The 112612-nt window shown below is 69.4% G+C and carries 104 protein-coding genes, 2 tRNA genes and 1 riboswitch (2 of these 107 only partly in view); of the genes, 75 read left to right on the top strand and 31 right to left on the bottom strand.

What is annotated here, in order from left to right; translation table 11 throughout:
- Positions 1–581, bottom strand: the 5' portion of a protein-coding gene (locus tag KTN05_RS05120; protein WP_217328299.1) for a PAS-domain containing protein. It extends 1291 nt beyond the left edge of the window; 581 of the gene's 1872 nt are visible here — the first part of the coding sequence; the start codon lies at positions 579–581; the stop codon falls past the left edge of the window.
- A 154-nt stretch (positions 582–735) separates the two neighbouring features.
- Here KTN05_RS05120 and KTN05_RS05115 point away from each other — a divergent pair, with 154 nt between their 5' ends.
- The 8 genes from KTN05_RS05115 (at position 736) to KTN05_RS05080 (ending at position 10669) form a co-directional block, all read left to right on the top strand.
- On the top strand, positions 736–2733 hold the full coding sequence (locus tag KTN05_RS05115; RefSeq protein ID WP_217328298.1) for an AMP-binding protein: 1998 nt from the start codon (positions 736–738) through the stop codon (positions 2731–2733).
- Positions 2734–2738: 5 nt separating this feature from the next.
- Entirely contained in the window at positions 2739–3554 is an 816-nt protein-coding gene (locus KTN05_RS05110) for an ABC transporter ATP-binding protein (protein WP_217328337.1), read from the top strand.
- A 33-nt stretch (positions 3555–3587) separates the two neighbouring features.
- The gene (locus KTN05_RS05105) at positions 3588–4571 is read left to right on the top strand and encodes a branched-chain amino acid ABC transporter permease (RefSeq protein WP_371823278.1); all 984 of its coding nucleotides are present in this window, start codon (positions 3588–3590) and stop codon (positions 4569–4571) included.
- A gap of 93 nt (positions 4572–4664) precedes the next feature.
- Positions 4665–5741: a branched-chain amino acid ABC transporter permease gene (locus tag KTN05_RS05100; RefSeq protein ID WP_217328297.1), complete on the top strand. Its 1077-nt coding sequence runs from the start codon at positions 4665–4667 to the stop codon at positions 5739–5741.
- A gap of 60 nt (positions 5742–5801) precedes the next feature.
- Positions 5802–7085: an ABC transporter substrate-binding protein gene (locus tag KTN05_RS05095; RefSeq protein WP_217328296.1), complete on the top strand. Its 1284-nt coding sequence runs from the start codon at positions 5802–5804 to the stop codon at positions 7083–7085.
- A gap of 55 nt (positions 7086–7140) precedes the next feature.
- A complete protein-coding gene (locus tag KTN05_RS05090; RefSeq protein WP_254367992.1) occupies positions 7141–7986 on the top strand; it encodes an ABC transporter ATP-binding protein in 846 nt (281 codons plus the stop codon).
- Between the two features lie 10 nt (positions 7987–7996).
- Complete coding sequence (locus KTN05_RS05085; protein ID WP_217328295.1) at positions 7997–9214, top strand: phenylacetate--CoA ligase family protein; 1218 nt, start codon at positions 7997–7999, stop codon at positions 9212–9214.
- A gap of 30 nt (positions 9215–9244) precedes the next feature.
- A complete protein-coding gene (locus tag KTN05_RS05080; RefSeq protein WP_217328294.1) occupies positions 9245–10669 on the top strand; it encodes a peptidoglycan-binding domain-containing protein in 1425 nt (474 codons plus the stop codon).
- Between the two features lie 96 nt (positions 10670–10765).
- On the opposite strand, the gene ykgO is transcribed toward KTN05_RS05080, so the two are convergent.
- Together ykgO and KTN05_RS05070 are read right to left on the bottom strand one after the other, a co-directional pair.
- Complete coding sequence (gene ykgO, locus KTN05_RS05075) at positions 10766–10891, bottom strand: type B 50S ribosomal protein L36 (protein WP_217328293.1); 126 nt, start codon at positions 10889–10891, stop codon at positions 10766–10768.
- Positions 10892–10974: 83 nt separating this feature from the next.
- Positions 10975–11049 (bottom strand) — tRNA-Val (locus KTN05_RS05070).
- A gap of 152 nt (positions 11050–11201) precedes the next feature.
- On the opposite strand from KTN05_RS05070, the gene KTN05_RS05065 reads away from it, so the two are divergent.
- Positions 11202–12068 (top strand): N-formylglutamate amidohydrolase, encoded by an 867-nt coding sequence (locus KTN05_RS05065; RefSeq protein WP_217328292.1) that lies wholly within the window; start codon positions 11202–11204, stop codon positions 12066–12068.
- Complete coding sequence (nagA, locus tag KTN05_RS05060; RefSeq protein ID WP_217328291.1) at positions 12065–13201, top strand: N-acetylglucosamine-6-phosphate deacetylase; 1137 nt, start codon at positions 12065–12067, stop codon at positions 13199–13201. Before KTN05_RS05065 ends, nagA begins: the two co-directional genes overlap by 4 nt.
- Here nagA and KTN05_RS05055 read toward each other — a convergent pair.
- Complete coding sequence (locus KTN05_RS05055) at positions 13186–13845, bottom strand: YggS family pyridoxal phosphate-dependent enzyme (RefSeq protein ID WP_217328290.1); 660 nt, start codon at positions 13843–13845, stop codon at positions 13186–13188. The genes nagA and KTN05_RS05055 overlap by 16 nt on opposite strands.
- 68 nt (positions 13846–13913) lie before the next feature.
- Positions 13914–14903 carry a porin gene (locus KTN05_RS05050; RefSeq protein ID WP_217328289.1) on the bottom strand — a complete coding sequence of 330 codons (990 nt, stop codon included), beginning with the start codon at positions 14901–14903 and terminating at the stop codon, positions 13914–13916.
- Between the two features lie 283 nt (positions 14904–15186).
- On the opposite strand from KTN05_RS05050, the gene KTN05_RS05045 reads away from it, so the two are divergent.
- The 6 genes from KTN05_RS05045 (at position 15187) to KTN05_RS05020 (ending at position 22356) form a co-directional block, all read left to right on the top strand.
- On the top strand, positions 15187–15672 hold the full coding sequence (locus tag KTN05_RS05045) for a DUF3576 domain-containing protein (RefSeq protein ID WP_217328288.1): 486 nt from the start codon (positions 15187–15189) through the stop codon (positions 15670–15672).
- Between the two features lie 65 nt (positions 15673–15737).
- On the top strand, positions 15738–18278 hold the full coding sequence (gene leuS / locus KTN05_RS05040; RefSeq protein WP_217328287.1) for a leucine--tRNA ligase: 2541 nt from the start codon (positions 15738–15740) through the stop codon (positions 18276–18278).
- The gene (gene lptE / locus KTN05_RS05035) at positions 18265–18756 is read left to right on the top strand and encodes an LPS assembly lipoprotein LptE (protein WP_217328286.1); all 492 of its coding nucleotides are present in this window, start codon (positions 18265–18267) and stop codon (positions 18754–18756) included. Before leuS ends, lptE begins: the two co-directional genes overlap by 14 nt.
- A 10-nt stretch (positions 18757–18766) precedes the next feature.
- Positions 18767–19795, top strand: coding sequence for a DNA polymerase III subunit delta (gene holA, locus KTN05_RS05030; RefSeq protein ID WP_217328285.1), 1029 nt, complete (start codon positions 18767–18769; stop codon positions 19793–19795).
- An 11-nt stretch (positions 19796–19806) separates the two neighbouring features.
- On the top strand, positions 19807–21036 hold the full coding sequence (locus KTN05_RS05025; protein WP_217328334.1) for a TIGR03862 family flavoprotein: 1230 nt from the start codon (positions 19807–19809) through the stop codon (positions 21034–21036).
- Positions 21037–21087: 51 nt separating this feature from the next.
- Entirely contained in the window at positions 21088–22356 is a 1269-nt protein-coding gene (locus KTN05_RS05020; protein ID WP_254367991.1) for an MFS transporter, read from the top strand.
- 5 nt (positions 22357–22361) lie between these two features.
- Here KTN05_RS05020 and KTN05_RS05015 read toward each other — a convergent pair whose 3' ends face one another.
- The gene (locus KTN05_RS05015; protein WP_217328284.1) at positions 22362–23267 is read right to left on the bottom strand and encodes an ornithine cyclodeaminase family protein; all 906 of its coding nucleotides are present in this window, start codon (positions 23265–23267) and stop codon (positions 22362–22364) included.
- Here KTN05_RS05015 and KTN05_RS05010 point away from each other — a divergent pair.
- The 4 genes from KTN05_RS05010 to KTN05_RS04995 all read left to right on the top strand — a co-directional run bounded on the left by KTN05_RS05010 (position 23266) and on the right by KTN05_RS04995 (position 27194).
- Positions 23266–24258, top strand: coding sequence for a glycosyltransferase (locus tag KTN05_RS05010; protein ID WP_217328283.1), 993 nt, complete (start codon positions 23266–23268; stop codon positions 24256–24258). The two genes, KTN05_RS05015 and KTN05_RS05010, sit on opposite strands and share 2 nt — an antisense overlap.
- 86 nt (positions 24259–24344) lie before the next feature.
- The gene (locus KTN05_RS05005; protein ID WP_217328282.1) at positions 24345–25535 is read left to right on the top strand and encodes an MFS transporter; all 1191 of its coding nucleotides are present in this window, start codon (positions 24345–24347) and stop codon (positions 25533–25535) included.
- Positions 25528–26583: a glycosyltransferase family 4 protein gene (locus tag KTN05_RS05000; protein ID WP_217328281.1), complete on the top strand. Its 1056-nt coding sequence runs from the start codon at positions 25528–25530 to the stop codon at positions 26581–26583. The genes KTN05_RS05005 and KTN05_RS05000 overlap by 8 nt, the downstream gene beginning before the upstream one ends.
- A complete protein-coding gene (locus KTN05_RS04995) occupies positions 26580–27194 on the top strand; it encodes a glycosyltransferase family 29 protein (protein ID WP_217328280.1) in 615 nt (204 codons plus the stop codon). The genes KTN05_RS05000 and KTN05_RS04995 overlap by 4 nt, the downstream gene beginning before the upstream one ends.
- On the opposite strand, the gene KTN05_RS04990 is transcribed toward KTN05_RS04995, so the two are convergent.
- Positions 27191–27571, bottom strand: coding sequence for a hypothetical protein (locus tag KTN05_RS04990; RefSeq protein ID WP_217328279.1), 381 nt, complete (start codon positions 27569–27571; stop codon positions 27191–27193). The genes KTN05_RS04995 and KTN05_RS04990 overlap by 4 nt on opposite strands.
- 146 nt (positions 27572–27717) lie before the next feature.
- Between KTN05_RS04990 and KTN05_RS04985 the strand changes: the two genes are divergently transcribed.
- Entirely contained in the window at positions 27718–28359 is a 642-nt protein-coding gene (locus tag KTN05_RS04985; RefSeq protein ID WP_217328278.1) for a carbonic anhydrase, read from the top strand.
- A gap of 204 nt (positions 28360–28563) precedes the next feature.
- Here KTN05_RS04985 and KTN05_RS04980 read toward each other — a convergent pair whose 3' ends face one another.
- Positions 28564–29586 (bottom strand): aspartate-semialdehyde dehydrogenase, encoded by a 1023-nt coding sequence (locus KTN05_RS04980; protein WP_217328277.1) that lies wholly within the window; start codon positions 29584–29586, stop codon positions 28564–28566.
- A 163-nt stretch (positions 29587–29749) separates the two neighbouring features.
- On the opposite strand from KTN05_RS04980, the gene KTN05_RS04975 reads away from it, so the two are divergent.
- From KTN05_RS04975 to KTN05_RS04955, 5 genes are all read left to right on the top strand, one after another.
- Positions 29750–31135 carry a M17 family metallopeptidase gene (locus KTN05_RS04975; protein ID WP_217328276.1) on the top strand — a complete coding sequence of 462 codons (1386 nt, stop codon included), beginning with the start codon at positions 29750–29752 and terminating at the stop codon, positions 31133–31135.
- Positions 31135–31965 (top strand): C40 family peptidase, encoded by an 831-nt coding sequence (locus KTN05_RS04970; protein ID WP_217328275.1) that lies wholly within the window; start codon positions 31135–31137, stop codon positions 31963–31965. Before KTN05_RS04975 ends, KTN05_RS04970 begins: the two co-directional genes overlap by 1 nt.
- Before the next feature lie 50 nt (positions 31966–32015).
- A complete protein-coding gene (locus KTN05_RS04965; protein ID WP_217328274.1) occupies positions 32016–33077 on the top strand; it encodes a saccharopine dehydrogenase in 1062 nt (353 codons plus the stop codon).
- Entirely contained in the window at positions 33074–34231 is a 1158-nt protein-coding gene (locus KTN05_RS04960; RefSeq protein ID WP_217328273.1) for a saccharopine dehydrogenase family protein, read from the top strand. Before KTN05_RS04965 ends, KTN05_RS04960 begins: the two co-directional genes overlap by 4 nt.
- 81 nt (positions 34232–34312) lie before the next feature.
- A complete protein-coding gene (locus tag KTN05_RS04955; RefSeq protein WP_217328272.1) occupies positions 34313–35500 on the top strand; it encodes a PQQ-dependent sugar dehydrogenase in 1188 nt (395 codons plus the stop codon).
- A gap of 287 nt (positions 35501–35787) precedes the next feature.
- On the opposite strand, the gene mutL is transcribed toward KTN05_RS04955, so the two are convergent.
- Positions 35788–37587 (bottom strand): DNA mismatch repair endonuclease MutL, encoded by a 1800-nt coding sequence (gene mutL, locus KTN05_RS04950; protein WP_217328271.1) that lies wholly within the window; start codon positions 37585–37587, stop codon positions 35788–35790.
- A 178-nt stretch (positions 37588–37765) separates the two neighbouring features.
- Between mutL and KTN05_RS04945 the strand changes: the two genes are divergently transcribed.
- The gene (locus KTN05_RS04945; RefSeq protein ID WP_254367990.1) at positions 37766–37945 is read left to right on the top strand and encodes a hypothetical protein; all 180 of its coding nucleotides are present in this window, start codon (positions 37766–37768) and stop codon (positions 37943–37945) included.
- Between the two features lie 57 nt (positions 37946–38002).
- Here the strand turns inward: KTN05_RS04945 and KTN05_RS04940 are convergent, their stop codons facing one another.
- Both KTN05_RS04940 and KTN05_RS04935 read right to left on the bottom strand, forming a co-directional pair.
- Positions 38003–39337 (bottom strand): pitrilysin family protein, encoded by a 1335-nt coding sequence (locus KTN05_RS04940; protein WP_217328269.1) that lies wholly within the window; start codon positions 39335–39337, stop codon positions 38003–38005.
- On the bottom strand, positions 39334–41121 hold the full coding sequence (locus KTN05_RS04935; protein WP_217328268.1) for a pitrilysin family protein: 1788 nt from the start codon (positions 41119–41121) through the stop codon (positions 39334–39336). Before KTN05_RS04935 ends, KTN05_RS04940 begins: the two co-directional genes overlap by 4 nt.
- A 196-nt stretch (positions 41122–41317) precedes the next feature.
- Between KTN05_RS04935 and KTN05_RS04930 the strand changes: the two genes are divergently transcribed.
- From KTN05_RS04930 to KTN05_RS04920, 3 genes are read left to right on the top strand one after another with little or no spacing between them, the layout of a single operon-like run.
- Complete coding sequence (locus KTN05_RS04930) at positions 41318–42079, top strand: SDR family oxidoreductase (protein ID WP_217328267.1); 762 nt, start codon at positions 41318–41320, stop codon at positions 42077–42079.
- 2 nt (positions 42080–42081) lie between these two features.
- Complete coding sequence (locus KTN05_RS04925) at positions 42082–43143, top strand: aldo/keto reductase (protein WP_371823277.1); 1062 nt, start codon at positions 42082–42084, stop codon at positions 43141–43143.
- Between the two features lie 13 nt (positions 43144–43156).
- Positions 43157–44128 carry a nitronate monooxygenase family protein gene (locus tag KTN05_RS04920; RefSeq protein ID WP_217328266.1) on the top strand — a complete coding sequence of 324 codons (972 nt, stop codon included), beginning with the start codon at positions 43157–43159 and terminating at the stop codon, positions 44126–44128.
- Between the two features lie 126 nt (positions 44129–44254).
- Here KTN05_RS04920 and KTN05_RS04915 read toward each other — a convergent pair whose 3' ends face one another.
- Complete coding sequence (locus KTN05_RS04915) at positions 44255–45751, bottom strand: RsmB/NOP family class I SAM-dependent RNA methyltransferase (protein ID WP_217328265.1); 1497 nt, start codon at positions 45749–45751, stop codon at positions 44255–44257.
- A gap of 56 nt (positions 45752–45807) precedes the next feature.
- On the opposite strand from KTN05_RS04915, the gene KTN05_RS04910 reads away from it, so the two are divergent.
- The gene (locus tag KTN05_RS04910; RefSeq protein WP_217328264.1) at positions 45808–46023 is read left to right on the top strand and encodes a DUF1674 domain-containing protein; all 216 of its coding nucleotides are present in this window, start codon (positions 45808–45810) and stop codon (positions 46021–46023) included.
- Between the two features lie 31 nt (positions 46024–46054).
- On the opposite strand, the gene KTN05_RS04905 is transcribed toward KTN05_RS04910, so the two are convergent.
- Together KTN05_RS04905 and dapB are read right to left on the bottom strand one after the other, a co-directional pair.
- The gene (locus KTN05_RS04905; protein WP_217328263.1) at positions 46055–47353 is read right to left on the bottom strand and encodes a D-amino acid dehydrogenase; all 1299 of its coding nucleotides are present in this window, start codon (positions 47351–47353) and stop codon (positions 46055–46057) included.
- A gap of 168 nt (positions 47354–47521) precedes the next feature.
- On the bottom strand, positions 47522–48334 hold the full coding sequence (gene dapB / locus KTN05_RS04900) for a 4-hydroxy-tetrahydrodipicolinate reductase (protein WP_217328262.1): 813 nt from the start codon (positions 48332–48334) through the stop codon (positions 47522–47524).
- Between the two features lie 77 nt (positions 48335–48411).
- Here dapB and rbfA point away from each other — a divergent pair, with 77 nt between their 5' ends.
- The 13 genes from rbfA (at position 48412) to acnA (ending at position 62103) form a co-directional block, all read left to right on the top strand.
- Positions 48412–48858 carry a 30S ribosome-binding factor RbfA gene (rbfA, locus tag KTN05_RS04895; RefSeq protein ID WP_217328261.1) on the top strand — a complete coding sequence of 149 codons (447 nt, stop codon included), beginning with the start codon at positions 48412–48414 and terminating at the stop codon, positions 48856–48858.
- Positions 48848–49612 (top strand): phosphodiester glycosidase family protein, encoded by a 765-nt coding sequence (locus tag KTN05_RS04890; protein ID WP_217328331.1) that lies wholly within the window; start codon positions 48848–48850, stop codon positions 49610–49612. Before rbfA ends, KTN05_RS04890 begins: the two co-directional genes overlap by 11 nt.
- Positions 49612–50505, top strand: coding sequence for a tRNA pseudouridine(55) synthase TruB (truB, locus tag KTN05_RS04885; RefSeq protein ID WP_217328260.1), 894 nt, complete (start codon positions 49612–49614; stop codon positions 50503–50505). The genes KTN05_RS04890 and truB overlap by 1 nt, the downstream gene beginning before the upstream one ends.
- 443 nt (positions 50506–50948) lie before the next feature.
- Entirely contained in the window at positions 50949–52148 is a 1200-nt protein-coding gene (locus KTN05_RS04880) for an ABC transporter substrate-binding protein (protein ID WP_217328259.1), read from the top strand.
- An 8-nt stretch (positions 52149–52156) separates the two neighbouring features.
- On the top strand, positions 52157–52930 hold the full coding sequence (locus KTN05_RS04875) for an ABC transporter ATP-binding protein (RefSeq protein WP_217328258.1): 774 nt from the start codon (positions 52157–52159) through the stop codon (positions 52928–52930).
- Positions 52927–53628: an ABC transporter ATP-binding protein gene (locus tag KTN05_RS04870; protein ID WP_217328257.1), complete on the top strand. Its 702-nt coding sequence runs from the start codon at positions 52927–52929 to the stop codon at positions 53626–53628. The genes KTN05_RS04875 and KTN05_RS04870 overlap by 4 nt, the downstream gene beginning before the upstream one ends.
- A 1-nt stretch (position 53629) precedes the next feature.
- Entirely contained in the window at positions 53630–54517 is an 888-nt protein-coding gene (locus KTN05_RS04865; protein WP_217328256.1) for a branched-chain amino acid ABC transporter permease, read from the top strand.
- Position 54518: 1 nt separating this feature from the next.
- Positions 54519–55502, top strand: a complete 984-nt coding sequence (locus tag KTN05_RS04860) for a branched-chain amino acid ABC transporter permease (protein ID WP_217328255.1) — start codon at positions 54519–54521, stop codon at positions 55500–55502.
- A 57-nt stretch (positions 55503–55559) separates the two neighbouring features.
- Complete coding sequence (locus KTN05_RS04855) at positions 55560–56606, top strand: Bug family tripartite tricarboxylate transporter substrate binding protein (RefSeq protein ID WP_371823276.1); 1047 nt, start codon at positions 55560–55562, stop codon at positions 56604–56606.
- A 52-nt stretch (positions 56607–56658) separates the two neighbouring features.
- A complete protein-coding gene (locus KTN05_RS04850) occupies positions 56659–57129 on the top strand; it encodes a tripartite tricarboxylate transporter TctB family protein (protein ID WP_217328253.1) in 471 nt (156 codons plus the stop codon).
- A 7-nt stretch (positions 57130–57136) separates the two neighbouring features.
- Positions 57137–58636, top strand: coding sequence for a tripartite tricarboxylate transporter permease (locus tag KTN05_RS04845; RefSeq protein WP_217328252.1), 1500 nt, complete (start codon positions 57137–57139; stop codon positions 58634–58636).
- Between the two features lie 41 nt (positions 58637–58677).
- On the top strand, positions 58678–59526 hold the full coding sequence (locus KTN05_RS04840; RefSeq protein WP_254367989.1) for a GntR family transcriptional regulator: 849 nt from the start codon (positions 58678–58680) through the stop codon (positions 59524–59526).
- Between the two features lie 3 nt (positions 59527–59529).
- The gene (gene acnA, locus KTN05_RS04835) at positions 59530–62103 is read left to right on the top strand and encodes an aconitate hydratase AcnA (RefSeq protein WP_217328250.1); all 2574 of its coding nucleotides are present in this window, start codon (positions 59530–59532) and stop codon (positions 62101–62103) included.
- Positions 62104–62470: 367 nt separating this feature from the next.
- Here the strand turns inward: acnA and KTN05_RS04830 are convergent, their stop codons facing one another.
- Positions 62471–63295, bottom strand: coding sequence for a universal stress protein (locus KTN05_RS04830; protein ID WP_217328249.1), 825 nt, complete (start codon positions 63293–63295; stop codon positions 62471–62473).
- Between the two features lie 115 nt (positions 63296–63410).
- Positions 63411–63515, top strand: a riboswitch (TPP riboswitch).
- 51 nt (positions 63516–63566) lie between these two features.
- Between KTN05_RS04830 and thiD the strand changes: the two genes are divergently transcribed.
- From thiD to KTN05_RS04800, 6 genes are all read left to right on the top strand, one after another.
- Entirely contained in the window at positions 63567–64361 is a 795-nt protein-coding gene (gene thiD / locus KTN05_RS04825) for a bifunctional hydroxymethylpyrimidine kinase/phosphomethylpyrimidine kinase (protein ID WP_217328248.1), read from the top strand.
- Complete coding sequence (gene thiO, locus KTN05_RS04820; RefSeq protein WP_217328247.1) at positions 64358–65344, top strand: glycine oxidase ThiO; 987 nt, start codon at positions 64358–64360, stop codon at positions 65342–65344. The genes thiD and thiO overlap by 4 nt, the downstream gene beginning before the upstream one ends.
- On the top strand, positions 65322–65519 hold the full coding sequence (gene thiS, locus KTN05_RS04815; RefSeq protein ID WP_217328246.1) for a sulfur carrier protein ThiS: 198 nt from the start codon (positions 65322–65324) through the stop codon (positions 65517–65519). The genes thiO and thiS overlap by 23 nt, the downstream gene beginning before the upstream one ends.
- Position 65520: 1 nt before the next feature.
- On the top strand, positions 65521–66285 hold the full coding sequence (locus KTN05_RS04810; protein WP_217328245.1) for a thiazole synthase: 765 nt from the start codon (positions 65521–65523) through the stop codon (positions 66283–66285).
- A gap of 83 nt (positions 66286–66368) precedes the next feature.
- A complete protein-coding gene (locus KTN05_RS04805; RefSeq protein ID WP_217328244.1) occupies positions 66369–66965 on the top strand; it encodes a thiamine phosphate synthase in 597 nt (198 codons plus the stop codon).
- An 89-nt stretch (positions 66966–67054) separates the two neighbouring features.
- The gene (locus tag KTN05_RS04800) at positions 67055–67975 is read left to right on the top strand and encodes a ThiF family adenylyltransferase (protein WP_371823275.1); all 921 of its coding nucleotides are present in this window, start codon (positions 67055–67057) and stop codon (positions 67973–67975) included.
- 3 nt (positions 67976–67978) lie between these two features.
- Here KTN05_RS04800 and KTN05_RS04795 read toward each other — a convergent pair whose 3' ends face one another.
- Genes KTN05_RS04795 through KTN05_RS04785 form a run of 3 tightly spaced genes read right to left on the bottom strand, consistent with a single transcriptional unit; the run spans position 67979 to position 71669 of the window.
- Positions 67979–70198, bottom strand: coding sequence for a xanthine dehydrogenase family protein molybdopterin-binding subunit (locus KTN05_RS04795; RefSeq protein WP_254367988.1), 2220 nt, complete (start codon positions 70196–70198; stop codon positions 67979–67981).
- On the bottom strand, positions 70198–71166 hold the full coding sequence (locus tag KTN05_RS04790; protein WP_217328242.1) for a xanthine dehydrogenase family protein subunit M: 969 nt from the start codon (positions 71164–71166) through the stop codon (positions 70198–70200). Before KTN05_RS04790 ends, KTN05_RS04795 begins: the two co-directional genes overlap by 1 nt.
- Positions 71163–71669: a 2Fe-2S iron-sulfur cluster-binding protein gene (locus KTN05_RS04785; RefSeq protein WP_217328241.1), complete on the bottom strand. Its 507-nt coding sequence runs from the start codon at positions 71667–71669 to the stop codon at positions 71163–71165. The genes KTN05_RS04790 and KTN05_RS04785 overlap by 4 nt, the downstream gene beginning before the upstream one ends.
- A 69-nt stretch (positions 71670–71738) precedes the next feature.
- Here KTN05_RS04785 and KTN05_RS04780 point away from each other — a divergent pair, with 69 nt between their 5' ends.
- Positions 71739–72653 carry an XdhC family protein gene (locus tag KTN05_RS04780; RefSeq protein ID WP_217328240.1) on the top strand — a complete coding sequence of 305 codons (915 nt, stop codon included), beginning with the start codon at positions 71739–71741 and terminating at the stop codon, positions 72651–72653.
- On the top strand, positions 72650–73192 hold the full coding sequence (locus KTN05_RS04775; protein ID WP_217328239.1) for an NTP transferase domain-containing protein: 543 nt from the start codon (positions 72650–72652) through the stop codon (positions 73190–73192). Before KTN05_RS04780 ends, KTN05_RS04775 begins: the two co-directional genes overlap by 4 nt.
- Before the next feature lie 110 nt (positions 73193–73302).
- Here the strand turns inward: KTN05_RS04775 and pbpC are convergent, their stop codons facing one another.
- The 3 genes from pbpC to KTN05_RS04760 form a co-directional block, all read right to left on the bottom strand.
- Positions 73303–75348: a penicillin-binding protein 1C gene (gene pbpC / locus KTN05_RS04770; RefSeq protein ID WP_371823279.1), complete on the bottom strand. Its 2046-nt coding sequence runs from the start codon at positions 75346–75348 to the stop codon at positions 73303–73305.
- Positions 75349–75385: 37 nt separating this feature from the next.
- Positions 75386–80956, bottom strand: coding sequence for an alpha-2-macroglobulin family protein (locus KTN05_RS04765; protein ID WP_217328238.1), 5571 nt, complete (start codon positions 80954–80956; stop codon positions 75386–75388).
- Between the two features lie 203 nt (positions 80957–81159).
- Positions 81160–81235: transfer RNA gene (locus tag KTN05_RS04760), tRNA-Lys, on the bottom strand.
- Positions 81236–81376: 141 nt separating this feature from the next.
- Here KTN05_RS04760 and dapF point away from each other — a divergent pair.
- The 7 genes from dapF (at position 81377) to KTN05_RS04725 (ending at position 88275) form a co-directional block, all read left to right on the top strand.
- Positions 81377–82192, top strand: coding sequence for a diaminopimelate epimerase (gene dapF / locus KTN05_RS04755; protein WP_217328237.1), 816 nt, complete (start codon positions 81377–81379; stop codon positions 82190–82192).
- A complete protein-coding gene (gene mtaB, locus KTN05_RS04750; protein WP_217328236.1) occupies positions 82189–83448 on the top strand; it encodes a tRNA (N(6)-L-threonylcarbamoyladenosine(37)-C(2))-methylthiotransferase MtaB in 1260 nt (419 codons plus the stop codon). The genes dapF and mtaB overlap by 4 nt, the downstream gene beginning before the upstream one ends.
- 75 nt (positions 83449–83523) lie before the next feature.
- Positions 83524–83784: an exodeoxyribonuclease VII small subunit gene (locus KTN05_RS04745; protein ID WP_217328235.1), complete on the top strand. Its 261-nt coding sequence runs from the start codon at positions 83524–83526 to the stop codon at positions 83782–83784.
- Positions 83784–84686, top strand: a complete 903-nt coding sequence (locus KTN05_RS04740) for a polyprenyl synthetase family protein (protein ID WP_217328234.1) — start codon at positions 83784–83786, stop codon at positions 84684–84686. The genes KTN05_RS04745 and KTN05_RS04740 overlap by 1 nt, the downstream gene beginning before the upstream one ends.
- Before the next feature lie 44 nt (positions 84687–84730).
- Positions 84731–86677 carry a 1-deoxy-D-xylulose-5-phosphate synthase gene (gene dxs / locus KTN05_RS04735; protein ID WP_217328233.1) on the top strand — a complete coding sequence of 649 codons (1947 nt, stop codon included), beginning with the start codon at positions 84731–84733 and terminating at the stop codon, positions 86675–86677.
- 248 nt (positions 86678–86925) lie between these two features.
- The gene (locus KTN05_RS04730) at positions 86926–87639 is read left to right on the top strand and encodes a VIT family protein (RefSeq protein WP_217328232.1); all 714 of its coding nucleotides are present in this window, start codon (positions 86926–86928) and stop codon (positions 87637–87639) included.
- A gap of 15 nt (positions 87640–87654) precedes the next feature.
- Positions 87655–88275 carry a COG3650 family protein gene (locus KTN05_RS04725; RefSeq protein ID WP_217328231.1) on the top strand — a complete coding sequence of 207 codons (621 nt, stop codon included), beginning with the start codon at positions 87655–87657 and terminating at the stop codon, positions 88273–88275.
- Here KTN05_RS04725 and KTN05_RS04720 read toward each other — a convergent pair.
- Positions 88272–89126, bottom strand: a complete 855-nt coding sequence (locus KTN05_RS04720) for an SDR family oxidoreductase (protein WP_217328230.1) — start codon at positions 89124–89126, stop codon at positions 88272–88274. The genes KTN05_RS04725 and KTN05_RS04720 overlap by 4 nt on opposite strands.
- Positions 89123–90100, bottom strand: coding sequence for an LLM class flavin-dependent oxidoreductase (locus tag KTN05_RS04715; RefSeq protein WP_217328229.1), 978 nt, complete (start codon positions 90098–90100; stop codon positions 89123–89125). Before KTN05_RS04715 ends, KTN05_RS04720 begins: the two co-directional genes overlap by 4 nt.
- Positions 90101–90221: 121 nt before the next feature.
- Between KTN05_RS04715 and KTN05_RS04710 the strand changes: the two genes are divergently transcribed.
- From KTN05_RS04710 to KTN05_RS04700, 3 genes are all read left to right on the top strand, one after another.
- Positions 90222–91700 carry an AMP nucleosidase gene (locus KTN05_RS04710; protein WP_217328228.1) on the top strand — a complete coding sequence of 493 codons (1479 nt, stop codon included), beginning with the start codon at positions 90222–90224 and terminating at the stop codon, positions 91698–91700.
- A 151-nt stretch (positions 91701–91851) separates the two neighbouring features.
- Positions 91852–92157, top strand: a complete 306-nt coding sequence (locus KTN05_RS04705; protein WP_217328227.1) for an HU family DNA-binding protein — start codon at positions 91852–91854, stop codon at positions 92155–92157.
- Positions 92158–92249: 92 nt separating this feature from the next.
- The gene (locus KTN05_RS04700) at positions 92250–93563 is read left to right on the top strand and encodes an MFS transporter (protein ID WP_217328226.1); all 1314 of its coding nucleotides are present in this window, start codon (positions 92250–92252) and stop codon (positions 93561–93563) included.
- 67 nt (positions 93564–93630) lie between these two features.
- Here the strand turns inward: KTN05_RS04700 and KTN05_RS04695 are convergent, their stop codons facing one another.
- Positions 93631–94434 carry a response regulator gene (locus KTN05_RS04695; protein WP_217328225.1) on the bottom strand — a complete coding sequence of 268 codons (804 nt, stop codon included), beginning with the start codon at positions 94432–94434 and terminating at the stop codon, positions 93631–93633.
- 94 nt (positions 94435–94528) lie between these two features.
- Here KTN05_RS04695 and KTN05_RS04690 point away from each other — a divergent pair, with 94 nt between their 5' ends.
- From KTN05_RS04690 to KTN05_RS04680, 3 genes are read left to right on the top strand one after another with little or no spacing between them, the layout of a single operon-like run.
- Positions 94529–94675, top strand: a complete 147-nt coding sequence (locus KTN05_RS04690; protein WP_217328224.1) for a NepR family anti-sigma factor — start codon at positions 94529–94531, stop codon at positions 94673–94675.
- The gene (locus tag KTN05_RS04685; RefSeq protein ID WP_217328223.1) at positions 94672–95265 is read left to right on the top strand and encodes an RNA polymerase sigma factor; all 594 of its coding nucleotides are present in this window, start codon (positions 94672–94674) and stop codon (positions 95263–95265) included. Before KTN05_RS04690 ends, KTN05_RS04685 begins: the two co-directional genes overlap by 4 nt.
- Positions 95266–95273: 8 nt before the next feature.
- Complete coding sequence (locus KTN05_RS04680) at positions 95274–97058, top strand: histidine kinase dimerization/phosphoacceptor domain -containing protein (RefSeq protein ID WP_217328222.1); 1785 nt, start codon at positions 95274–95276, stop codon at positions 97056–97058.
- Positions 97059–97063: 5 nt separating this feature from the next.
- On the opposite strand, the gene KTN05_RS04675 is transcribed toward KTN05_RS04680, so the two are convergent.
- From KTN05_RS04675 to KTN05_RS04660, 4 genes are all read right to left on the bottom strand, one after another.
- The gene (locus tag KTN05_RS04675; RefSeq protein WP_217328221.1) at positions 97064–97954 is read right to left on the bottom strand and encodes a YihY/virulence factor BrkB family protein; all 891 of its coding nucleotides are present in this window, start codon (positions 97952–97954) and stop codon (positions 97064–97066) included.
- Positions 97955–98027: 73 nt separating this feature from the next.
- The gene (gene dnaQ / locus KTN05_RS04670; RefSeq protein ID WP_217328328.1) at positions 98028–98726 is read right to left on the bottom strand and encodes a DNA polymerase III subunit epsilon; all 699 of its coding nucleotides are present in this window, start codon (positions 98724–98726) and stop codon (positions 98028–98030) included.
- A complete protein-coding gene (gene coaE, locus KTN05_RS04665) occupies positions 98726–99325 on the bottom strand; it encodes a dephospho-CoA kinase (RefSeq protein ID WP_217328220.1) in 600 nt (199 codons plus the stop codon). Before coaE ends, dnaQ begins: the two co-directional genes overlap by 1 nt.
- Entirely contained in the window at positions 99322–100176 is an 855-nt protein-coding gene (locus KTN05_RS04660) for a shikimate dehydrogenase (RefSeq protein ID WP_217328219.1), read from the bottom strand. The genes coaE and KTN05_RS04660 overlap by 4 nt, the downstream gene beginning before the upstream one ends.
- A 430-nt stretch (positions 100177–100606) precedes the next feature.
- Here KTN05_RS04660 and KTN05_RS04655 point away from each other — a divergent pair, with 430 nt between their 5' ends.
- The 7 genes from KTN05_RS04655 to KTN05_RS04625 all read left to right on the top strand — a co-directional run bounded on the left by KTN05_RS04655 (position 100607) and on the right by KTN05_RS04625 (position 107825).
- Positions 100607–101056, top strand: a complete 450-nt coding sequence (locus KTN05_RS04655) for a CopD family protein (RefSeq protein ID WP_217328218.1) — start codon at positions 100607–100609, stop codon at positions 101054–101056.
- Positions 101057–101193: 137 nt separating this feature from the next.
- Positions 101194–102465, top strand: coding sequence for a transcription termination factor Rho (gene rho, locus KTN05_RS04650; RefSeq protein WP_217328217.1), 1272 nt, complete (start codon positions 101194–101196; stop codon positions 102463–102465).
- A 7-nt stretch (positions 102466–102472) separates the two neighbouring features.
- The gene (gene mnmE / locus KTN05_RS04645) at positions 102473–103726 is read left to right on the top strand and encodes a tRNA uridine-5-carboxymethylaminomethyl(34) synthesis GTPase MnmE (protein WP_217328216.1); all 1254 of its coding nucleotides are present in this window, start codon (positions 102473–102475) and stop codon (positions 103724–103726) included.
- A gap of 6 nt (positions 103727–103732) precedes the next feature.
- Positions 103733–105598, top strand: coding sequence for a tRNA uridine-5-carboxymethylaminomethyl(34) synthesis enzyme MnmG (mnmG, locus tag KTN05_RS04640; RefSeq protein WP_217328215.1), 1866 nt, complete (start codon positions 103733–103735; stop codon positions 105596–105598).
- On the top strand, positions 105595–106170 hold the full coding sequence (rsmG, locus tag KTN05_RS04635) for a 16S rRNA (guanine(527)-N(7))-methyltransferase RsmG (protein ID WP_217328214.1): 576 nt from the start codon (positions 105595–105597) through the stop codon (positions 106168–106170). The genes mnmG and rsmG overlap by 4 nt, the downstream gene beginning before the upstream one ends.
- The gene (locus tag KTN05_RS04630) at positions 106163–106954 is read left to right on the top strand and encodes a ParA family protein (protein ID WP_217328213.1); all 792 of its coding nucleotides are present in this window, start codon (positions 106163–106165) and stop codon (positions 106952–106954) included. The genes rsmG and KTN05_RS04630 overlap by 8 nt, the downstream gene beginning before the upstream one ends.
- A complete protein-coding gene (locus tag KTN05_RS04625; RefSeq protein ID WP_217328212.1) occupies positions 106947–107825 on the top strand; it encodes a ParB/RepB/Spo0J family partition protein in 879 nt (292 codons plus the stop codon). Before KTN05_RS04630 ends, KTN05_RS04625 begins: the two co-directional genes overlap by 8 nt.
- Positions 107826–107828: 3 nt before the next feature.
- Here the strand turns inward: KTN05_RS04625 and hemW are convergent, their stop codons facing one another.
- Genes hemW through rph form a run of 3 tightly spaced genes read right to left on the bottom strand, consistent with a single transcriptional unit; the run spans position 107829 to position 110312 of the window.
- Positions 107829–109031, bottom strand: a complete 1203-nt coding sequence (gene hemW, locus KTN05_RS04620; RefSeq protein ID WP_217328211.1) for a radical SAM family heme chaperone HemW — start codon at positions 109029–109031, stop codon at positions 107829–107831.
- Positions 108997–109602 (bottom strand): RdgB/HAM1 family non-canonical purine NTP pyrophosphatase, encoded by a 606-nt coding sequence (rdgB, locus tag KTN05_RS04615; protein WP_217328210.1) that lies wholly within the window; start codon positions 109600–109602, stop codon positions 108997–108999. Before rdgB ends, hemW begins: the two co-directional genes overlap by 35 nt.
- Complete coding sequence (gene rph / locus KTN05_RS04610) at positions 109599–110312, bottom strand: ribonuclease PH (protein WP_217328209.1); 714 nt, start codon at positions 110310–110312, stop codon at positions 109599–109601. Before rph ends, rdgB begins: the two co-directional genes overlap by 4 nt.
- A 75-nt stretch (positions 110313–110387) precedes the next feature.
- Here rph and hrcA point away from each other — a divergent pair, with 75 nt between their 5' ends.
- From hrcA to KTN05_RS04595, 3 genes are all read left to right on the top strand, one after another.
- Complete coding sequence (gene hrcA / locus KTN05_RS04605; RefSeq protein ID WP_217328208.1) at positions 110388–111437, top strand: heat-inducible transcriptional repressor HrcA; 1050 nt, start codon at positions 110388–110390, stop codon at positions 111435–111437.
- Entirely contained in the window at positions 111438–112025 is a 588-nt protein-coding gene (locus KTN05_RS04600) for a nucleotide exchange factor GrpE (RefSeq protein ID WP_371823274.1), read from the top strand.
- Positions 112026–112150: 125 nt separating this feature from the next.
- A protein-coding gene (locus tag KTN05_RS04595) for an ATP-dependent Clp protease proteolytic subunit (protein WP_217328207.1) crosses the window boundary here: on the top strand, positions 112151–112612 show its 5' portion. The gene runs 168 nt beyond the window's last position; the window shows 462 of its 630 coding nt (coding positions 1–462); the start codon lies at positions 112151–112153; its stop codon lies beyond the right edge, outside the window.

The raw sequence follows: 112612 nt of genomic DNA, 5'->3' as shown, positions 1-112612 counted from the left end.
TAATCCCGGTCCACATGGGCGATATGGGCGGGCACCATCTCCGTCACCTGCCGGGTCCGCGCCTCGGATTCGGTGACGATCCGCTTGGCCTCCCGCAGGGCCGCGTTCGAGGCGGCGAGCGCCCGGTTCGCCGCCGACAGCCGCTCGGCATGGGCCAGCAACTGCTCGGACAGCTCCTCCGACCGGGCGCGCAGCAGCGTTTCCTGCCGCCGGATTCCGGTGATGTCGGTATAGACCGCGACCCAGCCGCCCTGACTCAGCGGCGCCCCCTCGACCGAGACGACCATGCCGTTCGGCCGCGTCCGCTCGATGTAATGCGGCTGGAAGGTCCGCGCCTGATCCACCCGGACCCGCACCGCCTCTTCGATGCTGGCGACCTCGCCATATTCGCCGCGGCGCACCAGATAGTCGATCGTATCCTCGAACCGGGTGCCGAATCGGGTCAGCCGGTCGGGCAGATCGAACATCTGCTGATAGGGCCGGTTGCACACCGCCAGCCGCAGATCGGCATCGAAGATCGAGATCGCCTGCGCGATCAGGTTGAGCCCCGACTGCGTCAGTTCGCTGTGATCCTGCGTCATCTCCAACCTGCCGCCCCCTCGCGCTGCAACAATTTGTAGGATTCGGGCAAAACTCACGCAAGGATCACGCATGATGGTGCAGGCAGGAACCGGAAGGGAAGAGGAGCCCGGATGGTTCGTGACGTCGCCCCGTGGCACGTCTGAGGGAGGACAGATGCAGATCAACGCGCAGCCCGAGGCGGGCCTGCGGTCCATTCCCGCGCTCATCGCGCGGAATGCCGCGACCTACGCAGGCCGCCCCGCTTACCGCGAAAAGGAGTTCGGGATCTGGCAAAGCTGGACCTGGGCCGAGGCGCAGCGAGAAATCCGCGACCTCGCGCTGGGATTCCTCGCGCTCGGACTGAAACGCGGCGATCATGTCGCAGTCGTCGGCCGCAACCGGCCAGCGCATTACTGGTCGATCATCGCCGCGCAGATGTGCGGCGCGATTCCCGTGCCGCTCTATCAGGACGCCGTCGCGGTCGAGATGGCCTATGTGCTCGGCCATTCCGGCGCCCGCTTCGTCGTCTGCGGCGATCAGGAGCAGGTGGACAAGATCATCGAGGCCGAGGAAGCGGACACCTCGGTCGAGCAGATCATCTACACCGACAGGCGCGGGATGCGGAAATACGACCATACCCGCATGAACTGGCTCAGCGACGTGCAGGCCGAAGGCCGCGCCGCCCATCAGCGGCTGGACGCGGAACTGGACGCCCGGATCGCCGAACTGGATTACGACAGCACCTGCGTGATGCTGTATACCTCGGGCACCACCGGCAAGCCCAAGGGCGTGGTGCTGTCCAACCGCAACATCATCGAGACGGCGCGCAACTCCTCGGCCTTCGACGGGCTGAAGCCGAACGAGGACGTGCTCGCCTATCTGCCGATGGCCTGGGTCGGGGACTTCATCTTCTCGATCGGGCAGGCCTGCTGGACCGGGTTCTGCGTGAACTGCCCGGAAAGCCCCGACACGATGATGACCGACCTGCGCGAGATCGGGCCGACCTATTTCTTCGCCCCGCCGCGCGTATTCGAGGGCCAGCTGACCAGCGTGATGATCCGCATGGAGGATGCCGGCCGGTTCAAGAAATGGCTGTTCGACCACTACATGGCGCTTGCCCGCCGCATCGGCCCGGCCCTGCTGGACGGCCAGCCCGTGGGGGCGCTGGACCGGCTGCGCTATAAGCTCGGCAAGCTGTTCGTCTATGGCCCGCTCAAGAACACGCTGGGCTTTTCCCGCATCCGCGTCGGCTACACCGCAGGTGAGGCGATCGGGCCCGAGATCTTCGATTTCTACCGCAGTCTCGGGATCAACCTGAAGCAGCTCTACGGCCAGACCGAGGCGTCGGTCTTCATCACCCAGCAGCCGGACGGGCAGGTGCAGTCCGATACCGTCGGCGTGCCCACGCCGGGGGTCGAGGTCCGCATCGCCGACAATGGCGAGGTATTCTACCGCAGCCCCGGCACCTTCGTCGAATACTACAAGAACGCCGAAAGCACGGCCTCGACCAAAGACCCGCAAGGCTGGGTCGCCACCGGGGACGCCGGCTTCTTCGAGGAAAGCACCGGGCATCTGCGGATCATCGATCGCGTCAAGGACGTGGGCCGGATGGCCGACGGGACGATGTTCGCGCCGAAGTATGTCGAGAACAAGCTGAAGTTCTATCCCAACATCCTCGAGGCGGTGGTGATCGGCAACGACCGCGATTACTGCACCGCGCTGATCAACATCGACCTGACGGCGGTGGGCAACTGGGCCGAGCGCAACAACATCGCCTATGCGTCCTATCAGGAACTCGCCGGCCACCCGCAGGTCTATGAAACCATCAGGGCCCATGTGGAGGAGGTGAACGCCTCGGTCGCGCGCGACCCGCTGCTGTCCGGCTGCCAGGTGCGCCGCTTCCTCGTGCTGCACAAGGAACTCGACGCCGACGATGGCGAGATGACGCGCACCCGCAAGATCAAGCGCGGGGTGATCGGCGAGAAATACGCCGACCTGATCGCCGCGCTCTATGACGGGAAGGACAGCATCTACACCGAAACCGAGGTCACCTATGAGGACGGCCGCAAGGGCAGGCTGAAGGCCACCGTGCGGATCGAGGATGCGCGAGTCTTCACCCCGGCCGGTTCCGCGAAGGACCCGACCCCGCTGCACAAGGTGGCCGCCGAATGACGATCATGGAAAACCCGGCCGGTTACATCACCGCCGATGGCCGCAAGATCGGCGGCACGCTGATGGACCTGCGCAACATCACCCTGCGCTTCGGCGGCGTGACTGCGATCAAGGACATCAGCTTCGACATCCGCGAGGGCGAGATCCGCGCCATCATCGGCCCGAACGGCGCCGGCAAGTCGTCGATGCTGAACGTCATTTCGGGCTTCTACGTCCCGCAGGAAGGCGAGGTCTGGTTCCGGGGCCAGCGGCGCGGGCAGATGCGCCCCTATCAGGTCGCCCGGCTGGGCATCGCCCGGACGTTCCAGAACATCGCCCTGTTCGACGGCATGTCGGTGCTGGACAACATCATGACCGGCCGGCTGACGATGATGAAATCGAACCTGCTGCAACAGGCGGTCTGGCGGGGCGCGGCCGAACGCGAGGAGACCGCGCACCGCGAGAAGGTCGAGAAGATCATCGACTTCCTGGAGATCCAGAACATCCGCAAGACTCCGGTCGGCCGCCTGCCCTACGGGCTCAAGAAGCGCGTCGAACTCGCCCGCGCCCTGGCGGCCGAGCCGAACCTGCTGCTGCTGGACGAGCCGATGGCCGGCATGAACGTCGAGGAGAAGGAAGACATGTCCCGCTTCATCCTCGACGTGAACGACGAGTTCGGAACCACCATCGCCCTGATCGAGCATGACATGGGCGTGGTGATGGACCTCAGCGACCGGGTGGTCGTGATGGATTACGGCCGCAAGATCGGCGACGGCACCCCGGACGAGGTGCGCAACAATCAGGCGGTGATCGACGCCTATCTGGGGGTCGCCCATGACTGACGCCAACCAACTCATTGCAAGGGGCGCCCGCTGATGGAGCAGCTTCTCTACGTCGCCGAACTGGTGATGAACGGGCTGATGACCGGGGTGATGTATGCCCTCGTCGCGCTCGGCTTCGTGCTGATCTTCAAGGCGTCGGGCGTCTTCAACTACTCGCAGGGCGTGCTGGCGCTGTTCGCCGCCCTGACGCTGGTGGGCATCCAGAACGGCCAGATCCCCTTCGCCCATCTCATCAACGCCATGTTCGGCACCAACCTGCACAGCTTCGGCTGGACGGTGCCATCGGTGCTGGCGATCCTGCTGACCGCGGGGGTGATGGTGCTCCTGGCGCTCGCCATCGAAAAGCTGGTGCTGCGCCATCTGGTCGGGCAGGAGCCGATCATCCTCTTCATGGCGACGATCGGGCTTGCCTATTTCCTCGAAGGCTTCGGGGACGTGATGTGGGGCGCCGACGTCAAGACGCTGGACGTGGGACTGCCGCAGGGCATCTCGGATACCGCCGAGGCCTGGACGGCGCAGCTCACCGGCTACGGCTTCTTCATCGACCGGCTGGATATCTGGGCCGCGATCGTCGCCACGGCGCTGGTGGCCGCGCTGGTCGCCTTCAGCCAGTTCACCAAGCAGGGCCGCGCCATGCGGGCCGTCGCCGACGACCATCAGGCGGCGCTGTCGGTGGGCATCTCGCTGCAGTTCATCTGGATCATGGTCTGGTCGATCGCCGGCTTCGTGGCGCTGGTCGCGGGCATCATGTGGGGCACCAAGTCGGGGGTGCAGTTCTCGCTGTCGCTCATCGCGCTCAAGGCGCTGCCGGTGCTGATGCTGGGCGGCTTCACCTCGATCCCCGGCGCAATCGTCGGCGGGCTCATCATCGGCGTGGGCGAGAAGCTGTTCGAGTTCTTCGTCGGCCCGATGATCGGCGGCGCGACGGAGACCTGGTTCGCCTATGTCCTCGCGCTGATCTTCCTCGTCTTCCGGCCGCAGGGCCTCTTCGGCGAAAGGATCATCGAACGTGTGTGACCCGGCGTCCGGCCCCGATCTTCTGTCCGGAAATATCCTCGGGGGTCCGGGGGTGGAAAACCCCCGGTGCGACCGTCACGAAAGGACCGCACAATGATCTATCGTGAAGCCGGCGACTTCAAGGCCAGCTACCGGGCGGACGGCCAGACCTTTCCGCTGCGCCTCGACCGGACGGCCTACTGGGCGCTGCTGGCGGTCGCCTTTCTGGTGGTGCCGTTCGTCATCACCGACTACTGGGCGACCTCGGTGCTGGTGCCGTTTCTGATCTACGCGATCGCGGCGCTGGGGCTGAACATTCTCGTCGGCTATACCGGGCAGGTCTCGCTGGGGACCGGCGGGTTCATGGCGGTGGGGGCATACGCCACCTACAAGCTTACGACCATGTTCCCGGACGTGTCGATCCTGATCCATGTCGTTCTGGCAGGCGGGGTCACGGCGCTGGTCGGGATGCTGTTCGGCCTGCCGAGCCTCAGGATCAAGGGCTTCTACCTCGCCGTCTCGACGCTCGCGGCGCAGTTCTTCCTGATCTGGCTCTTCAACAAGGTGCCGTGGTTCTACAACTACTCGGCCTCGGGCCAGATCACGATGCCCGAGCGGACGGTGTTCGGCGTCCTCGTGACCGGCCCCTCGACCTCGGCACCGGCCAAGTATCTCGTCTGCCTCGGCTTCGCGGTGATCCTCGCCTGGCTCGCGCGCAACCTGACGCGCGGCACGTCGGGCCGCAAATGGATGGCGATCCGCGACATGGACATCGCCGCCGAGATCATCGGGGTGAACCCGCTGACGGCCAAGCTGACCTCGTTCGCGGTATCGTCCTTCATGATCGGCATCGCCGGGGCGCTGTTCTTCGCCGTCTATCTGGGCGCGGCCGAGGCGTCCGAGTCCTTCGGGATCAACAAGTCCTTCCTGATCCTGTTCATGGTGATCATCGGCGGCTTGGGCTCGGTCTTCGGCAGCTTCGCGGGCGCGGCCTTCATGGTGCTGCTGCCGGTTCTGCTGAAAAACGTGCTGGTCGGCGGCATGGGCTGGCCGACCGACCTCGCCGCCCATATCGAGCTGATGATCGTCGGCGCGCTGATCGTCTTCTTCCTGATCGTCGAGCCACATGGCCTCGCGCAGCTCTGGCGGCTGACCAAGGAAAAACTGCGGCTGTGGCCGTTCCCGCACTGAACATCAACACCAAGACCGGGGTCCGCCCGGCGCCAACAAACACCCCTTGGGAGGAAACTGATGAAACTTCGCTTCGCCGCCGCAGTCGCCGCCGCCATGATGGCCGCGGGCCCTGCAATGGCCGATCTTCTGGTGCCGCATCTGAGCTATCGCACCGGCCCCTATGCCGGGAACGGCAACCAGTATGCCGACGGCTTCAACGACTACTTCACCCTCATCAACGAACGCGACGGCGGCATCGGCGGCGAGAAGATCCTGACCCCGGAATGCGAGACGGCCTACAACACCGAGAAGGGCGTCGAGTGCTACGAGGCAAACAAGAGCGAGGCGGCCCTGCTCTACAACCCGATGTCCACCGGGATCACCTATCAGCTGATCCCGAAGGTCGCGGCGGATGAGAAGGTGCTCTACACCCCCGGTTATGGCCGCACCTCGGCCAAGAACGGCGACGTCTTCAAGTGGGTGTTCAACGCCCCCGCGAACTACTGGGACGGCGCTTCGGTCGCGATCAAGTATCTGCTGGACGAGAACGGCGGCAGCCTTGAAGGCAAGAAGATCGCGCTGATCTATCACAACTCGGCCTATGGGAAGGAGCCGATCCGCACCCTTCAGGACCTGTCGGAAAAGCACGGCTTCACCCTGACCGAGCTGCCCGTCGATCCACCCGGCCAGGAACAGAAATCGCAGTGGCTGCAGATCCGCCGCGAAAAGCCCGACTACGTCATCATGTGGGGCTGGGGCGTGATGAACCAGGCCGCCATCCAGGAGGCCGCCAACATCCGCTTTCCGATGGAAAACTTCATCGGCATCTGGTGGTCGGGCGGCGAGGTGGACGTGCAGCCCGCAGGCGCAGCCGCGGATGGCTACAAGTCGCTGACCTTCAACGGCGTGGGCACCGACTACCCGTTCTATGACGACCTGAAGACCCATGTCATCGACCCCGGCAAGGCGTCGGGTGGCGGGCAGTTCGTCGGCTCGGCCGTCTATTCGCGCGGCGTCTATGCGGCCCTCATCATCGGCGAGGCGATCAGCAAGGCGCAGGAACTGGCGGGGACCCCGCAGATCAACGCGGCGCAACTGCGCGACGGGTTCGAGGCGCTGGACATCTCCGAGGAACGGATGGCCGAGCTTGGCTTGCCGGGCTTCGGCCAGCCGATCCAGCTTTCCTGCGAAAACCACGGCGGTGCCGGGATGGCCCGGCTGCAGCAGTGGGATGCCGACACCGGCACGTGGTCGCTCATCACCGACTTCATCCAGCCGGATGCCGAGGTGCTGGACCCGCTGATCGCCGAGGATTCGGCGGCCTACGCCGCGGAAGCCGGCATCACGCCGCGCTGCGGCTGACCAGACCCCTGCTCCGGCGGATCGCCGCCGGGGCAACCTTATCCGCGAGGACGCCATGCTCGACACCGCAACCGCCCCGATGACGACCGCAAGCACGGCCGAGACCCTGCTCGAGGTCAACAACATCGAGGTGATCTACAACCACGTCATCCTGGTGCTGAAAGGCGTCAGCCTGCACGTGCCCAAGGGCGGGATCACCGCGCTGCTGGGCGGCAACGGCGCGGGCAAGACGACGACTCTCAAGGCGATCTCGAACCTGCTGGCGTCCGAGCGGGGCGAGGTCACGAAGGGCGCGATCACCTATCGCGGGCAGAACGTGACGACGCTGAACCCGGCCGAGCTGGTCAAGAAGGGCGTCATTCAGGTGATGGAAGGCCGCCACTGCTTCGAGCATCTGACGGTCGAGGAGAACCTGCTGACCGGCGCCTATACCCGCACGGACGGCGGCGGCGCGATCAAGCGCGACCTCGAGATGGTCTATACCTACTTTCCGCGCCTCAAGGAGCGGCGCAAGTCGCAGGCCGGCTACACCTCCGGCGGCGAGCAGCAGATGGTCGCCATGGGCCGCGCGCTGATGAGCCGCCCGGAAACGATCCTGCTGGACGAGCCGTCCATGGGCCTCGCCCCGCAACTGGTCGAGCAGATCTTCCAGATCGTGAAGGCCGTGAACGAAGGCGAGGGCGTGACCTTCCTGCTGGCCGAGCAGAACACCAACGTGGCGCTGCGCTACGCCCATTACGGCTATATCCTGGAAAACGGCCGGGTGGTGATGGACGGCGACGCCGCCTCGCTGCGCGAGAACCCGGACGTGAAGGAATTCTACCTGGGCATGTCGGACGAGGGCCGCAAATCCTTCCGCGACGTGCGCAGCTATCGCCGCCGCAAGCGCTGGCTGGCCTGAGGACATCGCCATGACCCATTACGACGATCTGGAAACCCGCAGCGCGGACGAGCGGGAAGGCGCGCTCGCGTCCGTGCTGGCCCGCGCGATCGCGACCGCCAAGCTGACCCCCGGCCTCGCCCGTCCGCTCCGCGACGTGGAGCCGGGCGACGTGCGCAGCCGCGCCGATCTCGCCCGCCTGCCGGTCATCCGCAAGTCCGAGCTTGTGGAGGCGCAGAAGAAGAAGCCCCCCTTCGGCGGCTACACCACCCGCCGCGCGACCGAGTTCGACCACATCTTCCAGTCCCCCGGCCCGATCTACGAGCCCGGTCGGCTGGAGGGCGACTGGTGGCGGCTGGGCCGCTTTCTGCACGCGGCGGGCGTGGGGCATGGCGACATCGTGCAGAACTGCTTCGGCTATCACCTGACGCCGGCGGGGATGATGTTCGACAGCGGCGCCCGCGCCGTGGGCGCGGCGGTGCTGCCAGCGGGCACGGGGCAGACCGAGTTGCAGGTGCAGGCGGCGGTGGATGTGGGCAGCACGGTCTATGCCGGCACCCCCGACTATCTGAAGGTGATCCTCGACAAGGCCGACGAACTGGGCGCGACCCTCTCCATCACCCGCGCGACGGTGGGCGGCGGGGCGCTGTTCCCCTCGCTCCGCCAGCTTTACGCCGACCGTGGCATCACCACGCTGCAATGCTACGCGACCGCCGATCTCGGCAACATCGCCTATGAATCCGAAGCGATGGAGGGGATGATCGTGGACGAGGGCGTGGTCGTCGAAATCGTCCGCCCCGGCACCGGCGATCCGGTCCCCGAGGGCGAAGTGGGCGAGGTCGTCGTCACCACGCTCAACCCCGATTATCCGCTGATCCGCTTCGCCACCGGCGATCTGTCAGCGGTGCTGCCCGGCGTCAGCCGCTGCGGGCGCACCAACATGCGCATCAGGGGCTGGATGGGCCGCGCCGACCAGACCGCCAAGATCAAGGGCATGTTCGTCCGCCCCGAGCAGGTCGCGGTAATCGTCGCCCGCCACCCCGAGATTTCACGCGCCCGTGTCATCGCCGACCGTTCCGGTGAAATGGACGTGATGACCGTGCAACTGGAAACCACAAGCCAAAACACCGCATTATACGAAAGTTCGGTGCTAGAGGCACTCAAGCTCAGGGGTCGGGTCGAAATCGTGGCGCCCGGTTCCTTGCCCAACGACGGCAAGGTGATCGAGGATCGGCGCAGCTACGGATAGGTCCGACCTCGTCACATACGAGGTTTCCGAATGGTCGGACATAGACTTGGACTTTCCGCGGCGCTGGCGTCGGCGGTTCTTCTTTCGGCACCGGCCGCTCAGGCGCAGGATCTGGGGGACATCCTCGGCACCATCGTCGAGGGGATGGTGTCCCAGCAACTGCCGCAGGGCCAGCAGGCGGATGCGCAGGAACGCGCGCTGTGGGATGCGGCGCAGCGGCGCAACACCGTGGCCGCCTATCGTTCGTATCTCGACGATTATCCCAACGGCGCCTTTGCCGCCACGGCCCGCGCCCGCGTCGCCGCCGCCACGGGTTCGGGCGGCGGCCAGTCCCAGCCCGGCACGACCACCGCGCAGCAGGTGGAGGCCAATCTGCGCCTGACCTCGACCGAGCGGCGGCAGGTCCAGCGCGACCTGAACCTCTTCGGCTACGACACCAACGGCACCGATGGCGTGTTCGGCCAGGGCACCCGCCGGGCGATCCGCAACTACCAGAGCAACAACAACTTCGCGGCGACGGGCTACATCACCGGCGAGCAGATCAACACCCTGCGCCGTCAGGCCGACGAGGAGCGCGCCCGCCGCGGCAACGGCGGCACGACCGCCACGCCCGACAACACGAGCAGTTCCGCGCGGACAGAACTGGCGCTGAACCTTTCGCGCAACGACCGGACGCGGATCCAACAGCAGCTGACCAATCTCGGCTACGACACGAACGGCGTCGATGGCCTGTTCGGGTCAGGCACGCGGAGCGCGATCGGCCGCTGGCAGCAGGCGAACAACCTCTCTCGCACCGGCTATCTGAACGCCAGCCAGCTTGCCAGCTTGCGCAATCAGGCGGGCACCCCCGCCACCCCCCGTCCCGGCAACGATGATGTCGAAGAGCAGCTTCTCTCCCTCACCCGCGCCGAACGGATCGAGGCGCAGCGCCTGCTGACCTCGCTCGGCTACGACACGCGCGGGGTGGATGGCGTGTTCGGCTCGGGCACCCGCAACGCCATCGGGCGCTGGCAGGGGGCGAATGGCTGGCCGGCGACCGGCTATCTGAACGCCGATCAGTTCCGGGCGCTCCGCCAGCAGGGCAGCACCCGCACCGAAACCAGCCGAGCGGACGAACAGGCCTGGCAGCGGGCGACGACCGCGAAGACCCTGGCCGGCTATCAGGATTATCTGGACGCCCATCCGAACGGCGCCCATGCCGCCGAGGCCCGGCGGATCGTGGACCGCACCTCCGCCGAACTGGCGCAAGCCGAATCGGCGCTGCTGCCGGAGGCGAGCGTCCGGCGGCTGGTGGAGCAGCGGCTGAGCGAACTCGGCTTCAATCCGGGCGCGGTGGACGGCACCTTCACCTCGACCACGCGGGGGGCGATTCGCGACTATCAGCGGCGCAACGGGCTGACCGTCACCGGCTATGCCGGGCAGCAGACGCTGATGCGGATGCTGGGCGACATCTGAACGCGCGGGCCTGCCTGCCGGCAGGCCCAAAGCAAACCGCCCGCAGCGTGGGCTGCGGGCGGTTCGTGGTTTCCAGACCTGCAAAGGCGCGGGCGATCAGCCCTGACGCGCCTTGAAGCGGCGGTTGGTCTTGTTGATGATGTAGATGCGGCCCTTGCGACGGACCACCTGACAATCGCGGTGACGCCCTTTCAGCGAACGCAGCGAGTTGCGAACCTTCATCGGTCTCTCTCCTCTTCGCGGCGCTCGCGAGTGCGCCTTGAAACTGAAATGCCCCCGGTGACTTGCCGGGGGCGGCGAAACTATGGTGGGCGGTACTGGGATCGAACCAGTGGCCACTACGATGTCAACGTAGTGCTCTACCGCTGAGCTAACCGCCCGTTGCCATGTGATTCCGGGGAAACTGCCCTGAATCGCGCTGGTCCGCGTGTCTATATAGGCGGCCAAAGCCTCGCGCAAGGGGATTTGCGAGGGGCTTTGCGAACCGCCGCGCTTGGCTGTATCCATCGGAGCGGGCGACGGAAAGGGGCCGATGCAAAGCGATTTCCCCACCCTGTTCGATCTGGTCCGGCCGGCGCGGTGGACGGGCGGCGTGATCGTCGCCTCGCCCCATTCCGGGCGCGATTACCCCGACTGGTTCCTGGCCGAATCGCGGCTGGACCTGACGACCCTGCGCTCGTCCGAGGATGCTTTCGTCGATCGCCTGATCGCCCCGGCGGCCACGCATGGCGCGGTGATGCTGACCTCGCGCGTGCCCCGCGCGCTGGTGGACCTGAACCGCGCGCCGGACGAGATCGACCCCCGCGCCGTCGAGGGCAGCGGCACCGGCCGCACCAGCGCGCGGGTGCTGTCGGGCCTCGGCGTGATCCCCCGCGTCGTCGCCCATGGCCGCGAGATCCGCCCCCGCCCGCTGCCGAAGGCCGAGGCGATGCGCCGGATCGACGCGCTGTGGCGGCCCTATCACGCCGCGCTGGCCGCGCTGATGGACGAGGCGCACGCCCGCTTCGGGCGCGCGATCCTGATCGACTTCCACTCCATGCCCCATGCCGCACTGAACCACCTGCCCGGAGAGCCGCCCGAGCTGGTGCTGGGCAACCGCAACGGCCTGTCCGCCGGGCGGAACCTCAGCGCGCAGGTGGCGGCGGCGACCGAGCGGGCGGGCTTTCGCATCCGCCAGAACTCGCCCTTTGCCGGGGCGCATGTGCTGGCCGCGCATGGCCGACCGGCGGAGCGGCGCCACGCGGTGCAGATCGAGATCGACCGCTCGCTCTACATGGACGAGGCGACGATCACCCCGCATCAGGGCTTCGCCACGCTGGCCGAGCGGCTGGACGGGCTGATCGCGGCGCTGATCGGATCGGCGGCGGGCGGCTCGCTGTCCGAGATGGCGGCGGAATGATGGAGCGGCCGAGCGAACCGCGCCTGATCCGGGGCCGGCTGGTCTTCGACGGCAGCGGCGGCGAGCCGCTGGCCGATCATGTCGTGGAGATCGACGGCGGCCGCGTCGTCGCCCTGCGCCCCGCGCGACAGGGCGATCCAGCGCCACTGGCCGGGATCGTCGCGCCGGGTTTCATCGACATGCAGATCAACGGCGCCGCCGACACGCAGTTCAACGACGACCCCACGCCCGAGGCGCTTTCCCGGATCGCCGCCGGAGCGCGCGCCGGGGGGACTGCGCTGCTGCTGCCCACCTTCATCACCGCCCCGGGGCAGGACTATCTACGCGGGGTGGAGGCGGCGCGTCAGGCGATGGCCCGGCGCATCCCCGGCATCCTCGGCGTGCATCTGGAAGGCCCGTTCCTGTCGCCCCGCCGCCCCGGCATCCACGATCCCGCCGCGATCCGCCCGCTTACGGCGGCGGACGTGCAGGCGCTCGACGGATTTCCCGGCGTCCTGCTGGTGACGCTCGCCCCCGAGGCGCAGGACCGGTCCCTGATCGCCGCGCTGGCGGACGCGGGCGCGGTGATCTTCGCCGGCCATAGCGAGGCGCAGCCGGGCGACCTGCCCCCGCAGATCAGCGGCGTCACCCATCTGTGGAACGCCATGAGCCAGCTTACCGGCCGCGCCCCCGGCCTAGTCGGCGCGGCGCTGCAATCGGATCGGCTGTTCGCCGGGATCATCGCGGACGGGCACCATGTCGCTTGGGGGAACGTCGCCATGGCGGCGCGGCTGATGCCGGAGCGGCTGTGCCTCGTCACCGATGCGATGCTGACCCTCGCCGGCACGCGGCGCGAGTTCGACCTGCACGGCGTCACCATCCGGCTGGACGGGGGGCGGCTGACGGACGCGCAGGGCACCCTTGCCGGGGCCCATGTGGCGATGGACGATTCGGTGCGGAACATGATCCGCCACGCGGGGGTCAGCCCGGCGGCGGCCTTGCGGATGGCGTCGGGCAATCCGGCGCGGGCGCTCGGGATCGGGGGCCGCGCGGGGCGGATCGCGCAGGGCTGCCCGGCGACGCTGACGCTGCTGGACGAGGGTTACCACGCGGAAGGCGTCGTCGTGGACGGGGCGCTTTACACGGCCGGATAATCCCGCTCGCCGAAGATCGCGCTGCCGACCCGCACATGCGTCGCGCCCTCGGCGATGGCGATCTCGAAGTCCGCGCTCATCCCCATCGACAGGCCGGGCAGGCCGTTCGCCTCGGCGATCGCGCGCAGCAGGCGGAAATGCGGCGTCGGGTCCTCGCCCTCCGGCGGGATGCACATGGCGCCGTCCAGCCGCAGCCCATCGGCGCGGCAGGCAGCGACGAAGGCGTCGGTCGATTCCGGCAGAACCCCGGCCTTCTGCGGCTCGGAGCCGGTGTTCACCTGCACGAAAAGCTGCGGTTGCCGCCCCATCCCGTCCGCGAGCCGCGCGAGCCTGCCCGCCAGTGACGCGCGGTCGAGCGTGTGGATCGCGTCGAAAAGCTCGGCCGCCACCTTCGCCTTGTTGGATTGCAGGGGGCCGACCATGTGCAGCTCGACCCCCGGAAACTCGGCCCGCCAGTCGGGCCACTTGCCCTGCGCTTCCTGCACGTAGTTTTCACCGAAGATCCGCTGGCCCGCTTCCAGCACGGCGCGCACCCGCTCGGGCGGCTGAACCTTGCTGACCGCGATCAGCGTCACGCTGCGTTCGGGGCGACCCGCCGCCGCCTCGGCGGCGCGGATACGGAGGAGGATGTCGTTCAGAGCCATGCGCGCAGGGTTTCAAATGAAAAGAGCGGGCGCAAGGCCCGCTCTTTCCGTGTCCCCGATCGGGACGATCAGAACGTGAATTTCACGCCCAGGTCCGCGACGGTGTCGTCCACGTAGTCGCTGTCGATGATGCCGCCGGCGAGGGTGACGCCGCCGCCCAGGTTATACTGAGCGCCGATGCCGAACATGTCGAACTCGTCGCCCGTGTTGTTGAGCGCGACGACGTCGGCGGTCCACTCGTCACGGCGCCAGAAGCCACCGATGGTCCAGGCGTCGTCCATCTCGTAGACCACGTCGATACCGTAGCTCTTGTCACGGGCCCCCGTACCGGCGACCTCGTCGATATCGTAGTCCAGATAGACCAGCTTGCCGCTGAGTTGGTTCCACGAACCGCCGATGCTGGCGCCGATCTCTTCACCGATGTCCGAATCCGAGTAGGACAGACCGCCGAAGAACTGATCGCCGTCGTATTTCACACCGAGCGACCAGGCGGCGTCGATGTCATCGCCATCGTCGAAATCGAAGTCATCGAAGTCGCCGCGCGTCACATCGCCCCAGTCACGCGCCACGCCGTCGGTCGCCGAGGCGAAGAACGACAGCTGGTTCATCGTGTATTCGTACAGGACGGTCGGGCCCTGGTTGCGGTTCGCACCGTCGCCGACCAGGTAGTTGAATTCTTCCGGGTCGAACGCGACGGCACCGTCGGTGTAGCCGACCGCGAACAGGTCACCGTGCACAGCTTCGGCGGCGCCAACGGGGTCGCCCATCGACAGCTTGCCGTAGGTGCCCGAGATCCAGACCACGCCACGGTTACCGAAGGCGGCGCTGCGGTAGGTGTTATTGAAGTCTTCCTGGTCGACGCGGAACGAGGCGCCGTACGACAGACCGGTGTCCGATTCGCCGGTCATGTTGAACTTCAGGCGGACGCGGCTGCCGAACTGGACGTCTTCGCCGTCATAGATCATACCCATGCGGGCGTCACCCGACAGGGTGATCTCAGCGGCCGCCACACCGGTCGTCATGACCAGAGCCGTAGTGGCAATCAGAAGCTTTTTCATGGCTTTCCCTCTTGTCTCTCTCTGTATCCCCAATCCGGCGTTGCGGTTTGAGCATGGAATAGCTCTCGCGCTTTCATGGGCTCAATGCAATGAAATGGCCCGGACTCCGACCACTTGACGAGGCTGTGATGCAGCGGGGCCACAGTCCGTTGCAGGGGCGCGACCACCCGCGCCGCCTCCCGCCATTCGGCGGGGCGCCGCACAAGTGCTTGTCGCGCCGCGGGCAAACACGTTATGCCTTGCCCCGAACGCCCCGCCACGGGGGCCATCGGGATGATCTGCCATGACCGCACCCGCGACCGTAAGGGCCGCCCTGCCCGTCCGCCACAAGCTGCGTCTGGCGCTGGCGCTGTCCGTGACGGCGGCGCTGACCGCCTGCGGCCCGTCCCAGCACGAGACCCGCGCCGCGGCCGAGCCGCAGGAAAGCACGATCTGGGACCTGTTCTCGAACGCCGACAACGCGAACGATACGGTCGCGGTGAACCGCTATCTGTGGAACGCGAGTCTGGAAATCCTGAACTTCCTGCCGATCCAGACCATCGACCCGTTCACCGGCGTGATCGTGACCGGCTACGGCACCCCGCCCGGCGGCGGGCGCGCCTATCGCGCCACGGTCCATGTCACCGACCCGGCGCTGGACGCCCGCAGCCTCAAGCTGTCGCTGATCGGTCAGGGCGGCTCGGCGGTCGCGCCCGACACTGTCCGCGCCGTCGAGGATGCGATCCTGACCCGCGCCCGGCAGATGCGGGTGCGCGACAGCCGCCTGTAAGACGCTGGACCTGACAGGGCCGCGGGGCTAAACCCGCCGGGCATTTCACCGCCCGGAGTCCCGCCATGCCCTATGATCCCGCCCACAGCGAACCGCGCTGGCGACAGGCCTGGGACGACGCCGGCACCTTCCGCGCCGAGCGCAGCGACCGGCCGAAATACTACGTGCTGGAGATGTTTCCCTACCCGTCCGGGCGCATCCACATGGGGCATGTGCGCAACTACACGATGGGCGACGTGGTGGCGCGCTACAAGCGGGCGCAGGGGTTTTCGGTGCTGCACCCGATGGGCTGGGACGCCTTCGGGATGCCGGCCGAGAACGCCGCCATGGAGCAGGGCGGCCATCCGCGCGACTGGACCTATGCCAACATCGCCACCATGCGCGAGCAGCTGAAGCCGCTGGGCCTGTCGATCGACTGGAGCCGCGAGTTCGCCACCTGCGACGACGACTACGTCGCCCAGCAGCAGGCGCTGTTCCTGGATTTCCTCGACGCCGGGCTGATCTATCGCAAGAACGCCGTGGTCAACTGGGACCCGGTGGACATGACCGTGCTGGCGAACGAGCAGGTCATCGACGGCAAGGGCTGGCGCTCGAACGCGCCGGTCGAGCGGCGCGAACTGACGCAGTGGTTCTTCCGCATCTCGGATTATTCCGAGGAGCTGCTGGAGGCGCTGGACCACCTGAACGGCTGGCCCGAGAAGGTCCGGCTGATGCAGGCGAACTGGATCGGCCGCTCACGCGGCTTGCAGTTCCGGTTCGAGACGGTGAACGCGCCGGAAGGGTTCGACCGGATCGAGGTCTACACCACCCGCCCCGACACGCTGCTTGGTGCGTCCTTCGTGGCGCTGTCGCCGGATCACCCGCTCGCCAAGGCGCTGGAATCGGGGGACGCGCGGCTCGACGCCTTCGCCGCCGAGGCGCGGAAGCTGGGAACCTCCGAGGAGGCGCTGGAGAAGGCCGAGAAACTCGGCATCGACACCGGCATCCGCGTCCGTCACCCGCTGGACCCGACCTGGGAACTGCCGGTCTGGATCGCGAACTTCGTGCTGATGGAATACGGAACGGGCGCGATCTTCGGCTCCCCCGCCCACGACCAGCGCGACCACGACTTCGCCCGGAAATACGACCTGCCGATCCACGCGACCTTCGGCGAGCCGGGCTCGACGCTGGATCAGGCCGACGAGCTGGTGGCCGACGCGCCCTATGTCCCGCTGAAATCCGAGCGCGTGACCTATGTCCGCGGCTTCGCGGGGGAGGTCGACCAGACCGGAGAGGCCGCCGTGGACGCCGCCATCGCCCATGCCGAGGCGAACGGCTACGGCGAGGGCGTGACGAAATACCGCCTGCGCGACTGGGGCATCTCGCGCCAGCGCTACTGGGGCTGCCCGATTCCGGTCGTCCATTGCGAAAGCTGCGGCACCGTGCCGGAGGCGAAGGAGAACCTTCCAATCCTGCTGCCGCGCGACGTCAGCTTCGACGTGCCCGGCAACCCGCTCGGCCGGCATCCGACATGGCGGCAGGCGACCTGCCCAAAATGCGGCGGGCAGGCGCGGCGGGAAACCGACACGATGGACACCTTCGTCGATTCGTCCTGGTATTACGCCCGCTTCACCGCGCCCCATGCGCCCACGCCCACGGTGCGCGAGGATGCCGATTACTGGATGAACGTGGACCAGTATATCGGCGGCATCGAGCACGCGATCCTGCACCTGCTCTATTCCCGCTTCTTCGCCCGCGCGATGGTGAAGACCGGGCACCTGCCGGAAACGGCGAAGGAGCCGTTCGACGCGCTGTTCACCCAAGGAATGGTGACGCACGAGATCTATCTGACCCGCGACGAGCGCGGGCGGCCGGTCTATCACCTGCCCGAGGACGTGACCGACGGCAAGTTGGCCGACGGCACCGAGGTGCAGATCATCCCCTCGGCCAAGATGTCCAAGTCCAAGAAGAACGTCGTGGACCCGGTGAACATCGTGCAGAGCTTCGGCGCTGACACCGCCCGCTGGTTCATGCTGTCGGACTCCCCGCCCGAGCGGGACGTGGAATGGACCGCCGCCGGGGCCGAGGCGGCGGCGCGCTTCCTCGCTCGCGTCTGGCGGCTGGCGGACGAGACCGCGGCCGAGGACAAGGACGATCCGGCCCTGACCCGCGCCGCCCACCGCGCCATCGACGAGGTGACGCGCCACATCGAGAGCTTCGCCTTCAACAAGGCGGTGGCGAAAGCCTATGAACTCGCCAACGCCGTCGCCAAGTCCGGTGCCTCGGGCGAGCCGCGCAGGGCGGCGCTGCGCATCCTCGCGCAGCTGATGGGACCGATGGTGCCGCATCTGGCCGAGGATGTCTGGACGATGGCGGGCGGCGACGGGCTCGCGGTGGACGCCCCCTGGCCCAAGGCCGATCCGGCGGCGCTGGTCGATGACGCCGTGACCCTGCCGATCCAGATCAACGGCAAGCGGCGGGGCGAGATCACCGTGCCGCGCGACATGGCCGTGCCGGAGGTCGAGGCGGCAGTGCTGGCCGACGAGACGGTGCAGAAATTCCTGAACGGCCAGCCGCCCAAGAAGCTGATCGTCGTGCCGGGGCGGATCGTCAATGTGGTCGCGTGAACCCTCGCGCCGCAGGGCGCTCGCCGCCGTGGCAGTCCTGCTGCTGGGCGCCTGCGGCTTCACCCCAGTCTATGGCCCGCAAGGCGGGGCGTCCGCGCTGTTCGGGCAGGTCCGCGCCGCCGATCCGCGCACGCAGGACGACTTTGCCTTCATGCAACGCATCCAGGACCGGCTGGGGCCCGAGGGCTCCCGCTACGAGCTGTCCTATCGCCTGACGCTGGCGGTCGCGCCGCAGGCGATCACGCAGGAACAGGTCACGACCCGCTATTCGCTGAACGGCACCGCCAGCTTCCGGCTGGTCGAGGCGGCCAGCGGCGCGGTCGTCGCGCAGGGCCGGGTGAGCAACTTCACCAGCTATTCCACGGTCGGCACCACCATCTCGACCACGGCGGGGGAACGCGACGCGCGCCAGCGCCTCGCCACGATGCTGGCCGATCAGGTTGTGACGCGGCTTCTGGCAGCCGCGCCGACCCCGTGACGCCCGCGCCGTGAACCTGAAGGGGGCAGAGATCGCGCGGTATCTCGCGCGGCCCGACCCGACGCGCCCGGCGCTGCTGATCTACGGGCAGGACGCGATGCGGGTCGCGATGAAGCGGGCCGAGGCGGTCGCCGCGCTGACCGGCCCCAACGCCGACGCGGAAATGCGCCTGAACCGGATCGCGGGCGCCGACCTTCGCAAGAACCCGGCCCAGCTTCTGGACGAGGTGAAGGCGGTCGGCTTCTTCCCCGGCCCGCGCGTGGTGCTGGTCGAGGATGCGGCCGACGCGGCCGCCCCGGCGATCAAGGCGGCGCTGGAGGAATGGTCGCATGGCGACGCGGTGATCGTCGTGGCCGCCGGGTCGCTGACCAAGACATCCGCCTTGCGCAAGCTGTTCGAGGGCCACAGGACCGCCGTCGCCGCCCCCATCTATGACGACCCGCCCGGCGAGGAGGAGATTTCCCGCTGGCTGGCCGACGCCGGTCTGCGCGCGGTTCCCCCCGCCGCAATGCGCGACCTGATGGCGCTGGCCAAGGCGCTCGATCCCGGCGATTTTCGGCAGACCGTCGAGAAGATCGGCCTTTACAAGCACGGCGACGACCAGCCGCTGACCGGCGAGGAGATCGCCGCCCTCGCCCCCGCCACGGTCGAGGCGGATGTGGACGACCTGATCCACGCCGCCGCCGAGGGGCGGTCGGGCGATCTCGGCCCGCTGATGCTGCGGATCCAGACGCAGGGGATCCTGCCGGTGACGATCTGCATCGCCGCGCTGCGCCATTTCCGGGCGTTGCACGCCGCGGCCTCGGACCCCGGCGGGGCGGCCGCGGGGCTGTCGCGGCTGCGCCCCCCCGTCTTCGGCCCGCGGCGCGAGCGCATGGCGCGGCAGGCGCAATCCTGGGGGATGCGCCCGCTGGAAGACGCGCTGCACCTGCTGCTGGACACCGACCTGACGCTGCGCTCGTCGTCCCGTGCCCCCGCGATGGCGGTGATGGAACGGGCGCTGATCCGCCTGGCGATGATGCCCCGAGGACGGCGGTGACGCCCGAAAGGGTGGAGGCGCTGATCGTCGGTGCCGGACCCGCCGGCCTGATGGCGGCCGAGGTGCTGTCGGCGGCCGGTGCGCGGGTCGTGATCGCCGAGGCGATGCCGACGCCGGCGCGGAAGTTCCTGATGGCGGGGAAGTCGGGGCTGAACCTGACGAAGGATGAACCGGCGGCGGCGTTTGCTGGGCGGGTGCAGGGGGGCGCTGCCCCCGCGTCCGTGCCGGACGCTCCCCCGGGATATTTTCGGACAGAAGATTTGCAGGGGATCGTCGCCGGATGGGGGCCGGCTGAGGTCATGGAATGGGCGCGCGGCCTTGGCGCGGGGCTTTTCACCGGCTCCACCGGTCGGGTGTTTCCCGTGGTGATGAAGGCCTCGCCATTGTTGAGGGCGTGGCTTGCGCGCCTGGGCACGCAGGGCGCGGAGATGCGGACCCGCTGGCGCTGGAGCGGCTTTGACGGCGCGGCGCTGGTGTTCGACACGGCGGAGGGGCGGCGGCTCATGCAGCCGGATGTCGCGGTTCTGGCGCTGGGGGGCGCGAGCTGGCCGCGGCTCGGCTCGGACGCGGCATGGGTCCCGTGGCTGCGCGGGGAAGGGGTGGAGGTCGCGCCGTTCCGCCCCGCGAACATGGGTTTCCGGGTGGACTGGTCCGCGCAGATGACGCGTTTTTCGGGGGCGGCGGTGAAGGGGACCGCGCTGACCGCCGGTCCGCTGTCCAGCCGGGGCGAGTGGGTCGTCACCGCGCAGGGCGTGGAGGGCGGCGGCATCTATGAGGTCTCTGCCGCGCTGCGCGACAGGGCGCCGGGATTTGTGGATCTCGCGCCCGATCTGGATGGTGGGGCGCTCACCCGACGGCTGAGCCAGCCGCGCGGCAGGCTGTCGGTCGGGAACTGGCTGCGGCGGGTGCTTGGCGATCCGCTGCGGGTCGCGCTGCTGCTGGAATGGGGGCGGCCGCTGCCCGAGGAACCGGCGGCGTTGGCGGCGCTGATCAAGGCGCTGCCCCTGCACCATGCGGGGCTGATGGGGCTGGACCGGGCGATCTCCTCGGCGGGCGGGGTCGCGCTGGCCGGCCTGTCGTCCGATCTGGAGCTGCGCGCCCGGCCCGGCATCTTCGCGGCAGGCGAGATGCTGGACTGGGAGGCGCCGACGGGCGGCTATCTGCTGACGACCTGCCTCGCCACCGGCCGCCATGCCGGGCGTGCCGCCGCCCGGCGGTTGGAACACCCCGCGGCAGATTGACGCTGCGTCCCAAGCGGCGCAGATGTGTGCCGTTCGCTGCGGAGCCTGCCCATGTCCTCGCTTGCCATCCCCTCGTCCCGTCTGTTCACGCCCGTCCTGATCGGCGGCTGCATCATCCTGCTGATCAACTTCGCCCTGCGGGCGAGCTTCGGCGTGTTCCAGATCCCGGTGGCCGAGACCTTTGACTGGCCGCGCGCCGAGTTCAGCCTTGCCATCGCCATCCAGAACCTCGCCTGGGGCATCGGCCAGCCGATCTTCGGCGCGCTGGCGGAGCGTTGGGGGGATCGCTGGGCGATCATCCTGGGCGCGGGGCTTTACTCGCTGGGGCTGCTGATGACGGCGCTCGCCACCACGCCCGAGTTGATGCAGCTGTGGGAAATCGCCGTGGGGTTCGGGATCGCGGGCACGGGCTTCGGCGTGATCCTTGCGGTGATCGGCCGGGCGAGCAGCGACAAGAACCGCAGCCTGGCGCTGGGGATCGCCACCGCCGCCGGGTCGGCGGGGCAGGTCCTCGGGCCGCCGCTGGCGCAGGGCCTGCTGGCGGTCATGCCGTGGCCGCAGGTGTTCATGGTCTTCGCCGGGCTGATCCTGACGACGCTGCTGTTCCTGCCGCTGCTGCGCTCGGGCCAGCCGGCCAGCCGGGCCGAGCTGGAGGAAAGCATGGGCACGGTCCTCAAGCGCGCCTTCAGGGACCCCAGCTATCTGATGATCTTCGCCGGGTTCTTTTCCTGCGGCTATCAGCTTGCCTTCATCACCGCCCATTTCCCGGCGATGATCACCGAGATGTGCGGCCCGATCGGGGCGGACAGCCCGCTCGCGGCGCTGGGGATCACCACCACCTCGGCGCTGGGGGCGGTCGCGATCTCGCTGATCGGGCTGACCAACATCATGGGGTCGATCTTCGCCGGGTGGCTGGGGACGAAATACAGCCGCAAGTATCTGCTGGCGGGGGTCTATACCCTGCGGACTCTGATCGCGGCGTGGTTCATCCTGACGCCGATCACACCGCTGACGACGGTGCTGTTCTCGCTCGGGATGGGGGCGCTGTGGCTGGCGACGGTGCCGCTGACCTCGGGCCTCGTCGCCTATATCTACGGGCTGCGCTACATGGGGACGCTGTATGGCTTCGTCTTCCTGTCGCACCAGCTCGGCTCGTTCCTGGGCGTGTGGCTGGGCGGCAGGCTTTACGACCAGTATGGCGACTACACCCTCGTCTGGTGGGTCGGCGTGGGGATCGGCGCGTTTTCCGCGCTGATCCACCTGCCGATCCGCGAGATCCCGATGGGGCTCAGGCCACAGGCCGCCGCCGCCCCGGCCTGAACCGCCTACGCGTTCGCGACCGACTGGATGTATTTCGCCGTCATCAGGTCCAGATGCGCGCCGCCGCCGTTCTTGGCGACCGTGATCTCGTCGTCCGAGCGGCGGGAATAGGCCCCGGCGGGCAGATCATAGAAATCCGCGACGATGTCGGTTTCCGCGATTACCCCCTGATCCAGCGGGATCTGCACCTCGCCGATATGGCCGATGGTCGTGGCGCGGCTGTCCACGAACAGGCGGGCGCGGCGCAGCACCTCGTCGTCGGCCTCGCGCATGTCGGGGCGGTAGGCGCCGATCAGATCGACATGGGTGCCGGGGGAAAGCCAGTCGCCGTGCAGCAGCGGGGCCGTGCTCATGGTGGTCGTGGCGATGATCTCGGCGTCGCGGACGGCGGGCTCCAGATCCGCCGCCGCTTTGGCCCCGACCCGCTGCGCCAGCGCCTCGGCCGAGGCCGTGGTGCGGTTCCAGACCGTCACCTGCGCGTCGGGGATCAGGGCGCGATAGGCGGCGACCATGCTGGCGGCGACGTTGCCCGCGCCGATCACCAGCACCCGCCGCGCGTCCTTCCGCGCGAGGCGGCGGGCGGAGAGCAGGCTGTCACCGGCGGTCTTCCATTTCGTGACCAGATGGAAATCCACCAGCGCCTCTAGCTGGCCCGTCACATCGTCCAGCAGGTTGACGACGCCGTTCACCATCGGCCGGCCCGCGCCGGGGTTGCCGGGAAACACCGTGGCGGGTTTCACCGCCAGCCCCAGCCCGTCGATCCAGGCGCTGCGGGTCAGCAGCGTGTCGTCGCCGCGATAGAGGAAGCTGTCCGCGACCTGCGCGCGCGGCAGCTCGTGCCCCGCGGCGAGCGCGTCGGTCAGGGCGATCCAGTCGAGCCGCGCCTCGATCTCGGGTCCGATGATCTGCATGAAGTCCCTCGCTTTGATTGACGGCAAACTAGACGCGCGGCTGCGCTTCTGCCAGAGGCGGATCATGCCGCAGGACGACGCCACGCCTCCCCGAGTCACCGTGCTGATGGCGATTCATCAGGGCGCGCGGTTCCTGCCCGAGCAGCTTGACAGCATCGCCGCGCAGGAGGGGATCGACTGGCGGCTGGTCGTCAGCGACGACGGCTCGACCGATGGCGGGCCGGGGATCGTGCGGGATTTCGCCACCGCGCATCCCGGCCGCGTCGCGCTGCGCAACGGGCCGCGCCGCGGGGCCGCCGCCAATTTCCGCGCGCTGATGGCCGATGCGGGCGGGGCCGGGTTCACCGCCCTCGCCGACCAGGACGACCGCTGGCACGCGGGCAAGCTGGCCCGCGCCGCCGCCGCGCTGCGGGCGGTGCCGGAGGGCATGCCCGCCATCTGGTGCAGCCGCGTGGTGATCTGCGATGCGTCGCTGGCCCCGCGCGGGCTGTCGCGCCTGCCGCGCGCCGCGCCCTCGTTCCGGCATGCGCTGGTGCAAAACATGGTGCAGGGCAACACGCTGATGATGAACCGCGCCGCGCTGGCGCTGATGCGGGCGGCGGATCGGCTGGCGGGGCCGGTCGTCATGCATGACTGGTGGACCTATCAGATCGTCAGCGGCGCGGGCGGGCGTGTCATCTTCGACGCGCGCCCCTCGGTCGATTACCGCCAGCACGGCGCGAACGCGGTGGGAAGCGATGGGCCAGCCGCCCAGATCGCCCGCATGCTCCGCGGCAGGCATGCGGAGTGGAGCCGCCAGAACCTCGCCGTCCTGACCACCTGTGCGCCGTTGCTGACGGCGGAGAACCGCGCCCTGCTGGCCGAGTTCGCCCGGCTGCTGAACGGCAGCCCCGCCCAGCGCCTCGCCGCCATGCGGCGGGGCGGGTTCCACCGGCACGGCGCATTCTCGCAGGCGGCGCTGTGGGTGGCGGCGGCGCTGGGGCGGGTCTGAGCGTCCCGCTTCGGGGTTGCATCGGCGCTGCCGCCTCTGCATCGTCGCGCCGGGTGGGCAGGTCGCGGGCGGGACGCAAGCAGGACGTGAGCGCATTTCTTTCGATCGGCACCATCGCCCTGACGCTGGGCTATGTGCTCAGCCAGTTCTATCGGGCCTTCCTTGCCGTGCTCAGCCCGACGCTGCGGGACGAGCTTGGCGCGACCGCCGGCGATCTCGCGCTGTCGTCGGGGATGTGGTTCATCACCTTCGCCGCCGTGCAGCCGGGGGTGGGCTGGGCGCTGGACCGCTTCGGCCCGCGCCTGACGGTGTCGGTTCTGCTGGCGCTGGGGGGCGGCCTCGGCGCGGCGGTCTTCGCGGTGGCGAGCCAGCCCTGGCATCTGCATGTTTCGCTGGGATTGATCGGAATCGGCTGCGCCCCGGTGCTGATGGCGGCCTACTACATCTTCGCCCACGACTATCCCCGCGCCCAGTTCGGGGCCCTCGCGGCGGGGATCGTCGGTTTCGGCTCGGCTGGCAACATCCTCGGCGCGGCGCCGCTGGTCTCGCTGATCCAGTGGGCCGGCTGGCGCGAGACGCTGTGGCTGCTGGTGGCGGTGACGCTGGCCGTGGCGGCGCTGCTGGCGCTGACCGTGCGCGATCCGCAGCATCACGGCGGGCGCCCCTCGGGCAGCCTGCTCGGCATCCTCGGACTGCGGGCGCTCTGGTTCATCCTGCCGCTGTTCTTCGTCAGCTACGCCTCGTCGGCGGCGATCCGGGGCCTCTGGGCCGCGCCCTACATGGTCGAGGTCCACGGCGCGGGCGACCGGCTGGTCGGGATCGCCACGCTGGTCATGGGGATCGGCATGGTGGCGGCGAACTTCCTCGCCGGGCCCGCGACGCGGGCGGCGGGCTCGATCCGGCGGGCGGTGATCTGGGGGCACCTGATCGGGATCGCGGCCCTGACGGGGCTGTGGCTGCTGCCGGCAGCGAGCGTTCCGCTGTCCGTCGCCCTGCTGGGCGCGGTCGGGGTGACGGGCGTCAACTATGCGCTGGTCATCACCCATGCGGGCAGCTTCCTGCCGCCGCATCTGGTCGGTCGCGGCGTGACGGCGCTGAACATGGTATCCATCGGCGGGGTGGGCCTGGCGCAATTCGTCTCGCGCCCGGTCTATCGCTGGGCGCAGGAGGGGAATAGTCAGGCCGAGGCGTTCTCGCTGCTGTTCCTGTATTTCCTCGCCCCGCTGGCCCTTGGCCTGCTTCTGTATCTTCTCTCACCCGAGGCGCCCGATGCCTGACCCAAGCCGCCCCCGCGCCGAGTTGATCGAAGTCGTCGCCCCGAACCTCAAGCGGCGGCTGTCCGGCGTTACTGCCACGGTGGTGCGGCTGATCCCCGTGCAGACGCGGATGATCGGGATCGTGGCGACCGGACCGGGCCTGCCCGATGACCTGCCGCATATCCCGCTGACGCGGGCGGCCACGCTGCCCGCCGACCGCTGGCGGATTTGGCACGCCCGCCGCAACACCGAAATGGCGTTGGGGCTGATCCTGCGGCACCTGCTGCGGCGGCGCTATCGGCTGCTGTTCACCAGCGCGGCGCAGCGCAAGCATACCGGCTTCACCCGCTGGCTGATCCGCCGCCAGGACGCGCTGATCGCGACCTCGCCCCAGGCCGCCAGCTTTCTGGAGCGTCCCGCCACGGTGATCCTGCATGGCGTCGATACGCAGGTCTTCCATCCGGTCCCCGACCGGGCCGCCCTGCGCCGCGATCTTGGGCTGGACCCGGACGCCATCCTGATCGGCTGCTTCGGCCGGGTCCGGGCACAGAAGGGCGTGGACCTGCTGGTGCAGGCGGCGCTGGAGGTCTTTCCCCGCCACCCGCGCGCGCAGCTGATCTTCACCGGCCGCATCACACCGGACAACCGCGCCTTCGTGGGCGAGCTGACCGCCCGTGCGGAGGCGGCCGGTCTGGGTAGCCGCATCCGCTTCCTCGGCGAGATCCCGTGGGAGGAGGTGGTGCGCCACTATCAGGCGCTCGACCTCTTCGCCGCCCCTGCGCGGTGGGAGGGGTTCGGCCTGACCCCGCTGGAGGCGATGGCCTGCGGCGTGCCGGTGATCGCCAGCCGCGCGGGCGCCTACGAGACGCTGATCCGCGACGGCGAGACCGGCTCGCTGATCCCGCGCGAGGATGTGGGCGCGCTGGCCGGGGCGCTGGAGCGCTGGGTCGCCGACGACGAGGGCCGCGCCCGCGCAGGCGAGGCGGCGCGCAGCCACGTCTTCCGCAACCACGCCATCGAGGGCGAGGCGCGGGCCATTGTCGATGTCTATCTGAAGCTGCTGCAATGACCCCCCTCGGCTTCTACATCGCACGGACCTTGCGGGATGAGGCCCGCATGGCGGCGCTGTCCGTTCCCGCCTCGGCGCTGCTGGACGAGCTTTCCGGCAAGCGCGTGGCGCTGATCGGCAATTCCCGCGCGCTGGCGGAGCAGCGGCACGGCCCGGCGATCGACGCCGCCGGTCTGGTGATCCGCATCAACCGCGCGCCCATGCCTTCGCCGGAAAGCCACGGGACGCGCACCGACTGGCTGGCGCTCGCCACCCGGCTGCCCGATGCCGACCGCGCCCGGCTGTCCCCCCGCCGCGTCCTGTGGATGTCGCCCAAGCGCAAGCGGCTCGACTGGCGCACGGCCAGCGCCCTCGGCTTCTACCTGCATCCGCTGAACGATTATCGGGCATTGATGCAGCGGCTCGGGGCGCCGCCCACCACCGGCGCGATGATGATCGAACTTGCACTGCGCTCCGACCTCGCGCGGCTCGACCTCTACGGCTTCGACTTCTTCGCCTCGCAGTCGCTTTCGGGGCGGCGCACCGCCGGGCAGGTGCCGCACGACTTCCCCGCCGAGGCGGAATGGGTCCACGGCCTCGTCGCATCCGATCCCCGGCTGCACCTGAACTAACCCACCAGATCCGCATCGTCCCAGATCTCGGTCAACGAGCGGCGGCCGACCCGCATCAGCCGCCCCAGCGTCGCGGCCAGCGCCGGCTGGTCGCCATGTTCCGCGCAGCGCCCCACATCGACCGCGACCCCGGCGAGCGTGACCAGCCCCAGCTGCCACGCCAGCCGCGCGACGGCCTCGGCCTGCGCGACCACCGCCGCGCCGTCGCCCGACAGCGCCGCCGCCCGGACCGCGCCGAGGCCCGCGGCAAGCTGTTCCAGCGCCGCGCAGATCACCGATTCGGCCGCGCGTTCGCCAAGCTCATCCATGATCTCGTCCAGCCGCTGCCCGTCGAACCGGACGTCCTCGGTGATGTCCAGCCTGGCCAACTTGTCCATTCGGCGCCTTGCCCCGCGTTGTGAAGGTCTGACCGGCACATTGTCACGGAGCGGTCAAGAAATGCTTACGGCGCAGCGGGAAAGCCCCTCGAAATTTACCGGTCGGCAGCTTAAGACTTTCCGCGACCCAACAGCCGAGGGCGTCCATGCCGACCTATTCTCCTCTGCCCAGCTATCTCGTCCAGCGCTTTCACGGATGGAAGGCGACCCAGTTCGCCGAGAACGGCGCTTGGTACCGACGCCTTGCCGAGGACGGCCAGCGGCCCCGCGCGATGGTGATCTCGTGCTGCGATTCGCGGGTCCATGTCACCTCGATCTTCGGAGCCGACACGGGCGAGTTCTTCATCCACCGCAACATCGCCAACCTCGTGCCCCCCTATGCGCCGGACGGCCAGCAGCACGGCACCTCGGCGACGGTGGAATACGCGGTGAAGACGCTGCGGGTCGCGCATCTGATCGTGGTGGGCCACACCCGCTGCGGCGGCGTCGCGGGCTGCCATGCGATGTGCTCGGGCCAGGCGCCGGAACTGGAGGAAAAGACCAGCTTCGTCGGCCGCTGGATGGACATCCTGCGCCCCGGCTACGAGCGGGTGAAAGAGCTGCCAGAGGACGTGCAGGTGGCCGAGCTGGAAAAGCAGGCCGTCGTCGTCTCGCTGGAGAACCTGCTGACCTTCCCCATCGTCGCGGACAAGGTGAAGTCGGGCGAGATGAGCCTGCACGGCCTCGTCCACGACATCGGCAACGGAACCCTGCTGCAGCTCGGCCCGAACGGGTTTTCGCTGGTCTGAATGCCCTATGGAAAAGGCGCCCCGAGGAGCGCCTTTTTATCATTTCCAATCAGATCGGCCCGCGCTGCCCTGCGCTCGCGCGATCGGCGTCCGAGGCCGCAAACTGTCCGCCCGGCTGTTTGCGGTCGCCCCTCCGCCGGCCCTCCGCTTGCGCTCCGGGCGTTCGCGGGGGGAAAGGTCCACTGGACCTTTCCCTGATCCGGCTCACCCCTTCTTCAGCACCCGGCTGCCCAGCAGTTCCGCGATCTGCACCGCGTTCAGCGCCGCGCCCTTGCGAAGGTTGTCGCTGACGCACCACAGGTTCAGGCCGTTCTCGACCGTCGAGTCCTGCCGGATGCGCGAGATGAAGGTCGCAAAGTCGCCCACGCATTCGATCGGGGTCGCGTAGCCGCCGGGTTCGCGCTTGTCGATGACCAGGATGCCCGGCGCCTCGCGCAGGATGTCGCGGGCCTCGTCCTCGTCGAGGAAATCCTCGAACTCGATGTTGATCGCCTCGGAATGGCCGACGAAGACCGGCACCCGCACGCAGGTCGCCGTGACCTTGATCGCCGGATCGACGATCTTCTTCGTCTCGACGACCATCTTCCATTCCTCCTTGGTCTGGCCGTCTTCCATGAAGGCGTCGATCTGGGGAATGACGTTGAAGGCGATCTGCCTCTGGAACTTCTTGGGCTCGACCTCCTGACCGGGGACATAGATGCCCTTGGTCTGGGTCCACAGCTCGTCGATGCCTTCCTTGCCCGCGCCGGAAACCGACTGGTAGGTGGACACCACCACCCGCTTGATCCGCGCCCGGTCGTGCAGCGGCTTCAACGCCACCACCATCTGCGCGGTCGAGCAGTTGGGGTTGGCGATGATGTTCTTCTTCGCATAGCCGTCGATCGCCTCGGCGTTCACCTCGGGCACGACCAGCGGCACGTCCGGGTCGTAGCGATAGAGGCTGGAGTTGTCGATCACGACGCAGCCGGCCTTGGCAGCGATGGGGGCGTATTGCTTTGTCGCCTCCGAGCCGATGGCGAACAGCGCCATGTCGTAGCCGGTGAAGTCGAAGCCCTCGATGTCGCGGGTCTTGAGGGTCTTGTCACCGTAGCTGACCTCGGTCCCGAGGCTCCGGCGCGAGGCGAGCGCCACCACCTCATCGGCCGGAAACTCGCGCTCCGCCAGAATGTTGAGCATTTCGCGGCCCACGTTCCCCGTGGCCCCCGCGACGACGATCCTGTAACCCATCGACGTCCCTTTCACGAACAAGACGGGCGGCCATACCCAATAATGCGGCGGAAGTGAAGGCTGGACCGCCGCAATGGGTATTTGGACCAGAAAGAAGCAGCCGGGGTTTCTTTCTGGCTCAAATACCCACAGAACATTGCCGCAGGACCGACAGGAGCCATTCATGACCGAGCCCGCCTTCGCCGCTCCCGATGCCGCAAGCCGCCCATTGTGGCTGGTGCCGCAAGGGCCGGACGGGCCGGTTCTGCCGGATGGGGTGGACCCGGCTTGGCCCGCGGCGACCGGATTCGCGGGCAAGCCGGGGCAGGTCTGCCTGTTGCCGGGGGATGGCGGACTCAAGGGGGCGCTGTTCGGGGTCGGCAAGCCCGCGTCCCCTGCGGATCGGCCGGCGCGCGAGCGGTTCACGCTGGCGAAAGCCGCCGATGCGCTGCCGGCGGGCGACTGGCACATCGCCGGGATGCCCGAGGGGTATGACGCCGCGCACGGGGCGCTCGGCTGGCTGTTCGCGCAGTATCGGTTCGACCGCTACAAGAAAGGCGAGCCCGCCCGCGCCCGGCTGGTCTGCCCGGACGGCGTGAATGCCGATCTGCTTATCGCGCAGGCGGCGGGCGAGTATCTGGCTCGCGATCTCATCAACACACCAGCGTCTGACATGGGGCCGGACGCGCTGGAGCAGGCTGCGCGCGATCTAGCCGGACGGCACGGCGCGACCGTCGAGGTGATCGCCGGGGAGGACCTGCTCGCCCGCAATTTCCCGATGATCCACACCGTCGGTCGGGCCGCCGCGCAGGCGCCGCGGCTGATCGACCTGCGCTTTCCGGGGGAAGGCCCCGCCGTCACGCTGGTCGGCAAGGGGGTCTGCTTCGACACCGGCGGGCTGGACATCAAGCCCGCATCCTCGATGGCGCTGATGAAGAAGGACATGGGCGGGGCGGCGAACGTGCTGGGGCTGGCCGAGACGCTGGCGCGGCTGGGTCGCGCGGGCGGCTTGCGGGTGCTGATCCCGGCCGTGGAGAACGCCATTTCCAGCAACGCCTTTCGTCCCGGCGACGTGCTGACCAGCCGCAAGGGGCTGACGGTCGAGGTCAACAACACCGACGCCGAGGGGCGGCTGGTGCTGGCCGACGCGCTGGCGCTGGCGGCCGAGGAGAAGCCTTCGCTGCTGGTCAGCATGGCGACGCTGACGGGGGCGGCGCGGGTGGCGCTCGGCCCCGACCTGCCGCCGTTCTTCTGCGACGACGACCGTGTGGCCGAGACAATTTGTCAGGCGGGCCGGGACAACGCCGACCCGGTCTGGCGGATGCCATTCTGGGAGCCCTACGAGGCGATGATCGAGCCCGCCATCGCCGATCTCGACAACGCGCCGGGCGGCGGATTCGCGGGGGCGATCACCGCCGCGCTGTTCCTGCGCCGCTTCACCGAAGGGGCGGGGAGTTACGTGCATTTCGACATCTACGGCTGGCAACCAACCGCCGCCCCCGGCCGTCCCAAGGGCGGCGTGGGCCAAGGGATGAGGGCGATCCTGCACGCATTGCCGGGGCTGCTCTGATGGACCGCCGGCTGACCCCCGCGACCGAACGCATCGCCCTGAAGGGCTCGGGGATCGAGCGGGACGCGATCACCGATGGCCAGCCGATGCGCGTGGCCGTTCCGTTGGCCGACCTGCGCCGCGCCCCGGACGGCGCCCGCGACCGCCAGCTTCTGCACGGCGCGGACGTGACAGTGATCGAGGAACGGGACGACTGGGCCTTCGTGCAGGCTGCCGTGGATGGCTATTGCGGCTGGGTCCGCGGCGAGGCCCTCACGGACAGGCTGCCGCCGATCACCCACCGGGTCAGCGCCGCGGCCACGCATCTCTATCCCTCCGCCAGCTTCAAGCAGGACGAGCGGGCGCTGCTGTCGATGGGCGCGCGCCTGTCGGTGACGGGGTTCGACGGCAGGTTTGCGCAGCTGCATGACGGCCTCCATGTCCCGCTCCAGCATATCAGCGACACCCCGGCCGACGATCCGGCCGCCGTGGCGCTGTCGCTGCTGGGCACGCCTTATCTCTGGGGCGGCAACTCGCGGGGCGGCATCGACTGCTCGGGGCTGGCTCAGGCCGCGCTGCATGGCTGCGGCATCGCCTGCCCCGGCGACAGCGACATGCAGGCCAAGGCGTTCCCGGAAACGGAGACCATCCGGCGCGGCGATCTGCTGTTCTGGCCCGGCCATGTCGCGATGGCGCTGGACGCCCGCACCATGGTCCACGCCACCGCCTGGACCATGTCGGTCATCACCGAGGACATCGCCGCCGCCACCGCCCGCATCGATGCCTCGGGCGACGGGCCGTTCCGCGGCGCACGCCGGCCGCCGCTGGACGCGCGGATCGCCTTTCCGTAAATCTCGGGCCGCAACGCCTAACTGGCGGAAGCCATGAAAGGATCGACGCGATGACGCATCTGTGGGTCCGGGCGGAAAGCCGCCCGAACGAGGACCGGGCCGGCATCACCCCGGACGGCGTGCGCGACCTGATCGCGCAGGGATTCGGGATCACCGTCGAGGAATCGCCGCATCGCGTCTTTCCGACCGACGATTACGCCAGCGCAGGCGCCCGGATCGCGCCGGAAGGCTCGTGGCCGACCGCACCCGAGAGCGCCATCATCCTCGGCCTCAAGGAACTGCCCGAGGACGGCACCCCGCTGCGGCACCGCCACATCATGTTCGGCCACGCCTTCAAGGGCCAGCCCGCCGGGCAGGCGCTGCTGCGCCGCTTCCGCGAGGGCGGCGGGCGGCTTTATGATCTGGAATACCTGACGGACGACAGCGGCCGCCGCCTCGCCGCGTTCGGCTACTGGGCGGGATATGCGGGCGCGGCGGTCAGCCTGATGGCCTGGGCCGCGCAGCAGCAGGGCGGCATTTGCCCGCCGGTCGGCAGCTACCCGAACAGGACCGCGATGACCGACGACGTGCGGGCGGAACTCGACGCCACGAACCGCCCCCGCCCGACCGCCATCGTCATCGGCGCGAAGGGCCGCGTCGGCACCGGCGCGTCCGACCTCTGCGCCGAGATGGGCCTGCAAGTCACCCGCTGGGACATCGAGGAGACCCGCGCGGGCGGCCCCTTCCCCGAGATCCTGCTGCACGACGTGTTCCTCAACTCCATCCTCGCGCAGCCGGGCTGCCCGGTCTTCGTCCCGCCCGAGGCGGTGCGCCCGGCCCGCCGGCTGACCGTCATCGGCGACATCGCCTGCGATCCGTCGAGCGAGTTCAATCCGGTCAGGGTCTATGACCGGACGACCACCTGGGCCGAGCCGGTCGTGCGGGTGGCCGATCAGCCGCCGCTGGATGTGATGGCGATCGACAACCTGCCCTCGCTTCTGCCGCGCGAATCGAGCCTCGACTTCGCCCAGCAGCTTCTGCCCGTGCTGCGCCGGCTGGACCGGATCGAGGCCGGCGAATGGGGCCGCGCGGCGGCGATCTATGACACGAACCTGAAGGGACTTTCCGCATGACGATCCACTGGGTAGGCACCGGCCTTTCCGCCATTCCCGGCCTGCGCCGCCTGCTGGCGGGCGGCGCGCCCGTGACCGTCTGGAACCGCACGGTCGAGAAGGCGCGGGACGCGGTGGGCGATCTGGCGACCGACATCCGCGCCTATAGCTTCGAGGCGCTGGCCGGGGCCGTGCAGAAGGGCGATACCGTCGTGTCCATGCTGCCCGCCGACCAGCATGTGCCGCTGGCGACGCTCTGCGTGGAGCGGGGGGCGAACTTCGTCAGTTCGTCCTATATCTCGGACGGGATGGCCGCGCTGGACGATCCCGCGCGGCAGGCGGGCGTCGCGCTGGTGAACGAGGTCGGGCTGGACCCCGGCATCGACCACCTGATGGCGCACGAGCTGGTCGCCGACTATCGGCAGATCGCGCAGAAGGGCGACACGGTCAGCTTCACCAGCTATTGCGGCGGCATCCCCAAGCATCCGAACCCCTTCCGCTACAAGTTCAGCTGGTCGCCGCTGGGGGTGCTGCGGGCGCTGCGCTCGCCCTCGCGCTCGATCCGGGGCGGAGAGGAGCGGGTGGCGGATCGCCCGTGGCACGCCATCGATCCCTATGACGCGCCGCTGCCCACGCCCGAGCGATTCGAGGTCTATCCCAACCGCGATTCCACCCAGTTCGTCAGCCAATACGGCTTCGACCCGGACTGGACCCTGCGCGACTTCGTGCGCGGCACCATCCGGCTCAAGGGCTGGTCCGACGCCTGGGCCGATGTCTTCGCCGAGGTCGAGACGCTGACCGGCCCCGAGGGCGAGGTCCGGCTGGCTGAAATGGCGGACGATTTCTGGAACAACCACGCCTATGACGAGGGCGAGCCCGACCGCGTCGTGCTGTTCGTGCGCCTGCGGGCGGAACGCGGCGGCGCGGCGGTGTTCGACAAGGAATGGGTGCTGGACGCGCAGGGCTCGGCCGAAGGCACCGCGATGGCGCGGCTGGTGTCGATCCCCGTGGCGATGGCGGTCGAAGCGGTCGGCCGGGGCGAGTTTGCGCCGGGCGTCCATGCGGCCCCCGAAGACCCAGAACTGGTCGGGAAATGGCTGGTCGAGGTGGGCGGCATCGCCGATCACATGGCCAAGGTGAACCATGCGGAGGGTGCCGGGCCGATCACGGCCTGACGGCTGTCACGGGCGGATATGGCCGGCGCGCGGGAACGACCCGGCGCCCGGCGCGTTGCGCTTGAACGCAAGGAGTATGCGATGTCCCGTCTGTTCACCGTCCTTCTGTCCTCGACCCTGCTTTCCGCCCCCGCCATGGCACAGGATTTCAACGCCCAGCCCCCGGAAGCCGCCCATCAGGAACCGGCGTTCGAGGGCCAGACCCGCGCGCCCGCCATCACGGAGGAAGTGCCGCTCGAAACCAGCGTCGTCGTCGAGGGGCTGGATCATCCCTGGGGGATGGACATGCTGCCGGACGGCAGCTGGCTGGTGACCGAACGGGCCGGAAACCTGCGGCTGGTCTCGGCCGAGGGGCAGCTTTCCGAGCCGATCTCGGGCCTGCCCGAGATCGACGCCCGCGGTCAGGGCGGCCTTCTGGACGTGCTCGCCGCCCCGGATTTCGAGCAGTCGCGCCGGATCTGGTTCAGCTACGCCGCGCCCTCGGAAACCGAGCAGAACAAGAACCAGACCGCCGTCGCCACCGCCACGCTGTCGCAGGACGGCACCGCGCTGGAGAATGTCGAGATCATCTTCCGCCAGCAGCCGGCATGGGAGAGCGAGTTGCATTTCGGCTCCCGCCTGGTGCTGGACGGCGAAGGGATGCTGTTCGTCACGCTGGGGGAGCGGTCCAACGCCGAGCCCCGCGCCACCGCGCAGGACGACGACAATCACATCGGCAAGCTGGTCCGCATCAGCCCCTCGGGTGAGCCGGCGGGCGCGGGGATCGAGGGCTGGCTGCCCGAAACCTGGGCCAAGGGTTTCCGCAACGTGCAGGCCGCTGCGCTGGATGATCAGGGCCGGTTGTGGACGATCGAGCATGGCCCCGAGGGCGGGGACGAGCTGAACCAGCCGCAGCAGGGGCTGAACTATGGCTGGCCGGTCATCACCTATGGACAGGATTACGGCGGCGGGCCGATCGGCGAGGGACTCACCGCACAGGAGGGGATGGAGCAGCCGGTCTATTACTGGGACCCGGTGATCGCCCCGTCGGGCATGGTGTTCTATGACGGCGAGATGTTCCCCGAATGGCAGGGCGACATCCTCGTCGGGGCCCTGCGCGGCCAGTCGCTGGTCGAACTGGAGCTGGAGAACGACCGGGTGAGCGGCGAGGCGCGCCACCTGCCGGGCATCGGCCGGGTTCGCGACGTGGCGGTGGCACCCGACGGAGCGGTGATGCTGCTGATCGACGCCGATAACGGGCAGATGATCCGGGTGACGCGCGGGCAGTGACGCGGGGCGGCTTTGGCTACCCCACGCACCGCCACACAACCGGCAAGGCACTGCGATAGCAGCCCACCGCCGTAACGACGCCGCTGAAGGAAACGGGCCACGAGCCCGTTTCCGGGCGGTCCCTCGACGCCAGCACTCCGGAGGGACGCGTCCGCACGGGTGGGCGCGAACGCGCCCGCCATGGGGCGGGCGGACCGGGGTGATACGGCAACTCTGCTCCACTTGCGGAGAAGCGCAGATTATCGCGCTCGCCCAAGCCGGCACGAGAGACGGCGAATCGCCCGCCCTTACCGCCCGAACAACCGCTCGATATCCGCCAGCTTCAGCTCGACCCAGGTCGGCCGGCCGTGGTTGCACTGGCCGGAACGGGGCGTGCGCTCCATCTCGCGCAGCAGGGCGTTCATCTCGTCGCCCGTCATCCGCCGCCCCGAGCGGACCGAGCCGTGGCAGGCCATCGACGACAGCACCGCGTCGATCCGCCCCTGCAGCCGGTCGGCCCCTGCGCCGCCCTCCAGATCGTCCGCGATGTCGCGCAGCAGCGCCGCCGCGTCGCATTGGCCCAGCGCGGCGGGCACCTCACGCACCGCGACGCAGCCCGGCCCGAACGGTTCGACCACCAGCCCCAGACGGTCCAGATCATCGGCCAGCGCCAGAACCCGCGCGGCCCCGTCGCCCAGATCCACGATCTCGGGGATCAGCAGCGCCTGCGAGGGGATGCGCACCTGCGCCGCCTGCGCCTTCAGCCGCTCATAGACCAGCCGCTCATGCGCGGCGTGCTGGTCCACGATCACAATGCCGTCCCGCGTCTGGGCGACGATCCAGTTCTCGTGCAACTGCGCCCGCGCCGCGCCGAGCGGCGCCGCGAGCGGCCCAGCGCTCTCCTCCGGCGCGGCTTCGACCCGCGCATGCGCCTCGGCAAAGCCCGGCATGTCGGGCGCGGCCAGCGGCGCCTGCGCCTCCCACGCGGCCCGCACCGCCGCGGGCGAGGGGCGCGGCTCGGGGCGGAACGCCGCCAGCGTCGCCGCCCCGCCGGTGGTCGAGGCGCGGTGCCCCGCCCCCGCCATCGCATGGCGCAGGGCCGAGACGACCAGCCCCCGCGCCGCGTCGGGCTCGCGGAACCGCACCTCGACCTTGGCGGGATGCACGTTCACGTCCACCCCCTGCGGATCACAGGCGACGAACAGCACCGCCGCCGGGTGCCGCCCCGCGGCGAGGACGTCGAAATACCCCGCCCGCAGCGCCCCGGTCAGCAGCTTGTCGCGCACCGGGCGCCCGTTGACATAAAGATGCTGCGCCACCGCCGCGCCGCGCGAATAGGTCGGCAGCGCCGCAAGCCCGGTCAGCCGCAGCCCGTCGCGGGTGGCGTCCAGCGGGACCGCGTTCTCGGTGAACTCGCGGCCCATCACCCGGCCGATCCGGGCGGACATTGCCGCCAGCGCATCGCCCGCCTCGGCGTCGGCGCGGAACAGCAGGCGCGGGGCCGCGCCCTCGTCCTCCTCGCTCAGCGTGAAGCTCACGCCCGGCTCGGCCATCGACAGGCGGCGGACCACCTCGGCGATGGCCTGCGTCTCGGCCCGGTCGCTGCGCAGGAAGCGCAGCCGCGCCGGCGTGGCGAAGAACAGGTCGCGCAGTTCAACGACCGTGCCGCGATTGCCGGCCGCCGGGCGCACCTCGCCGATGCGGCCGCCGGTGACGTCGATCCGCGCCGGCTCGGCCCCCGCCACGCGGCTGGTGATGGACAGCCGCCCGACCGCACCGAGGCTCGGCAGCGCCTCGCCGCGAAAGCCGAAGCTGCGGATGTTGAGCAGGTCCGAGCCGTCGATCTTGGACGTCGCGTGCCGCGCCAGCGCCAGCGGCAGGTCGCCGGCGGTCATGCCGCAACCGTCGTCGCTGACCCGGATCAGCCGCTTGCCGCCGCCCGCGATCACCACGTCGATCCGGCCCGCCCCCGCGTCCAGCGCGTTTTCCACCAGCTCCTTGACGGCCGAGGCGGGACGCTCGACCACCTCGCCCGCGGCGATCCGGTTGGCGGCGGATTCATCCAGTTGCCGGATGATGGGGCGGATATGGGGTTCGTGGCGGGTCATGCCTCAATATCTAGCATGGCCCGCATCATAGCCGCCAGAGATTCGTCCCCGTTCCGCCTTGTCGCAAGACGCGCAGCCGGGCTCAGCCAATTCAACTTTCGGAACCAAACGCTCCGGTCGCGCGTCAAGACACGGAAGGGTCGGGGCAACCCGGCCGCATGGTAAACAGGAGATGGTTATGAACAAGTTTGGAGTCGCCCTGGCCTTCGGGCTCACCCTCGGGGTTGCCGCCTGCGGTGACAACCCGACCGAGCGCGCCGTGACCGGTGCGACCACCGGTGCCGTGGTGGCCGGTCCCGTGGGCGCGGCGGTCGGCGGCGTGGCCGGGGGCACGGGGGCGGTGCAGGTCAATCCTTGAGGTCCGCACGGACTACCGAAAGGCCGCGCATCCGAAGGGGCGCGCGGCCTTTTTCTTTCAATTGAGCGGCGCGGGCTGCACCTCGGCCCCCTCGACGCCCTCCGGTCGGCCCACCAGCACGAAACGCAGCTTGCCCGAGTCCAGCAGATCGGTCGCCACCCGCTGCACACCCTTGGCGGTCACGGCCATGACCTTGTCGTTCCGCGTGTTGACGTAGTCGCGCGGCATTCCCATCAGCTGCATCCCGGCCAGAATCCCGGCGATCCGCCCGTTGCCGTCGAAGCGCAGCGGGTATTCGCCGGTCAGGTAGGTCTTGGCGTCGGTCAGCTCCTGCTCGGTCACGCCCTCTTCCATCCCGTCCCAGACCTCGCGCAGGATCGTCACCGCCTCGGCGGTGCTGTCGTTGGCCGTCGCCATGCCGCCCTGCCATGTCTCGCCCAGCACCTTGTTGGCCAGCCCGGTGCCGACGCCGTAGGTCAGGCCGCGCTTCTCGCGGATCTCGGTCATCAACCGCGAGGAAAACCCGCCGCCGCCGAGGATATGGTCCAGCACGAAGGCGGCGAAGTAGTCGGGATGGTCCATCGCCAGCCCCTCCTGCGCGAAGGCGACCACGGTCTGCGGGCTGTCCCATTCGACCAGCGTGGTGCCGCCGGTCAGTTGCAGCGCCGGTTCGGGCGGCAGCGGGGCGCTCGCCTGCGCGGGCAGGTCGCCCAGCAGCCGGTCCATCAGCCGGCCGAGCTCGTCGGGCGAGATGTCCCCCGACGCGGCGACCAGCACCCGGTCGCGAGCCAGCACCCGGTCCTTGGCCGCGCGCAGGTCGTCCGGCGTCAGCGCCGCGACGCTCTCCGCCGTGCCGTTGATCGAGGTGCCGTAGGGGTGATCGCCCCACGCCTCACGCGCCAGCGCCTTGGCGGCGATGGCGTTCGGGTCGGTGTCCTCGGCCCGGATCACCGACTGCACCTGCGTGCGCACCCGGTCCACCGCATCGGCCTCGAAACGGGGCTCGACCAGCGCGGCCCGCAGCAGGTCCACGGAGGCGCCGCGGTTCTCGGTCAGCATCCGGGCGGTGACGGTCACGGCATCGTCGCCCGCGCTGAAGCCGAAGCTGGCGGCGAGATCCTGCGCCGCCTCGGCGAAGGCCACGGCGTCCATGTCAGCGGCCCCTTCCTCTAGCGTCGCGGTCATCAGGTTGACGGCCCCGCGCTTGCCGGGCGCATCGACCGACGCCCCGCCGCGGAACGAGATCGTCAGCGCCACGAAGGGAATCGTGTGATCCTCGACCAGCCAGGCGGTGATCCCGCCCGGCGAGGTGACTTCCTGGATGTCGATGGCGCGGGCCGGGAAGGCGGCGAGCAGGGTCAGCGCAAGGCTGGCGACGATGGCGCGGATCATGGCTGCGGCTCCGGCTGGATGGTGGCGGAGGAGTCCTCGGGCGTCACGACGGGATCGGGCGGTGCCGGGTTGTCCGGTGTGGGCGTGTCAGTGAGGGACGCGGCGGTCGGGTCAGAGGGCTGCCCGCTGCGCTGGCGCGGGCGCTCCGAGCCGATGGGCGTGGGCCGGGGCGCTGCTGCTGCGCCGCTGCTGTCCGTTGCTGCCGCCGCAGGGGGTGCCTCCCGCGTTTCCGAAAGAGGCTGCAAAAGGTCGGCCTCCCCAGCGGCCGGAGAGTCCGAAGCGGCGGCCGCCTCGCTGGAACTCTCCGATGCGGCCTCGGCTGCGTCCGGCATCGCCGCCGCATCCGCCGCGACCGGAGCCGCGCCTCCATCATCCGCCGTCGCTATCTGCCCCGCCGGAATCTGCACCGGCGCATCGCCGGCCTGCGCCACCGCCGCGCCGGGCTCGGGCAGCAGCCACGAGGTCACGCCCGGCTGGCCGTCCAGCACCAGCCGGGCGGCGTTCATCACGTCCTCGGCGGTCACCGCGGCCAGAATCTCCGGCCAGTCGTTCACGTCCTCGACCGTCAGCCCGATCGACAGGCCCTGCCCGTAATCATAGGCGCGGCCATGCGCCGAGTCGCGCTCATAGATGCGGTCGGCCCGCAGGCGGGTCCGCACCCGTTCCAGCGCGTCGGGATCGGGGCCATCCGCAAGGAACTGCGCGACGGTCTCGGCCAGCATCGCCTCGGTTTCCTCCTGCGAGACGCCGGGCGCGGGCACCACGGTCAGGGAAAACGTCGTCGGATCGACCGACAACCCGTTGTAGCGCGCGCCTGCATAGACCGCCTTGCCGGTCAGCATCAGCGACTTGCCCAGCACCGAGGTCTGGGACGGCCCGCCCAGCAGATCGGCCAGCACCGCCAGCGCCGCCGCCGTCTTCTGGTCGCCGGGATTGCGTTCGGGCGCGATCACGCCGCGCGACAGGACCGGCTGCGGCACGCGCGGGTCGGTCATCTGCACGCGCCGCTCGGTGCGCTGCACAGGTTCCTGCGGGCGCGCGTCGCGGTCCGCGCTCGGCTTGGCGGGGATCGCGCCGTAATGTTCCTGCGCCAGCGCGCGCACCTGCTCGGGCGTCACGTCGCCCGCGACGACCAGCACGGCGGCGTTCGGGGCGTAGTGTTCGTCATACCAGGCCAGCGCATCCTCGCGCGTGAGGCCCATCATCTCGTGCCGCCAGCCGATCACCGGGTTGCCATAGGGGTGGTTGTAGAACTGCACGGCCGAGACTTCCTCGCCGAACAGCGCCGCCGGGTCGCTGTCGGTGCGCTGCGCCCGCTCCTCCAGCACGACCTGCCGTTCGGCCTGCCAGTCATCCTCGCCGATCTGAAGGTTGGCCATGCGGTCCGCCTCCATCCGCATGACCAGCGGTAGGCGGTCGGCGGCGATGCGCTGGAAATAGGCGGTGAAGTCGTAGCTGGTGAAGGCGTTGTCCATGCCGCCATTGGCGGTGACGGTGCGCGACAGCTCGCCCGGCGCCATCGTGTCGGTGCCCTTGAACATCAGATGTTCGAGGTAATGGGCAAGCCCGGTCTTGCCCGGCTCCTCGTCGGCCGAGCCGATCCGATACCACACCATCTGCACGACCACCGGGGCGCGGTGATCCTCGATCACCACGGCCTCCATGCCGTTCTGCAGGGTGAAATGGGTGACGCCGGGCGGCATCTCGGCCAGCGCAGCGGCGGGAGCGAGCGCGATCAGCGCGGCGGAAAGCGGGAATCGTCTGGCGGGACCGGCGCGGCGCATGAATGCTCCTTCGCGTGAGGGGTTGGCGTCAGGGTGACGGCTGGATGGCGGCGGCGCAAGCGCGCGGCAGGTCAAACGGACGTGACGGGCGCGCGACCTGTCCGGCGCACGGGCCGGTCCGCCTGCCGCCGCGTCGCCGCCCGCAAGAAGTATCAGCGGCTTGCACCCGCCGCGGCCCGCTGGCAGGGTCCGCGCCATGACCGACAGCGCCCCCGATCCCGCCCCCGGCACCATCCTCATCACCGGCGCCGGCAGCGGCATCGGCAAGCTGACCGCGCAGGCGTTCCTGGGCGCCGGCTGGCGCGTCGGGCTGATGGGCCGCCGCGCCGAGACGCTTAAGGACTGCGCCGACGGCCATCCCGAGGCGCTGGTCCTGCCCGGCGACGTGACCGACCCGGATGCCGCCGAAAGCGCGATCGCCGCCATGGCGGAGCGCTGGGGCCGGATCGACGTGCTGTTCAACAACGCCGGCCTGTTCCTGCCCGCCGCCACCATCGACGAGATTTCGGTCGCCGACTGGCAGCGCCTCGCCCGCCCGAACATCGACGGCATGTTCCTGATGGCCCGCGCCGCCTTCGCGCAGATGCGCCGACAGACGCCGCAGGGTGGGCGGATCATCAACAACGGCTCGATCAGCGCCCATGTGCCGCGCTGGGGCTCGGCCCCCTACACCATGTCCAAGCACGCCGTCACCGGGCTGACGAAGGCGCTGTCACTGGACGGGCGGGCCTTCGGCATTGCCTGCGGGCAGATCGACGTGGGCAACGCGCTGACCGACATGGTCACGGCGATGACGCAGGGCGTGCCGCAGGCCGACGGGCACCGCGCGCCCGAGCCGGTGATGGACGCCCGCCACGTCGCGGATGCGGTGCTGCACATGGCCGGGTTGCCGCTGTCGGCCAATGTCCAGTTCATGACGGTGATGGCGACCGCCATGCCGTTCATCGGAAGGGGTTGAGCGTGAAGACCTGCGCAATCGGCGGGCTGTCCGTGCCCGATATCTGCCTCGGCACGATGACCTTCGGCACCCAGACCGACCGGCAAGGCGCCTTCGCGCAGATGGATGCCGCGCTCGATGCCGGGCTGACCTTCTGGGACACGGCCGAGATGTATCCGGTGAACCCCGTGACCGCCGAGACGCACGGCATGACCGAAACGATCATCGGCGAATGGCTCGCCCGCAGCGGCAGGCGCGACCGGCTGACCCTCGCCACCAAAGCCAGCGGGCGGGGCCGGAACGGCCGCTTCAGCCGGGACGACGCGGGGTTCGGCCCGGAGAGCATCGAGAGCGCCGTCGATGGCTCACTGAAACGGCTGCGGACGGACCTGATCGACCTCTATCAGCTCCACTGGTCGGAACGCGGCAGCTACGCCTTCCGCAGGAACTGGACCTTCGACCCGCGCGGCAGTTCCAAGGCCGAGGTCGAGGACCACATGGCCGGCATCTCCGACGCCATGCGCCGCATCGTCGCCGCCGGCAAGGTGCGCGAGTTCGGGCTGTCGAACGAGACCGCATGGGGCACAATGCGCTGGCTGGATGCGGCGGAACGCACCGGCGGGCCGCGCGTCGTCTCGGTCCAGAACGAATACGGGCCGCTGCACCGGCTCTACGACACCGACATGGCCGAGGTGAGCCAGAAGGAGGCCGTCACGCTGCTGGCCTATTCGCCGCTGTCCGCCGGGCTGCTGACCGGCAAGTATTCGGGCGGCAAGCTGCCCCCGGTCAGCCGCGCCGGGGCGGATATCGCCCATGGCGGGCCGGGCAATCTGGGCGGCCGCCGCACCCCGCGCGGGACCGAGGCCGCCGACGCCTGGGGCCGGATGGCCCGCGATCTGGGGCACGACCCGATCCACCTCGCCATCGCCTTCGTCCGGGCCCGCCCGTATCCCGCGATCCCGATCATCGGCGCCTCGACGCCCGCGCAGCTTGACCACCTGCTCGCCGGGCTGGACGTGACCATCGACGAGGAAGCGGAGACGGCGATCGACCGCTTCCACCGCGCCCATCCCCTGCCCTTCTGAACCGGAGCCTTCCATGCTGCCGCCCATCCTTCGCAACCTGCGCATCCCCGCCGTCGCCGCGCCGATGTTCATCGTCTCGGGACCGGAACTGGTGATCGCGCAGTGCAAGGCGGGGATCGTCGGCTCGTTCCCGGCGCTGAACGCGCGCGAGAAGGACGGCGAGCCCGTGCAGCTGGAGGCGTGGCTCACCCGGATCACCGAGGAGCTGGACCGCCACAATCAGGCGAACCCCGACCGGCCCGCCGCGCCCTTCGCGGTGAACCAGATCGTCCACCGCTCGAACGCGCGGCTGGAGCGGGACATCGAGATCTGCCACCGCCACAAGGTGCCGATCTGGATCACGTCGCTGGGCGCGCGGCCCGAGGTGAACGAGGCCGCCCATGATTGCGGCGCCATCGCGCTGCACGACATCATCAACGTGACCTTCGCCCGCAAGGCGCTGGAGAAAGGCGCGGACGGTCTCATCGCCGTCGCGGCGGGGGCGGGCGGCCATGCGGGGCCGCAGTCGCCCTTCGCGCTGATCCAGGAAATCCGCGAGTTCTTCGATGGCCCGCTGCTGCTGTCGGGCGCCATCGCCACCGGCCGCGCGGTGCTGGCGGCGCAGGCGATGGGCGCGGATCTGGCGTATATCGGCAGCCCCTTCATCGCCACCGACGAGGCGAACGCCGTGCCGGACTACAAGCGGATGATCGTGGAGAGCGGGGCCGAGGACATCCTCTATTCCCCGCTGTTCACCGGCATCCACGGCAACTACCTGAAAGCTTCGATCCGCGCGGCGGGTATGGACCCCGACAGGCTGGATTCGGCGGCCGCAGCGGCAATGGATTTCGGCGCCAAGAGCGACGGCAAGCCCAAGGCGTGGAGCGAGATCTGGGGCTCGGGTCAGGGCATCGGCGCGGTGAAGTCGGTCATGCCCGCGGGCGCGCTGGTGGACCGGCTGGCCGGGGAATACGCGGCCGCCAAGCGCGCATTGTGCGAGGGCTGAAGACCTCCGCCGCGAAAGAGCCTGCGATGCAGTTGCGGGCAGCGGCTTCCGGCGCCGCTCGCCTGTGCCCGCCGATGTCAATGGGCCTGCCAAGGACGTGGCATGAGCCCTGCGGCAGACCGGCGCTCAGCCCCGCACCAGCCGCGCCATGAAGAACCCGTCCATCCCGCCCCGATCCGGCCCGTAGTCGGGGCGCAGCCGCAGCCCGCCCGCCTCGGTGATCCAGTCCGGCGCGATCCCCGGCAGCTGGGGCCGCTCCACCCGCAGCCCCGGATGACGGGCAAGCGCGGCGGCAAGCTGGTCCTCGCCCTCCGCCGGCAGCAGCGAGCAGACCGCATAGACCAGCCGCCCGCCCGGCCGCAGCAGCGTCAGCGCATGGTCGATCAGCGCCGCTTGCAGCGCCGTCAGCTCGGGAATGGCGCTGCCGTCGCGGATCAGCGGCAGTTCGGGATGGCGGCGGATCGTGCCGGTGGCCGAGCAGGGCGCGTCCAGCAGCACTGCGTCGAGCGGCGTCTCGGGCCGCCAGACCAGCGCATCTGCGGCAATCAGCGTCGCTGAAAGGCCGGTGCGGGCGAGGTTTTCCCGCACCCGCTCAAGCCGCGCGGGGCTGAGATCGATGGCCGCAACCTCCGCGCCCGCCGCCGCAAGCTGCATCGTCTTGCCGCCGGGCGCGGCGCAGAGATCGGCGATCCGCTCGCCCGGCTCGGGTGCCAGCAGCCTGACCGGCAGCGCGGCGGCCGCGTCCTGCACCCACCATGCGCCCTCCTGATAGCCCGGCAGGGCCGTCACCTGCGTTCCCGGCGTCAGGCGATGACTGCCGGTCGGCAGCGCCTCGCCGGGAGTTTCCACGCCGGGCTTGCCGGTCAGATCGATGGGGGCGCCGCGTTCATGCGCAGCCTCGATGGCGTCCGCCACGGCTTCGCCCCACGCGGCGGCGATGGGTTCGCGCAGCCAGTCCGGCAGGCGCGACGGCTCGGCCGCATCCCACGTTGCCTGCCCCTCCGCCGCCCGCCGCAGCACCGCGTTGACCATGCCTGCGGCCGCCCGGACCTTGGGCGAGCCGGCGCGGGCCAGCGCCACGGCGGCGTTGACCGCGCCATGCGGCGCCTCGCCCAGCCCCAGCATCTCGGTGGTGGCCAGCGTCAGGATGTCCATCACCTCGGGACGAGGGCGGCGCGGGGTCAAAGGCTCCAGCACCGCCTGCGAGCGGCCGAAGCGGCGCAGCGTTTCCGCCGCGAGCCTTTGCGCGCGCGCCCGGTCGCCGGGGGAAAGCTGTTCGAGCGCGCCCGCCGCTTCGGGCAGCGTCGCCCCGTCCCGCACGGCGGCGATGAGCGACAGGGCGGCGGCGCGCGGGTTGGGCGCCGGCCGGGGGCGATCCTCGCGCCGCCGGGGAACCCCACTTTCAGATGGGGCTTGCTCGGGGCGCTTGCTGGTGGACCTGGGCCGCTGACGTTCGGCGCGATCTCGGGTCGGTTTCGGCGCGCGCTCGGGTCCGGTCTCCGCCCCCTGCTCGGGAGGGGGTTCGGCAGCGGCGGCCGCCGGAACCGGCGCATCCGCCGGCTTGCGGCGCGGGCGGGCTTCGGCGCCGGTCGGGGGGCGTGGGGGTTCGTCGCGCTTGTCCATCGCCGCTCCGGTGCTTAGCTGGAGGTCATTGATAGCCAGACTGCACGGGATTTGCCATGAGTGATGAGGTCAAGGAGGACGGCGCCGGAAAACCCGCGCCGCAGGACCGCTCCCACCTTCCGCCCGCCGCCCAGCGCGCCCTGGCCGAGGCCGAGGAGCGCCGCCGCAACGCCCCGCCGTTGGACCTGCCGCCGGAACTCGGCGGCCGCGACGGGCCGGAGCCGGTCCGTTACGGCGATTACGAACGCAAGGGCATCGCCGTCGATTTCTGAGGGGCGGCTCCGCCCCGAAGGCGGCAGCCGATCAGGCGGCCGCGGGCTCCAGCGCCGGGCGGGCGCTGCGGGACTTGCGCAGATAACGCTCGCAGGACAGGTCGTCCGCCTGAATGTCGGGCGTGCGGCCGCCGATCATGTCGGCCAGCACCCGCGCAGAACCCGCCGCCATCGTCCAGCCCAGCGTTCCGTGCCCGGTATTCACCCACAGGTTCCCCACCCCGGTCGCACCGATGATCGGCGTTCCGTCGGGCGTCATCGGCCGAAGCCCCGTCCAGAACGTCGCCCGGTCCAGATCGCCCGCGCCGCCGAACAGCTCGCCCACCGACTTCGCCAGCGTGGCGCGGCGGCGGGGCGACAGCGACAGGTCGAACCCGGCAAGCTCCGCCAGCCCGCCGACGCGGATGCGGTCGCCAAGGCGGGTGATGGCGATCTTGTAGGTCTCGTCCATCACCGTGGACACCGGCGCGCGGGCCGCATCCACGATCGGCAGGGTCAGCGAATAGCCCTTGACCGGATGCACCGGCAGGCGCACCCCGAAGGGCGCCACCAGCGCCGGCGAATGGCTGCCCAGCGCCACCACGAACAGATCCGCCGTCAGCCGCCCGGCCGAGGTCCGCACGGCCTCGATCCGGCCCGCGCCGCTTTCCAGCGCCTCGATCGCGGTGTCGTAGAGGAAGGTCACGCCCTGCTCGGCCGCCAGCGCGGCGAGCGACTGGGTGAAGATATGGCAATCGCCCGTCTCGTCGCCCGGCAGGCGCAGCCCGCCCGCCAGCAGGTGGCGCGAATGGGCCAGCCCCGGCTCGGCGGCAATGCAGCCGTCCACGTCCAGCTCCTCATAGGCGACGCCGTCGGCCTTGAGCACCTTGATGTCCTTGGCGACGGCCTTGACCTGCTTCTCGTCGCGGAACAGCTGGAGCGTGCCCTGCGTCCGCTCCTCATAGCGGATGCCGGTTTCCGTGCGCAGCGATTCGAGGCATTCGCGCGAATAGACCGCCAGCCGCATCATCCGCGACTTGTTCACCTCGTAGGCATCGGCGGTGCAGTTGCGCAGCATCTGCGCCATCCAGCCCGCGCGGGTCCGGTCGGCCGAGGCGCGCAGGATCAGCGGCGCGTGGCGCTGGAACATCCAGCGCAGCGCCTTCTGCGGGATGCCGGGCGCGGCCCAGGGGGTGGAGTAGCCGGGCGAGATCTCGCCCGCATTGGCGAAGCTGGTCTCCATCGCCGCCGCTGGCTGGCGGTCCACGACCGTGACCTGATGGCCCGCGCGCGACAGATACCACGCGCTGGTGACACCGATCACACCCGCGCCAAGAACGACGATTCGCATACCGCACCCTCCCCAAAGGACTTGATCCCGGAAGGATGCAGCCGTCGCCCCGGAATGTGCTGCGAAACTGGGCCTGCGGCGGGTTGTCGCACGCAAGATTCAGCGGCGTTCACGCGCGAAGAAGACGACTTCTTGCGCTGCGCCGCGAATCGAGCGGCGGAACCCCCGTCAAAGCCCCAGAACGTCGGCCATGTCGTATTCGCCCGGACCCTTGTCCTGCCCCCACAAGGCCGCCCGCAGCGCGCCCCGCGCATAGATCGCGCGGTCCGTCGCGACGTGGCGCAGGATCACCCGCTCGCCCTGGCCGGCGAAGATCACGTCATGCTCGCCCACCACGTCGCCGCCCCGGATCGCCGCGAAGCCGATGGAGCCTTTCTCGCGCGCCCCCGTCATCCCCTCGCGGGCGGGTGTCCGCAGGTCGGCAAGCGCCGCGCCGCGCCCCTCGGCGGCGGCCTCGCCCAGCATCAGGGCGGTGCCCGAAGGGGCGTCCACCTTCATCCGGTGATGGGCCTCGACCACCTCGATGTCCCAGTCCTCGCCCAAGGCGGCGGCGACCTTGCGGGTCAACCCGACCAGCAGGTTGACGCCAAGGCTCATGTTGCCCGCCCGGATGATCGGCGCGTGGCGGGCTGCGGCGGCGATCTTCTTCAGATCGTCCGCGCCCAGCCCGGTCGTGCCGATGACATGGACGGCGCGCGCCTGCGCAGCGAGTTCGGCGAAGGCCACGGTCGCCGCGGGCGTCGTGAAGTCGATCACCGCCTGCGCCTTTGCGATCGCCTCGACCGCGTCGTCGGTCACGGTGACGCCGACCGCCGGCCCGCCCATCGCCGCGCCCACGTCCCGCCCGACCCAGTCGCTGCCTTCGCGCACCAGCGCGCCGACCAGCCGGCAGGCGTCCGAGGCCAGCACCTCGCGCACCAGCATCCTGCCCATGCGCCCCGAGACGCCCGTGACCACGATCCCCGGCAAACCCTGATCCATCCGCATTCCCCCGCACCGCTTCCGTGCCGCCGTCCTAGCCCGTTGCGGCAGGCCCCGCGACCCCCTAGATGGGGCGGATGGCATCCAATCGATTCAATACCGGGCCCGGTCCGTCGCAGCGGCAGCTGCGCGTGGGCGAGCTGATCCGCCGCACGCTCGGCGACGTGCTGCTGCGCGGCGACGTGCACGACCCCGACCTCAACCGCTTTTCCATCACCGTGGGCGAGGTGCGGACCTCGCCCGACCTGAAGGTGGCGACCGCCTATGTGCTGCCGCTCGGCGGCCTCGACGCCGAAGAGGCGCTGACCGCCCTGCGCCGCAACACGCGCGAGCTGCGGCATCTGGTGTCCAAGGGGCTGACGCTGAAATACGCGCCGCAACTGCGCTTCGTGCTGGACGAGACTTTCGACCGCATGGACGACACCCGCCGCCTGCTGAGCGAGGACCGGGTGCGCCGCGACGTGGCGGCGGGCGATGATGAGGGTCAGGACGGCGACGACCAAGACGGTGGCGATGAAGCTTGACCTGACCCGCCGCCTCGGGCTGGCGGTTGGCGCGCTGATCGCCATGACCCTGCCAGCCGTCGCCGATAGCTGCGAGAAGCGCCAGTTCGAGGGCAAGGGCTATGCCGTCTGCACCGTGGACGGCGCCGATCAGGACCGGCTGCGGCTGTGGCTCGACGGGCCGGATGGGCGCGTGCTGGGCGATTTCCGCGCGGTGCGGGGCACGCTCGGATCGGGCGAGGTGCTTGCTTTCGCCATGAACGCGGGGATGTATCACCCCGACTATACGCCGGTCGGGCTCTACCGCGCCGACGGGGTGCAGAAATCCGGGCTGGTGACGGCGGGCGGCGGCGGCAATTTCGGGCTGCGGCCCAACGGCGTCTTCTGCGTCGGCGCAAAGGCACCCTTTCAGGTGATCGAAAGCCGCCGCTTCGAGAAAGCCGATCCCGACTGCCGGCTGGCCACGCAATCCGGGCCGATGCTGCTGATCGACGGCGAGCTGCACCCGCGTTTTCTGCCGGACAGCGACAGCCGCTATATCCGCAACGGCGTCGGCGTGTCGCGCGATTTCCAGACGGCGTGGTTCGTGATCTCGGACAGCGCGGTGACGTTCCACGAATTCGCCCGGTTCTTCCGGGATGAACTCGACGCGCGCAATGCGCTGTATTTCGACGGCTCGATCTCGCGTCTTTACGCGCCGGATATCCGGCGGGCGGATTGGGGGCGGACGATGGGGCCGATCATCGGCTTCGTCGCGCAAGGGGGCAATTCCTGATGGCACGCAAGAAGGGCCGCGACGTCTCCGGCTGGCTGATCGTGGACAAGCCGGCGGGCGTCGGCTCGACCGATGTGGTGGGCAAGGTCCGCTGGGCGCTGGACGCCAGGAAGGCGGGCCATGCTGGCACGCTGGACCCCGACGCGACCGGACTGCTGGCGGTGGCTTTGGGAGAGGCGACGAAGACCGTCCCCTACCTGACCGACGCGCTGAAGGCCTATGATTTCAGCGTCGCCTGGGGGGCGGAGACCGCGACCGACGACGCCTCGGGGCAGGTGCTGCGGACCTCGGACCTGCGGCCTTCCGCGGACGCGATCCGGGACGCGCTGGGGGCGTTCCGGGGCGAGATCATGCAGGTGCCGCCTGCCGTCTCGGCGGTGAAGGTCGATGGCGCGCGCGCCTACGACCTCGCCCGCGAAGGCGAAGCGGTCGAGCTTGCCGCCCGCCCGCTCTGGGTCGAGGAGTTGGAGCTGCTGGAGGCGCGCGAAGACGGCGCCGACCTGCACATGGTCTGCGGCAAGGGCGGCTATGTCCGCGCCATCGCCCGCGATCTGGGCCGCGCGCTGGGATGCCTCGGTCATGTCACCGGCTTGCGCCGGGTCTGGTCGGGGCCGTTCGACGTCGATCAAGGGGTCCCGTTCGACCGCATCGACCGCGCCAACCAGGGCGAACTCGACGCTGCGCTGCTGCCGATCGAATCCGCGCTGGACCTGCCGCAGGTGCAGGCGACGGACATCGGCGCGGTCCGCATCGGCAACGGCAATCCCGGCCAGGTGATCGGCCACGCCGAGTTCGGCACCGAGGTCTGGGTCAGCCACGAGGGCCGCGCCCTCTGCATCGGCCGCTACATGGGCGGCGAGGTGCATCCCAGCCGGGTCTTCGTCCGAAACTGACGCTGCGTCGCAGCAATCTTTTCCTTCTTGCCAGCATACATAAGTTGCAATGCCGCCTGTCTTGGGCGATTTTCCACTGCGGGATCGGCCGGAGAAGCCGGACCGCAGGGAGGAAAAGATGGACAATCGACCGACAGGCGCCGCGGCAGCGGTGCCGGTTGCCTTGCCCGCGCATGGGCAGGTTTCCGAGCATGGCGCCGCAACCGGTCTCGGCCGCGCTGACGATTGGACATGCGCCGCATGATCGCAGGCCGCTCCTGCATTTTCCGGGCCGCCGGGGCCGATCGCAGCCGGCGCGACCAGGACAGGCGCCGCCAATTCGACATCCTTCCGCCACAGCCTCGCCGCATTTTCCGCGGCGCGACTGAACGCTTGCAATGCAATCGCTCTTGCCTGAACGTTTCAACTACGGCCGCCCGCAGGGCGGTATCTGGGAGGACTACATGAAGACTTTTCTGATGACCGTCGGCGTGACCGCGCTGATGACGGCGGGCGCTCAGGCCGCCATCTCTGACAACGTCGTCAAGATCGGCATCCTGAACGACCAGTCGGGCCCCTACTCCGCGCTCGGCGGCGTCGGCTCGGTCGAGGCGGCGCGGATGGCCGTCGAGGATTTCGGCGGCACCGTGCAGGGCGCGCCGATCGAGATCCTGGGCGCCGACCACCAGAACAAGGCCGATATCGGCTCGACCGTCGCGCGGCAGTGGTTCGACACCGAGCAGGTCGATGCGATCATGGACCTGACGACCTCGTCGGTCGCGCTGGCGGTGCAGGGCATCGCGGGCGAGAAGAAGCGCATCACCATCAACACCGGCGCCGGCACGACCGAGATCACGGGCGCCGCCTGTACCCCCTACAGCTTCCACTGGGCCTATGACACCCACGCGCTCGCCGTCGGCACCGGCGGCGCGGTCGTGGAAGCCGGCGGCGACACCTGGTTCTTCCTGACCGCCGACTACGCCTTCGGCTACTCGCTGGAGGAAAACACCACCAAGACGGTGGAGGCCGCGGGCGGCCAGGTGCTCGGTTCGGTCCGTCACCCGCTGAACAACAACGACTTCTCGGCCTTCCTGCTGCAGGCCCAGTCGTCGGGCGCCAAGGTGATCGGCCTTGCCAGCGCGGGCCTCGACACCCAGAACGCCATCAAGCAGGCGTCCGAGTTCGGCATCACCCAGGCCGGCCAGAACCTCGCCGGGCTGCTGCTGTTCATCTCGGACATCCACGGTCTGGGGCTGGGCACCGCGCAGGGCCTCTATCTGACGGAAAGCTTCTACTGGGACCAGGACGAGCAGTCGCGCGAGTTCGGCAACCGCTACAAGGAGCGCACCGGCGCCCAGCCGTCGATGGTGCAAGCGGGGACCTATTCGGCCGTGCTGCAGTATCTGAAGGCGATCGACGCCGCCGGCGGGGACGAGGCGGAAGCCGTCGCCGCGAAGCTGAAGGAGATGCCGGTCGATGACGTGTTCGGCCGCGGCGCGACCGTCGCCCAGAACGGCCGCCTGCTGAACACCCAGTATCTGATGCAGGTCAAGACCCCCGAGGAAAGCACGGGCGAGTGGGACTACTACCACGTCCGCGCCACCATTCCGGGCGACGTGGCCTACATGGACCCGGCCGAGTCGGGCTGCCCGTTGGTCCAGTGATCGAACGCATGACCCAAGTCGCAACAGATACCGAATCCCGGGTGGTGCTTACCGCCCGGGGTCTGGGCAAGGACTTCATGGGGTTCACGGCGGTCAACGACGTGAACCTCGACGTCCACCACGCCCGCATCCACGCGCTGATCGGTCCCAACGGGGCCGGCAAGACCACCGTCTTCAACCTGCTCACGAAGTTCCTGCAACCCACGCGCGGGCAGATCACGCTGCTGGGCAACGACATCACCGGCACCCGGCCCGACATCGTCGCGCGGATGGGGCTGGTCCGTTCGTTCCAGATCTCGGCGGTGTTCCCGAACCTGACCGTGCTGGAAAACGTCCGCGTGGCCCTTCAGCGCCCGGTCGGACTGCATGTCCAGTTCTGGCGCCCGGTGAGCCTGCTCGACAAGCTGAACGAGCGCGCCGATCTGCTGCTGGAGGATCTGGGGCTTACCCAGTATCGCGATACCCGCGCGGGCGATCTGTCCTATGGCCGCAAGCGCGTGCTGGAGATCGCGACGACCCTCGCCCTCGACCCCGAGGTGCTGCTGCTGGACGAGCCGATGGCCGGCATGGGGCACGAGGACGTGCACATGGTCGCCAACATCATCCGCGAGGTCGCCCGCCACCGGGCGGTGCTGATGGTCGAACACAACCTGTCGGTCGTGGCCGACATCTGCCACCACGTCACGGTGCTTCAGCGCGGCGAGATCCTCGCCGAGGGCGATTACGCCACTGTGGCCGCCGATCCGCGCGTGCGGACGGCCTATATGGGATCCGAGGCATGACGGCGCTTCTGGAAGTCCGGGACCTGCACGCCTGGTATGGCGAAAGCCACGTGCTGCATGGCGTCAACATGCATGTGAACAAGGGCGAAACCGTCTGCATCCTCGGCCGCAACGGCATGGGCAAGACGACGACGCTCCGCTCGATCATGGGGATCGTCCGCAAGCGCGAGGGGCGCATCACCCTTGGCGGGCAGGACCTGATGGCGATGGCGCTGCACCGCACCGCCCGCGCCGGAATCGGCTATGTCCCCGAGGAACGCGGCATCTTCGCGACCCTCACGGTCGAGGAAAACCTTATGCTGCCGCCGCAGATCGCAAGCGGCGGGATGACGGTGGACGAGATCTACCGCCTGTTCCCCAACCTCGAGGAACGCAGGCGCAGCCCCGGCACCAAGCTGTCGGGCGGCGAGCAGCAGATGCTGGCGATGGCCCGCATCCTGCGCACGGGCGCCACGACGCTGCTGCTGGACGAGCCGACCGAAGGGCTGGCCCCGGTCATCATCGACGCCATCGGCGAGGTGCTGCGCGAGCTGCGCAAGCGCGGGATGACGGTGGTGCTGGTGGAACAGAACTTCCGCTTCGCCGCGAAGGTCGCGGACAGGTTCTATGTGATGGACCATGGACAGATGAGCCATGAATTCCCTGTGGGCGAACTGGCCGCCCGCATGGACATGCTGCACGAAACGCTGGGGGTCTGACATGACGATGGTGTTCGGAGTCCCGATCCAGGCGCTGATGGGGCAGTTGCTGGTCGGGCTTATCAACGGCTCGTTCTACGCGCTGCTGTCGCTCGGCCTCGCCGTGATCTTCGGCCTGCTGCGGGTCATCAACTTCGCCCACGGGGCGCAATACATGCTGGGCGCGTTCGTCGCGCTGCTGGCGCTGAACTGGTTCGGCCTCAACTACTGGTTCGCGCTGATCCTCGCGCCGCTGGTCGTCGGCCTTTTCGGCGCGCTGATCGAGCGGTCGATGCTGTCGCGGCTCTACAAGCTGGACCATCTTTACGGCCTGCTGTTCACCTTCGGCCTCGCCCTGACGCTGGAAGGGCTGTTCCGGTGGCAGTTCGGCGCCTCGGGCCAGCCCTACGCGCCGCCCGCCGCGCTGACCGGCGGGATGAATCTCGGCTTCATGTTCCTGCCGATCTATCGCGGCTGGGTGATCGTCTTCTCGCTCGTGGTCTGTATCGCCGTCTGGGCGCTGATCGAGAAGACCCAGCTCGGCGCGAAGCTGCGCGCCGCGACCGAGAACCCGACGCTGGTGCAGAGCTTCGGGATCAACGTCCCGATGCTGCTGACGCTGACCTACGCGCTCGGCGCGGGGCTGGCGGGGCTGGCGGGGGTGCTGGCGGCGCCGATCTACCAGGTCTCGCCGCTGATGGGGACGAACCTCATCATCGTGGTGTTCGCGGTGGTCGTGGTCGGCGGCATGGGGTCCATCATGGGCGCCATCGTCACAGGCTATCTGCTGGGCGTCGCCGAGGGGCTGACCAAGGTGTTCTATCCCGAGGCGTCGAACATCGTGATCTTCGTCATCATGGCGATCGTGCTGATCCTGCGCCCCGCGGGCCTGTTCGGAAAGGAAGCCTGAGATGGCCAACAATACCCAAGCGGCCCCCGCGGCTTCCGCGGAGGCGCAGCGCAGCCGCTCCGGCGTGATCCTGGTGGTGATCGGGCTGGCGCTGCTGATCCTGGCGCCGTTCTTCCTGTATCCCGTGTTCCTGATGAAGCTGCTGTGCTTCGGGCTGTTCGCGGCGGCGTTCAACCTGCTGCTGGGCTACACCGGGCTGCTGTCCTTCGGCCACGCCGCGTTCTTCGGCGGCGCGGCCTATTTCACCGCCCATGCGGCGAAGGTCTGGGGGTGGTCGCCGGAACTCGCGATCCTGCTGGGGGTCGCTGGCGCGGTCGTGCTGGGGCTGATCATGGGGGCCATCGCCATCCGCCGGCAGGGCATCTACTTCGCCATGATCACGCTGGCGCTGTCGCAGATGTTCTTCTTCTTCTGCCTGCAGGCGCCCTTCACCCATGGCGAGGACGGCATCCAGTCCGTGCCGCGCGGGTCGCTGTTCGGTTTCATCAACCTGAACGACACGATGAACATGTATTTCTTCGTGGCGGCGGTGTTCGCGCTGGGGCTGTTCTGCATCTGGCGGATCGTGAACTCGCCCTTCGGCATGATCCTGAAGGCGATCCGGGAAAACGAGCAGCGGGCGATCTCGCTCGGCTACTCGGTGGCCAACTACAAGCTGGCGGCCTTCGTCATGTCGGCGGCCTTCACCGGGCTTGCCGGCGGGGTGAAGGCGCTGGTGATGCAGTTCGCCACGCTGACCGACGTGCAGTGGCAGATGTCGGGCGAGGTGATCCTGATGACGCTGCTGGGCGGCATCGGCACCATGGCCGGTCCCATCGTCGGCGCGGGCGTCATCATTGCCCTGCAGAACTTCCTCGCGACCTCGAACATCCCGGTGACGGTCATCACCGGCCTCGTGTTCATGATCTGCGTGCTGCTGTTCCGCCGCGGCCTCGTGGGCGAGCTTGCCGACTCGAAACTCGGCCGGATGATCGGCCTGCGCTGATCCGTTCGCCGGATCAAACCAACACCGGGCGGTCCCCACGGGCCGCCCGGTTTTTTCATGCCCGATGGCCATCACAAAAATATTGCACTTTATGGGACCATCGAGCAATCTTCCCGCACAAGACATCTTGGGGAGGAACTCATGTCTTTCTTTTCGACCAGACTGGCCGCGGCCGCCGTGGCGCTCTTCACCGCAGCGGCGCCAGTCGTCGCACAGGACTTGGAGCTGACCATCATCGCCCCCGCGGGCGCAGGCGGCGGCTGGGACGCGGCGGCGCGGGCGCTTCAGGACACGATGGTCAGGACCGGCAACGCCAAGAGCGTTCAGGTCCAGAACGTGCCCGGCGCGGGCGGCACCGTGGGTCTGGCGCAGTTCGTGCAGAACGCGCGCGGCTCCGATGACCAGATGCTGGTCGGCGGGATCACGATGGTCGGCGCGATCCTGACCAACAAGGCCCCGGTCAGCCTGTCCGACGTGACCCCCATCGCCCGCCTCACAGGCGATCCGCTGGTCGTGGTGGTGCCCGCGAACTCGCCCCACCAGACGCTGGCCGACCTGACCGCCGCGATCCAGTCGGACGTCGCCAACACCATCTGGGCCGGCGGCTCGGCGGGCGGCGCGGACCACATCCTTGCCGCGCTCATCACCCAGGCGGCGGGCGCCGATCCGTCGAAGGTCAACTACGTCGCCTATTCCGGCGGCGGCGAGGCGCTGGCCGCCATGCTGGGCGGGCAGGTCACGGCGGGGATTTCCGGCTACGGCGAATGGCAGGGCCAGATCGAATCCGGCGACCTGCGCGCGCTCGCCATCTCCTACCCCGAGCCGATCGAAGGGATCGACGCGCAGCCGCTCAAGGCGCAGGGCGTCGATGTCGAACTGGTCAACTGGCGCGGCATCTTCGCCGGACCGGAGATCTCGGACGAGACGAAGCAGGCCTTCTCGGCCGCCATCGAGAATACGGTGAAGTCGCCCGAATGGCAGGAAGTCCTGACCGCCCGCGGCTGGACCGACTACTACGCCCCGGCGGACGAGTTCGAGACGTTCATCGCGTCCGAGAACGAGCGCGTGGGCGACGTCCTGCGCTCCATCGGCCTGGCCGAGTGACGATCCGGGCGGGGGATCAGACCCCCGCCCCTTCCAACCCGAGGGAACCACCATGCCTCTGCCCGCCTCAAGCGGCATCCATCGCCCCACGCTCTATATCGGGCTGGGCCTGTTCGCGCTGGCCGCGGTGACGTGGTTCGACGCGCGCAGCATGTCCATCCGCGCCACCTATGGGATGGGCGCCGACGCCGCGTCCTATTTCGTGGCCGCCTTCATCGCCGCGCTTGGGGTGGGGCATGTGTTCGCCGCCATGAAGCCCGGCATCGACGCCGGCGAAACCGACTGGGGCGCGGTGATGTGGATCGCGCTGGCCATGGGCGGGCTGGTCGGATCGATCTGGATCGGCCTCGGCTTCATCCTCGGCTCGACGCTGCTCTTCGCGCTGACCGCGCGGGCCTTCGGCCGCCGGGCGCTGCCGTTCGATCTGGCCATCGGCTTCGGGCTGTCGCTGATGATCTTCCTTCTCTTCAACAAGCTGCTGAAGCTGTCGCTGCCCTCCGGGCCGCTCGAACGGCTGTTCTGAGGGTCATATGGACGCGCTGATCCAGCTTTTCGACGGGTTCGCCCTGGCCATTGCGCCGATGAACCTCGCCTTCGCCGCCATCGGCGTTCTGCTGGGCACCGCCGTCGGCGTGCTGCCCGGCATCGGCCCGGCGCTGACCGTGGCGCTGCTGCTACCGGTCACGTTCAAGATGGACCCCGGCGGCTCGCTCATCATGTTCGCGGGCATCTATTACGGCGGGATGTATGGCGGCTCGACCACCGCCATCCTGCTGAACACGCCCGGCGAGGCGGCATCGGTCGTCACCGCGCTGGAGGGCAACAAGATGGCCCGCAAGGGCCGCGGCGGCCCGGCGCTGGCGACCGCCGCCATCGGCTCGTTCGTGGCGGCGCTGATCGCCACGGCGGGGCTGGCGTTCCTCGCCCCGATCCTCGTCAAGATCGCGGTGAAGTTCGGGCCGTGGGACTATTTCGGGCTGATGCTGATCGCCTTCGTCACCGTCTCGGCGACGTTCGGATCGTCGCCGCTGCGCGGGCTGACCAGCCTCGCCATCGGCCTGTGGCTCGGCCTGATCGGCATCGACCAGCTGACCGGGCAGACCCGGTTGGCTTTCGGCGTTCCCAACCTCTTCGACGGGATCGAGGTCACGACGCTGGCCGTGGGCCTCTTTGCCATCGGCGAGGCGCTGTTCGTCGCCTCGCGCCACTTCTACGCGCCGGAAAAGCCGATACCGATCTCCGGCTCGATCTGGATGACGCGCAAGGACTGGGCGCGCTCATGGAAACCGTGGCTGCGCGGCGCGGGCATCGGCTTTCCCATCGGCGCGCTGCCGGCGGGCGGGGCCGAGATCCCGACCTTCCTCAGCTACACGACCGAGCGGAAGCTGTCGAAGCACCCCGAGGAGTTCGGCCACGGCGCCATCGAAGGCGTGGCGGGGCCGGAGGCGGCGAATAACGCATCCGCCGCCGGCTCGCTGGTGCCGCTGCTGACGCTGGGCCTGCCGACCTCGGCCACGGCGGCGGTGATGCTGGCGGGGTTCCAGCAATACAACATCCAGCCGGGGCCCCTGCTGTTCGTCCAGCACGCCGATCTGGTCTGGGCACTGATCGCCTCGCTGTTCATCGCCAACGTGATGCTGCTGGTGCTGAACCTGCCGCTGGTCGGGCTGTGGGTGCAGCTTCTCAAGATCCCGCTGCCGTGGCTTTATGGCGGCATCCTCGTCTTCGCCACGATGGGCACGATCGCCGCCAACCCCTCGGTGGTGGAACTGCTGGTGCTCTCGGCCTTCGGCGCCCTCGGCTTCATCATGCGACGATACGACTACCCCATCGCGCCGGTGGTCGTGGGGCTGATCCTCGGGCCGATGGCGGACAGCCAGTTGCGGCGGGCGTTGCAGATGAGCCTTGGTGATCCGATGGTGCTGCTGCAGCACCCCGGCTCGGCCACGATGATCGTCATCGCGACCGTGGCGCTGATCGCCCCGTTCGTGTTCCGCGGCCTCGCCCGCTTCCGGGCGGAAGAGGACTGACCCGAACGCGCATGGCCCGCCAGAGTCTCGCCCCCCGGATCATGACCCAGATTCTCGACCATGCCCGCGCCGAGGGCATGGAAGCCGGCCAGCACCTGCCCGCGCAGCGGCTTGCCGCGCAGCTTCGCGTCTCGCGCTCGCCCGTGGTCAGCGCCCTGCGCGAGCTCGAGCGGCGGGGGCTGGTCCGGTCCGAGGAGAACCGGGGCTTCTTCCTCAATCGGGACGCCGCCGACCTGCCCGAGCCGAAGCCGGACATGGACGCCGAGGACGCCGCCTATTTCCGCATCGCCGAGGATCGGCTGGCCGCGCGCCTGCCCGACCGCCTGAGCGAGAGCGAGTTCATGCGCCATTACGACCTGCCGCGGGGGCGGATGCGGGCGCTGCTGCAGCTCATCGAATCCGAAGGCTGGATCGAGCGGCTGCCCGGCAATGGCTGGCAGTTCCGCGAGACCCTGACCTCGGCCGATGCCTATGCCGAATCCTACGCCTTCCGCGCGGTGATCGAGCGCGAGGCGCTGCTGCTGCCCAGCTTCCGCCCCGACCCCGAGGCGTTCGCCGCCGCGCGGCAGCGGCAGACGGCGCTGCTGACCAGCTACATGCACGAGAGCCGGGTTGAAATCTTCACCCGGAACATCGACTTCCACGAGATGCTGATCCGCTGCGCCAACAACGCGTTCTTCCTGGACGCGGTGCTGCGGATCAACCGGCTGCGGCGGCTGATCGAATACCGCATCACCGCCGACCGCTCGCGCCTGCCGCAGCAGGTGCGGGAGCATATCCAGCTTCTCGACCTGATCGAGTCGGGCCGGATGCGCGAGGCGGCCGATTTCATGTTCACCCATGTGTCCGGCGCCGGGCGATCCAAGGCCGCGGCGCTCGGACAGGAATGACCGATGGATTTCACGACTGAACTGACCATCGGTGGCAAAAGCCACCGGATCATCGACCTGCCCGCCGCTGCCGATGGGCGGCTGCACCGGATGCCGCATATCCACCGAATCCTGCTGGAGAACGTCCTGCGCGCGGGCGGAGATGATGCGGCGGCGGCGCGGCGCGCAATCCTCGCGGCGCTGGACGGCCCGTCTGAGGCGGAGATCCCGTTCCTGCCGGTGCGCGTCCTGATGCACGACACGACCTGCGGCCCGGCGCTGGTGGACATCGCCGGGATGCGCTCGACGCTGGCCGAGGCGGGGTTCGATCCGAAGCTGCTTAATCCGGTGCTGCCGGTGGACGTGTCCACCGACCACTCGCTCGCGGTGGATTTCTTCGGCGGGCCGGGCGCGATGCAGCGCAATCTGGCGAACGAATACCGGCGGAACGGCGAGCGGTATCGGTTCATGAAATGGGCGACGGCCACGCTGGACCAGTTCCGCGTGCATCCGCCGGGCACCGGGATCATGCACACGCTGAACCTCGAACGGCTGGCTACGGTGGTCGAAGCACGCGACGGCTGGCTGATGCCCGACGCGATGATCGGCACCGACAGCCACACGCCGATGATCAACGGCATCGGCGTTCTGGCATGGGGCGTCGGCGGGATCGAGGCGGAGAGCGTGTTCTTCGGGATGCCGGTGATGCTGCGCGTGCCGGATGTCGTGGGGATGCGGCTGACCGGGCGCTTGCGCGAGGGCGTGACCGCCACCGACCTCGCATTGACCGTGACCGAGCATCTGCGCCGGATCGACCTATCCGACCGCTTCGTCGAGTTCTTCGGGCCCGGCCTGTCCACGCTGTCCGCCGGGGACCGCGCGGTGATCGCCAACATGACGCCCGAGTTCGGCGGCAATACCGGCTTCTTCCCGGTGGATCGGGGGGTGCTGGATTATCTCGCCGCCACGGGGCGCAAGCCGGAATTGATCGAGCGGGTGGAAACCTACTGCCGCCGCCAAGGCTTGTGGTTCGACCCCGAGGAAATCCCGATCTTCTCGCAGATCGTCGAACTGGACCTGTCCACGGTCGAAGTCAGCGTCGCCGGCCCCCGCCGCCCGCAGGACCGCCTGCCCGCCTCGGCCATCGCGGCAGGTGCCGCCGAAGTGCGCGGCGGCGCCCCCCGCCAGTTCCCAGCGGACGAGGTGCCCGACGGGGCGGTCGCCATCGCCGCCATCACCAGCTGCACCAACACCACCGACCCGCGCCTGCTGATCGCCGCCGGGCTGGTCGCCCGCAAGGCGCGCGAGCGGGGGCTGACGCCGCCCGCATGGGTCAAGACCTCGCTCGCGCCCGGCTCGCCCACCGCGGAACGCTATCTGCGCCGCTCGGGCCTGCTGCCCGATCTGGAGGCGGTCGGCTTCGGCATCGTCGGCTTCGGCTGCACGACCTGCATCGGCAACTCCGGCGACCTGACCCCGCTCTCGCAGGAAGCGATGGCGGAAGGGCGGCTGCAAACGGCGGTCCTGTCCGGCAACCGCAACTTCCCCGGCCGCGTGCATCCGCAGCTTGAGGCGGGCTTTCTCGCCTCGCCGCCGCTGGTCGTGGCCTTCGCCTTAGCGGGCGACGTCGAACGCGACATCCTGCGCGACGAAATCGCGCCGGGCGTGCGGCTGTCCGACCTATGGCCCACCGGGGCCGAGATCGATGCCGCGCTGGCCGCCGCCATCGACCCCGGCGACTTCGCGCAGGCCTATGGCGAGGCCGAGGCGAGCCGCCTCTGGGCCGATCTCGACGCGCCGACGACGCCGCTGTTCCCGTGGGACGAGGCGTCCACCTATATCCGCCGCCCGCCCTTTGCAGCCTTCGGCGAGGGCACGCGGCTGGGCAGCTACATCGCCCGCCCGCTGCTGGTGCTGGGCGACGACATCACCACCGACCACATCTCGCCCGCCGGGGCGATCCCGGCGGCGGGCGACGCGGGCCAATGGCTGACCGAACGCGGCGAGAACCCGCGCGATCTCAACGTCTTCTCCTCGCGCCGGGGCAACTGGGAGGTGATGCTGCGCGGCCTCTACACCAACCGCAACGTCCGCAACCTGCTGGCGGACGGCATCCCGCCCGGCGCCACGATCCTGCCGGATGGCGAGACGCTGCCGCTGTATCAGGCGGCGGCGCGGTATAGCGGGGCGGGGGAGCCGGTCGTGATCGTCGCGGGGGAACGCTACGGCATGGGTTCGTCCCGCGACTGGGCCGCCAAGGGCGCGGCGCTGCTGGGCGCGCGCGCGGTGCTGGCGGTCAGCTTCGAGCGCATCCACCGCGCCAACCTGATCGGCATGGGCGTCCTGCCGCTGCGCCTGCCGGCGGGGGTATCGCCCGACACGCTGCGGCTGAGCGTGGATGACCTGATCCATATCGACGCCGACCCCGCCCGCATCGCCCCGCGCAGCGAAGTGCCCGTGCGCATCACCCGCGCGGATGGCCGCAGCGAGGCGTTCACCGCCACCGCCGCGATCGAGACGACGCTGGAGGTCGAGACGCTGCGCCAGGCCGGGCTGCTGCCGCTGATCCTGAAGCGGCTGATGGCGGGGAGGCGTTAGGGAGCCTGGCAATCGCGGCTTGAGGGCGACACTGCCGCCTGTTGCGGCGGCTCGTCACACGGCCACCGGTGCATTCCCGCTAGAGGAAACGGGCCACGAGTCCGTTTCCGGGCGGTCCATCAAGGCCAGCACGACAGAGGGACGCGCCCGCACGGGTGGGCGCGAACGCGCCCGCCAAGGGGCGTGCGGGCGCGCCCCGGTCCGCTTTGGGCGGACCGGGGGAACTGCATGGCCGTGTTCAGCACTGGTCGGGACCAAGCGGTGTCGCGGGCGAAGGTCAGCCCGGATGACCACTCAATCGGGCGGTCAACCGCGTTCGGTTGCTCACGCACTACTCACGACGGATTCGAGCGGAACGGCCCCCCGCTCAATGCGACATCAGCACCGGAAGGTTCGCGTTCTCCAGGATATGCCGGGTCACGCCGCCCAGCAGGTCCTCGGAGAACTTGCTGTGCTCGTAGGCCCCCATCACCAGCAGCCCCGCCTGCTGCCGCGCGCAGGCGTCGAGGATCGTCTGCCCGATTCCGCCCGGCCCCTCGGGATGAAGCTCCGCCTGCGCGTCGATCCCGTGCAGCGACAGAAGTCGCAGCGTCGCGTCCAGATGCGCGGGCGCCTGCCCCTCGCCGATCGCCAGCAGCATCACGCGCTCCTTCGTGCCGAGGATGTGCATCGCATCCCCCAGCGCCCGCGCCGCCGCGCGCTTGCCGTCCCACGCCACCACCGCAGTCTCCACGATCCGCTCGGCGGCGTAGCCCGGCTGCACCAGCAGGACCGGACGGCCGCTGCGCAGGGCGACGACATCGGGGCGCACGCCGAAGCGGTCGCCCTCGCCGACATCGGGGCCGCCGCCCATCACGACGACATCGTGGCCGCGCGCTACCTCGGAAATGCTCTGCCCCCGCCGCGCAGTCAGATCGAGGAACGCGGCGCGGTCCTGCACCCCGGCCGCAGCCGCCCGCTCCATGAAGGCGTCGCGGCGTTCGCGCACGAACTCGGCTCGTGCCCGGTCCAGCACTTCGTCGATCTCGCGCGTCATCATGCGGCCGGCGCGGGCGCGCAGCGGGTTCGGCGGTTGCCAGACGGCGGCGGTCAGGTGCGCGTCGTATTTCTGCGCCATCTGGATCGCCATCCGCGTGGCGCTGTCCCCGCCACCATTATCGACATAGGTCGTGAGGATGCTTCGGATGGTCATGGCGGCTCCTGCTGAGGGCGAGACGCCGCAAGATTGGCGCATGTCGAAGCCGACCGCAACGGCGCCGCCCGCCGCACGGGCTTGCAGGCCCGCCTCCGCACGGCTAGGCTCCCCTGAACGCTCGTTGGGGCGCCCCGCGCGGGGCTGAGATGTGCAAGGCACAGCACCCACCGAACCTGATCCGGGTCATGCCGGCGTAGGGAACGGGCCAATCCGCTTTGCCGCGGTTCCCCCCCTTCGCACATGCGTGGCCTCTCTTGTGGGGGAAGACATGGCGATTGCGCTGACCATTGCGGGATCGGACAGCGGCGGCGGGGCCGGCATCCAGGCCGACCTCAAGACCTTCTCGGCGCTCGGCGTCTATGGCGCGAGCGTGCTGACCGCGATCACCGCGCAGAACACCCGCGCCGTGACGATGGTCGAAGCCGTCTCGCCCGCGATGATCCGCGCCCAGATCGGGGCGGTGCTGGACGATCTGGACGTACGCGCGGTCAAGATCGGGATGCTCGGCACGGCGGACGCAACGCTGGCGGTGGCGGACGCGCTGCGGGGCAAGGGCCTGCCGCTGGTCCTCGACCCCGTGATGGTCGCCAAGACCGGCGACCTGCTGGTCAACGAACCGGCCATCGCGGCGCTGCAGGACCATCTCATGCCGCTCGCGACTGTCCTGACCCCGAACCTGCCCGAAGCCGCCCGCCTTCTCGGCCGCAGGCCCGTCACCGACGAGGGCGAAGCCGTCGCTCAGGGCCAGGCGTTGCGGGCGATGGGGGCCGAATGGGTGCTGATGAAGGGCGGCCATGCCGAAGGCGCGATCTGCACCGACCGCCTGATCGGCCCGGCGCGGCATGACTTCTCCGCGCCGCGCATCCTCACCCGCAACACCCACGGCACCGGCTGCTCGCTGTCGTCGGGCATCGCGGCAGGTCTGGCGAAGGGCATGTCCGTGCCCGAGGCCGTGTCGGCCGCCCATGGCTGGCTGCACGGCGCAATCGTCGCCGCCGACCGGCTGACCATCGGCGCGGGCCACGGCCCGGTGCATCACTTCCACCACTGGTGGCCGGCATGAGCGCGCCGAAGATCATCCTCGGCGCCGGTGTCATGGGCCTCGCCGTCGCCACCGAACTCGCCGCGCGGGGCGTGCCGATCACGCTGGTCGATCCCGCGGGCGGGCCGGGCACACATGGCTGCTCGTGGTGGGCGGGCGGGATGCTCGCCCCCTGGTGCGAGTTCGAGAGCGCCGAGGAAGCCGTCCTCCGCCACGGCCAGGGCGCCATCGGCTGGTGGGAAAAGAACGCCGGCAGCGTGGTCCGCAACGGAACGCTCGTCGTCGCTCTGGGCCGGGACCGGCGCGAACTGGACCGCTTCGCCCGCCGCACGGAAGGTTGCGAGCAGATCGACGGCACCCGCATCGCGGAGCTGGAGCCCGACCTCGCCGGCCGCTTCGACCGCGCCCTGTTCTTCGGGCGCGAGGCGCATCTCGACCCCCGCCGCGCAATGCAGGCGTTGCAGCAACGCCTCGCCGCGCAGGGCATCACCGCGCAGCCGAATGCGCCAACGGCGGGCGAGATCATCGACTGCCGCGGCCTCGCCGCCCGCGATGCGGTGCCGGACCTGCGCGGCGTCCGGGGCGAGATGCTGGTGCTGCGCTGCCCCGATGTGGTGCTGTCGCGCCCGGTGCGGCTGCTGCACCCGCGTGTGCCGATCTACATCGTCCCGCGCGGCGGCGGCGTCTTCATGCTGGGCGCGACGATGATCGAAAGCGACCGGCGCGGGGTGGTCACCGCCCGCTCGGTCATGGAACTGCTGTCGGCCGCCTTCGCCCTGCACCCGGCCTTCGGCGAGGCCGAGATCGTCGAGCTCGGCGCCGACGCCCGCCCGGCTTTCCCCGACAACCTGCCGAGGATCGGCCGGGCCGGGGACCGCCTCTACGCCAATGGCCTTTACCGCCACGGCTATCTGCTGGCGCCCGCCGTCGCCCGGCAGATCGCCGACCATATCGAGAACGGCACCAAGGGGGAGTTCTGGCATGAAACTGACGATCAACGGTGAGCCGCGCGAGATCGAGGCGGCAACGGTGGCCGAGGCGCTGGCCGCGCTGGACATGGCCGAGGCGCGCGTGGCGACCGCGCTGAACGGCGCCTTCGTGCCCGCCGCCGCGCGCGATGCCACGCCCGTCACCCCCGGCGACGCGCTGGAAATCGTCGCCCCGATGCAGGGCGGCTGAGATGCCGGTCTTCTACGGCACGGAAATCGCCTCGCCCCTGATGCTGGGCACGGCGCAGTATCCCAGCCCGGCGATCCTCGCCGAGGCCTTCCGCGCCTCGGGCGCCGGCATCGCCACCGTCAGCCTGCGCCGCGAGGCGGGCGGCGGGCAGGACTTCCTGCGGCTGATGGAGGAGCTGGGTGTCCCCCTGCTGCCGAACACCGCCGGCTGCCACAGCGCGCGCGAGGCGATCACCACCGCGCGGATGGCACGCGAGCTGCTCGGCACCGACTGGATCAAGCTCGAGGTGATCGGCCACACCGACCTGCTCGCCCCGGACGTCTTCCAGCTGGTCGAGGCCGCCCGCGCGCTGACGGAAGACGGCTTCAAGGTCTTCCCCTACTGCACCGAGGATCTGTCGGTCTGCGGCCGTCTGCTCGACGCCGGCTGCGAGGTGCTGATGCCGTGGGGCGCGCCGATCGGCTCGGGACTCGGCCTGAGCAACCCGCACGGGCTGAAGGCGCTGCGGGCGGCCTTTCCCGACGTGCCGCTGGTCGTGGATGCGGGGATCGGCCTGCCCAGCCACGCGGCGGCGGCGATGGAACTGGGTTTCGACGCCGTCCTGCTGAACACCGCCGTGGCCAAGGCGGGCGACCCGGCAGCGATGGCCCGCGCGATGGCGCAGGCGGCCGAGGCGGGCCGCGCCGCCTTCCTCGCCGACCCGATGGAGCCGCGCGAGATGGCCGTCCCCTCCACCCCCGTGATCGGCAAGGCGTTCCTCTCATGAACCTTTCTTCTTCGCGGAAATATCCTCCGGGGGTTCCGGGGGTGGAAAACCCCCGGCCCGGCGCCGATCGCGAAAGCCGCCCGATGACCCTGCCCCGCTTCTACCCGGTCTTCGACAGCGCCGACTGGATCGGGCGCGCCCTGTCCGTCGGCGTCCGCATGGTGCAGCTCCGCATCAAGGACGCGGATGAGGCGGCGCTGCGGGCCGAGATCGCCCGCGCCCGCGACCTCACCCGGAACGCCGGCGCGATCCTCGTCGTCAACGACCACTGGCGGCTCGCCATCGAGCTTGGCTGCGACTGGCTGCATCTGGGGCAGGAGGATCTGGACAGCGCCGACCTGCCCGCGATCCGCGCCGCCGGGCTGCGGCTGGGCGTCTCGACCCACGACGACGCCGAACTGGAGCGCGCGCTGTCGGTGCGCCCGGATTACGTCGCGCTCGGGCCGGTCTGGCCGACGATCCTGAAGAAGATGCCGTGGGCCCCGCAGGGGCTGGAGCGGGTGACGGACTGGAAACGCCGCGTGGGCGACGTGCCGCTGGTCGCCATCGGCGGGGTGACGGTCGAGCGGGCGGAAGCCGCGCTCGCCGCAGGCGCCGACATGGTGTCGGCCGTGACGGACATCACGCTTCATTCCGATCCCGAGACGCGGATGCGCGACTGGCTGCGGGTCACGGCATGAGCGGCGGAGCGCCCCAAGGCGGGGGTTTCACACCCCCGGACCCCCGTGGGATACTTCCGCGAAGAAGAAACCGTCACGAGCGGCAGATCGTGCTGCCCGAGGTCGGTGAGGTCGGGCAGGCGAGGCTGCGCGCGGCCCGCGTCCTGATCGTGGGGGCGGGCGGGCTTGGCTCGCCGGCGATCATGTATCTGACGGGGGCGGGGGTCGGGGCGCTGACCATCGTCGATACCGACGTCGTCGAGGTCGGGAACCTGCACCGGCAGCCGATCCATGCCGGGCGCGTGGGGGCCGGCAAGGCGGCCTCGGCGGGGGAGTTCGTCGCGGCGCTCGATCCCGATGTCGCGGTGGAAGCGGTTGAGGCCGTGGTCACGCCCGCGAACGCCCCGGCGCTGGTCGCAGGCCGTGACGTGGTGCTGGATTGCGCCGACAGTTTCGCGGTCAGCTACATGCTTTCGGACGCCTGCCTTGCGGCGGGGGTGCCGCTGATCTCGGCCTCGGCGCTGGGGCTGGAGGGCTATTGCGGCGGCTTCTGTGGCGGAGCGCCGAGCTTGCGGGCGGTGTTTCCCGATTTGCCCGACCGGGCGGCGACCTGTGCGACGGCGGGGGTGCTCGGGCCGGTCGTGGGGATGCTGGGAACCATGCAGGCGCAGATGGCGCTGTCGGTGCTGCTGGGGCTGACGCCCTCGCCGCTTGGGCAGATCGTCACGCTGGGCGCGGGGCTGCGCTGGGGCGGGTTCCGCTTCGATGGCGCGCCCGAACCTGAGAGCGGGTTCCGCTTCATCGACGTGGGCGAGATCGCGGCGGGCGACTTCGTGCTGGAACTGCGGGGCGAGGACGAGGCGCCGGTGCCCGTCCATCCGGCGGCGCGCCGGGCCGATCCGGGCGATCCGCCCCTGCCGCCGCCCGGCGCCCGCGCGGTGCTGGCCTGCCGGTCCGGGCTGCGGGCGTGGCGGGCGGCCCGCATCCTTGAAGGCCGCCATCCCGACATCGTGCTGATCGCCACCGGCTGAGGCTCAGCCCAGCTTTTCCAGCACCTTGTCCAGCGTCACCGGGAAATGCCGGAACCGGTGCCCGGTCGCGTTCGCGATGGCGCTGACGATCGCGGCGGCGGTGCCGCAGGTCGCAAGCTCGCCGATCCCCTTGGCCCGCATCGGGTTGGCGTAGGCGTCGCGATCGTCCATCAGCAGCTCGATGTCGATATGCGGCACGTCGAGATTGGCGGGGACGTGGTATTCGGCCAGATCGCGGTTCACGAAATTGCCGTCGCGGGCGTCGGTTTCCACCTTTTCGTGCAGCGCCTGGCCGATGCCGAAGATCATCCCGCCGAGGCATTGCGAGCGCGCGGTCTTGGCGTTCAGGATGCGCCCGGCCGCGAACACGCCGGACAGGCGGCGGACATGGACCTCACCGGTCACGCTGCTGACGGCGACCTCGCAGAACTCCGCCCCCCACGAGGCCTGGCGGTGGTGCATCTCGGCCAGCCCCGGCTTGATCGTGCCGGTGCCCTCCAGCGTGTCGCCGGCCAGCAGGTCGGACAGGCTGCGCTGACGGTTGCCGGCGATGGCGGTGCCGTCCTTCAGCGTCAGGTCGTCGGGGTCGCAGTCCATCCGCTCGGCGATCTTCTTGCGCAGCGCCTTGGCCGCCAGCATGACCGAGGTGCCCGACGACGCGGCCCCGCGCGAGCCGCCCGAGCCGATCGACGGCGGCAGGTCGCTGTCGCCCAGCATCGTCGTCACCTTCTCGGGGGGAAGCCCCAGCATCTCGGCCGCGATCTGGGTCAGGATCGAATAGCTGCCGGTGCCGATGTCGGTCATGTCGGTTTCGACCAGCGCCGTCCCGTCGGGGTTCAGCGTAACCCGCGCGGTGCTGGGGCCCATCATGTTGACGCGGATGATCGCCGACATGCCCATGCCGATCAGCCATTCGCCCTCGCGCCGGCTGCCGGGCTGCTTGGGGCGGTCCGCCCAGCCGAACTTCTCCGCCCCGCGGCGGATGCACTCGGCCAGCCGGTTGTTGCTGAAGGGCTTGCCCGAGGACGGGTCCACCTCGGGGATGTTGCGCAGCCGGAACTCCACCGGGTCGATGCCGGCGGCCTCGGCCAGCTCGTCCATCGCGGCTTCCGTGACGGGCACGCCGATCGCCTCGCCCGGCGCGCGCATCGAACCGGCGCCGTTCAGGTTCAGCCGGCCGATATGGTGGCCGATCAGGCGGTTCTCGCCGGCCCAGGTGAACGGCGTGGACTGCGTCACCGGCTCACTGAAGCTTTCGCCGGGCAGGTTCGACACCCAGACCTCGTGACCGACGGCCGTCATGCGGCCTTCGGCGTCGCAGGCCAGCCGCACGCGCTGGCGGCTTTCGCTGCGGCGGTGGGTCGTCTCGAACACCTGCCTGCGGTGCAGCGCGACGGCGACCGGGCGGCCCAGCTTCTGCGCGGCGATGGCGGCACCCACCGCTTCGTGGCTGATGCCCAGCTTGCTGCCGAAACCACCGCCGACATATTGCGACAGGATGCGCACCTTTTTCGGGCTGACCCCCAGCGCATCCGCCAGTTCCTGCGCGTTGGTGTTCAGCATCTGATAGCTGCCGCGCACGGTCAGCCTGCCGTCCTGCCACCAGGCGACGGCGGCGTGCGGCTCCATCGAGGCGTGGCTCATCGAGGGCGTGGTGTATTCCACATCGACCGAGAAGGCCGCTTCCTGCATCGCGCGGTCGAGATCGCCCTGCGAGGATTGTTCCCCGCGCGGCGTCTCGTATTCCGCCTCGGCGGGAACGATCACGGCCTTGTGGCTGCGGTCCAGATATTCGGCCTGCGCGGCGGTTGCGGCGTCGCGGGCCTGCTCGAACGTCTCGGCCACGACCAGCGCGATGGGCTGGCCCTTGTAGAAGACCTCGGCCGGGCCCTGATAGGGCGACTTGGCATCGCCGCCCTGCGCGGGGTTGCGGATCATCCGCTCGTCCCGGATCACCGCGAGGACACCCGGCATCCGCCGCAACGCGCGGCTGTTCAGCCCGACGACCCAGCCCTTGGTGATGGTGGCGCGGACCAGCCAGCCATAGACCGTGCCGGGCGGGTGATCCTCGTCGGCATAGGTGGCTGTGCCGCTGACCTTCAGCGGGCCTTCGGGGCGGTCCATCGGGGTGCTGATGACCCCCTGCACCGTGCGGTCGAGCAGGTTTTCCTCGTCGCGGAAGTTCATCCGGTGGAAAAGCGAGACGGTAATCGGATCGGACATCACTTGCTCTCCTGCGTGGCCTCGGCCAGCACCGCACCAAGAGTGCGGCGCAGCAGCGGGATCTTGAAATCGTTGTGGCCCTGGCCCCTCGCGCCAGCCAGCACGGCATCGGCGGCGCGGTCGAAAAGCTCGGGCGAGGGCGGCTGGCCGGTCAGCAGCGATTCCGCCGCCGGCACCCGCCACGGCTTGTGGGCAACGCCGCCGAAGGCGAGCCGAGCGGTCGCCATGCGGCCCGCCTCCATCACCACCACGGCGGCGACGGAGACCAGCGCGAAGGCGTAGGAGCGGCGGTCGCGCACCTTGCGGTAGATCTGCCGCCCGCCCAGCGGCGCGGGCAGGCGCACCGACAGGATCATCTCGCCGGATTGCAACTCGTTGTCGCGCTGCGGGGTGTCTCCCGGCAGGCGATGGAAGTCGGCGGCCCTGATCTCGCGCTTGCCGGCGGGACCCTCGACCTCGATCACAGCGTCCAGCGCACTCATCGCCACGGCCATGTCGCCGGGATAGGTGGCGATGCAATGGTCCGACGCGCCGAGGATCGCGTGCTGGCGGTTGTTGCCGCCGATGGCGCCGCAGCCCGAGCCGGGCTCGCGCTTGTTGCAGGGCGCGTCGATGTCGTAGAAATAGTAACAGCGCGTCCGCTGCATCAGGTTGCCGCCGGTCGTCGCGCGGTTGCGGATCTGCGCGCTCGCCCCGGCGAGGATCGCCTTGGACAGCAGCGGCCAGCCCTCGCGAACCGCCGGATCGGCGGCGAGGTCCGAGTTGCGCACCAGCGCCCCGATCCTGAGCCCGTCCCCGTCGCGCTCCACCCGGTCCAGCCCGACATGGTTGATGTCGATGAGGCGGTCCGGCGTTTCCACCTGAAGCTTCATCAGGTCCAGCAGGTTCGTGCCCCCGGCGATGATCCGGGCCTCGGCGCCGACCGCATCGGCCGGCGCGTGCGCGCGGGTATAGTCGAAGGGTCTCATGCCGCGCCCTCCGCGGTCTCGCGGATCGCATCCACGATGTTGGGATAGCACGAGCAGCGGCAGATATTGCCCGACATGCGCTCGCGGATTTCCTCGTCGGTGAGTTCGGGGTTCTTCAGGTCGTCGGACAGCTGGCTCGGCCAGCCCTGCCGCAATTCCTCCAGCATGGCCGTGGCGGAAACGATCTGGCCGGGCGTGCAATAGCCGCACTGGAAGCCGTCATGCCTGATGAAGGCGCGCTGCATGGGGGCGAGGTCGTCCGGCGTGCCGATCCCCTCTATCGTCGTGATCTCGTCGCCGTCATGCATCACCGCCAGCGACAGGCAGGAGTTGATCCGCCGCCCGTTCACGATCACCGTGCAGGCCCCGCATTGGCCATGGTCGCAGCCCTTCTTGGTTCCGTTGAGGTCCAGATGCTGGCGCAGCGCGTCCAGCAGCGAGACCCTCGGGTCGTCCAGCCGCAGGTCGTGCTGCGCGCCGTTTACGGTCAGGGTGACATCCATCCCGGATCTCCTTGTCGGCTGCGTGGCTGGCGGGGGAACAACCGGGGGTGCTAGGGTGTTCCACAACCGATGAACAAAACCCTCCACCCGCTGCCCGAGCCGCTTCCCGTTCCGCCGCCCGTATCCGACCCGATGGGCGATCCGCTGGCGGCGCTGGTGGATGGCGGCGTGCTGGCCGTGGTGACGGGGGTCGAGGGGCCGCATTACCGCAATCCCGGTGCGATCATGGCGTTTCCGGCGGCGGGCGGCGCGGTGGGACAGCTCAGCTCGGGCTGCATCGAGGCGGATCTTGCGCTGCACGCCCGCGCGGCGGCGGCGGATGGCAGGGTGCGGCGGCTGCGCTATGGCATCGGCTCGCCGTTCCGCGATCTGGTGCTGCCCTGCGGCGGCGGGCTGGACGTGGCGCTGCTGCCGTTGGCCGATCCGGGGCCGATCCGCCACGCGCTCGCCGCCCGCGCGGCGCGGCGGGAAATGACGCTGGGCCTCGATCTGGATCGCGGAGCCGTCGCGCTGGAGGGGCCGGGGTTTCCGCTGCGGATCGTGCCGCCGACGCGCTTTCTGACCTTCGGCGCGGGGGTCGAGGCCGTGACCTTCGCTGCGCTGGCCTGTGCCGCCGGCTATCCGGCGGAACTGACCACCCATGACGGGCCGACCGCCGCCGCCGCGCGCGCGCAAGGCGTCGCGTTGCGGGCGGCAGCCCCGGTCGAGGCCGACCCCTGGACCGCGATCACCCTGTTCTACCACGACCACGACCGGGAGCCCCCCGTTCTGGCCGAAGCCCTCGCCACGCCCGCCTTCTATGTCGGCGCGCAGGGAAGTCTGCGCAGCCACAACGCGCGGCTGGAGGCGCTGCGTCGCATGGGCGTGGCCGAGGACGCCATCGTCCGGCTGCGCGGCCCGATCGGGCTGATCCCCTCGGCCCGCGATCCGCGTGTGCTGGCGGTGTCGGTGCTGGCCGAGGTTCTCGCCGAGGCGGCCCGGTGACCACCGCGGGCGTGCTGCTCGCCGCGGGTCATTCGCGCCGCTGGGGGCCGGGAAACAAGCTGCTGGCGGAGTGGAACGGCCTGCCCTTGGCCGCGCACGCGGCGAAGGCGCTGGCGGCAGCGCGCGTCGATCTGCGGGCGGCGGTGGTGCGCGATCCCGAGGTGGCCGCGCTGCTGGGCGGCCTCACGCTGCTGCCGCCGGACGGGGACGACCAGTCCGGCAGTCTGCACGCCGCCGTGGCATGGGCGGGGGCGATGGGCGCCGACCGCCTGCTGATCCTGCTGGCCGACATGCCCGCGCTGCCCGATGCAACCGTCGCGGCGGTGGTCGCGGCGTGCACGGGCCGTGCCTCCGCCGCGCGCCATCCGGGCGGGCGGCCGGGGGTTCCGGCCTGCTTTCCCGCATCGATGTTCCCCGCCCTTCTGAGCCTGCGCGGCGATCGGGGGGCGGGCGCGCTGCTGGATGGCGCCGTGCTGGTGGAGACGCATCCGGCCGAGCTGATGGACGTGGACACTCCGCAGGATCTGTCCGCCGGGTGAGGCGGGGTCGGCTGCGGCGGCGACTGTCCGGCCCGGCTCGGGCTCCCGTCCTCGCTCTCGACCGGCCGTTCGGAAGTGCGCCTTCGACGGGAAACTGTGCGGCCCGCTTCTTACCCCTGCCCCGGCCGGGACAGCCTGATCTCCGCTTCGGTGGCCGCGCCGGCCGCATCAATCACCGACAGGCTGCTCCACCCCGGCGAGGCGGGGAGTTCGGCAACCGGCCCCGTCACGCCGACCGCCACCGGGCGGCCGTCCATCAGCCAGGTGTAGGGCCCGCTTCCCCCGCGCACCCGCGCGACCAACCGGTCGCCGGTCAGTTCCACCTCGGCCCCGTCGGGCGGGAACAGGATCGCCAGCGGCTCGGGCGCGGCGGTCCCATGGCGGGCGGCGCCCGGCGCGGCGAAGCGGCGCAGGGCGGGCGGCAGGGCGGCGTTCGCCACCGTCAGCGCCGCGGGTGGCGGCGGGGGCAGCGGCTCGGCCCGATCCCCCAGCGCGTCGAACAGGTCGAACAGCAGCGGCGCGGCGAGATCGCCGCCGAACGCCCCCGGCACCGGCGTTCCGTCCGGCCGCCCGAGCCACACGCCCGCCACGAAGCGCCCGTCATAGCCCAGCGCAAGCGCGTCGCGGTGGCCGTAGCTCGTGCCGGTCTTCCACGCGACCCGCCCCGCCGCGCGCCCGCCCGGCGGCGCAAGCTGCGCGAGAATCGAACCGACCTGCCATGCCGCGACAGGGCCGACCACGGGGGGCAACTCGCGCGCCTCACCGGGCCGCGCGTGCAGCGCCACCGAGCGCCCACCCCGCGCAAGGCCGCCATAAGCCGTGACCAGCCCTTCCAGCGAAACACCGCCGCCGCCCAGCACCAGCGCCAGCCCCGGCGGCCCGCCCGCCGTGGTCGCGGGCGCGCCGGCGCGGCGCAGGGCGGCGGCGATGCGCGCCGGGCCGAGCGCCTCGGCCACCCGCACCACCGGGATGTTCAGCGATTCCGCCAGCGCCTGCCGGATCGTCACCGTGCCCCGAAAGCGGCGGTCGAAGTTTTCCGGCTGCCAGCGGCCGAAGGCGGCGGGGCGATCCTCAATCAGCGTTTCCGGGTGGATCAGCCCGTCGTCGAACCCCAGCGCATAGACCAGCGGCTTCAGCGTCGAACCGGGCGAGCGCAACGCCTGCGTCATGTCGATGAACCCCCCCGCGCGGGGATCGGTGAACGCCGCCGCGCCGACATGGGCGAGGATCTCTCCGTTCCGGTGATCGGCGAGGATCAGCGCCGCCGACACCCGCGCCCCCTGCCCCGCGACGGCACGGGCCGTCAAGGCCTCGGCCTGCCGTTGCAGCGCGGGGTCGATGGTCGTCTCGATCCGCAGCGCGCCGGGATTCTCGCGCCGCAGCCGGTCGGCGAGCAGCGGGGCGAGCGCGGGGAACGCGCGGCGCTGGTTGGGCAAGGGCGTCGCGCGGGCGGTTTCGGCAGCCTCATGGGTCAGCAGGCGCAAAGTCTCGGCGCGGTCGATCACCCGGTCGCGGGCGGCGCGGGCGGCCTCGCGCCGTTCGGGAATGTCGGGGCGGCGGGCCTCGGGCGATTGCGGCAGGGCAACCAGCAGCGCGGATTCGGCCGGGGTGAGGCGGCGCGGCTCTTTCCCGAACCACATCAGACTGGCGGCGCGGACCCCTTCGGTGTTGCCGCCATAGGGGGCGAGCCGCAGGTAGAGGTCGAGGATGCGGTCCTTGCCCAGCCGCCGCTCCAGCGCCAGGGCCAGCCGCGCCTGCCGCAGCTTGCCGCGCCAGTCGCCGGTCGGGCCGCGCTCCAGCAGCCGCGCGGTCTGCATCGACAAGGTGGACGCGCCCGACACCACCCGGCCGTGCCGCACCGCTTGCAAGGCGGCACGGGCGACGGCCCAGCCGTCCACGCCATTATGGGCGCTGAACCGCCGATCCTCCCACGCGATCAGCAGCCGCAGGAACTGCGGATCGACGCCCGATTGCGGCGGGGCGAGCCGCCAGCGCCCGTTCTCGACCGGGAAGGCGCGCAGCAGGCTGCCGTCACGGGCCAGCACCTCGGCCCCCGTGGTGACCGTCAGCGACGGCAGCGGGGTGGCGTCGATCCATGCGTCGAAACGGTCCCGCGCCTGGTCGCCCGCACCCGCGATCAGCCCGAGCGCAAGCACCGCCCCAAGCAGCCGCCGCCCCGTCCGGCGGCTGTCCTCAGGGGGCGATGACCGTCGTGCCACTGTCGGTCCAGCCGCGGCGTTCCGGGCGATACATGTCCTCGACCGAAGCGGCGGGATGCGCGAAGGTGCCCGGAGTGACCGCCCGCAGGCGATAGGCCAGCCGGATGGGATCGGTGCCGAACGCGGTCACGGCGGCGGCGAAGCGATCCTGCCGGAACTCGGCCATGTCGGCCCATGTGGTCTCGGGCAGCCAATCCAGCCCGTCCAGATCGCCCTGCGTGAGCAGGTTGGGGTTGTCGATCTCGAACCCCGCCGGCAGCGGGTCGGTGATGATGAGGCGGCCATCCGCCTGCACCAGCGGCTGCACCTCGATCACCGCGATGAGGCGCGCGCCGAGCGGGACCAGCGCCGGATCGACCGGCGCGCCGTCGAGATCGTGATAGCGGCGGGTGATCGTGAAGGCCGTGCCCCCGGCGGGCGGCGGCTCGACCGGAACGGCGGTCGCGCCCAGCGTCACCTCGACCGGTTCCGGCCCGTTATTGCCCAGCACCACCGGCGGCAGGGCGCTCGCGTCGCCCAGATCCTGCACCGGCGCGGAGAGCGGCGCGCCCGCCAGGGTCAGCCCGCCGCCCGCCTCCGGCCCGCCCGCAAAAGCCTGCGCGGCGAGGATCACCCACGCCGCTTCCTGCGTGGAGAGCGGCGCGCCCTCGGCCAGCCGGTCGTCGATCTGCGCGGCCAGGACGGTGGCGATGCGGTCCCGGTCCACCGCCTGGCTGCCGGCCTCGGCGGCCAGCGCCAGCACCCCGGCGCGGTCGCGCAGCAGGGTGCCGTAGTCGCGGCGCCATGTCTCCTGCGGCTCGGCGTTCTGATCCGACAGCGCCTGCGCGCGGGCGAACAGCGCGTCGGCGCGGGGCTGGTCGCCATAGGACGCGAGCGCCGCCCCAAGCTGCGCCGCCGCGAGCGGGGTGGCGAAGCCTTCGACCCCGGTGTCGGCGTAATAGCGCAGGTCGCTGATAACCGCCGCATGTTCGCGGGCCAGCACATAGGCGGCATAGGCGGTCGCCGCATTCTCCTGCGGATCGGCGAATTGCGGCTCGGGCGCGGCGTTGAGGCCGTTCTGGAGTGCGCGGAGCGCGGCGGTGAAGGCAATCTCCGGCACCGCGTGTCCGGCAGAGCGGGCACGGGACAGGAAGTCGGTGACATAGGCGTTCAGCCAGCGATCCCCGCCTTCGGCCCGCCACAGCCCGAAGCTTCCATCCGAGGTCTGGCGGGTCAGGATCTGCGCAATCGCCTCATCGACGGAAGCCGGATCGACGCCGGGCGGGGCCGGCATCCCCTCGGGCATCAGGGTCGAGGCGTAAAGCTGCGGCAGCGCCTGCGAGGCGATCTGCTCGGTGCAGCCATAGGGATACGCGGCCAGCCGGGCAAGCGCGCCGGGCACGTCGAGGCGGGCGAACGCGCCGCTGGTCAGGGTGACGCGCCCGGTGCCGGGGCGGAACGCGCCCAGCGGTGCCAGGTCCACCGTCTGCTGCGTGCCGGGGGCCAGCGTCAGGCGCATGCGCCGGTTCACCGCGGCATCCTGCCGCTGGACGGGGATCGTCAAGTCCTTCGTGACCGTGCGCCCGTCCGGCAGCACCGCCGACAGCCGCATCTGCGCCAGACCTTCGGCATCGGGCGCGGTCAGGCGGAGCGGCAGGGTGACGGCCTGTCGCTCGGTCAAGGTCGTGCCGGGCGGCAGGTCGGTTGTCAGGGCTATCGAGTCCTCGGCGGCCGGCCGGTTCTCGATAGCAAGCGCCACCTCGCCCGGCGGGCCGGCGACGTGGGTCAGCGACACCTGCGCCTGCGCCGTATCGCCGGGCGAGAGGAACGCGGGCGCGGTCACGGTCATCACCACCGGATCGCGGACCAGCACGGTCGTATCGGTCTGGCCCACCGCCTTCTCAGTCCAGACGACGCTCATCACCCGCAGCTCGCCGTTGAAATCGGGCAGCGGGATGGTGACGCTCGCGCGCCCGCCTTCGTCCAGCGTCAGCGGGCCGGAGAACCACGCCATCAGCTTCTCGGTCGGCGGCGGCGCCTGGGTCTGCATCGAGGCGGCATCGCCCCCGGTGCGGATCGCGCCGTCGGCTGCACCTCCGGGCAGGATCAGGCGGCCGTAGAGATCGCGCAGCCCCACCCCGAGCCGGCGCTGGCCGAAATAATGGCCGGTGGCCGAGGGCGGCGTGTAGCCGGTCAGGTTCAGGATGCCCTGATCGACGGCCCAGATGGTGGCGTGGACCGTATCCCCCGGCGCGGCGCCGGTCACGGCCAGCGTCACCGGCAGGTCGCCGCGCGGGTCGGCCTGCTGCGGGGCGGTCAGCGTGGCCGCGATCGCGCGGTCGGCAGGGTCGATCCAGGCCGGGGCGATCCCCACCGCACGGATCGGCGCGTGGGCCGAGGTGGTGGCCTCGCCGGCTCCCGGCGCGAGCGGACGGATGGCGCTGACGGCGACATAGGCGCTGGCGCCCCAGTCCTCGGTCACCGGCAGGTCCACGGTGTTGCGCCCGGCGGTGACGGGCACGGCGCGCAGGTCGATGACCCGGTTCGACAGCACCGAAACCACCGCCACCCCGTCCGCATGAGCTTCCAGCGTCACCCGCGCGGTGTCGCCCGCGCGATAGGCGGGGCGGTCCAGCGTCACGGCCAGCCGGTCGGGCGTGTCGGTCCCCGTGGACACCGCGCCCCAGCCCGCCTCGAACCGGACCGAACTGACGGTGCCGTCCGAGGCGGTCACGACCAGCTCGTAGCTGCCCCAGTCCACCGGCACCGACAATTCGGCCGGGCCGTCGGCCGGCGTCTGGAGCGTTCCGTTGCTGATCCGGCTGCGGCGGGTGATCGGCTCCCAGTTCCAGTCGCCGCCGATCGCATACCACTGGTAATCGGTCTCGATGCGGTTCAGCACCCACTCCGCCCCGGTCGCGCGAGGAGCGAGATCGGGGGTCAGCGCGACGATGCGGAACGACGCCTCGGCCCCTTGCGCGACGATGTCGTCGAAGCCGGGCGCGATCCCCAGCGCGCCGTGCGCGGGCAGGATCAGGCGGCTGTCGCGGCGCTCCACCGGACGGCCCGCGCCCTCGCGGACGGTCAGGGTCAGCTGCGCGTCGAAGGGGCGGGACGCCTGCGCGAGCGTCGGCGGCAGGTCGATGCGGGCCGCAAAGCGCCCCTGATCGTCCGTCCTGCCGGCGGGGGTCGCCACGATCTCGGGCGAGGTGTCGTCGTCGTGGCGGCCGAAGCGGTAGCCCGGCCATTCCGGCAGACCGCGCGCGGGGGTCAGCCGCAGCGTCCCTTCGACCGGCAGATCGGCGGCGGGGGCACCGAACAGCCAGCGGGCTTCGATCTCGGCGGTCAGCGGCTGACCGGCCGGCAGCGGCGCAGCCGGCAGATCGAGGTCGAAGGCGATCCGCTCGGGGCGGAAATCCTCGACCAGCAGGGTTGCGGTGGCGAGCGGTGGGCCGTCGCGCTCCACCCGCAGATCGATCCGCCAGACGCCGCGCGGGGCGGTGTCGGGGATGGGGAAGTCCAGCGTATAGCCGCCTGCGCCCGCCGGGGCGGGCATCAGCCGGGCATGTTCGACGCCATCGGGGCGCAGCACCAGGGCGGTCAGCGGCAGCCCGTCGATCGCCTGCGCGCGGTCGTCGCGGGTCAGGATGGTGGCGTGCGCCACCTCGCCCGCGCGGTAGGCGCCGCGATCGGTCGCCACGAACACGTCGATGGGCGGAGCCGGCGGCGCACCCTCGACCCCGCGGTCGGACAGATCGAACTCGGGGTCGAGCAGGGACAGGAAGGCGAGGTCGGCCACCTCGTCCGCCTCGCGCACGGTCGCCGTGATCACGGCCGGTTCGGCCGAGCCGGTGCCGCGCGTCAGCCCGGCGTCGAACCGCGCGATGCCCTGATCGTCGGTCGGGATGCGCGCCAGCACGGCGTTGCCGCGCGAGAGCAGCGCGACCTCAACCCCCGGACGGGCGGCGGCGTCGGACAGGCCGCGCACCACCACCGTCAGCCCGTCGGTGCCGGAATAGCTGGCAAGGCCGAGGTCGGAGATCATGAACCATTGCGTCGCCGGTGGGCTGCGGTCGGGCGACTGGCCGGGCACGGCGGCAGTCAGCGCGTAGATGCCGGGCGTCAGCGCCCCCACGGCGGCGCGCAGGTCCAGCCGGGTCGCCACTTCGGCATTCATCGGATGCGCACCGCCGCCCGGCGCGGGGGCGATGTCGGCCTGGCCCGACCAGATCTCCTGCCCCAGCTCGGCGCTGAAGGTGCCTACCTTCCAGTCGTCCAGGGGCGTGGCGAAGATCCGGTCCTGAAGCGAGCGGACGATGTTGCGATCCGTCATCCGATGCAGCGTCAGGTCCACCGTGCCGGTGTTCACCGTGCGCAACGTGAGGCCCTGATCGCCGCTGGCCGGCAGCACATAGGCGCGGCCGCCGAAGCGGGCCTGCGGGGCGCGGTCGCGGACATACATGCTGACCGGCACGGCGCGCGGCAGCACCTCGCCGCTGGCCGCCGGAAGGCCGGGGCGCAGCGTCAGCTCCAGCGCCGCGCCGCGGGTCAGGCCGGTGACGCAAAGCTCGTAATCCTGCGCCTCGATGGCCAGCGCGGGATCGGGCAGCGCGACGAAGGGGCGGAAATCGGCGGACTCGGCCAGCGGGCCGGAGAAGACCACGCAGGCGCGGGGATCGGGCGCGTCGGCATCGACGCGGTTGCCGGTGACGCGGAAGCCGTGGCGCTCCTGAAAGGCGGCGATCTGCTCGGCCAGCGCGGGATCGGCGCCGCCGGTTTCGGCGGCATGGCGCAGGGCGGCGAGCCCGTCCGGGCCGCGATCCAGCCGCTCGGCCAGTTCGGCCCAGAGCCGCAGGGCGAAAATGCCCGCGCCCGGATCGCGGAGCCATGCGTTCGTCGCGGCGGTCTGCGCCGCCGTCAGCATGGCGCGGTCGTTGTCGTTCGCGCTGGCGGCGCCCTGCATGGCGCGGGCCAGCGCCTCCCAGTCCGCCGCCGCGTCGGTGAGCGCGGTCAGCGCCCCCAGCCAGCGGACCTGCCCGGTCGGATCGCCGCCGGCGCCCGCCGCATCGGCAAGCGCGCGAAGCGAGTCCGGCGGCTCGCCGTTGGCAGGGTAAAGCGTGCCGAGGCCGCGCGCCTGATCGCGGGCGGCGCGGCGATCCTCAGGCGAAAGCCACGTTCCCGCCTGCGCCAGCCGCTCGGCCGCGCGGGCCTCTGCCGCCGGATCGGTCGGCAGCACTTGGCCCGAGATCGCGCCGGTGAAGGGTTGCGGGGCGCCGGGGTCCGTTTTGGGAAAGCAGGCCCGCGAGCGCGCGTTGAAGGTCAGCGCCGCGCAGTCGGCATCGGCCAGGCAGATCCGAACGCAGCTTTCCTGCGAGGTCTCGAAGATCGGGGCCAGGTCGCCGCCGGGCAGATCGGTGTTTTCCTGCACGACGATCCGCCGTTCGGGAAGGGCGGTTTCGGCTTCGACCGGCTGGGGCGCAAGGGCTGCGCCGAGCGCGAGCGCGAGGGGGATCGACCGGGCGGCCCGCAGCAGGCGGCGGATCGCGGCGGAGGGACGGACGGGCATCGGCAAACCCCACGGACCGGATTTTGCGGCAGCGTGGCACGATCGCCTTTAAGGGGCAATCGTCATGGTTTGGCGGGATGGGGCTTCGCGGCGCGGGGTCCGAACGGCAGGCTTGTTGGGCTGTCGCGCGACTCTGAACGTGCGCTCGCGTCGGACGGAACGCGGCCGACAGAGGCGGTAAACCAACGATTTCAGGATTTCAGTGGTGAGCCCAACAGGATTCGAACCTGTGACCCACTGATTAAAAGTCAGTTGCTCTACCAACTGAGCTATGGGCCCAACACAGGGCGGTTGATTAGGGGCGGCGAAAGCGGGGGTCAAGCGAAAACTGACCGTGCCGCGGCGGAATCTCTGGTGAAATCGCGGGGCCGGCTCTATATCGCCGCCATGGACACAAGGCCCCCCTCCGGCCTGCCCTTCATGAAAATGCATGGGCTGGGCAACGACTTCGTCGTGATCGACCTGCGGCATGGCGGGGCGATGCCGGATGCCGACCTCGTGCGGCGCATCGCGGACCGGCAGTTCGGGATCGGATTCGACCAGCTCGCAACGATCCACGCGGATGATGGGGCGGACGCGAAGCTGACCTTCTTCAACGCCGATGGCTCGACCTCCGCCGCCTGCGGGAACGCGACACGCTGCATCGCCCGTTACCTGCTCGATGAAAGCGGGTCGGCGGCGCTGGTGCTGCGGACCGAGCACGGGCTGCTCGCGGCCGAGGATGCGGGCGGCGGCATCACCCGCGTCAACATGGGGCAGCCGGTGCTGGACTGGCAGTCGATCCCGCTTGCTCGCGATGTGGACCTGCTGCATCTGCCGATCGACGGCGATCCGGTCGCGACCGGCATGGGCAATCCGCACATGACCTTCTTCGTGGACGACGCGGCGAATTTTCCCGATTTCGAGGGATTCGGCGCCCGGCACGAGCTGCATCCGCTCTACCCCCAGCGCACCAATGTCGAGGTGGCGCAGGTCGTCGCGCCCGACACGCTGCGGCTGCGGATCTGGGAACGGGGGGTGGGCGTCACGCTCGCCTCGGGGTCCTGCTCCTGCGCCGCCGCGGTCGCCGCCGCGCGTCGGGGATTGACGGGCCGCCGGGTGCGGGTGCTGGTCGCAGGCGGCGAGCTTGAGATCGACTGGCGCGAGGATGGCGTCTGGCTCGCCGGGCCGACCGCGCATGTCGCCGACGGGGTGCTGAGGGCCGACTGGATCGCCAGCGGCAGCGAACGGCCATGAACGCAGTGCCGAAGCCCCCGGTGCTGGCCACGCTCGGTTGCCGGCTGAACGCCTACGAATCCGAGGCGATGCGCGAGATGGCGGAAGCTGCGGGCCTCGACGGCGCGGTGATCGTCAACACCTGCGCCGTGACGGCCGAGGCTGTCCGCAAGGCCCGGCAGGAGATCCGCCGCCTTTCGCGCGAAAACCCCGGCGCGCCGATCATCGTCACCGGCTGCGCGGCCCAGACCGAGCCGGAAACCTTCGCCGCCATGCCCGAGGTCGCCCGCGTCGTCGGCAATGCCGAGAAGATGCAGCCGGCGACATGGCAGGTCCTCGCCGCGCCCGATTTCGGGACCGAGCGGGTGATGGTGGACGACATCATGTCGGTGCGGGAAACCGCCGGCCACCTGATCGACGGCTTCGGCCGCCATCGCGCCTATGTGCAGGTCCAGAACGGCTGCGACCACCGCTGCACCTTCTGCATCATTCCCTATGGCCGGGGGAACTCGCGATCCGTTCCGGCGGGGGTCGTGGTCGAGCAGATCAAGCGCCTGCGGGATCGCAGCTTCAACGAAGTGGTGCTGACCGGCGTGGACCTGACCTCGTGGGGCGCGGATCTGCCGGGGGCCCCGCGGCTGGGCAATCTGGTGCGGCGCATCCTGCGGATGGTGCCGGACCTGCCCCGCTTGCGGATTTCCTCGATCGATTCGATCGAGGCCGATCCCGACCTCATGGAGGCGATCGCCACCGAGCCCCGGCTGATGCCGCATCTGCACCTGTCGCTTCAGCATGGCGACGACCTGATCCTGAAGCGGATGAAGCGCCGCCATCTGCGGGGCGACGCCATCGCCTTCTGCGAGGAGGCGCGGCGGCTGCGCCCCGACATCGTGTTCGGCGCCGACATCATCGCCGGTTTCCCGACCGAGACCGAGGCGCATTTCGAGAATTCGGTGAAGCTGGTGCAGGATTGCGGGCTGACCTTCCTGCATGTATTCCCCTACAGCGCCCGCAAGGGCACCCCCGCCGCGCGGATGCCGCGCGTGTCCGGCCCCGCGATCAAGGAACGGGCCGCCCGGCTGCGGAGGGTGGGCGACGAGGTGCTGCGCGCGCATCTGCAAGCGCAGGTCGGCCGCAGCCATCGCGTCCTGACCGAAGGCCCGCGTCTCGGGCGGACGGAACAGTTCACCGAGGTCGCCTTCGACCGCGACATGCCCGAGGGATCGCTGCTCGACGTGGCGATCCGGGGCCATGACGGCGCGCGGCTGGTCGCCTGACGCACCCCGCTGCTGTGGCGCCCGCCCGCTGGGGCGGTTATGATCGTCCGCACGCCGCCAACCAAGGAAAACCTCATGACGACCGATCCCGAAACCGACGCCCGCGCCATCGAGGCCATGTCCTTCGAGGACGCCATGAAGGAGCTGGAGGCCACGGTCGGCAAGCTGGAGCATGGCGACGCGACGCTGGAACAGTCGATCGCGCTTTACGAACGCGGCGCGAAGCTGCGCGCCCATTGCGAGCAGCGCCTGCGTGAGGCCGAGGAGCGCGTGGAAAAGATCACTCTGGCCGCCAGTGGCGAGCCGCAGGGAACGACGCCGGTCGAGGGCCTCTGATGGAGGCCGCCCTGCCCGCGCATCTGCACGACCGGCTGACCGAGGTGCGGCTGGCCGTCACCTCGGCGCTGGACCGGGCGCTGGAACACCTGCCGCCGGGCGATCTGACCGACGCGATGCGCTATGGCTGCGTCGGCGGCAAGCGCATCCGCGCCTTTCTGGTGCTGGAATCGGCGCGGCTGCACGGGCTGGACGATGACGCCGCGATGCCGGTCGCGGTCGCGGTCGAGATGCTGCATGCCTACAGCCTGATCCACGACGACCTGCCCTCGATGGACGACGACGACCTGCGGCGGGGCATGCCGACCTGCCATGTCCAGTGGTCCGAGGCGACGGCGATCCTTGCCGGCGACGCGCTGCAATCGCTGGCCTTCGAGCAGCTCGCCGATCCCGCCATCGGCTCCGCCGAGGTGCGGATCGAACTGGTGCGCCGCTTTGCCGACGCGGTGGGCGCGCGCGGGATGGTCTGGGGGCAGATGCAGGACATCGCGGCGGAAACCGCCGACGCGCCGCTGGACCTTGCCGCGATCAGCGCCCTGCAACAGGGCAAGACCGGCGCCCTGATCGGCTTTTCCGCCACCGCCGGCGCGGTGATGGCGGGCGCGGATACGGCGGCGCTGGGGGATTACGCCCGCAGCCTCGGCCTCGCCTTCCAGATCGCGGATGACATTCTCGACATCATCGGCAGCGAGGAGGCCACCGGCAAGCGCGTCGGCAAGGACGCCGCAGCGGGCAAGGCGACCTTCGTGTCGCTGCTGGGGCTGGACGGCGCGCGAAAGACCGCCGCCGACATGGTCCGGCGCGCGGAAGCCGCATTGGAACCATATGCCGCCGCCGCGCGTCAGGAGGCGGCGGAAAACTTGCGGCAACTCGCCCGCTTCGTTATCCACCGCCAGACGTGACGAAGCCCCTCGCGGGATGAAGCCGCCCGAAAGGGGCACGCCACATGACCGATATCCCCAAGACCGACGCCCCCAGGACGGATGGACGCCCGGCCACCCCGATCCTCGACCGGGTGAGCCTGCCTTCGGACCTGAAGGCGCTGACCGACCGCGAGTTGAAGCAGCTTGCCGACGAGCTGCGGAGCGAAACCATCAGCGCGGTCAGCGTGACCGGCGGCCATCTGGGCGCGGGGCTGGGCGTCGTGGAGCTGACCGTGGCGCTGCACGCCGTGTTCAACCCGCCGCGCGACCGGATCATCTGGGATGTCGGCCACCAATGCTATCCGCACAAGATCCTGACCGGCCGCCGCGACCGCATCCGCACCCTGCGGATGGAGGGGGGGCTGTCCGGTTTCACCAAGCGCAGCGAATCCCCCTATGACCCGTTCGGCGCAGGCCATTCCAGCACCTCGATCAGCGCCGCGCTGGGATTCGCCGCCGCCCGTGACCTCGGCGGCGCGCCGGGCGACGCCATCGCGGTGATCGGCGACGGCGCGATGAGCGCGGGCATGGCGTTCGAGGCGCTGAACAACGCCGGCCACATGGGCACGCGCATGTTCGTGATCCTCAACGACAACGAGATGTCGATTGCCCCGCCGACCGGCGCGCTCTCCACCTATCTGACCCGGCTCTACACGCGCGGCTCGTTCCAGGATCTCAAGGCCGCCGCCAAGGGCGCGGTCGGCCTGCTGCCCGAACCTTTGCAGGAAGGCGCGCGGCGTGCCAAGGAAATGCTCAAGGGCATGACCATCGGCGGCACCTTGTTCGAGGAGCTTGGCTTTTCCTATGTCGGCCCAGTCGATGGGCACGACCTCGACCAGCTTCTGCCGCTGCTGCGGACCGTGAAGGCGCGGGCGACGGGTCCCGTGCTGATCCATGCCGTGACGAAGAAGGGCAAGGGCTACGCCCCGGCCGAAAACGCCGCCGACCGAGGCCACGCCCGCGCCAAGTTCGACGTGGTGACGGGCGAGCAGGCCAAGGCGAAGTCCAACGCGCCCAGCTATACCTCGGTCTTCGCCAGGTCGCTGATCCGGCAGGCCGAGACGGACGAGAAGATCGTCGCCATCACCGCCGCAATGCCGGACGGGACCGGCCTCAACCTGTTCGCCGAGCGTTTCCCGCGCCGCTGCTTCGACGTGGGGATCGCGGAACAGCACGCGGTGACCTTCGCGGCGGGACTCGCGGCGGGGGGGATGAAGCCGTTCTGCGCGCTTTATTCCACGTTCCTGCAGCGCGGCTACGATCAGGTCGTGCATGACGTGGCGATCCAGCGCCTGCCCGTCCGCTTCGCCATCGACCGCGCCGGGCTGGTCGGCGCGGACGGCGCGACCCATGCGGGCGCGTTCGACATCGCATTCCTTTCCAACCTGCCGGGCATGGTCGTCATGGCCGCCGCGGACGAGGCGGAACTGGTCCACATGGTCGCCACCGCCGCCGCGCTGGACGACCGCCCCAGCGCCTTCCGCTTTCCGCGCGGCGAGGGCAACGGCGTCGAGCTGCCCGAACGCGGCACTCCGCTGGAGATCGGCCGCGGCCGGATCATCGCGGAGGGCGCGCGGGTGGCGATCCTGTCCTTCGGCACCCGTCTGGCCGAGGTGATGCGCGCCCGCGAGGCGCTTGCGCAGCGCGGCGTCGCCCCCACGGTGGCCGACGCCCGCTTCGCCAAGCCGCTGGACCGCGACCTGATCCTGCGGCTTGCGCGTGACCACGAGGCGCTCATCACCATCGAGGAGGGCGCGGTCGGCGGCTTCGGCAGCCACGTCGCGCAGCTTCTGGCGGACGAGGGCGTCTTCGACCACGGCCTGAAGTTCCGCAGCATGGTCCTGCCGGATACGTTCATCGACCACGCCTCGCCCGAGGCCATGTATCGCGCCGCCGCGATGGACGCCCCGCAGATCGAGGCGAAGGTGCTGGAGGTGCTGGGCGTCGCCACCATGGAACGGCGGGCGTGAACGCATCCGCGAGGCCGGGGCGGGACCGCGCCGAGAACGCCTGATTGCGGAAGCTGCGGCGATCCGGGCTCTGCGGGTGGAGCAAACAGGCCTCTGGCACGAGGCTTCGCCGGAGCGGTAATCCGACGCCCCATGCCTCTGCGCCAGAATGGAGCATCCGCGTAACAGGGCCGCGATCCAGGTCCGCATGACGGCTTGCACCCTCGCCACTCTGGCACCCGCCCCGCGCGCGGCCTAAACAGCGCCGCATGACCCGGAACACGCACCCCCTCGCCCACCCGCATGATCCGCACCGCATCACCCGCTCGGGTTGGCTGCGCGCCGCCGTGCTGGGGGCGAATGACGGGATCGTGTCGGTGGCCTCGCTGATCGTCGGGGTGGCGAATGCGGACCCCTCGCCGGGGGCCGTCACGGTGGCTGGTGTGGCGGGGCTGGTCGCCGGGGCGCTGTCGATGGCGGCGGGGGAATATGTCAGCGTCAGTTCGCAGTCCGACATCGAGCGGGCCGACATCAGGCGCGAAAAGCAGTCGCTGCGCGCCCAGCCCGAGATCGAGCTGGAGGAGCTGATCCATATCTACGAGGCGCGCGGCCTTGCCCCCGACACCGCCCGGCTGGTCGCGGTGGAGCTGACAGAGCATGACGCGCTCGGCGCGCATCTGCGCGACGAGCTGGGCCTGCACGACATGCACGCCGCAAACCCGCTGCTGGCGGCCATCGCCTCGGCGCTGACCTTCGGCGGCGCGGGGGCGGTGCCGCTGCTGGCGGCGCTGCTGGCCCCCGAGGGGCGGCTGGTCCCGGTGGTCTGGGTGGTGACGCTGCTGGCGCTCGCCGCGCTGGGGGCGCTCGGGGCGCGGGCGGGGGGTGCGCCGCTGGGGCGGGCTGTCGCACGTGTGATCCTGTGGGGCGGCTTTGCGATGGCAGTGACGGCGGCCATCGGGCATCTTTTCGGCATCGCCGCCTGACAAACCGGAGCCATGATGCTGCGCCCGATCCTGCTGACCCTCGCCCTCGCCTTCGCGACCCCCGCGCTTGCCACACAGGAATACATCCTGCCGACGCTGTTCGATGTGACCGGAGTCGCCGCCAGCGACGTGCTGAACATCCGCGAGCGGCCCGACGCCTCCTCGCCCGTGATCGGCGAGCTGGCGCCGGATGCGAGGGGCGTCGAAGTGGTCGCCGAGCGGTCGGGCTGGGCGCAGGTGAATGCCGGCGAGCGGTCGGGATGGGTCAGTGCCCGTTACCTCATGTATCGCACCGATGTGTGGGAGCCGGGCGCTCTGCCCCCCAATCTGCGCTGCATCGGGACCGAGCCATTCTGGGGGCTGACGCAGGAGGCGGGCGGGATGGTGTTTTCCACGCCCGACGGCGGCGAGCGGGCGATGGAATTGCGGACCGTCATGGATGACGGGCATTTCCGCAGCCCGGTGCGCGGGCTGATCGCCGGGGATTCGCAGGGGCGGCTGACCGCCGTGATCCGGCCCGAGCAGTGCAGCGACGGGATGTCGGATCGCCGCTACGGGCTGTCGGGAACGCTGATCCTGGACGGCTCGGGCCAGTCCTCGCGCATGTTTAGCGGCTGCTGCCTGATCGGGAACTAACCCGCTTCGGCGGCGAGCAGCGCCGCAAGCCCGCTGCGGTAGTCGGGATGAAGCAGGCGCACGCCAAGCTCGTCCTTGATGCGGTCGTTCCGCACCCGCTTGCTTTCGGCATAGAAGCTGCGGGCCATCGGCGTCATCTCGGCAGAGGCGAAATCCTCGGCCGGTGGCGGCGGCAGGCCGCAAAGCTGCGCGGCATGGGCCAGCACGTCCTGCGGCGGGGCGGGATCGTCGTCGCAGACATTGTAGATTCCGCCCGGCCGGGGCTGCGCGATGGAGGCGGCCAGCACCTGCGCGATATCCTCGGCATGGATGCGGGAAAAGACCTGGCCCGGCTTGATGATGCGGCGGGCGGTGCCGTTGCGCACCTTCTCGAACGGGCCGCGGCCGGGGCCGTAGATGCCCGCAAGGCGGAATACATGCAGCGGCAAGTCGTGGGCCTGCGCCAGTTCGCGCCACGCTGCCTCGGCGGCGACGCGCTGCTGGCCGCGCCGGGTGGACGGGGCGAGGTCCGAATCCTCGTCCACCCAGTCGCCGCCCCGGTCGCCATAGACGCCGGTGGTGGAGAGATAGCCGAGCCAGCGCGCAGGGCTGGCGGCGATGGCCTCCGAAAGATCGCGCAGGACCGGATCGCCCGCCTCGTCCGGCGCGATGCTGACGAGGATAGCGTCGGCGCGGGCAAGCTCGGCCCGCAACAGGCCACCCTCGCCCGGCCAGAGCAGCGGCGCGGCCCCCGTGGCAGCCATGGCGGCGGGATCGCCGCGCGTGGTGCCGGTGACCTGCCAACCCTGCGGCACCAGACGCCGCGTCAGGAACCCCGCCGAATAGCCGTGGCCGAGGACGACCAGCCTCACGCCATGATCTCGGCGGCCATGGCAAAGCTGCGAAGGCGCAGCTCGGGGTCGTGGATCATCCCGGTCAGGACCATCTCCTCGGGCTGGTAGCGGGCGGCGAAGGCGTCCAGCTGAGCCTTCACCGCATCGGGCGCGCCCACCGCGCTGATACGCAAGGTCGCATCCACGCTCGGCTGGTGCTGCGGCGGGATATGCGCGGCGAGATCGTCCACCGGCGGGGGAAGCTTGCCGGGGCCGGTGGTGCGGAGCCGGTAGAAGTTCAGCTGCTGGCTCGTGAACAGGCGCCTGGCCTCGGCGTCCGTGTCGGCGGCGATCACGTTGACCGCCAGCATGAAGCGCGGCGCATCGCCCCAGGGGCCGGGCTGGAAACGGTCGCGGTAAAGATCGACGGCCTGATCCAGCGCGTCGGGCGCGAAATGCGAGGCGAAGGCGTAGGGCAGCCCCAGCGCGGCGGCAAGGCTCGCCCCGTAAAGCGACGAGCCGAGGATCCAGACCGGCACGTTCGTCCCCTCGCCCGGATGGGCCGACACCGCAGCGCCATCCCGTTTCGGCCCGAGATAGGACAGCAGTTCCACCACGTCGTTGGGAAAGTCGTCGTTGCGCGACTGGCCCCGGCGCAGCGCGTGCATCACCATCGCATCGCCCCCCGGCGCCCGGCCGAGGCCGAGATCGATCCGGTCGCCGTGGATCGTGGCCAGGGTGCCGAAATCCTCGGCCACCGCCAGAGGGGCGTGGTTCGGCAGCATGATGCCGCCCGCGCCGACGCGGATCGTGCTGGTGTGGTTGGCGATGTGGTTGATCAGCACGGCGGTCGCGGCGCTGGCGATGCCGGGCATGTTGTGATGCTCGGCCAGCCAGAACCGCTTGTAGCCCTGCGCTTCCGCCGCCTTCGCCAGCCGGACGCTGTTCTCGATGGCGGTGCGGGCGTCCGATCCTTCGGACACCGGGGCAAGGTCGAGGACCGAGATATCCATGTGCGTCTCCTGTGTTTGCAGGGAGATAGGCGCGGCGGGCCCGTCTTGCCAGTGTCGCGGGGGGATGCGACAGTCGCGGCCAGCGTGTAGGGAGCCCGGCGTGACGGGAATGGAGGGGCGGATGAACGGCAACGCACGGCTGCTGCCGGTCGAGACGCCCCCCGCCGTGGAGCGCAGGTTCTTCGATGACCCGGTGGCGGCGGTGGACCGGCTGGTCGAGCTCTACGACCGCAGCTCGGCCTTTCTGCTGGACCGCTTCCTGGAGACGCTCGCGGGGGGCGAGCCGGCGGCCCGGTTCCGCGCCTTCTACCCGGAAGTGCGGCTGACCACCGCCCTGCACAGCCAGACCGACGCGCGCGTCTCGTTCGGTCATGTCGCCCTGCCCGGCAGCTATGTGGCGACGATCACCCGCCCCGATCTTTACCGCGACTATCTGGTGCAGCAGATCGGGCTGCTGATCCGCAACCACGGCGTGCCCATCGCCATCGACGACAGCGACACGCCGATCCCGGTGCATTTCGCCGTCGCCACGCGCAGCGATCTGAACGTGCCGCAGGAAGGCGTGCTGCGCTATTCGCTGCGCGACGTCTTCGACGTGCCCGACCTCGAGACGATGAACGACGACATTTCCAACGGCACCGCCGGGCCGAACCCGGATGGCAGCATGCCGCTGGCGCCGTTCACCGCGCAGCGGGTCGATTACTCGCTGGCGCGGCTGGCCCATTACACGGCGACCGCGCCCGAGCATTTCCAGCGCTTCGTGATGTTCACGAACTACCAGTTCTATGTGGACGAGTTCGAGGCTTTCGCCCGCACCGCGCTGGCCGACCCGGACAACGGCTACATCGCCTTCGTCGGTCCCGGCAACAGCGTGCTGGAGCGGCCGGACGAGGTGATCGCCACCGGCGCCAAGATCCCGCAGATGCCCGCCTATCACCTCAAGCGCGCGGATGGGGACGGGATCACGCTGGTCAATATCGGCGTCGGCCCGTCCAACGCGAAGACCGCGACCGACCATATCGCGGTGCTGCGGCCCCATGCGTGGATCATGGTCGGCCACTGCGCCGGGCTGCGCAACAGCCAGCGGCTGGGCGATTACGTGCTGGCCCACGCCTATCTGCGCGAGGATCACGTGCTCGATGACGACCTGCCCGTCTGGGTGCCGCTGCCGACGTTGGCCGAGGTGCAGGTGGCGTTGCAGGACGCGGTGGCCGAGGTCACGCAGCTGGAAGGCTTTGATCTGAAGCGGATCATGCGGACCGGCACCGTCGCCACCATCGACAACCGCAACTGGGAACTGCGCGACACGCCGGTGCATCGGCTCAGCCTCAGCCGGGCCATCGCGCTGGACATGGAAAGCGCGACCATCGCCGCCAACGGGTTCCGCTTCCGGGTGCCCTACGGCACGCTGCTCTGCGTCAGCGACAAGCCGCTGCATGGCGAACTGAAACTGCCCGGCATGGCGACCGACTTCTATCGCACCCAGGTCGCAAGCCACCTGCTGATCGGCATCCGCGCGATGGAGAAGCTGCGCGAGACGCCGGTGGAGAGGCTTCACTCGCGCAAGCTGCGCTCATTCCAGGAAACCGCGTTCCTTTAGGGCGGGGCCATCAAGGCGCGGGATGCGGCCGAGAATCGCCTTTGATGATGAAAAATACTTGAAATACACGTCAAAACCCTGTGTAGCAGGATAATCCACCCTATCGCGGTCCCGAAAATAAACGGAACCCGGGACAACAGGAGACCACCCGATGGCCAATACCCCCGCAGCCGCCAAACCTATGACCAAGACCCAACTGGTGGCCGCACTCGCGGACGAGATGGGCAGCGACAAGAAGACCGCCACCTCGGCGCTCGACGCGCTGCAATCGATCGTCAGCCGCGTCGTCGCCGAAGGCGGGGCCGTCACCCTGCCGGGGATCGGCAAGGTCGCCTGCCGCGCCCGCCCCGAGCGGATGGTCCGCAACCCGCAGACCCAGGAAATGATGCAGAAGCCCGCCGACAAGGTCGTGAAGGTCACGATCGCCAAGGGCCTGAAGGATTCGGTCAACGCCTGATCCGGCGCAGGACTGCCTGACGATGGGGTCGTGCCAAGGCGGCGCGACCCTTTTGCATTGCTGACCGCAAAGTCCGGGGAGGAGCGAGGCGGATGAAACTTACGGTGGACGAGATCCTCGAACAGGCGGGCGCGGGCAGGTTCCAGCGCCGGCTGCTGGCGATCTTCGGGCTGGTCTGGGCGGCCGACGCGATGCAGGTCGTGGCGGTGGGCTTCGCCGCCGCCTCGATCGCGGCGGAGTTCGGCTTAAGCACGGCGCAGGCCGCGCAGCAGACGGGGACGCTGTTCTTCCTGGGGATGTTCCTTGGCGCCGCGCTGTTCGGCCGCATCGCGGACCGGATCGGCCGCCGCAACGTCCTGCTGCTGACGGTGGCCTGCGACGCGGTGTTCGGCCTCGCCTCGGCCTTCGCGCCCTCGTACGAGGCGCTGCTGGTGCTGCGGTTCCTGACCGGCATGGCGGTGGGCGGCACGCTGCCGGTGGATTACGCGATGATGGCCGAATTCCTGCCGCCGAAGAACCGGGGCAAATGGCTGGTCTGGCTGGAAGGATTCTGGGCGGTCGGGACGCTGATCGTGGCGCTGACCGCATGGTATGCGGCGGCGACGGGGATCGCGGCGCCGTTCCGGCTGATCTATCTGGTCGCCGCGCTGCCGGCGATGATCGGGATCTTCATGCGGTTCTGGGTGCCGGAATCGCCGATGTTCCTGATCCGCAAGGGCCGCAAGGAAGAGGCGCGGGCGGTGCTGAACCGGGTGCGGGTGACGAACGGCGCCTCGGTGCTGCCGCAGGGGGTCACGATCTCCACCCCCGCGCCGGTGAAGGGCGAAGGACTGTTCAAGGGCGGCATGGCGCGGACCACCATCGCGGTGATGGCGCTGTGGTTCCTGGTCTCGGTGTCCTATTACGGCGTGTTCGTCTGGCTGCCCGCACGCCTCGCGACCGAGGGTTTCGGCTTCGTGCGCGGCTACGGCTTCCTCGTGCTGCTGGCGATCGCGCAGCTGCCCGGCTACGCGCTGGCCGCTTGGGGGGTCGAGCGGCTGGGCCGCAAGATCACGCTGCAACTGTTCCTGCTGATCTCGGCGGCGGGCTGCATGGCCTTCGTGCTGGCGGGCACGCCGATCATGGTCGCCGTCTCGCTGCTGGTGATGAGCTTTGCGCTGCTGGGCACCTGGGGCGCGCTTTATGCCTTCACGCCCGAGCTTTACCCGACGACGCTGCGCGGCACCGGAATGGGCACGGCGGGCGCGATGGCGCGGCTGGGCGGCATTATGGCCCCCAGCCTGATGCGCAGCGTGGTCGAGCGGGACTTCGCGCTCGCCATCGCGCTGTTCGCGGGATTCCTGCTGCTGGCGGCGCTGGTCACGCTGATGATCGGACGCGAGACGCGCGACGCCTCGATCCTGTGAGGCCATGAAGAAAGCCGGCGCGCAGGGTGCGGGCCGGCTTTCGCGATCTGCGGGGAGGAAAGGCCGGTCAGGCCGCCGTCATCCCTTCAGACGAGGCGAAGAACATCGCCTGGCTGACGGCCGAGCGGACCTGCTCTTCGCTGTAGGGCTTGGAGATCAGGAACGCCGGCTCCGGCCGGTCGCCGGTCAGCAGCCGTTCCGGGAACGCGGTGATGAAGATCACCGGAAGGTCACCGAGGCTGGTCAGCAATTCGTTGACTGCGTCGATCCCCGACGAGCCGTCCGCAAGCTGGATGTCCGCAAGGATCAGGTCGGGCCGGCGGTCCTCGGCCAGTTGGATCGCGGCGGAATGGGTGCGGGCGATGCCCGTGACCTCATGCCCCATCGCCTGCACGATCCCCTTGAGATCCATGGCGATGATGGTCTCGTCCTCGATGACCATGACGCGGCCGCGGATGGCGCGGCCCATCTCGTTCAGGGCGATCTGGACCAGTTCCTCGGCCTCGTCCTGGTCGATCTGCATGACCTCGGCGATCTGGTCGTAGCGCAGCTCTTCGATGGTGCGCAGGAGCAGCGCCTCGCGCGAGTTCGGGGTCAGGGTGCGCAGATGCGACTGGGCCTGCGCCTCGCGGGCGCTCTGGTTTTCGGTATCGACGGGCTGGCCCGAGCTCTGCCAGATGGCATGGAAGGCGCGGAACAGAGAAATCCGGGTATCGTCGCCCGACGCCATGCTGCGGTCGGCGAGAATGGCTTCCAGCGTGGCGGCGGCATAATTGTCCCCGGCCCGCTGGGTGCCCGTCAGCGCACGCGCATAGCGGCGCAGATAGGGCAGTTCGCGTCCGATGGATTGGGCAAGATCTGCAGCTGACATGAAAGCCTCAAAAATTGGTCGTTCCTGGGAACCGTTGCTGATACCTAACCGTTGGCCGACGTGCACACAAGATTTCCGGGAAGTAAGATACAGCATGAACGTGAGGCGTGAAGACACCAAGCGCGCCGCCTTGGAAAAGCAGATCGATGAAAATCTGCGGCGGGTTTACGAGCAGGATACAGCTCAGGAGGTGCCGGACAGATTCCTGGCGCTGCTTGAAAAGCTGCGCGGTCAGGAATGACCATGCACCGCAAGGCGACACCGGAGCGGAACCTGTCCAAGGCCGCCGATCCGCGGGATGAGCTTGTCGAGCATCTGCCGGCGCTCAGGGCCTTCGCACTGTCGCTGACGCGCGAGGGGGCGGCGGCGGATGATCTTGTCCAGGACACGATCGTCAAGGCGTGGACCAACATGGACAAGTTCCAGGTCGGAACGAACCTGCGCGCGTGGCTGTTCACCATCCTGCGCAACACATTCTATTCCGCGCGCCGCAAGACCCGGCGCGAGGTCAGCGACACGGACGGCATCCACGCCGCGCGGCAGGCCACCCGGCCCGACCACGACGGGCGGCTGGCGATGAACGATTTCCGCGTCGCCTTCGACAAGCTGCCCGACGAGCAGCGCGAGGCGCTGATCATGGTGGGCGCCTCGGGCTTTTCCTACGAGGAGGCGGCCGAGATGACCGGCGTCGCCGTCGGCACCGTCAAATCGCGCGCCAACCGCGGCCGCCGGAAGCTGGCCGAGCTGCTGCACCTGAAGGACGGCGAGGAATTCGAGATGACCGACCGCGCAACGATGGCGGTGATGGCGAACAACCCCGTCTCGCGGTAAGGCGAGGCATGGCGCGCCTGCCGGATCAGCTTCAGTTCACCCGCGGCCTCGGCTTCCGGCTGGCGATGCTGCTTTCGGTGGCGATCCTGCCGATCGGGCTGATCTCGCTGGTGCAGACGCTGAACCTGTCGCAGGCCGCCGAACGCGCCGCCGAGCTGGCCCTGATGGGCCGCACCTCGTCCGCCGCCGCGGGCGAACGGGCGCTGCTTCAGACCGCGCTGGGGTCCGCAGAAGCGCTGGGACCTGCCGTGCTGGAGACGCTGGACGACCCGCAGGCCTGTTCGACGATGCTGGAGACCTTCGTCCAGAACAACGCGAGCTATGTCTATGCCGGCTTCACGCGGCTGGACGGCTTTGCAAGCTGCACCTCGCGCAACGACGGCACCCACGATCTGCGGCAATCGCCGCATTACCGCGCCTTCATGGCCAAGCCTCGGACCGTGATCACCGCCTCGTCACAGGGCATGGTGTCGGGCATGTCCGTGGTGATTGTCTCGCAGCCGCTTCATCGGGGCGACGAGCTTCTGGGCTATGTCGTGACCTCGATGCCGCAGGAACTGATGCGGGCCACGCATGATCCGATGAGCGGCAGCACCGGGGCCCGGATCCTGACCTTCACCTATAGCGGGCAGGTGATTTCGACCGACATGGTCGAAGGCACGATCATCGAAATGATGCCGCAGAACTCGACCTTGCAGTCGCTGGTGGAGCGCACCGACACGACCTTCCGCGAAACGGCCAACTCGGGCGAGCGGCGGCTGTTCACCGTGGTTGCGGTCGTGCCGGGGCTGGTCTATGCGCTGGGTAGCTGGAACCCGCGTTCCGCCGGGGTCGGGAACCTCGCGCTGACCCGGTTCACGGGGGTCCTGTTTCCGCTGGCGCTGTGGGCGGTCTCGCTGGCCGTGGCGTATTTCGCGGTCTATCGGCTGGTGCTGCGCCATATCCGCGAGCTGCGCGGCCAGATGCGCCGTTTTGCCATCGGCGACCGGCGGAAACCGCCCCGTGTGCTGAAGGACGCGCCCGCCGAGATCGCGGATGTGAGCCAGACCTTCCACGACATGGCCCGCATCCTGATCCGCGACGAGGCGGCGATGGAAACGGCGGTGCAGGAAAAGACGGTGCTGCTGAAGGAGGTGCATCACCGGGTCAAGAACAACCTGCAGCTGATCGCCTCGATCATCAACATGCAGGGCCGCGTCATCACCGACACCGACGCGAAGAAGGTCCTGCGCTCGGTCCAGGACCGGGTCGCCTCGATGGCGACGATCTATCGCAATCTCTACCAGGCCGAGCATCTGGACTCGGTCGAGGCGGACCGGCTGATTTCGGACATCATCAACCAGATGGTGAGCGCCTCGGTCGCGCCGGGGTCCGGGCTGAAGGTGGAAGCGAGCCTCGAACGCCTGACGCTGCTGCCCGACCAGGCGGTGCCGCTGACGCTGCTGACGACCGAAGCCTTCACCAACGCGCTGAAATACGCCGAGCCCGACGCAAGCGGCGCCTATTACCTGCGGGTGTCGCTGACGCGACATGGTGCGGGGCACGCCCTGCTGGAGGTGGAAAACTCAATCGGTCCGGCGACCCACCCGCCGGTCGAGGGGACCGGCTTGGGCGGGCAGCTCATCGAGGCCTTTGCCCTGCAACTCGACGGCGACGTGACGATCGACGTGACGGAAGACAGCTATTCCATGAAGCTGCTGTTCGAGATGCAGGAGGACGTGGCCCTGCCCGGTGAGGAAGTCGCGCGGCGGGTGGTTCTGACCTCTGCCGCGCGCGGGAACGCCCGGCACTAGCTCCCTCAGCCGTCGCGGCGGGGGGCGGTGCTGCTCATCAGCGCGCGGGCGCGGCGGACCGCGATGACCCGGCGACGGCGGGCGAGTTCCACGTTGATGAGCGCGCCCAGCATGATCGAGAAGCCCGCCAGATAGAACCACATCAGCAGCGCGATCACCGCGCCGATTGACCCGTAGATACGGTTGTAGCTGTTGAAGCTGCCCAGATAGGTCGAGAACAGGAACGACGCCCCGGCCCAGGCCATGGCCGCGAACAGCGCGCCCCAGGTGAAGATCGGCGTGCGCGGGGTCTGCACGTTCGGGCCGTAACGGTAGATGATGCCGATGCCGGTGATGACGATCAGGAACATCGCGGCCCAGGGTGCGGCGCTGATGAGCCAGCTTCGCATGTGGCTCACTTCGAGGAAGTTCAGCGCCAGCGGGACGATGACGATGGTCGCAAGACCCATCAGCACGACCCCCACGATGGCCAGGGTCAGCACATAGGCGAGGATGAAACCGAAGATCGTCGGGTGCGAGCGGACGCCGTAAGCGGCGTTCAGCCCCCGGACTAGCGCGTCCACCCCTGCCCGCGCGGCGATGGTGGCGATCAGGAACGAGATCAGCGAGGCCCAACCGAGCTGCGTCCGCCCGCCTGCCGTCAAGGCATCGACCTGGCTGTGCAGGATCGCCGCGGCCTCGGGGGGCAGGAACTCGTCCATGACCCGATCATACTGGTTGATGATCGCGGGATCGAACCACAACCCCCACAGCGCGATGATCGCGGCCATGCCGGGAAACACCGCGAACATGGCATAGAACGCGACCCCGGCCGCGATCAGGCCCATGTGGATCTTGTCCATCCGCTCCATCACGTCGGCGAGGAAGACCCGAATGTCCTTCAGCTGTTCGATCATGCCCGCCCGCGCCGTTGCACGTGAAGCATCGCCGCTTTGGGGGTGCAAGGCAACTGCCCGCCGGACCCGCCTGTCAGGTGAGGCGCAACCACACGGCCTTCTCGCCCATGCGGGCGACGAAGGCGGCATGGGCCTGGGTCTCGGCTTCGGTGAGGCGGGGCGGAAGCGGCCGGGGCCGTGCGCGGCGCGGGGTCATCACGAGGACCGTGGCGCCGGGCTCCGTTTCCGCCGCAGGGGCGTCCAGCACGAGGTCGGGCTGACGGCCGCCGATCAGCTCCAGATAGACCTCGGCCAGCAATTCGCTGTCGAGCAGCGCGCCGTGAAGCTCGCGGCCGGAGTTATCGACGCCGAAGCGGCGGCAGAGGGCGTCGAGCGAAGCCGGCGCGCCGGGAAATTTCTGCCGGGCCATCGCGGCGGTGTCCACGGCACGCGCGCCGTGAAGCGGCGGATGACCACAGCGGCGCAGTTCGGCGTTGAGAAAGCGGAAGTCGAAATCGGCGTTATGGGCGATCATCGGGCAGTCGGTGCCGATGAAGGCCAGGAACTCGGCCACCACGCCCCCGAACCGGGGCTTGTCGCGCAGGAACTCGTCGCTGAGGCCGTGAACGGCCATCGCCTCGGCCGGCATGGCGCGGTCGGGGTTCAGGTAGACGTGGAAGCGGTTGCCCGTCGGCAGGTGGTTGATCAGCTCGACCGCGCCGATCTCGACCACGCGGTCGCCGGTGGCGGGGTCAAAGCCGGTGGTTTCGGTGTCGAAGACGATTTCGCGGATCATGCTTGGCGGCCCTGACGGCTGAGGATGTCGGCGATGATGGCATCCACCGCCTTCTCCGCCGCGTCAAGGCTGTGCGAGGGGATGATCCAGTCGGCGCGGGCGCGTTTTTCCGCCTCGGGCAGTTGACGCGACAGGATCAGGTCGAGCGTTTCCGCGGTCATGCCGGGACGGGCGAGCACCCGTGCGCGGCGGGTTTCCTCGTCAGTGCTGACGACAGCGACGCCGTCCATCTGCGACTGGCTGCCGGTTTCGAAGAGCAGCGGGATGTCCACGAGGACGATCGGCACCGCCGCGTTGTCGCGGATGAAGGCGGCGCGGTCGGCTGCGACGAGCGGGTGGACGATGGATTCGAGCCGCGCGAGCGCCGCAGGATCGGCGGCGAGAATGGATTTGAGGGCGGAACGGTCCACCTGGCCGTCGCGGATCGCAGCGGGGAAGACCTCGCCCACCGGCTGCACCGCGGCGCCGCCGGGTGCGTAGAGGCGATGGACCGCCGCGTCGGCGTCCCAGACCGGGACGCCGCGCCCGGCGAACATCGCGGTGGCGGTCGATTTCCCCATACCGATTCCGCCGGTCAGGCCGAGCACGAAGCTCATGCCAGAACGGCCCGGCGAAGCTCGTCGTCGACCTCGGGGCGGTGGCCGAACCAGCGCTCGAAACCTGGCGCGGCCTGGTGGAGCAGCATGCCGAGACCATCGACGGTCCGGCAGCCGCGGGACCGCGCGTCGATCAGGAAGGGCGTGTCGAGCGGGGTGTAGACCAGATCGGTGACCAGCGCGCTGGGGGACAGCGCGTCCAGCGAGATCCGCAAAGGCGGGCGGCCGGTCATGCCCATCGAGGTCGCGTTCACCACCGTGGCAGCCCCGTCCAGCATGTTGCCGATCTGCACCCAATCATGGACGACCAGCCTTGCGCCGAACTCGGCCCGGAGCTGGTCGGCGCGCAGGCGCGTGCGGTTGGCGATGCGGATCTCCGGGACGCCGGTTTCCAGCAGCGCCGCCACGACGGCCCGCGCCGCCCCGCCTGCCCCGATGATCGCGGCCGGGCCGAGTTCGGGCACCCAGTCTGGTGCATTCTGGCGCAGATTGGCCATGAACCCGTGGCCGTCGGTGTTGTCGGCGTGAAGGCGGCCGTCCGGGCGAAAGATCAGCGTATTCGCCGCACCGATCAGCGCGGCGCGGTCGGTGACCACATCGGCGAGCGCGAGCACGGCCTCCTTGTGGGGAATGGTGACATTCGCGCCGACGAAGCCGGCCTTGGGCAGCATGTGCAGGACGCTGCCCAGATGTTCGGGCATGACCGGCAGCGGCACGTAATGCCCGGCAATACCGTAGCGTTTCAGCCAGTGACCATGCAGCGCCGGCGAGCGGGAATGCGCGACGGGCCAGCCGATGACTCCGGCCAGGGGGATGCGTTCTGGTTCAGGCGGCGTCGTGGGGTCGGTCATGTCATATCGTGCGGGTTCTTTCGCGGGATCATCGGCGGGCTGGGGGGTGGTGGCAAGCCGGGCTGTCCATGGATCTGTGGAAAACCGCGGTCGAGTTGCGGGGACGGAGCAGGCCCAGGTGTCGGTTCCGCGATTTCGAGCGGATCGGCGGGACAGTCAGAGGCGGTTATCCACAACGGGACAGTATGGGCGGCGCAGCTGGTAGAACCGTGAAACGAGGGAAATATCCACAGGGTGCTAGCAGGGTCAAGCCATTGAAGTTGTTTTCGCTTCACGTGAAGCGAAATGTTTATCCGCGTCTCGTCCACATGCTGAAAACCCTGTGAGGAAGTCTCGCGACGGCGGAGGATTCAGACTCCCACAGGGCCTATAACATCATCTTCCTTCTATACTCTTCTTTATCTTATGAAGGGTCGCAAAGGAGACATCGATGTCCGACCTGCTCTATGCTGCCTATCCTTACGTGAAATCCTTCCACGTCATGTCGGTCATCGCGTGGCTGGCCGGGTTGTTCTATCTGCCCAGGCTGCTGGTCTATCACGCCGAGCGCGCGGGCAACTCCGGCGAGATGGTCGAGACCTTCCGCATCATGGAGCGCAAGCTGATCCGCCTCATCATGAACCCGGCGATGACGGCGACCTGGATCTTCGGCCTGACGCTGGTCTTCACGCCGGGGCTGGTGGACTGGTCGATGATCTGGCCCTGGACGAAGGCCGCGGCGGTTCTCGGGATGACCTGGTTCCACCACTGGCTCTCGCGTCAGCGCAAGATCATGGCCACCGAGCCGGCGCCATTTCCCGGACGCACCTACAGGATGATGAACGAGGTGCCGACTGTGTTGATGGCCGTAATCGTGCTGTCGGTGATCGTGAAGTTCTGACGCGCGGCCGGGTTTGACTCGGCAGAGCGATTCGGTGTATCCGGCTTTCGTCCGCCGTCCGGTGGATTTTTCCACTTGAACTACTGGTCCGACTTCGCCCCGGTGACGGGTTCGTCCGGCCAACGATTGGTGACGAGATGAGCGACGAGCGCCTTAACCTGTTCGACCTGAAGGCCAAGACTCCGGCCGACCTGCTGGCGATGGCCGAGGAATGGGAGATCGAGAACGCCTCGACCATGCGCAAGGGCGAGATGATGTTCTCGCTTCTGAAGGAGCATGCCGAGGACGGGATCGAGATTGGCGGCGACGGCGTCCTCGAGGTCGTTCAGGACGGCTTCGGCTTCCTGCGCTCGACCGAGGCGAACTACCTGCCCGGCCCTGACGACATCTATGTCAGCCCCGACATGATCCGCCAGCACGCGCTGCGCACCGGCGACACGGTCGAGGGCGTGATCCGCGGCCCCGGCGAAAACGAGCGTTATTTCGCGCTGACGAAGGTCGAGAAGATCAACTTCGAAAGCCCCGAGAAGGCGCGCCACAAGGTCGCCTTCGACAACCTGACGCCGCTTTATCCTGACGAACGGCTGAAGATGGAACTGGACGATCCGACGGTGAAGGACCGCTCGGCCCGGATCATCGACCTGGTGGCGCCGATCGGCAAGGGGCAGCGCAGCCTGATCGTCGCCCCGCCCCGCACCGGCAAGACGGTGCTGCTTCAGAACATCGCGCATTCGATCGCGCGCAATCACCCCGAATGCTACCTGATCGTGCTGCTGATCGACGAGCGGCCGGAAGAGGTCACCGACATGCAGCGCTCGGTCAAGGGCGAGGTCGTGTCCTCGACCTTCGACGAGCCGGCGAGCCGCCACGTCGCGGTGTCCGAGATGGTGATCGAGAAGGCCAAGCGGCTGGTCGAGCACAAGCGCGACGTGGTGATCCTGCTGGACTCGATCACCCGTCTGGGTCGCGCTTTCAATACGGTGGTGCCGAGCTCGGGCAAGGTGCTGACGGGCGGCGTCGATGCGAACGCGCTGCAACGGCCCAAGCGGTTCTTCGGTGCGGCGCGGAACATCGAGGAGGGCGGCTCGCTGACCATCATCGCAACGGCCTTGATCGATACGGGCTCGCGCATGGACGAGGTGATCTTCGAGGAGTTCAAGGGCACCGGCAACAGCGAGATCGTGCTGGACCGCAAGGTTGCGGACAAGCGCGTCTTTCCGGCGATGGATATCCTGAAATCCGGCACCCGCAAGGAAGAGCTGCTGGTGGATCAGAAGGACCTGCAGAAGACTTATCTGCTGCGGCGCATCCTGAACCCGATGGGCACCACCGACGCGATCGAGTTCCTGAACTCGAAGCTGAAGCAGACGAAGAACAACGCCGATTTCTTCGACTCGATGAACGCCTGAGGATGATGTGGACACGATCCACGCCGAATCGACCCCGCCTGGGCGCGGGGGCATTTCTGTCGTTCGCCTGAGTGGGCCGGAGGCGCGGCGGATCGCGGAAGACCTGGCCGGCCCTCTGCCGCAGGCGCGACACAGCTATCTTCGGCGGATCGTGAGCGACGGACAGTTGATCGACCATGGGCTTGTTGTCCGTTTCGACGCGAGAGCGAGCTTCACGGGCGAGGATGTCGTTGAGTTTCACCTGCATGGGGCGCCGATCATTTCACGACTGTTGCAGGAAGCGGTCGCGGCTCGGGGCGCGCGCCATGCCCTTCCTGGTGAGTTTACGCAGCGCGGATTTCTGAACGGCCAGCTTGGCCTCTCGGAGGCGGAGGCACTCTCCGACCTGCTCGCGGCGGAAACGGAATCGCAGCATCGGCAGGCGATCCGCGTGGCGGATGGCGCGTTGCAGGAGTGGGCTGTGCAGCTTCGCGGGAAGCTGGTCCGCGCGGGCGCCCTGATTGCCGCCTCCATCGACTTTGCCGATGAGGATGTGCCGGAGGATGTGCCCGCTGAAGTGTTCACCTTGCTTGATGAGGTGAGGGACTCCATCAAGGCTCAGCTGGACGGTTTTCCGGCGGCGGAACGTCTGCGCGACGGTTTCGAGGTTGCACTGATCGGCCCGCCGAATGCGGGAAAATCCTCGCTGTTGAACGCAATTGCGCGGCGGGAGGTCGCGCTGGTCACGCCGGTGGCGGGAACGACACGGGACGTTCTGGAGGTGCGCATTGATCTTCGCGGACTCGCGGTGACGTTCCTCGATACGGCGGGACTGCGTGAGACCGCTGATCATGTCGAGCGATTGGGAATCGACCGGGCGAACCAGCGTGCGGCGAGTGCGGATCTGCGGGTGCACCTGTCCGAAGATGGACGGGCGGTGAAAGAGCTTCTGCAGAGCGGCGATGTCGTGATCACGTCGAAATCCGATCTGCGAGAGGGTGACGTTTCCGCCATCACCGGCGAGGGTGTCGTCGCCCTGCTCGACCGCATCCACGATATCCTGCGTGCGCGGGCGGCGGCGGCGGACATGGTAACGCGCCAGCGTCAGGCGGATGCCCTGCGGCGGGCCAGCGCTGGGTTGCAGGTCAGTCCCTCAGACCCGCCGGAAATCGTCGCGGAGTCGTTGAACATAGCGGTCAATGGTCTGCGGGAAGTGGTTGGCGAAACGGGGGTGGAGGACTATCTTGACGAAGTCTTCTCGGCCTTTTGCATCGGAAAGTAGTTTCACGTGAAGCACAGCTATGACGTCATCGTTGTGGGCGGCGGCCATGCGGGAATCGAGGCCGCAGCGGCAGCTGCCCGGATGGGCAGCGCGACAGCGCTTGTCACCATGCGCGCGGATGACATCGGGACGATGTCGTGCAATCCGGCAATCGGCGGGCTGGGGAAGGGTCATCTCGTGCGCGAGGTGGATGCGCTTGGTGGCTTGATGGGTGAGATTGCCGATGCCGCTGGCATCCAGTTCCGGCTTCTGAACCGGCGCAAGGGCCCTGCCGTCCAGGGGCCGCGGGCGCAGGCGGATCGCGGGCTCTATCGTGCTTCTGCACAGAAGATGGTGGCCGCGCAGCCCCTGCTGGATGTCATTCTGGGTGAAGTCGCGTCTATCCTGCGGTCCGGCGCCGGCGTCTCTGGGGTCCGGCTTGCCGACGGCACCGAGCTTGCCGCTGCTGCCGTCGTCATTACCTCCGGCACATTTCTGAACGGCGTGATCCATACCGGCGATGTCAGCCGTCCTGCGGGTCGCTGGGGCGGTCCCACCTCCTCGGGTCTGGCGCAGGATCTGCTGTCACTTGGGCTTCCGATGGGGCGCCTCAAGACGGGCACCCCGCCTCGGCTCCGGCGCTCCAGCATCGATTGGAACCGGCTGGAGCTGCAACCGGGCGATGATGATCCGGTTCTGTTTTCCTATCTCAACACCGCTCCCGCCGCACCGCAGATCAGCTGCGCGATCACCCACACGAACGAACGCACACACGGGATCATCCGCGCCAATCTTGACCGCTCTGCGATGTATGGCGGTCATATCGAGGGCGTTGGTCCCCGCTACTGCCCGTCGATCGAGGACAAGGTCGTCCGGTTCGCTGAAAAGGATGCGCACCAGGTCTTTCTTGAACCCGAGGGATGGGACAGCGACGTGGTCTATCCGAATGGAATCTCGACCTCCCTGCCGGAAGATGTGCAGCTCGCCTACGTGCGCACCATGACCGGGTTGGAGGAGGCCGAGATCCTTCAGCCCGGCTACGCTGTCGAATACGACTATGTCGATCCGCGCGCGCTGAGGTCCTCCCTGCGGGTGAAGACGGTGCCGGGACTGTTCCTCGCTGGCCAGATCAACGGCACCACCGGATACGAGGAAGCCGCAGCCCAGGGGCTGGTTGCGGGGGTGAACGCCGCCCGGCTTGCTCGGGGGGAGGAGCCGGTGAGATTTTCGCGCACGAACAGCTATATCGGCGTGATGATCGACGACCTGACCTCACGAGGGGTGACTGAGCCTTACCGCATGTTCACCTCGCGGGCCGAGTTCCGGCTATCCATCCGCGCCGACAACGCCGATCAGCGGCTGACCCCGATGGGACGCGATCTTGGTCTGGTGGATGACCGGCGCTGGCACGTCTATTCCGAGAAGATGCATGCCTACACGGCAGCGCGGGAGCTGGCCCAAGCGCGGACGCTGACGGCGGCCGAGCTTGGGACCCGGGGGATCACGGTCCGGCAGGACGGTCAGCGGCGGTCGCTCTTCAATCTGCTCTCGCTTCCCGATCTTGAGCCGGCGCAGGTAATCGCCCTCGATCCTGATCTCGCCAGGATCGATCCGGTAACCCTTAAACAGCTCTGCACGGACTCGCTCTACGCGCCCTATACGGATCGCCAACAGCGGGAAGCTGCGGCATTGCAGCGCGAGGAGGCGGTCGCCATCCCCGCGGACTTCGATTACGCTGTCGTTTCCGGTCTTTCGAACGAGTTGCGGCAGAAGCTCGACCGGGTGCGCCCTCAGACGCTCGCGCAGGCTGCGCGGATCGAAGGCATGACGCCCGCTGCTCTGGCGCTGCTGCTCGCCCTCGTGCGCCGCAACAGCAAGCGCGCCTCGGCATGAATGCTTCATGTGAAGCAAGGCTCCAACGCTACGCCGATCTTCTGACGCGCTGGAACCCGACCATCAATCTTGTCTCTCCTGCGACTCTGCCGGATCTCTGGCAGCGTCACATCGCCGACAGCATCCAGCTGGCCGAACTCGCGCCGCTTGAGGGAAGATGGGTGGACTTGGGTTCCGGCGGCGGACTGCCGGGGCTGGTGGTAGCCATCTGCCGCCCTCAACTGAGCGTGACCCTGCTCGATTCCGACGCCCGCAAGGCCACCTTCCTGCGCACCTGCGTTCGTGAACTGTCACTGACTAACTGCAGCGTGGTCACTACCCGGATTGAGCAGCAGTCGCCCGCCGCTGCCGATCACGTAAGCGCCCGCGCCCTTGCCCCGCTGCCGAAGCTGATGGCATATGTGGTCCAGCACCTCTCACCCGGCGGGACCGCCTGGTTGATGAAGGGCGAAACTTGGCAGGAAGAGGTCGATCTGGTGAAGGCAAGCTGGCAATTCGACCTGACCGTTCATCCCAGCCGGACCCATGACGGCGCGGCGATCCTGCAGATGACGAATATCCATCATGGCTGAGCCCTATATCATCGCCATTGCCAACCAGAAGGGGGGCGTCGGAAAGACGACCACGGCCATCAATCTTGGCGCCGCGCTGGCCGAGCTCGGCAGTTCCGTCCTGCTGATCGATCTCGACCCTCAGGGCAACGCGTCCACGGGCCTCGGACTCGACGGGCAGGACCGCACCCCCAGCAGCTACGATGTCCTCACCGGCGAAGCTCCGCTGAACGATACGATCCGCGAAACCGCCATCAAGCGCCTGTCGATCGTTCCCGCGAATGCCGACCTCTCCTCTGCCGATATCGATCTTTCGGCCCGCAGCAGCCGGACGATGCTGCTCAAGCAGGCGCTCACGGGCACGCGCAGCGACATCGTTCTGATCGACTGCCCGCCTGCGCTTGGCTTGCTGACCCTCAATGCGATGGTCGCCGCCGAAAGCGTTCTGGTGCCGCTTCAGGCCGAATTCTACGCGCTCGAAGGCCTCTCCCAGCTTCTTTTGACTGTCCGGCAGGTGCGTCAGGCTGCCAACCCCGATCTTCGGATCGAGGGCGTGCTTCTCACCATGTCCGACAGCCGCAACAACCTCGCGGTTCAGGTCGAGGCGGATGCACGGGAGACGCTCGGCGATCTGGTTTTCAAGACGGTCATTCCGCGCAACGTCCGCGTCTCGGAATCGCCATCACACGGCAAACCCGTCATCCACTACGATCCGACATCCAAGGGCAGCACGGCCTATCGTGCGGTCGCGAAAGAGTTTGTCGCTCGTCGCAAGGCACAGAAATCGAAGGCAAAGCATGGCTGAACGCAAGACCGACAAGCGCGGCCTGGGCCGCGGTCTCTCCGCACTCATGGCCGATGTGGCGCTGGCGCCGGACAGCCCCGCGCCCGAGTCGCAGCGCCTGCCGATCGAGCAGTTGATCCCCAACCCCGACCAGCCGCGCCGAGACTTCTCGCCCGAGCTGCTGCAACAGCTTGCCGATTCGCTCCGCAGCCGGGGCGTTCTTCAGCCGCTGATCGTGCGTCCCCACCCGGATGGCGGCGGGCTGTACCAGATCGTCGCCGGCGAGCGCCGCTGGCGCGCGGCGCAGATCGCGCAGCTCCATGACCTGCCCGTCATCGTCAGCGACCTGACCGACGCCGAGGTGCTCGAAGTCGCGCTGATCGAGAATATCCAACGCGCCGATCTGAACGCGATCGAGGAGGCGGCGTCCTATCGCCAGCTCATGGACCGCTTCGGCCATACGCAGGAAAAATTGGCCGAGGCGCTGAACAAGAGCCGCAGCCACATCTCGAATATCCTGCGCCTGTTGAACCTGCCCGACCCGGTGCAAGCGATGCTGCGCGACAACACCCTGACCGCCGGTCACGCACGCGCGTTGATCACCGCACCCGATCCGGTCAGCCTTGCCCGCAAGGTGGCCGAGCGTGGTCTGTCCGTGCGTGAGACAGAGGCGATGGTGCGCGAGCAGTCCGCGCCGAAGCCCGAGCGGATGCCCCGCCGCGAAAGCAGCAAGGACGCCGACACGCGGGCGATCGAAAGCGATCTCGGCGCGCAGTTGAAGATGCGGGTCCGCATAGATCATGCGGGCCACGATGGCGGCCGCATGACGATCAGCTACCGCGATCTAGACCAGCTTGACCGCCTGTGCCAGTTGCTCGGTGGCACCGCCTGAGCCTCAGGGCGCCAGTTCCCGCAGGATCGCATTCAATACCGGACGGCCCTGCGGCGTGACCCGGATACGTTCGGCGTCCAGTTCAATCAGCCCCAGCTCGTGCAGCGACTGGATGGCGGCGGAGTCGAGCCCGGCACCGTTCATTGCTTCGAAGCGCCGGAGCTCCATACCTTCGACCAGTCGCAGGGACATCAGCAGATACTCCACGGCCTGATCGCGCAGTTCCAGCCTCTCGCGCGGCAACTCACCCGAACCGTTACGCTCGACGGCGTTCAGCCATTCGCCGGGGGCGCGATACGCCTCGGTGGCGAATCGCCCGGCAGGCAACGTCAGCCTTCCATGCGCTCCCGGTCCGATCGCTGCCCAATCTCCTTGACGCCAATAGACCAGATTGTGCCTGCTTTCTGACCCCGAGGCGGCGTGATTTGATATTTCGTAGGCATAATACCCGTAATTATCACAAATATCGTTTGTTTCCAAATACATATCACCAGCGGTGTCGTCGTCAGGTATATCGCGTAACCCACCCGCAGCATGGCGTTTTCCGAAAGCCGTCTCCGGCTCGATCGTCAGTTGATAAAGCGACAGATGGTCCACCGCCATCGACAGCGCCTCGCCCAACTCCCGCCGCCAGGCTTCCCGGCTCTGCTGCTGGCGGGCATAGATCAGATCGAAACTGACCCGTCCGAAGGCGTTGCGCGCGATCTCGAACGCTGTTCGCGCCTCGGCAGCCGAATGCATCCGCCCCAGCCGCCGCAGGTCGTCGTCGTTGAGCGCCTGCACGCCCATCGACAGCCGGTTCACCCCCGCGTCGGCATAGGCCAGGAACCGCCCCGCCTCGACGCTGGTGGGGTTCGCCTCCAGCGTGATCTCGGCGTCATTCGCCAGCGGCCATGCCGCCCGCGCCGCCTCGATCACCCCAGCGACCGTCTCCGGCGCCATCAGCGACGGCGTGCCACCGCCGAAGAAGATGCTGCCGAGCACACGCCCCGGCACTTCGGCGGCGAGCCGCGCTAGCTCGGCCCGATAGGCCGCCAGCCATCGCGGCTGGTCGATCACCGCCGCGACATGGCTGTTGAAGTCGCAATAGGGGCATTTCGCCGCGCAGAAGGGCCAATGGACGTACAGCGCAAAGCCGCCCGCCCGCCAGTCCTCGCCCGGTTGCCAGAACTCAGCCAAGGACCGCCTGCAGCTTCCTGAACGCATCGGCCCGGTGGCTGATGGCATTCTTCTCATCGGCGGTCATTTCGGCATAGGTCCGGTCATGGCCGTCCGGCATGAACATCGGATCATAGCCATGCCCCAGCGCCCCGCGCACCGGCCAGACGAGCCGCCCGTGCGCGATACCTTCAAATATCTCCTCATGCCCATCCGGCCACATCAGCACGAAGGTCGCATGGAACGCGGCGCGGCGCGGCTCGGGCACCCCGCGCGCCTCAAGCTCGCTCCACGCCCGCGTCATCGCCTGCATGAAGTCCCGCCCCGCGCCGGTCTCGGCCCAGTCGGCCGTATGCACACCCGGTGCGCCGTCCAGCCCCTCGATGGCGATCCCGCTGTCATCCGCCAGCGCCGGAAGCCCCGTGGCCTCGACGGCAGCGCGGGCCTTGATCCGGGCGTTGCCGATGAAGCTGTCCTCGGTCTCGACCGGCTCCCCGAGCCCCATTTCTGCCGCACCCACGACCTCGACCCCATGCGGCGCGAACAGCGCCCGCATCTCGTCCAGCTTGCCGGCGTTATGGGTGGCGACCAGCAGCCGCTTTTCGGTCAGCCGTCTCACGCCAGCGCGGCCTTCTGCGCCTCGACCAACTGCGCGATCCCGCCCTCGGCCAGATCCATCAACTGCCCCATCTCGGCGCGCGAGAACGCCGCGCCCTCCGCCGACATCTGCACCTCGATCAGCCGTCCGGCTCCGGTCAGCACGAAGTTCCCGTCGGTCCCCGCCACGCTGTCCTCGGCATAATCCAGATCGACGACCGGCTGGCCCGCATAGATGCCGCAGCTGACCGCCGCGACGTGATCCATGATCGGATCGCTCGTCACCATCTTCGCCGCGATCAGCTTGTTGACCGCCAGCCGCAGCGCGACCCAGCCGCCGGTGATTGCCGCGCAGCGGGTGCCCCCGTCCGCCTGGATCACGTCGCAGTCGATGACGATCTGCCGCTCGCCCAGGGCACGCCGGTCCACCCCGGCCCGCAGCGCGCGGCCGATCAGCCGCTGGATTTCCACCGTGCGCCCGCCCTGCTTGCCCGCCGCGGCCTCGCGCCGGTTCCGCGTCGTGGTGGCGCGCGGCAGCATCCCGTATTCCGCCGTGACCCAGCCTTGGCCCGAGCCCTTCAGGAACGGCGGCGGCCGGTCCTCGATCGAGGCCGAGCACAGCACATGCGTGTCGCCGCAGCGGATCAGGCACGAGCCCTCGGCATGCCGCATCACGCCGGTTTCGATTGAAATCGGGCGCAGTTGGTCTAGATTCCGGCCAGAGGGGCGCATGGGCTGTCCTTTCAGGATTTCGCCCGTCAGATACAGGCCCGCAGACCCCATCCGCAACCCTTCGGCACACAGTCAATGCCCCAGATCGACCAGCCCTTCGACCTCAACGACCGCTCGCGCGAGGTGTTCCGCCGCGTGGTCGAAGGCTATCTGGAAACCGGCGAACCGGTCGGTTCGCGCACGCTGACCCGATCGATGGCGGTCTCGGCGGCGACGATCCGCAACGTGATGCAGGATCTGGAATATCTCGGCCTGCTCGACAGCCCGCATGTCTCGGCCGGGCGGCAGCCGACCCAGCTCGGCCTGCGCCTGTTCGTGGACGCGCTGATGGAAATCGACCCCCTCGCCCCCGCCGACCGCGAGCGGATCGACGAGACGCTGGGTCACGATCATCCCGACACCCCGGTCCTGCTGGACCGCGTCAGCACCGCCTTGTCGCATCTGACGCACGGCGCCTCGCTGGTGCTGATGCCCAAGGTCGAGGCGCCGGTCCGGCATATCGAGTTCGTCAGCCTTGCCCCGGACCGGGCGCTGGCGATCCTCGTCTTCGCCGATGGACGGGTCGAGAACCGCGTCTTCAACCCGCCGCCCGGCCAGACGCCCAGCTCCATGCGTCAGGCGGCGAATTTCCTGAACGCGCAGGCCGAGGGCCGGACCCTGGCCGAGCTTCGCGCCACCTTGGGCGATGCCATCACCACCAGCCGCCAGCAGATCGACGCGCTGGCGGCGGAACTGGTGGCGGCGGGCCTTGCGCTATGGGACTCGGACCCGCAGGACCCGCGGCTGATCGTCAAGGGCCGCGGCAACCTGCTGGACAACGAGGCCGCCGATCTCGACCGCATCCGCGTGCTGTTCGACGATCTGGAACGCAAGCGCGACATCGCCCGCTTTCTCGAACTGGCCGAGGACGGCGAAGGCGTGCGCATCTTCATCGGTTCGGAGAACAAGCTTTTTTCACTTTCGGGTTCCTCTCTGGTGGTTTCACCTTATATGAACGCTGACCGAAGAATTGTGGGTGCGGTGGGGGTCATCGGCCCGACGCGGCTGAATTACGGCCGCATCGTGCCGATCGTGGATTACACCGCGCAGCTGATCGGCCGGGTATTGTCGGGCCGAAAGGGGTAGATGATGAACGACACGCAGAACGGACAGATGGACGCGGAAGATTTCGACACGGATCCGGCCCTCGGGGCGGATCGGGACCCGCTGGCCGATCTGCCGGAAGGCGATGCCCGCATCGCCGAGCTGGAGGCAGAGCGCGACGAGTATCGCGACCGCTTCATGCGTGCGCTGGCCGATGCCGAAAACGCCCGCAAGCGCGCCGACAAGGACCGGCGCGAGGCCGAAAATTACGGCGGCTCGCGTCTTGCCCGCGACCTCCTGCCCGTCCACGACGCCCTGACCCGCGCGCTGGACGTCGCGGGCGAGCGCTCGGAGCTTGACCATGCCCTGATCGAAGGGATCGAGCTGACCCTGCGCGAGCTGAACAACGTCTTCGCCAAGCACGGCGTCACGGTCATCAGCCCGGCGAACGGCGACCGCTTCGATCCGCAGGTGCACGAGGCGATGTTCGAGGCGCCGGTTCCCGGCACTCAGGCGGGCGACATCATCCAGGTGATGGCCAACGGCTTCATGCTGCATGACCGTCTGCTGCGCGCCGCACAGGTCGGCGTCTCCTCGACCCCGGCGAGCAGGCCCACGCCGGCGAACTGACCGTGCGCGCCGGCGGGATCGAGGACGATCCGGCCGGCCGTTCTTTACGGGGCCTTAATCCCTGCCTAGGTAAGACGGGACGCGCCGGGCCTGTTCCGGCCGCCGACCACGCGAAAGGACCGATGATGCTGCGCCACCGCCTTGATGACGACGACGATGACGACGATGAGCGCGAGGAAAAGCAGCAGGGCGAGGAACTGGGCCTTCCGCAGAGCCCGGCCATCGACAAGCTGTATTTCCGCTCGCGGACGGTGATTGTCGCGGGCACGATCAACGACAAGCTGGCGCAGCGCACCGTCTCGCACCTGCTCGCGCTGGCCGAGGATAACGACAATCCGATCAACGTCCTGATCTCGTCCCCCGGCGGGCATGTCGAATCCGGCGACATGATCCATGACGTGATCCGCTTCATCCGTCCGACCGTCCGCACCATCGGCTCGGGCTGGGTGGCGAGCGCGGGGGCGCTGATCTTCGTCGGCGCCAAGCGGGAAAACCGCTTCTGCCTGCCGAACACGCGGTTCCTGATCCACCAGCCCTCGGGCGGGATCGGCGGGACCAGTTCCGACATGATGATCCAGGCGGAGCAG

It is taken from the genome of Paracoccus sp. Z118 (genome assembly GCF_019061185.1).
GTDB lineage: Bacteria > Pseudomonadota > Alphaproteobacteria > Rhodobacterales > Rhodobacteraceae > Paracoccus.
Note: the sequence above shows the minus strand (reverse complement) of the source record. Positions and strands in the feature narration are given on the sequence as shown.

Excerpts from the sequence above, each read along its gene's own strand:
- KTN05_RS04785 (WP_217328241.1), bottom strand. The coding sequence starts at position 71,669 with ATGGATGTCACCCTGACCGTAAACGGCGCGCAGCACGACCTGCGGCTG.
- KTN05_RS04860 (WP_217328255.1), top strand. The coding sequence starts at position 54,519 with ATGGCCAACAATACCCAAGCGGCCCCCGCGGCTTCCGCGGAGGCGCAG.
- thiS (WP_217328246.1), top strand. The coding sequence starts at position 65,322 with ATGAAACTGACGATCAACGGTGAGCCGCGCGAGATCGAGGCGGCAACG.
- KTN05_RS04935 (WP_217328268.1), bottom strand. The coding sequence starts at position 41,121 with ATGCGCCGCGCCGGTCCCGCCAGACGATTCCCGCTTTCCGCCGCGCTG.
- KTN05_RS04725 (WP_217328231.1), top strand. The coding sequence starts at position 87,655 with ATGCTGCGCCCGATCCTGCTGACCCTCGCCCTCGCCTTCGCGACCCCC.
- dapF (WP_217328237.1), top strand. The coding sequence starts at position 81,377 with ATGAAAATGCATGGGCTGGGCAACGACTTCGTCGTGATCGACCTGCGG.
- KTN05_RS04870 (WP_217328257.1), top strand. The coding sequence starts at position 52,927 with ATGACGGCGCTTCTGGAAGTCCGGGACCTGCACGCCTGGTATGGCGAA.
- KTN05_RS04985 (WP_217328278.1), top strand. The coding sequence starts at position 27,718 with ATGCCGACCTATTCTCCTCTGCCCAGCTATCTCGTCCAGCGCTTTCAC.
- KTN05_RS04700 (WP_217328226.1), top strand. The coding sequence starts at position 92,250 with ATGAAACTTACGGTGGACGAGATCCTCGAACAGGCGGGCGCGGGCAGG.
- KTN05_RS04960 (WP_217328273.1), top strand. The coding sequence starts at position 33,074 with ATGACGATCCACTGGGTAGGCACCGGCCTTTCCGCCATTCCCGGCCTG.
- KTN05_RS04965 (WP_217328274.1), top strand. The coding sequence starts at position 32,016 with ATGACGCATCTGTGGGTCCGGGCGGAAAGCCGCCCGAACGAGGACCGG.
- ykgO (WP_217328293.1), bottom strand. The coding sequence starts at position 10,891 with ATGAAGGTTCGCAACTCGCTGCGTTCGCTGAAAGGGCGTCACCGCGAT.
- KTN05_RS05020 (WP_254367991.1), top strand. The coding sequence starts at position 21,088 with ATGTCCTCGCTTGCCATCCCCTCGTCCCGTCTGTTCACGCCCGTCCTG.
- KTN05_RS04625 (WP_217328212.1), top strand. The coding sequence starts at position 106,947 with ATGGCTGAACGCAAGACCGACAAGCGCGGCCTGGGCCGCGGTCTCTCC.
- leuS (WP_217328287.1), top strand. The coding sequence starts at position 15,738 with ATGCCCTATGATCCCGCCCACAGCGAACCGCGCTGGCGACAGGCCTGG.
- KTN05_RS04715 (WP_217328229.1), bottom strand. The coding sequence starts at position 90,100 with ATGGATATCTCGGTCCTCGACCTTGCCCCGGTGTCCGAAGGATCGGAC.
- KTN05_RS05050 (WP_217328289.1), bottom strand. The coding sequence starts at position 14,903 with ATGAAAAAGCTTCTGATTGCCACTACGGCTCTGGTCATGACGACCGGT.
- KTN05_RS04730 (WP_217328232.1), top strand. The coding sequence starts at position 86,926 with ATGACCCGGAACACGCACCCCCTCGCCCACCCGCATGATCCGCACCGC.
- KTN05_RS04600 (WP_371823274.1), top strand. The coding sequence starts at position 111,438 with ATGATGAACGACACGCAGAACGGACAGATGGACGCGGAAGATTTCGAC.
- KTN05_RS05115 (WP_217328298.1), top strand. The coding sequence starts at position 736 with ATGCAGATCAACGCGCAGCCCGAGGCGGGCCTGCGGTCCATTCCCGCG.
- thiO (WP_217328247.1), top strand. The coding sequence starts at position 64,358 with ATGAGCGCGCCGAAGATCATCCTCGGCGCCGGTGTCATGGGCCTCGCC.
- coaE (WP_217328220.1), bottom strand. The coding sequence starts at position 99,325 with ATGAGCTTCGTGCTCGGCCTGACCGGCGGAATCGGTATGGGGAAATCG.
- KTN05_RS04880 (WP_217328259.1), top strand. The coding sequence starts at position 50,949 with ATGAAGACTTTTCTGATGACCGTCGGCGTGACCGCGCTGATGACGGCG.
- KTN05_RS04710 (WP_217328228.1), top strand. The coding sequence starts at position 90,222 with ATGAACGGCAACGCACGGCTGCTGCCGGTCGAGACGCCCCCCGCCGTG.
- rho (WP_217328217.1), top strand. The coding sequence starts at position 101,194 with ATGAGCGACGAGCGCCTTAACCTGTTCGACCTGAAGGCCAAGACTCCG.
- KTN05_RS04990 (WP_217328279.1), bottom strand. The coding sequence starts at position 27,571 with ATGGACAAGTTGGCCAGGCTGGACATCACCGAGGACGTCCGGTTCGAC.
- KTN05_RS04850 (WP_217328253.1), top strand. The coding sequence starts at position 56,659 with ATGCCTCTGCCCGCCTCAAGCGGCATCCATCGCCCCACGCTCTATATC.
- KTN05_RS04975 (WP_217328276.1), top strand. The coding sequence starts at position 29,750 with ATGACCGAGCCCGCCTTCGCCGCTCCCGATGCCGCAAGCCGCCCATTG.
- KTN05_RS04790 (WP_217328242.1), bottom strand. The coding sequence starts at position 71,166 with ATGAGACCCTTCGACTATACCCGCGCGCACGCGCCGGCCGATGCGGTC.
- KTN05_RS04685 (WP_217328223.1), top strand. The coding sequence starts at position 94,672 with ATGACCATGCACCGCAAGGCGACACCGGAGCGGAACCTGTCCAAGGCC.
- KTN05_RS05095 (WP_217328296.1), top strand. The coding sequence starts at position 5,802 with ATGAAACTTCGCTTCGCCGCCGCAGTCGCCGCCGCCATGATGGCCGCG.
- KTN05_RS04970 (WP_217328275.1), top strand. The coding sequence starts at position 31,135 with ATGGACCGCCGGCTGACCCCCGCGACCGAACGCATCGCCCTGAAGGGC.
- mtaB (WP_217328236.1), top strand. The coding sequence starts at position 82,189 with ATGAACGCAGTGCCGAAGCCCCCGGTGCTGGCCACGCTCGGTTGCCGG.
- KTN05_RS05010 (WP_217328283.1), top strand. The coding sequence starts at position 23,266 with ATGAAGTCCCTCGCTTTGATTGACGGCAAACTAGACGCGCGGCTGCGC.
- dapB (WP_217328262.1), bottom strand. The coding sequence starts at position 48,334 with ATGGATCAGGGTTTGCCGGGGATCGTGGTCACGGGCGTCTCGGGGCGC.
- KTN05_RS04805 (WP_217328244.1), top strand. The coding sequence starts at position 66,369 with ATGACCCTGCCCCGCTTCTACCCGGTCTTCGACAGCGCCGACTGGATC.
- KTN05_RS04675 (WP_217328221.1), bottom strand. The coding sequence starts at position 97,954 with ATGATCGAACAGCTGAAGGACATTCGGGTCTTCCTCGCCGACGTGATG.
- acnA (WP_217328250.1), top strand. The coding sequence starts at position 59,530 with ATGGATTTCACGACTGAACTGACCATCGGTGGCAAAAGCCACCGGATC.
- KTN05_RS04865 (WP_217328256.1), top strand. The coding sequence starts at position 53,630 with ATGACGATGGTGTTCGGAGTCCCGATCCAGGCGCTGATGGGGCAGTTG.
- rbfA (WP_217328261.1), top strand. The coding sequence starts at position 48,412 with ATGGCATCCAATCGATTCAATACCGGGCCCGGTCCGTCGCAGCGGCAG.
- KTN05_RS04680 (WP_217328222.1), top strand. The coding sequence starts at position 95,274 with ATGGCGCGCCTGCCGGATCAGCTTCAGTTCACCCGCGGCCTCGGCTTC.
- KTN05_RS05065 (WP_217328292.1), top strand. The coding sequence starts at position 11,202 with ATGCAAAGCGATTTCCCCACCCTGTTCGATCTGGTCCGGCCGGCGCGG.
- KTN05_RS04875 (WP_217328258.1), top strand. The coding sequence starts at position 52,157 with ATGACCCAAGTCGCAACAGATACCGAATCCCGGGTGGTGCTTACCGCC.
- KTN05_RS04765 (WP_217328238.1), bottom strand. The coding sequence starts at position 80,956 with ATGCCCGTCCGTCCCTCCGCCGCGATCCGCCGCCTGCTGCGGGCCGCC.
- KTN05_RS05015 (WP_217328284.1), bottom strand. The coding sequence starts at position 23,267 with ATGCAGATCATCGGACCCGAGATCGAGGCGCGGCTCGACTGGATCGCC.
- KTN05_RS05085 (WP_217328295.1), top strand. The coding sequence starts at position 7,997 with ATGACCCATTACGACGATCTGGAAACCCGCAGCGCGGACGAGCGGGAA.
- KTN05_RS04980 (WP_217328277.1), bottom strand. The coding sequence starts at position 29,586 with ATGGGTTACAGGATCGTCGTCGCGGGGGCCACGGGGAACGTGGGCCGC.
- KTN05_RS05110 (WP_217328337.1), top strand. The coding sequence starts at position 2,739 with ATGGAAAACCCGGCCGGTTACATCACCGCCGATGGCCGCAAGATCGGC.
- rsmG (WP_217328214.1), top strand. The coding sequence starts at position 105,595 with ATGAATGCTTCATGTGAAGCAAGGCTCCAACGCTACGCCGATCTTCTG.
- KTN05_RS04855 (WP_371823276.1), top strand. The coding sequence starts at position 55,560 with ATGCCCGATGGCCATCACAAAAATATTGCACTTTATGGGACCATCGAG.
- KTN05_RS05000 (WP_217328281.1), top strand. The coding sequence starts at position 25,528 with ATGCCTGACCCAAGCCGCCCCCGCGCCGAGTTGATCGAAGTCGTCGCC.
- KTN05_RS04830 (WP_217328249.1), bottom strand. The coding sequence starts at position 63,295 with ATGACCATCCGAAGCATCCTCACGACCTATGTCGATAATGGTGGCGGG.
- KTN05_RS04955 (WP_217328272.1), top strand. The coding sequence starts at position 34,313 with ATGTCCCGTCTGTTCACCGTCCTTCTGTCCTCGACCCTGCTTTCCGCC.
- KTN05_RS04810 (WP_217328245.1), top strand. The coding sequence starts at position 65,521 with ATGCCGGTCTTCTACGGCACGGAAATCGCCTCGCCCCTGATGCTGGGC.
- KTN05_RS04630 (WP_217328213.1), top strand. The coding sequence starts at position 106,163 with ATGGCTGAGCCCTATATCATCGCCATTGCCAACCAGAAGGGGGGCGTC.
- KTN05_RS05045 (WP_217328288.1), top strand. The coding sequence starts at position 15,187 with ATGACCGCACCCGCGACCGTAAGGGCCGCCCTGCCCGTCCGCCACAAG.
- KTN05_RS05080 (WP_217328294.1), top strand. The coding sequence starts at position 9,245 with ATGGTCGGACATAGACTTGGACTTTCCGCGGCGCTGGCGTCGGCGGTT.
- KTN05_RS05055 (WP_217328290.1), bottom strand. The coding sequence starts at position 13,845 with ATGGCTCTGAACGACATCCTCCTCCGTATCCGCGCCGCCGAGGCGGCG.
- KTN05_RS04905 (WP_217328263.1), bottom strand. The coding sequence starts at position 47,353 with ATGCGAATCGTCGTTCTTGGCGCGGGTGTGATCGGTGTCACCAGCGCG.
- thiD (WP_217328248.1), top strand. The coding sequence starts at position 63,567 with ATGGCGATTGCGCTGACCATTGCGGGATCGGACAGCGGCGGCGGGGCC.
- KTN05_RS04940 (WP_217328269.1), bottom strand. The coding sequence starts at position 39,337 with ATGATCCGCGCCATCGTCGCCAGCCTTGCGCTGACCCTGCTCGCCGCC.
- KTN05_RS04920 (WP_217328266.1), top strand. The coding sequence starts at position 43,157 with ATGCTGCCGCCCATCCTTCGCAACCTGCGCATCCCCGCCGTCGCCGCG.
- rph (WP_217328209.1), bottom strand. The coding sequence starts at position 110,312 with ATGCGCCCCTCTGGCCGGAATCTAGACCAACTGCGCCCGATTTCAATC.
- KTN05_RS04915 (WP_217328265.1), bottom strand. The coding sequence starts at position 45,751 with ATGGACAAGCGCGACGAACCCCCACGCCCCCCGACCGGCGCCGAAGCC.
- KTN05_RS04745 (WP_217328235.1), top strand. The coding sequence starts at position 83,524 with ATGACGACCGATCCCGAAACCGACGCCCGCGCCATCGAGGCCATGTCC.
- KTN05_RS04740 (WP_217328234.1), top strand. The coding sequence starts at position 83,784 with ATGGAGGCCGCCCTGCCCGCGCATCTGCACGACCGGCTGACCGAGGTG.
- KTN05_RS04695 (WP_217328225.1), bottom strand. The coding sequence starts at position 94,434 with ATGTCAGCTGCAGATCTTGCCCAATCCATCGGACGCGAACTGCCCTAT.
- KTN05_RS04705 (WP_217328227.1), top strand. The coding sequence starts at position 91,852 with ATGGCCAATACCCCCGCAGCCGCCAAACCTATGACCAAGACCCAACTG.
- KTN05_RS04840 (WP_254367989.1), top strand. The coding sequence starts at position 58,678 with ATGACCCAGATTCTCGACCATGCCCGCGCCGAGGGCATGGAAGCCGGC.
- mutL (WP_217328271.1), bottom strand. The coding sequence starts at position 37,587 with ATGACCCGCCACGAACCCCATATCCGCCCCATCATCCGGCAACTGGAT.
- KTN05_RS05100 (WP_217328297.1), top strand. The coding sequence starts at position 4,665 with ATGATCTATCGTGAAGCCGGCGACTTCAAGGCCAGCTACCGGGCGGAC.
- dxs (WP_217328233.1), top strand. The coding sequence starts at position 84,731 with ATGACCGATATCCCCAAGACCGACGCCCCCAGGACGGATGGACGCCCG.
- KTN05_RS05105 (WP_371823278.1), top strand. The coding sequence starts at position 3,588 with ATGGAGCAGCTTCTCTACGTCGCCGAACTGGTGATGAACGGGCTGATG.
- KTN05_RS04845 (WP_217328252.1), top strand. The coding sequence starts at position 57,137 with ATGGACGCGCTGATCCAGCTTTTCGACGGGTTCGCCCTGGCCATTGCG.
- KTN05_RS04890 (WP_217328331.1), top strand. The coding sequence starts at position 48,848 with ATGAAGCTTGACCTGACCCGCCGCCTCGGGCTGGCGGTTGGCGCGCTG.
- KTN05_RS04795 (WP_254367988.1), bottom strand. The coding sequence starts at position 70,198 with ATGTCCGATCCGATTACCGTCTCGCTTTTCCACCGGATGAACTTCCGC.
- lptE (WP_217328286.1), top strand. The coding sequence starts at position 18,265 with ATGTGGTCGCGTGAACCCTCGCGCCGCAGGGCGCTCGCCGCCGTGGCA.
- hrcA (WP_217328208.1), top strand. The coding sequence starts at position 110,388 with ATGCCCCAGATCGACCAGCCCTTCGACCTCAACGACCGCTCGCGCGAG.
- KTN05_RS05090 (WP_254367992.1), top strand. The coding sequence starts at position 7,141 with ATGCTCGACACCGCAACCGCCCCGATGACGACCGCAAGCACGGCCGAG.
- truB (WP_217328260.1), top strand. The coding sequence starts at position 49,612 with ATGGCACGCAAGAAGGGCCGCGACGTCTCCGGCTGGCTGATCGTGGAC.
- KTN05_RS04995 (WP_217328280.1), top strand. The coding sequence starts at position 26,580 with ATGACCCCCCTCGGCTTCTACATCGCACGGACCTTGCGGGATGAGGCC.
- KTN05_RS04945 (WP_254367990.1), top strand. The coding sequence starts at position 37,766 with ATGAACAAGTTTGGAGTCGCCCTGGCCTTCGGGCTCACCCTCGGGGTT.
- KTN05_RS04930 (WP_217328267.1), top strand. The coding sequence starts at position 41,318 with ATGACCGACAGCGCCCCCGATCCCGCCCCCGGCACCATCCTCATCACC.
- hemW (WP_217328211.1), bottom strand. The coding sequence starts at position 109,031 with ATGCGTTCAGGAAGCTGCAGGCGGTCCTTGGCTGAGTTCTGGCAACCG.
- nagA (WP_217328291.1), top strand. The coding sequence starts at position 12,065 with ATGATGGAGCGGCCGAGCGAACCGCGCCTGATCCGGGGCCGGCTGGTC.
- KTN05_RS04660 (WP_217328219.1), bottom strand. The coding sequence starts at position 100,176 with ATGACCGACCCCACGACGCCGCCTGAACCAGAACGCATCCCCCTGGCC.
- KTN05_RS04910 (WP_217328264.1), top strand. The coding sequence starts at position 45,808 with ATGAGTGATGAGGTCAAGGAGGACGGCGCCGGAAAACCCGCGCCGCAG.
- KTN05_RS04780 (WP_217328240.1), top strand. The coding sequence starts at position 71,739 with ATGAACAAAACCCTCCACCCGCTGCCCGAGCCGCTTCCCGTTCCGCCG.
- KTN05_RS04690 (WP_217328224.1), top strand. The coding sequence starts at position 94,529 with ATGAACGTGAGGCGTGAAGACACCAAGCGCGCCGCCTTGGAAAAGCAG.
- KTN05_RS04655 (WP_217328218.1), top strand. The coding sequence starts at position 100,607 with ATGTCCGACCTGCTCTATGCTGCCTATCCTTACGTGAAATCCTTCCAC.